51 protein-coding genes and 2 pseudogenes are annotated in these 84,480 nt (G+C 63.5%); 24 read left to right on the top strand and 29 right to left on the bottom strand.

Features of this window, described 5'->3' with window-relative positions; all coding sequences use genetic code 11:
- Window positions 1-114: 114 nt before the first annotated feature.
- Window positions 115-648, top strand: a pseudogene (locus ACXAJT_RS21730) (IS30 family transposase); the annotation flags it as partial.
- A gap of 174 nt (window positions 649-822) precedes the next feature.
- Here ACXAJT_RS21730 and ACXAJT_RS21725 read toward each other — a convergent pair.
- From ACXAJT_RS21725 to ACXAJT_RS21705, 5 genes are all read right to left on the bottom strand, one after another.
- Window positions 823-1,557, bottom strand: coding sequence for a CatB-related O-acetyltransferase (locus ACXAJT_RS21725; protein WP_475238963.1), 735 nt, complete (start codon window positions 1,555-1,557; stop codon window positions 823-825).
- A gap of 151 nt (window positions 1,558-1,708) precedes the next feature.
- Window positions 1,709-2,656 (bottom strand): hypothetical protein, encoded by a 948-nt coding sequence (locus ACXAJT_RS21720; RefSeq protein WP_475238961.1) that lies wholly within the window; start codon window positions 2,654-2,656, stop codon window positions 1,709-1,711.
- A 21-nt stretch (window positions 2,657-2,677) separates the two neighbouring features.
- A complete protein-coding gene (locus ACXAJT_RS21715) occupies window positions 2,678-3,373 on the bottom strand; it encodes a sulfotransferase family 2 domain-containing protein (protein WP_475238958.1) in 696 nt (231 codons plus the stop codon).
- A 32-nt stretch (window positions 3,374-3,405) separates the two neighbouring features.
- Window positions 3,406-5,202 carry a glycosyltransferase family 4 protein gene (locus tag ACXAJT_RS21710; RefSeq protein WP_475238955.1) on the bottom strand — a complete coding sequence of 599 codons (1,797 nt, stop codon included), beginning with the start codon at window positions 5,200-5,202 and terminating at the stop codon, window positions 3,406-3,408.
- Window position 5,203: 1 nt separating this feature from the next.
- Window positions 5,204-6,352: a hypothetical protein gene (locus ACXAJT_RS21705; RefSeq protein WP_475238952.1), complete on the bottom strand. Its 1,149-nt coding sequence runs from the start codon at window positions 6,350-6,352 to the stop codon at window positions 5,204-5,206.
- Window positions 6,353-7,437: 1,085 nt separating this feature from the next.
- Between ACXAJT_RS21705 and ACXAJT_RS21700 the strand changes: the two genes are divergently transcribed.
- Together ACXAJT_RS21700 and ACXAJT_RS21695 are read left to right on the top strand one after the other, a co-directional pair.
- Complete coding sequence (locus ACXAJT_RS21700) at window positions 7,438-9,504, top strand: hypothetical protein (RefSeq protein ID WP_475238950.1); 2,067 nt, start codon at window positions 7,438-7,440, stop codon at window positions 9,502-9,504.
- 129 nt (window positions 9,505-9,633) lie between these two features.
- Entirely contained in the window at window positions 9,634-12,714 is a 3,081-nt protein-coding gene (locus tag ACXAJT_RS21695; protein ID WP_475238948.1) for a DUF4214 domain-containing protein, read from the top strand.
- A 64-nt stretch (window positions 12,715-12,778) separates the two neighbouring features.
- On the opposite strand, the gene ACXAJT_RS21690 is transcribed toward ACXAJT_RS21695, so the two are convergent.
- The 3 genes from ACXAJT_RS21690 to ACXAJT_RS21680 form a co-directional block, all read right to left on the bottom strand.
- On the bottom strand, window positions 12,779-14,101 hold the full coding sequence (locus ACXAJT_RS21690; RefSeq protein WP_475238946.1) for a UDP-glucose dehydrogenase family protein: 1,323 nt from the start codon (window positions 14,099-14,101) through the stop codon (window positions 12,779-12,781).
- 107 nt (window positions 14,102-14,208) lie between these two features.
- The gene (locus ACXAJT_RS21685; RefSeq protein ID WP_475238944.1) at window positions 14,209-15,006 is read right to left on the bottom strand and encodes a glycosyltransferase family protein; all 798 of its coding nucleotides are present in this window, start codon (window positions 15,004-15,006) and stop codon (window positions 14,209-14,211) included.
- Between the two features lie 237 nt (window positions 15,007-15,243).
- Entirely contained in the window at window positions 15,244-16,080 is an 837-nt protein-coding gene (locus ACXAJT_RS21680; protein ID WP_475238943.1) for a hypothetical protein, read from the bottom strand.
- 301 nt (window positions 16,081-16,381) lie between these two features.
- Here ACXAJT_RS21680 and ACXAJT_RS21675 point away from each other — a divergent pair, with 301 nt between their 5' ends.
- The 10 genes from ACXAJT_RS21675 (at window position 16,382) to ACXAJT_RS21630 (ending at window position 28,409) form a co-directional block, all read left to right on the top strand.
- A complete protein-coding gene (locus tag ACXAJT_RS21675; protein WP_475238941.1) occupies window positions 16,382-17,353 on the top strand; it encodes a KpsF/GutQ family sugar-phosphate isomerase in 972 nt (323 codons plus the stop codon).
- Window positions 17,354-17,379: 26 nt separating this feature from the next.
- Window positions 17,380-18,168, top strand: a complete 789-nt coding sequence (locus tag ACXAJT_RS21670; RefSeq protein WP_475238939.1) for a 3-deoxy-manno-octulosonate cytidylyltransferase — start codon at window positions 17,380-17,382, stop codon at window positions 18,166-18,168.
- Between the two features lie 99 nt (window positions 18,169-18,267).
- A complete protein-coding gene (gene kdsA / locus ACXAJT_RS21665; protein WP_475238936.1) occupies window positions 18,268-19,116 on the top strand; it encodes a 3-deoxy-8-phosphooctulonate synthase in 849 nt (282 codons plus the stop codon).
- Window positions 19,117-19,151: 35 nt separating this feature from the next.
- On the top strand, window positions 19,152-19,919 hold the full coding sequence (locus ACXAJT_RS21660; protein ID WP_475238933.1) for a hypothetical protein: 768 nt from the start codon (window positions 19,152-19,154) through the stop codon (window positions 19,917-19,919).
- A 41-nt stretch (window positions 19,920-19,960) separates the two neighbouring features.
- Entirely contained in the window at window positions 19,961-21,067 is a 1,107-nt protein-coding gene (locus tag ACXAJT_RS21655) for a glycosyltransferase (protein ID WP_475238930.1), read from the top strand.
- Window positions 21,064-22,185, top strand: a complete 1,122-nt coding sequence (locus tag ACXAJT_RS21650) for a hypothetical protein (RefSeq protein ID WP_475238928.1) — start codon at window positions 21,064-21,066, stop codon at window positions 22,183-22,185. The genes ACXAJT_RS21655 and ACXAJT_RS21650 overlap by 4 nt, the downstream gene beginning before the upstream one ends.
- Before the next feature lie 154 nt (window positions 22,186-22,339).
- Complete coding sequence (gene gmd, locus ACXAJT_RS21645) at window positions 22,340-23,353, top strand: GDP-mannose 4,6-dehydratase (protein WP_475238926.1); 1,014 nt, start codon at window positions 22,340-22,342, stop codon at window positions 23,351-23,353.
- A gap of 16 nt (window positions 23,354-23,369) precedes the next feature.
- The gene (locus tag ACXAJT_RS21640; RefSeq protein WP_475238923.1) at window positions 23,370-26,000 is read left to right on the top strand and encodes a glycosyltransferase family 4 protein; all 2,631 of its coding nucleotides are present in this window, start codon (window positions 23,370-23,372) and stop codon (window positions 25,998-26,000) included.
- Between the two features lie 89 nt (window positions 26,001-26,089).
- Window positions 26,090-26,953 carry a hypothetical protein gene (locus ACXAJT_RS21635; protein ID WP_475238920.1) on the top strand — a complete coding sequence of 288 codons (864 nt, stop codon included), beginning with the start codon at window positions 26,090-26,092 and terminating at the stop codon, window positions 26,951-26,953.
- A gap of 28 nt (window positions 26,954-26,981) precedes the next feature.
- The gene (locus ACXAJT_RS21630) at window positions 26,982-28,409 is read left to right on the top strand and encodes a mannose-1-phosphate guanylyltransferase/mannose-6-phosphate isomerase (RefSeq protein WP_475238917.1); all 1,428 of its coding nucleotides are present in this window, start codon (window positions 26,982-26,984) and stop codon (window positions 28,407-28,409) included.
- 106 nt (window positions 28,410-28,515) lie between these two features.
- On the opposite strand, the gene ACXAJT_RS21625 is transcribed toward ACXAJT_RS21630, so the two are convergent.
- The 3 genes from ACXAJT_RS21625 to ACXAJT_RS21615 form a co-directional block, all read right to left on the bottom strand.
- Window positions 28,516-29,529: a DUF2793 domain-containing protein gene (locus ACXAJT_RS21625; protein ID WP_475238914.1), complete on the bottom strand. Its 1,014-nt coding sequence runs from the start codon at window positions 29,527-29,529 to the stop codon at window positions 28,516-28,518.
- 138 nt (window positions 29,530-29,667) lie between these two features.
- Entirely contained in the window at window positions 29,668-31,728 is a 2,061-nt protein-coding gene (locus tag ACXAJT_RS21620) for a DUF4214 domain-containing protein (RefSeq protein ID WP_475238912.1), read from the bottom strand.
- A gap of 167 nt (window positions 31,729-31,895) precedes the next feature.
- Complete coding sequence (locus ACXAJT_RS21615; protein ID WP_475238909.1) at window positions 31,896-34,658, bottom strand: DUF4214 domain-containing protein; 2,763 nt, start codon at window positions 34,656-34,658, stop codon at window positions 31,896-31,898.
- A gap of 210 nt (window positions 34,659-34,868) precedes the next feature.
- Between ACXAJT_RS21615 and ACXAJT_RS21610 the strand changes: the two genes are divergently transcribed.
- Window positions 34,869-35,837, top strand: coding sequence for a glycosyltransferase (locus ACXAJT_RS21610; RefSeq protein ID WP_475238902.1), 969 nt, complete (start codon window positions 34,869-34,871; stop codon window positions 35,835-35,837).
- A 37-nt stretch (window positions 35,838-35,874) separates the two neighbouring features.
- On the opposite strand, the gene ACXAJT_RS21605 is transcribed toward ACXAJT_RS21610, so the two are convergent.
- Window positions 35,875-36,537 (bottom strand): ABC transporter ATP-binding protein, encoded by a 663-nt coding sequence (locus tag ACXAJT_RS21605; RefSeq protein WP_475238900.1) that lies wholly within the window; start codon window positions 36,535-36,537, stop codon window positions 35,875-35,877.
- A 12-nt stretch (window positions 36,538-36,549) separates the two neighbouring features.
- Window positions 36,550-37,953: a KpsE/RkpR family capsule polysaccharide export protein gene (locus ACXAJT_RS21600; RefSeq protein WP_475238898.1), complete on the bottom strand. Its 1,404-nt coding sequence runs from the start codon at window positions 37,951-37,953 to the stop codon at window positions 36,550-36,552.
- Between the two features lie 85 nt (window positions 37,954-38,038).
- Between ACXAJT_RS21600 and ACXAJT_RS21595 the strand changes: the two genes are divergently transcribed.
- Complete coding sequence (locus ACXAJT_RS21595; RefSeq protein WP_475238896.1) at window positions 38,039-38,866, top strand: ABC transporter permease; 828 nt, start codon at window positions 38,039-38,041, stop codon at window positions 38,864-38,866.
- 24 nt (window positions 38,867-38,890) lie between these two features.
- On the opposite strand, the gene ACXAJT_RS21590 is transcribed toward ACXAJT_RS21595, so the two are convergent.
- The 4 genes from ACXAJT_RS21590 to ACXAJT_RS21575 all read right to left on the bottom strand — a co-directional run bounded on the left by ACXAJT_RS21590 (window position 38,891) and on the right by ACXAJT_RS21575 (window position 44,958).
- A complete protein-coding gene (locus ACXAJT_RS21590; protein WP_475238894.1) occupies window positions 38,891-39,706 on the bottom strand; it encodes a Stf0 family sulfotransferase in 816 nt (271 codons plus the stop codon).
- Window positions 39,703-42,222, bottom strand: a complete 2,520-nt coding sequence (locus ACXAJT_RS21585) for a glycosyltransferase family 2 protein (protein ID WP_475238889.1) — start codon at window positions 42,220-42,222, stop codon at window positions 39,703-39,705. The genes ACXAJT_RS21590 and ACXAJT_RS21585 overlap by 4 nt, the downstream gene beginning before the upstream one ends.
- A gap of 161 nt (window positions 42,223-42,383) precedes the next feature.
- Window positions 42,384-43,451, bottom strand: a complete 1,068-nt coding sequence (locus tag ACXAJT_RS21580) for a ParB/RepB/Spo0J family partition protein (protein WP_475238887.1) — start codon at window positions 43,449-43,451, stop codon at window positions 42,384-42,386.
- A 118-nt stretch (window positions 43,452-43,569) separates the two neighbouring features.
- Window positions 43,570-44,958 (bottom strand): AAA family ATPase, encoded by a 1,389-nt coding sequence (locus ACXAJT_RS21575; protein WP_475238884.1) that lies wholly within the window; start codon window positions 44,956-44,958, stop codon window positions 43,570-43,572.
- A gap of 458 nt (window positions 44,959-45,416) precedes the next feature.
- On the opposite strand from ACXAJT_RS21575, the gene ACXAJT_RS21570 reads away from it, so the two are divergent.
- The 3 genes from ACXAJT_RS21570 (at window position 45,417) to ACXAJT_RS21560 (ending at window position 50,954) form a co-directional block, all read left to right on the top strand.
- Window positions 45,417-46,418, top strand: a complete 1,002-nt coding sequence (locus ACXAJT_RS21570; protein ID WP_475238882.1) for a replication initiator protein A — start codon at window positions 45,417-45,419, stop codon at window positions 46,416-46,418.
- Window positions 46,418-47,287, top strand: coding sequence for a sulfotransferase family protein (locus ACXAJT_RS21565; protein WP_475238879.1), 870 nt, complete (start codon window positions 46,418-46,420; stop codon window positions 47,285-47,287). The genes ACXAJT_RS21570 and ACXAJT_RS21565 overlap by 1 nt, the downstream gene beginning before the upstream one ends.
- 271 nt (window positions 47,288-47,558) lie before the next feature.
- Complete coding sequence (locus ACXAJT_RS21560; RefSeq protein ID WP_475238876.1) at window positions 47,559-50,954, top strand: DUF4214 domain-containing protein; 3,396 nt, start codon at window positions 47,559-47,561, stop codon at window positions 50,952-50,954.
- 107 nt (window positions 50,955-51,061) lie between these two features.
- Here ACXAJT_RS21560 and ACXAJT_RS21555 read toward each other — a convergent pair whose 3' ends face one another.
- The 3 genes from ACXAJT_RS21555 to ACXAJT_RS21545 all read right to left on the bottom strand — a co-directional run bounded on the left by ACXAJT_RS21555 (window position 51,062) and on the right by ACXAJT_RS21545 (window position 57,441).
- Window positions 51,062-53,014, bottom strand: coding sequence for a DUF4214 domain-containing protein (locus ACXAJT_RS21555; RefSeq protein WP_475238873.1), 1,953 nt, complete (start codon window positions 53,012-53,014; stop codon window positions 51,062-51,064).
- A 143-nt stretch (window positions 53,015-53,157) separates the two neighbouring features.
- Window positions 53,158-54,720, bottom strand: coding sequence for a DUF4214 domain-containing protein (locus ACXAJT_RS21550; RefSeq protein ID WP_475238871.1), 1,563 nt, complete (start codon window positions 54,718-54,720; stop codon window positions 53,158-53,160).
- 234 nt (window positions 54,721-54,954) lie between these two features.
- On the bottom strand, window positions 54,955-57,441 hold the full coding sequence (locus ACXAJT_RS21545; RefSeq protein ID WP_475238868.1) for a DUF4214 domain-containing protein: 2,487 nt from the start codon (window positions 57,439-57,441) through the stop codon (window positions 54,955-54,957).
- A 392-nt stretch (window positions 57,442-57,833) separates the two neighbouring features.
- On the opposite strand from ACXAJT_RS21545, the gene ACXAJT_RS21540 reads away from it, so the two are divergent.
- Window positions 57,834-61,859, top strand: coding sequence for a Calx-beta domain-containing protein (locus tag ACXAJT_RS21540; protein WP_475238865.1), 4,026 nt, complete (start codon window positions 57,834-57,836; stop codon window positions 61,857-61,859).
- 201 nt (window positions 61,860-62,060) lie between these two features.
- Here the strand turns inward: ACXAJT_RS21540 and ACXAJT_RS21535 are convergent, their stop codons facing one another.
- The 9 genes from ACXAJT_RS21535 to cysD form a co-directional block, all read right to left on the bottom strand.
- On the bottom strand, window positions 62,061-66,566 hold the full coding sequence (locus tag ACXAJT_RS21535) for a DUF4214 domain-containing protein (RefSeq protein ID WP_475238861.1): 4,506 nt from the start codon (window positions 66,564-66,566) through the stop codon (window positions 62,061-62,063).
- Window positions 66,567-66,819: 253 nt separating this feature from the next.
- Window positions 66,820-67,803: a hypothetical protein gene (locus ACXAJT_RS21530; RefSeq protein WP_475238859.1), complete on the bottom strand. Its 984-nt coding sequence runs from the start codon at window positions 67,801-67,803 to the stop codon at window positions 66,820-66,822.
- A gap of 248 nt (window positions 67,804-68,051) precedes the next feature.
- The gene (rfbA, locus tag ACXAJT_RS21525) at window positions 68,052-68,924 is read right to left on the bottom strand and encodes a glucose-1-phosphate thymidylyltransferase RfbA (protein WP_475238856.1); all 873 of its coding nucleotides are present in this window, start codon (window positions 68,922-68,924) and stop codon (window positions 68,052-68,054) included.
- Window positions 68,925-68,967: 43 nt separating this feature from the next.
- Entirely contained in the window at window positions 68,968-70,038 is a 1,071-nt protein-coding gene (gene rfbB / locus ACXAJT_RS21520) for a dTDP-glucose 4,6-dehydratase (protein WP_475238854.1), read from the bottom strand.
- A 6-nt stretch (window positions 70,039-70,044) separates the two neighbouring features.
- Window positions 70,045-70,608, bottom strand: coding sequence for a dTDP-4-dehydrorhamnose 3,5-epimerase (gene rfbC, locus ACXAJT_RS21515; protein ID WP_475238851.1), 564 nt, complete (start codon window positions 70,606-70,608; stop codon window positions 70,045-70,047).
- A gap of 439 nt (window positions 70,609-71,047) precedes the next feature.
- Window positions 71,048-72,421, bottom strand: coding sequence for a phosphomannomutase (locus ACXAJT_RS21510; RefSeq protein ID WP_475238848.1), 1,374 nt, complete (start codon window positions 72,419-72,421; stop codon window positions 71,048-71,050).
- 168 nt (window positions 72,422-72,589) lie between these two features.
- Entirely contained in the window at window positions 72,590-75,415 is a 2,826-nt protein-coding gene (locus ACXAJT_RS21505; RefSeq protein WP_475238845.1) for a DUF4214 domain-containing protein, read from the bottom strand.
- A 211-nt stretch (window positions 75,416-75,626) separates the two neighbouring features.
- Window positions 75,627-77,534, bottom strand: a complete 1,908-nt coding sequence (cysN, locus tag ACXAJT_RS21500; RefSeq protein ID WP_475238841.1) for a sulfate adenylyltransferase subunit CysN — start codon at window positions 77,532-77,534, stop codon at window positions 75,627-75,629.
- 58 nt (window positions 77,535-77,592) lie between these two features.
- A complete protein-coding gene (gene cysD, locus ACXAJT_RS21495) occupies window positions 77,593-78,498 on the bottom strand; it encodes a sulfate adenylyltransferase subunit CysD (protein WP_475238837.1) in 906 nt (301 codons plus the stop codon).
- Window positions 78,499-78,606: 108 nt separating this feature from the next.
- Between cysD and ACXAJT_RS21490 the strand changes: the two genes are divergently transcribed.
- From ACXAJT_RS21490 to ACXAJT_RS21470, 5 genes and pseudogenes are all read left to right on the top strand, one after another.
- Window positions 78,607-79,650 carry a helix-turn-helix transcriptional regulator gene (locus ACXAJT_RS21490; protein ID WP_475238834.1) on the top strand — a complete coding sequence of 348 codons (1,044 nt, stop codon included), beginning with the start codon at window positions 78,607-78,609 and terminating at the stop codon, window positions 79,648-79,650.
- Window positions 79,651-80,445: 795 nt separating this feature from the next.
- On the top strand, window positions 80,446-80,982 hold the full coding sequence (locus ACXAJT_RS21485) for a helix-turn-helix domain-containing protein (protein ID WP_475238831.1): 537 nt from the start codon (window positions 80,446-80,448) through the stop codon (window positions 80,980-80,982).
- Window positions 80,979-82,874: a relaxase/mobilization nuclease domain-containing protein gene (locus ACXAJT_RS21480; protein ID WP_475238829.1), complete on the top strand. Its 1,896-nt coding sequence runs from the start codon at window positions 80,979-80,981 to the stop codon at window positions 82,872-82,874. The genes ACXAJT_RS21485 and ACXAJT_RS21480 overlap by 4 nt, the downstream gene beginning before the upstream one ends.
- Before the next feature lie 244 nt (window positions 82,875-83,118).
- Window positions 83,119-83,655: pseudogene (locus ACXAJT_RS21475) on the top strand (IS30 family transposase); the annotation flags it as partial.
- A 71-nt stretch (window positions 83,656-83,726) separates the two neighbouring features.
- A partial coding sequence (locus ACXAJT_RS21470; protein ID WP_475238966.1) for an IS110 family RNA-guided transposase occupies window positions 83,727-84,480 on the top strand: 754 nt, incomplete at its 3' end.

Below are 84,480 nucleotides of genomic sequence, written 5' to 3'. Positions count from 1 at the left end.
CTTGCGTGCCAGGGGCAACGACACTTCAACGCCAACCGTTCAGCAAGTCACTACGGCGGTGTTCCTTGGCGAGCCCCATTACGGCATCTGACACATGACCGTACCCGATCACATGTTCGACCCGTTCAAGAGAATGCTTGCACCGACCGAGGTATCCACACATGGGAGGGCGATTTGATGTTGTTCAAACAATCGCTTGGCCAGACCAACGTCACCTCTCTTGTCGAACGTGTCAGCCGCTTCACCGTGCTGCTGAAGAACGCCAACAGGCGCACGAAACCGGTCATGACCAAGATCGTGAAGGCGGTGCGGGATCTGCCCATGGCAGGCCGCAGGTCCATCACCTTCGACCGCGGCACGGAGTTCGTGTCATGGCCGCACCTGCAGGCCCAGCTCGGAACCCAAACCTGGTTTTGCGACCCCTCCTCGCCCTGGCAGAAAGGCACAGTCGAGAACACCAACCGCCGGCTCCGGCGCTGGCTTCCAAGACAGCGTGACGTCGCCGCCATGACGGAGCTTGAGCTGAAGCAACTCTGCGACCAGCTCAACAACACGCCCCGCAAATGCCTCGGATGGAGGACCCCGGCCGAGGTCTTCCGCGAAAAGATGATGGAGGAAATCGGCCGGCGCCCCTACCGTCGCAGGTAATGGGAGGCGCGCTTCAAGTAGCGCACACAGTCACGAGACCCGCATCAGCCATGAAACCATCTATGCCTCGGTCTACGGCCCCGACGGTCGTGCCGAAGAGTTGGCGCGACATTTGCCGAGGCGGCGCCAGAAACGCAGGCTGTTGATTTCCACCCCATCAGTTCTGGGTGGAAATCAAGAACCAGAATTATGAAAGTTCCCCTTTCGCAAAATAATCGCCCCGTCCTCTTCCATCAAGACGCTCGGATGAAAAGCCTCAATAGATTCATTTCGCAAATTTTCAATAAACTTCAACGCCTTGGCGACATCATCAAAGGGACACCCCGCCAACTGCCTAACAGAAAAATCCCACCAACTCGCTTCAACAAGAGGTTGCCGAAACTCTTTTGGAATCCTATATCTAACCAGCCGCGCTGGATTTCCGGCAAAAATAGCGTAATCCGGAACATCCTTTGTAACAACAGACTCGGCGCCAATTATAGCCCCATTCCCTATCCTCACCCCCCCCCTGATAAATGCGCCAACTCCGATCCAGACGTCATTACCAATATAGGTCTGAGCACTATGATCATGTTTTCTCACAGGCCAACTACCACAGCTATTTGCCATCCAGCCCGGGTTTAGATACTGAAAAGCTCCGGTAGCAAACCAATCAGTTGGATGCTCTGGAAAGCCGATCTTCACGTCGGGCGCGATAGAACAATACCTCCCGACACTGACATTCGTAAATCTACCCGCCCCATTTATATAAGAGAACGCACCAAATGATTTAACCCCACCGACTGGAGCCTTAATCAATGACGGCCCTTCAATCACCGCCCCTTTGGATAGAACCCCCGCACCACCAACATTTATATTTATCCCACAATTCACTAGATCATCTTGCGACACATAGTCGAGTATTCTCACATTTTTCCCCATAACTACCTCGCGATTCGCACCCTCTCCCTACGCCTCAGTTGATCAAATGAAAACACGAAGACCAACGAAAACCACCTGCTTTACTCAATGAGCAGTCAAATGAAGACTCAATTCGAAGAAGGTAAATATATCAAGGACTTCACCTCGACCAGAAAGAAAGCCAAGAGATACTAATTTGCGAATCTCCATCGTGGGAAGCTAAAATTTCTTCATGTGGAGACCCAATCGGCTCCGCCCCGCCATGCACACAATGGAAATGAGAAGCTAAGAAACCACCTTTAAGGGGAATAAACTTCAAAAGAATCCGTCTAGAATCTTGGCGATATCTTAGAGAAAGGACCCTCGATTTCTGACCATCTGCGCAGGTCACTCGCGCAAATCCATACGTCTCACATGAATTTATTTCGAATCCAACAAGAGGCAAATTCTCAGAAATCTCGCCACCATCTAACTGGCGCAGGGCTACGAACTTTTCCGAAATCAAGGAGTTTTTACGAACCTCGGAAGTCATTCCAAAAACTTGACTGGCGTGTATTGCACGAAAATTGTACCGTTTATTCCTAGGCCTATTGCGCGAAGCCTTAAATCCTGGAAGAAGACCAGCTAAATGGCTTCCAAAATCAAAAGCTATAGGTAGGCTCAAGTGCGCAGGATCACGGTAACGTGGTCCTGCATAATCCAATGCGAAATCGACCACGCTTAAAAACGTGCCGCCAACATCTGCACAAACTTCCTCATACAGTCGATAAACTTTGCTTCTACGAAACAAAAAACGCTCATTGCAGAACCCCAAAACTATGAGATTTGACTGATGAGCGATGCTAGACAGCATGTCCTCCAAGATATCCCTAAGAAAGCTAAGTGACCCAACATGCTTGAGTAAGTTCTCGTCATTGACGATTGCGTCGAATATAACGAAATCGTACTCACTAAGGTCTTGAGCGCACCACCTAGAAAACTGAGTACTAGGTGATGCACCAACTGACCGATTGACGATCTCCACTTGATCACCAATTCCATCTCGAAACCCGAAAAGCCAACCGCCTTTAAGAATAGTATTAGAGGTTCCAAGAACTAAAACCTTCATATCACACGCCTCGCGCCTTAGTTAATTATGGGGAGGCTCAAACCCGAAGAACGAAATTTCTTTCGCATACCTTTTTTCAATTAGATCGACCGACCTCTTGCTAAATTTATAAGAACTGCGCTGCTTTGGACTAACATTGAGTCGACCAATCTTCGATAGTTCAATTTGGTGGGCGTTTTCAAAGTATGCTCTTACAAAGTCCCATTGGCGATCGAGACGCTCAGAGCGAAGAACAAGATCTGGAAGAAACTGGCCTTTATGGGTCAAAAGCCCTAACTGAGACCGGAAGTGAATTTCCGCCTCACGATCTGGAATCTCACATATAGTTTCCAAGAACTTCTCAAAGTCCATGCCCTTGGTCATACCGTACACTGAAAATGGCTCATGAAAGCTGTTCGCAACTTTATTTTTGTAGCAGGAGTGGATTCGATCCCAGGTATTTCTGACAGCCGAAAAAACGAAGCCAGGTCTACTCCTAATCAGATCGTCTTTTTTGCAAAATTCAAATATGCCATCCTTTTGCTTGTGAAGCAGCCTCCTTGCTTCAGCTCTTTCATTCGCACTAATCTCTTTCTGCAAGTGCATTGTTGAAAGGGAATCCTTTATAGACGAATTAGCTGCTTTGGGGATCGATATGTAAGCAAAGCTGAGCTCTCTATCCAGAATTATGCTATTAAACCGTCCGAGCTTAAGCATATTATTGTTGACTTCTTTCATTTGATTCTCCGCATTTACCTTCTGACGGCCATTCATACTTGCGCTCGACCCTTTTCACGGAAAATTTCCGTTTCAACAACATTGAAAGCCAAGTTCCTCTGGTCAGTGCCAATTTTTATTTCCTTAGGCGACACTCTCTGGATTAGCTCGAACTCAATTGTCATCCCTAGCAAATAAGGTATCGATGCAACGTCAATCACAATCCGCCGGACGCCGTTATTTTCGACGAGCTCAAAGTCTCTATATTCCCCATTAACTCTAACTCTGACCCAATCTCTAGACCAACTTGCAGGGTTTACCGGCCGAACTACGAATGCAATGATGGCGACTCTGCTGATGTCATGAGCATCGCCCTGCAGAGGGATGCTAACTTGAGCGATATCACTAGCGCCGCACCAGCGATATTTTCTTTTTTTGCTGTCTTCTTGCTCTGCGTACCAACCACAGTCCCAATGCAGGCTACTATTTTCTAAGCGCGTAACATCATACTCTTCGGTAGGAACTTTCTCAGAAAGATAAGCACGCGCAATTGCGCCGACCCGCCCTTCCCGATTTTCTGACATTTCATGCCCGACGTAGTCTGATTTTATCGCTTCTAGATATTTCATCAGAACTTCGAAATGCGTTTTCCAAGTTGGAGCCTGGAATCTGCTGAGTCTCTTGATCTGAGAATTGCGTCGAAAACTATTCTCTTCACAATATTCGTCAATAGCAGATTCCCAACCGATTATATCCTCTGGTGTAATATAATCCGCTAGGCCTTGGCCCGCCTCCCTTAGAGCAGGAATGTCGGCAGCAATCACAGGCACGCCGAGCGCAAACGCTTCAATTAAAGGCATCCCCCAACCTTCAACGTAGGCCGGAAAAAGGAGCGCTGTCGCGTCCTGCAAGACCTGCTTGACGACCTGATCATCCGCGTCATTTATTTCAACTACATGTCTCTTTAGCGCATCGCACCTATCAAGCATTGCAAATACTTGCTCATTCTCCCATCCTCGCTTTCCTATTATTGTCAAAGTTGGAATATTTTCGGCTGAACGTTCGGCGCAAATTTTTCTCCAAAGCAGCAACATATTTAAATGATTTTTCCGGGGTTCAATTGTACCCAGCATTACAAAGTTCTTCCGCTCAGAAGAAGCGAAAGTTCGATCTGCTGCAATGCGGGAGAAGGCATTGTGCAACCCAATATGAGCTATCGAAAGATATGGGGGGGCAGAAATCTCATTCTCGCTTATAAAGACTTTGAACCTATCCAGGGTATATTTTGAGTTGGCGATCACACACTTCGCATAATTCCCAACATTTACCATTCGCTCCCTATGCCTCTCTGCGTCCCCGATCTTTACATACTCTGGAAAATCTATTGGAATTAAATCATGGACGTAGAATACCATATTATCCGTTAGATTTGTTTTTATATACTCCAAATACCCAGATGCATTAAGCCCGGCGTGAGAGGAATTAAGGTATACAGACTGCCGATAGGAAGTCAGGTGAGGTCGCTCTTTCGCTGTACTGATATCTTTCAAAGTTTCCGTATCCACGGCAGACTTTAGTATAGAAAAAATCCTGTACTGACGTTGTGACGGTAGACTTCCTTCCTCCCATCGCGCACTCAGTGTCAATACCAGCGCACGACCCATTTTTTTGGGCAGGAAATGCGCCGTTCCTCCACGATGATATATGTACTCAACATCTATATTATAGGAAGATTCTAGGTATCTAGCATGAGCGATGTCAACTCGATCAATTCCTGAAGGGAAATCTTGTCCCGCTTTGCTAAGTAGCCTGGTGCAGTCATAGAGCACACAAATGCGCGAATTGCTCATTTTATTTCCCCCACTTTGCATTCAATGCCTCTTTGAGAAGTCCGTCCGAGAGCCTTGGGGAAAAAGTTCCAGCGTTATAGGTGCCGCCGATTAAAGTGGCTCGCCAAAATTCGCTATCTAGGACGGTGGGAAAGACTGGGTAATACTGCCCAAACTCGACCTCTGCCCAAGGTTGATGGAAGCGCCCGTAATTATCCAGAAACCTATGTATTTTAATACCGAAGTACTGGGCTTCAACTAGAGTTCCAGACGAAAGGCTTGCCGCAATCTCAACAGAACCACTTCCAAGAATGTCATAAACATTCCTATCCAATACTTTTATTCTTGAGTTTCTTTTGCAAACACCCTCGATCCAGCTTTTATAGTTTCTGTGAGGGTGTCCCTTGTAGTACACCCTACCATATTCCTCAGCCAAGGTACTCAGTGCAATTTCAACATCTATATCTGACGCATGCTGCCCTTCATGAATGAGTGAGGCGTCAACGTTTGTTTGTCCAAAGAAAACAACGGCACCTTCGGGGATCCTGAGATCTGGATTACTTAATCGTCGTAGCGACCTACCTGCCATTATGCGAGCCTGTAGTTCGGCAGCACTGTCTGGTAGTCTTTGAGACTTTAACTGCCTATCTACCGCGTCTATATTTGTTCTCACGCCAAATATGAAGTCGGATAGAAACCGAATTGGGTGTAGCGTGAAGTCAATGTATGGTATTTCGAAATTATCGAAGACTTCCTTTAGATATGGCGGGAGCTCATATGTAATCACTAGAGAATCTTTGTAAAGATTTCTGATGTATGTGGTTATTTCCTCTGATAGCGCCCCATTATAGATAGAAGCCCAGCCTGAGGTACTAAAGGGAATGTCTAATTTCTCGTAAACTTCTCGGCGGTTTAACTCGTTACTCCCCTCCGTCAGCAATATATGTGTAGACGGCACATTAAGAGAATCCATCAACGGCTTCGCGAGTAGGCTTTTCATCCACCGCACGTTGTTCTCAGCCGGATTTTCAAATTTATTGGCTTTTGTATCATCCACGCGGAGAATGTCGCCCGAGAATATAATTCTGGTTGCCGAGTTAAAATTCGCATTTAGTTTTTGAGCCGTCATCTTAACTAATTCACGCGCCTTTAAGCACGCGCCCTGCCTCATTGCCTTGGTCGCCTTCTCATTCCACGGGTAGCTTATCTGGTCAAGTAGCGCTAGCGTCGGTAGACATACCATTGGTTTCTGCGCTCAAAATTTGCGTTCTAGAAGTCCGAGCGTAGGCGTGAGTATCCGGCTTCGACCTGATGACCGCGGGCTGTCCTGACTGGATCGGTGGTCTCTACTGCGGCATTCTCCGTTCGAGGGTTATGCCAGCTCGGCTGGCGCCTAGCCTCAAGAAGGGGGGGCACTGGGGGACAGTCCAGCACCGGGCCGACCAGAACCGCAAACTGGCCGCGAAACTCACCGAAAGCGGCGCACGGCTGCACCTCTGCTAAAAACCTGGGCCCCATGGCTATGGGCTGCACCGTCAACTCGTCGAGATGGGACATGAGTGCATCACCGTTGCGTCCTCGCTCATCTCTGTAATGATGGGTGATAGGGTCAAGACGGACCGGCACGATGCGGTCATGTTGGCAAAGCTGCACCGGGCCGGGAGTTAACGCCCGTATGGGTTCCCGACACGGAACAAGAGGCGATGCCACATTTGGTCCGCGCGCGCGCGACCACGATGCGTGTGACTGGGAAGGCACGGCAGCATCTCCAGGGTTTTCTGTTGCGGCATGGCCGCACCTATTCCGGGAAGAAGGGCTTGACAGTGGCCTACCGCCGGTGGCTAACAACGGTTCGTTTCGACTGCGCAGCAATGCTCGAGAGGGGGCGAGCAGGTGCAGCGGCCCCTTGGAGCCGCGATACGCGACAACGACGTCCAAGGTTTTCTGGCGGCGCGACAACGCCGGTTATACATGGCCTAGTGCGGTACGCTTGCGCTCCCCGCCCACGCAATTCATATTTTCCAGACTGACTGTCTAATGGCCTGGGAGGCTGCTGTGAATAGCACTAGGCGTACATTTATTGGGATGACCCTGAGTGCGGCAGGTTCACCTGCAAGAGCACAGACGTCCGCAGCTACCCCTTCACGGACCGAACTCGCGGGACGGGCTGTATCACTCAAAACTTCGCCCGACGCGGTCCTTACTGACGGACGTGTCTCCTATTTGTATAGTCCGGGCACATCGATCATCCCAGACTTGCCGGGCCTGCTGCCCTTCGGCTCAGTATCCGCGCTGCACTGGGGTGTCGAAGCCGGGAACCGCTCCGCGGCAGAAGAAAACACCCAGCGTTTGAATCTAGCAGCTGACTACTGTCGCGTTATGGAGAAGCAGCTTAATCTCCCCTCTGGCTCAATCTTCATCTCCGACACTGTCAATTTCAGCGGATTACGCGTTTTCGGCCAAGGAGTGAGCGCTGTCAGGCACCTAGCCGCACATTTTGATAATGGTAGCCAAACAGAGGCCGCCAGCCAAATTGTGATGACTGGCGAGGCCTTCGCACCACTCCGGCTGCACGGCATTTCATCCATGAAAGCTTGCGGCGCAGCGCGCGTTTTTTCTGCCCGCAACGACCTCGAAGAGTCGACTTGGGAGCTCGTCTCGTTGATGAACAGCGACGCTACAGACGGCACTGCAACCCCAATAGATCTCGCGGTAGGTATTGTGATCGAGGGACTCAGCGGCACTCACTTAGAAGGCTTCCGAGTGGTGGCCGACGGCGGTGGAACGCAAGGCCTAGAAGGCTATAACGACAAGAAAAACAACCGCATTCTCGGGCGCTACGACATCGGCATCTTACAGATCGGCGCACGCAACACTACAATGGTGGACGTACAGACCGTGGGGCATTTCCGCCGCTACGGCTACCTTAACGCCGCGATTGATCAAGATGGCGATTATTCCGACTACACCGCGCCTTACGAAACGACGCTGGTGCGCTGCAATTTCCAAGGCATGCGCGGCTTCGGCCTGCGCGGGCCGGATAAGTTCCTGATCCTTGATCACACCAGCGAGAGCGTCGACTTGCCTTGGGCGAATGACCACCCTTTTACCCTTGATCCGGGGCACGACCGTATCCGTCTGACCGCGAAAGGCACCGGCACCAGTGGCGGCAAAACATACGCATATACTGCAGTTAGCAAAGTCACGGTCGGCAAGGAAGAACGCCTGCGTCTGTCAGGACTGGAGGCATTCGACCCGAAAAAGTTCGACGCTGTCGTTCCTTCGGTAGCCGGTGGCGCCAACAGCCACATCGTGCTGCGCGACTGTCAAATCGGCGGGCTGCTGATCCCCAGCGGGCACGCCGCAAATGATAGCGAAGCCCTCCAGGAGCCACTCTTTAATGGTGCCATCGGCGGCTTCGAGATCAGTGGCTGGCGCTGCGCAGAAGCCGACATTCAAGGGCGAATACAGCACTCGGGCACCCTCGCCGGCTTTATCCATGAATGCCGGGAGATCATTCTCGACCTACTTTGTGAAGCCACCCCCACACGCGGTAACGGCGGAGCAATGACGTGGATCGTCTCGCCGCAACACAACCAAAACCGTCATGCAGCTCACCCCACCGGTGGACCCCGGTGGCTGGAATGGCGCTACGGCAATGTTACAGAGAACTCGAGCAGTAACATTGACTACGCCCCGTTTATGCCCTTCATGCCCCGCCCCAAAGCACTCTCGGGCACCGGCGAGGGATGGTTCGAAGGCTACTGGTCTTTGCGCGCGCCGCGTATTCGGTACTACACCCGCGAAAATGGCGCGGACATAAATTATCTCCCTGTGCCGGCCTTGTCTCTGGGGCCCGAAGCCGAAGGGTATCGAGGGCGCCCGCCAGACGATCTGCTCCACATACGGGGCGGTGGAACTGACGGCACCAGCCCCGCCGCCGTCAGCCTCAGCGAGGATAATCATCACCTCCGCCTCTTTCTCGACATAGCCGAGCAGAAGGGACTCGCCTTGCATGAAGAACGCGACGGCGCACTGTGGGAGGTGCTGCGGAGTGTGCTTGATGCGCAAGGTGATCCAGCGCTTCGGATCGGCGGCGGGCTACAGGTGGCCGGAACTCTGCAAGCCGAGGGCGGTGTGGGTTTTCCTTCGATCTCCGCCGAGGCGCTGTCGAGCGCAAGCCACGTGATAAACACATCCGGCAAGACCCCGGGAAAGGCGGTCTTCGATAGCACCAACGGGCGCTGTCTCGTGGCCAGCGGCAGCGGCGCGACCGACCCGTGGAACCTCTTCGATGGCACACCGGCGGTGCGCCCCGCCTGACCGCACCGTTCCCGGCTCTCCCCATCGCGTAGCTTCCTTGCTTACGCGAGCCGTTTTTTCTTGCCCTGCGCCCCTTCCCCGCCGAAAACAGGAGCCAACTGCCCAACGTGTCCAGATTAACGAGTGTCCATGGCCTATATTTTCGGCTCCAGCAGCGCTGACAGCATCATCCCCAACGGCGTCCCGGACGTGATCTACGCCGACGCTGGCAATGACCGTATCCTCTTCAGCGAGTACCGCCCCGCCGACGACGTGCGCGCCTACCTCGGGTTCCCGCTCGACATGAGCGAGCGGATCGACGGCGGCGAGGGGATCGACACGCTTATGGTCGAGGATCACGAGACCAGCTTCAGCGGCTACGACGCCGACTGGATGGTCGAAGAGGTCGATCCGCTGCTCTTTGCCGGCTACGACACCCGTGTGCTGCTGGTCGATGTCGCGACCTCCAGCACCACCACACTCGAACGCACCCAAGCGCTTTTGCGCAATATCGAGCGTATCGAAAGCCCCGACGGCACGCTCAGCACCCTCGACTGGCCCGGGCTCGCGCTGCTGGCCAAGACCGTGCCCACCATCGACAGCCGCGCCGACATGCTGCGCGCCGATCCTTCCTTCGGGCTGGTGACACTGGCAGATTACACCGTGGTGCAAGTGCTTTATGACCGCTGGTCCGACAGCGAGACCTACAACACCTACACACTGCGCGGGCTCGACGACGACGGCAAGGTGATCTGGCAGAGCGATCCCATTGGCACCGAGGGGCCGTCGGAGGACAACAGCAGCTACATCTCGACCACCGGGCGCAGCGCCCGGCTCACCGCGCTAGAGGATGGCGGTGTCGCCATGGTCTGGATGCAGAGCACCGAGTTCGCCGATACCTCGCTTGATGATGTTCGCACGGTCTATCTGCAGGTGTTCAATGCCGATGGCAGCATCCGCACCGAGGCCACGGAACTGCGCAGCGGCCGCTATGACTACGCCGAGCACCTGAGCCTCGAACAGCTTTCGGACGGACGGCTCGCGGTGGGCGGCGGCGGCCGCTACGATTACCTCGTGCAATATGCCGAACTCGACGGCACGGTCACCGACCTCGAGACCCTTGATCTCAACAAGATCACCACCGACGAACACCGGCTGATCGCCCTCGACGGCGCCCAGTTTCTCGTCTTCGAAGATGATTACCGCGCGCAATGGGCCGATGAGGAAACCCATTACATCGCCCTGATGCGGCTCGACGAGAACGCGCAGGAGGTCGAGAAGATCCGCCTGCACGAGTTCGAAGAAGGGCTCTATGTGAGCTACAGCAGCGTTGCCCGGCTCGACGGTGACACGCTGGCCATTGCCGCGGTGACCGAGGACCGGGTGGTGCATCTGCTGCAATACGACGAGAGCACCGGCACCAGCACGCATCGGGTGCTCGATCTGCCCTACGACGGTCAATTCGCCAATAATGAGATCTCGCTGGTCGAAGACCCCTCTGGCGGTGCCTGGCTCAGCTTCGAATTGCTTGCCGGTGGCAGCGCCGAAGCCTCACCGCATTCGGCGCATGCCTACGCGGTGCATCTCGACGAAAACGGCACTCTCGGCGCGTGGTTCGATACGACCAACTACGTGGGCAGCAATTCAAGCAACCACTACAGCCCCGCCGTGGCCGCGACAGCCACGGGTATCCTCGCCACTTGGGGCGCCAGCACAGGCGACAGCGGGCGTATCGCCTACAGTTACGCCGACAACTTCGGCCCTCAGGCCGGCACCGCCGGGGCGGACAGGCTGTCGGGCACAGCGAGGGACGACAGTATCACCGCCGGGGCGGGCAACGATCTGGTGATCCAGAGCCTTGGCACCGACCGTTATGACGGCGGTGCGGGCACCGACACCTTCCAGCTTGGCGATGCCGGCACCACCGCTTCGCTGCTCGAGGGCTACGTCGCGGCGATCGACGGCTCGGGCACCCGCAGCACGCTGCGCGGCTTCGAGACCCTCCGCGGCGGCACGGGCAACGACGTGCTCGAGGGCGATCTGGGCAACAACCTGCTGGCGGGCGGCGACGGGGCCGACGTGATCTCGGGTCAGGGCGGACACGACCTGCTCTTCGGGGACGATCTCGACCCGGGCCATCTGGTGGCGCGCGAAGCGGCGCAGGTCTACCGCCTCTATCAGGCGACGCTGGACCGCGCGCCCGACAGCGCCGGCTTCACCAGCTGGACCGAGCGGCTCTACACCGGCGAGCGCGATCTGCTGGAGGTGATCAACGGCTTCGTGCAGAGCGCCGAGTTCCAGAACACCTATGGCGCGCTCGACAACCAGAGCTTCGTCACCTTGCTCTACCAGAACGTTCTGGACCGCGACCCCGACCTTGGCGGGCTTGCGAACTGGACCGGCCGTCTCGACGGTGGCATGAGCCGCGCCGAAGTGGTGCGCGGCTTCTCGGAAAGCGGCGAGTTCATCAACGCCACCGATGCCGCCGCCAGCGCCTTCAGCGACACCACCTCGCAGACCGGCTGGAGCGACGCGATCACCCGCCTCGCCGCCGAGGCGCAGGCCGGTTGGGGCGATGATGTCTACCGGCTCTACCAAGCGACGCTGGGCCGCGCGCCGGATGCCGGTGGTTTTGGCAGCTGGAGCGAGCGGCTGGCGGAGGGCGCCGCGCTTGACACGGTGGCCAGCGGCTTCGTGCGCAGCGCCGAATTCCAGAACACCTATGGCGCGCTCGACAACGCGGGCTTCGTCAGCCTGCTCTACCAGAACGTGCTGGGCCGTGAAGCCGACGCTGGCGGGCTCGCCAATTGGACCGACCGCCTTGAGAGCGGCGCCTCCCGTGCCGAGGTGGTGACCGGCTTCTCGCAGAGCCGCGAGTTCGTCCTCTCCACCGAGACGGCGCTCAAGGACTGGGTGCGCGGGCTCGATCATGGCACTGAGGGCGCCGCACAGGACGTGCTGATCGCCGGACCGGGTGAGAGCCTGATGGTGGGTGGTCTTTTCGCCGACGAATTCCGCTTCTCGGCAGAGACCGGCGGCGCTCACGAGGTGCTTGATCTCGAGGCTTGGGACTATGTCTCGCTGCAAGGTTTCGGCTTCGAGGATGCCGATGACGCCCGCTTCTACATGTACCACAGCGGGGACGATCTGATCTTCAGCCACAGCGAGACCCAGATCACCTTCGCCAACACCCGGGTCGAGCAGATCACCGACGATATGATCTGGGTCTGAGCCCTTTTCAGAAGTCCCGGGGGCGGCAACCGCCCCCGGGAGCAAGCTCCATGAGACAGAAGCCTCAGGCCACCGGATACCCGGCCCGGCCGATGGCCTCATAGGCGACAAACCCCGCCGCCTTGGCGTCCTCGGGGGCGTAGATGTTGCGCAGATCGGCAAGCCGTGCGGTGGTCATGCCCCCCGCCAGCCGCTTCAGATCCAGCGCGCGGAACTCGTTCCACTCGGTCAGGATGACCAGCAGATCGGCACCCTCGGCCGCCGCGTAGGGGTCGTCCTCCCAAGCCACGCCCGGCAGCAGCGCCTCGCCTTCGCGCTTGCCCTGCGGATCGACCACCGAGACCGAAGCCCCGCCGCCGACCAGCGACGGCACGATGGTCAGCGCCGGCGCATCGCGCATGTCGTCGGTGTTGGGTTTGAAGGTGACGCCGAGCACGGCGACCTTCTTGCCGTTGAACGAGCCCTCGCAGAGATCAAGCAGCTTGTCGGTCATCCGCCGCTTGGTGTCCTCGTTAACCTTGATCACCGTCTCAACGATGGAAATCGGCGCGGCGTGCTCTTGGCCGATGCGCGCCAGCGCCTTGGTGTCCTTGGGGAAGCACGAGCCGCCGTAGCCGGGGCCGGCGTGCAGGAACTTGTTGCCGATGCGGCCGTCGAGCCCCATGCCCTTCGACACGCTTTTGACGTCCGCCCCGACCTTCTCGCAGAGCGCCGCGATCTCGTTGATGAAGGTGATCTTCGTCGCGAGGAAGGCGTTGGCGGCGTATTTGATCATCTCAGCGCTTTCGAGATCGGTGGTGACGATCGGGAAGTCGCGCAGGTAGAGCGGCCGGTAGATGTCTTCCATGACCTTGGCGGCGCGGTCGGTCTCGACGCCGACGACCACCCGGTCGGGCTTCATGAAATCATCGATCGCCGCGCCTTCACGCAGGAACTCGGGGTTGGAGGCGACGTCAAACTCAAGCGCGGGGTTCGCGGCGGCGACCACCTGCTGAACCTTGCGGTTCGTCCCCACGGGGACGGTCGATTTGGTCACCACGACGATGTAATGATCGGCGGTCTTGGCGATCTCTTCGGCGGCGGCCATGACATAGGTGAGATCGGCGTGGCCATCGCCACGGCGGGTCGGCGTGCCAACGGCGATGAACACCGCCTCGGCGCCATCGATGGCGGACTCCAAGTCGAGGGTAAACGACAGCCGGCCAGCCTCGACATTCTTGGCCATCAGCGCATCCAGCCCGGGCTCGAAGATCGGCACCTCGCCGCGCTCAAGCGTCTCGATCTTGCGCGGGTCTTTGTCGACACACACCACCTCGTGGCCAAAGTCGGAGAAACAGACGCCAGAGACAAGGCCCACGTAGCCGGTTCCAATCATTGCGATTTTCATGGGGAAGTCCCTTCTTCTACTGGGCGCGACAGAAGGCGGAGTTGGCGGGCGGTGTCAAGTGTTTGCAGAAAGTAGCTTTCCTCTATCCTTCCGCCTAAAACACAACCTCAAACTCTCTCAAAACTTGCCATGGATATATCCGTGAATCTACGGAAGTTTCTAGTTTTCATCTCAGCGTTCACCTTCGAAACTCGGGCTAAAAACCTCTCAATCACATCAAGAGAAAAATTTGTTCTCATAACCTTCCTTGCGACGGGAAAGAAATGTCCGTGAACCACAAAGCACTTACCGCTTAGTAAACCTCCAAAGTTCGTTCGGTAGTTGTAATTCACAGGCAACTTTAGAACCTCAGGCTTCAGCCGTTCGAGCGCTCTTGTGAGAGGCGGTTGATCGGCAGCTTTTTGACCCAACTTGGACTCTGCTTTCTGAAACTCATCACTCCACGCATTGACAAGAGGCCTGACGAAATCCCTCCGCACAAATAGCAATCCAGAGTTCAGAGAAGACTGGCGCATACGCTCTTGCCGCAACGCTTCTTCCATAGATGTAACGCTTTCACGCCATATAGCCGGAGCTGCGGCCACATCAAACGCGCAGAATTTAAAAACCTTGCTCAAGTCGCCTAAGATGATGGTGTCAGTATCAACAAAAACAACATCACTTCCGCAAAACTCTGAAATTGATCTTATTTTTTGCAATTTTGGAGAGAACCCATCACTCCAAACCCTAATTTCACTAAAGGGGTTGTATTCAAGACTCTCAAAGCAATCTTTAATTTTCACATTGTTCGTGACAAGGTTGATATCTTGAATAGTATGCCTCCTTAGGGAGACCGCGGATATCAGCGCCTCCAAACTATATTTTGGATCTTCACTATTTTTATCAAACGCGCTGTATACGAACACTTATCTCTCTTCCTACGAACAACCAATCAGCGAGTCATATTATATGCTGATATTTAAATCAGCAAGAAGACTAAACACGGAATATCATCTCGACACTTGGATTCCCAAAAAATCGCCACCTCACACTGACCTAGGCAAGATATATTCATGAGAGATCAAGCCATGAGCATAATCCCACACAACGGAGAACTACAAACTATCGCAATCATTCGATTTCTGTAAGCCTCATGCATCTCCTCACAACATCCCCTCAGTATCTTTCAGGCCCAGCGTTCTGCCGTCCCACGTATAGCCGTATCGCCGCAACACTTCCTGCGCGATGCCATAAACATGAGCCCGCACCTGTGGTGACAGCTTCTGATATTTATCGGTCGAGCCTTTGTTGATCGGCTTCCACAGCTTGATGCCACCATGGCCCTTCTGACCCTCGCGGTAGTCCTCATGGGAAAGCATCACCCGTGGAGACCATTCGAGCCCGAGGTGAGCGACGATCTTGCGCAGAATGACTTCCGGCTCCTCAACAAAATCCTCGTAGCGCGCGAAGGGCAGACCATCGAGGCGATCCTGCAGCATCTTGCGAGCGTATAGCACCACAAACCCGGTCAGTGTCGGGTCTTCTCCCTGCATGGCTTTGGTAAACGGATCGATACCCTCGGCCCAACGGCGTTGCTGGCGCTTCTGACGCTCGGCCTGAGCCGGGTCAGGCGCATCACGGAAGGCGCTGGTGACAACCGAGAACGGGTTACGAACAAGCGTGAAGCCCCGGCGCGGATAGGGATGGCACCAAACAGCGTTCTTCAGCAGCAAAACACTGTCCCTCGACAGGTTCCGGTGTGCGACCAAAGGATCGTCAATGGAAATCGTTTGCGCCTTCCTCTGCACGAGATGCTGAAAAAGAGCGATATCCTCTTGGGTGTCGGGTTCACGGATCTGGTGAACGACCTCGATCTGGGGGTGGGCGTTCAGGCACCTTTGCAGGAGCGTTTCACCAGAGCGAGAAAAACTCGCCATGTGGAAAATGGGTACGTCCATGAAACCTTCGGTCATCTCGTTGTGGTCGCGCGCAAAAAGCATGATTTTCCGGCAGCGGCAACCAAGACCAGCCCGAAGCTAGAACTGTCTGCAGACCTGTTTCATCCCTACACCACCAGCTACGCAACAGGAGCTAGACCGCTCCGATGAGCATTGCTTACCAATAGGCTGCACGATCGCTCTTTGCTACCTCCGCAACGCATGGTGATCTTTACTCAAGATGCCCCGCGGACTGTAGTCATCTCAAATTCTCTGTGATAGCCCTCTGCGCAATCCAAAAAACCGCGTTTTACCGGTACAGGCTCATTTCTATCGCAAAACAATGAAGATGGGGCTCGCGCACATGCCTTCCGAAATTTCCACTATCGACCCTGCTCTCGCCGCCGCGCAGCGCGTGCTGAAAACCGAAGCTGACGCCGTTGCTTTCATGGCCGACAATCTGCCGGCTGACTTCGGCCCCGCGCTTGACAAGATCTTCGCCACCGAGGGACGTGTCATCGTCTCAGGCATCGGTAAGTCGGGCCACATCGGGCGCAAGATGGCCGCCACCTTCGCCTCGACAGGCACCACTTCGTTCTTCGTGCACGCCAGCGAGGCGAGCCACGGCGATCTTGGGATGGTCACGCCGCATGATGTGGTGATCCTGATATCCAATTCCGGCGAGACCGCCGAGCTGCGCGACATGGTCTACCACACGCAGCGCTTCTCGATCCCGATGATCGCCATCACGTCGCGCGCCGACAGCACGCTGGCCAAGGCCTCCGACTTTTTGTTGCTGCTGCCCAATAAGCCCGAGGCCTGCCCGATCGGCAAGGCACCGACCACCTCGACCACTCTGACGCTTGCCCTCGGCGATGCCATGGCGGTGGCGCTGATGGAACGGCGCGGCTTCCAGGCTGATGATTTCGGCGTCTTCCACCCTGGCGGCAAGCTCGGCGCGCAGATGCGCAAGGTGTCGGACCTCATGCACGCCGGCGATGCGCTGCCGGTGCTGGCGCATGATGCCTCGATGCGCGACGTGCTGCTGACCATGACCTCCAAGGGGTTCGGCGTCGCGGCCCTGGTCCGCGAGGGCCGGCTCTTCGGCGTGATCAGCGACGGCGATTTGCGGCGCAACATGGATGACCTCATGCAGCACGCGCCTGCCGAGATTGCCAACCGGACTCCGGTCACCGTGCCCGCCGACTATCTCGCCGCCGAGGCGCTTGCCCTGCTCAATGAGCGCATGGTCAGCGTGCTGCTGGTGGTTGATCAGGGCGACCGCCCCATCGGTGTACTGCACATGCATGACTTCCTGCGCGCTGGAGTGCTCTGAATACCATGACTGCCGAGAATACTGCTTTGAAGACCGTCATCTTCATTCCCGCCCGCTACGCCTCGACCCGCTATCCCGCCAAGCCTCTTGCCATGCTGCGCCAGCCCGACGGCAGCGAGAAGTCGCTGATCCAGATGAGCTGGGAAGCCGCCTGCCAGATCGCCGGCATCGACGCGGTCTATGTGGCCACCGACGACGACCGCATCGCCGAGGCGGTGAAGGCCTTCGGTGGTCAGGTGGTGATGACCGAAGAGTCCTGCGAGAACGGCACCGCCCGCTGCGCCGATGCGCTCGACAAGCTGGGCATCGAGCCCGAGCTGGTGGTGAACTTCCAAGGCGACGCGCCGCTGACCCCGCCGTGGTTCGTCGAGGAGTTGGTGGCGGCGATGCACGCCGAGCCCGAGATGGCCATGGCCACGCCGGTGCTGCGCTGCGACCGCGATACCTATGACGCCTTCGTCGAGGACCGCAAAAACGGCCGCGTCGGCGGCACCACCGCGGTGTTCGACGCGCAGATGCGCGCGCTCTACTTTTCGAAAGAGGTGCTGCCCTACATCGATCCGGGCAAACTGCCCGATCCGATCCCGGTGTTCCACCATGTCGGCGTCTACGCCTATCGCCCCGGCGCGCTGCGCGATTACGTGGCCCGCCCGGTGAGTCAGTTCGAGACCCTCGAAGGGCTGGAACAACTGCGCTTTCTCGACGCCGACATCCCCGTGCGCTGCGTCGAGGTCTCGGCCCGCGGCCGGGTGTTCTGGGAACTCAACAACCCCACCGACGTTCCGCGCATCGAGGCCGCGCTGGCGGCGATGTAACGCCTTTTGCCAAATGCGGCGGGACGGGCTGGACACTGCCCGTCCCAAACCGCATGACTTGCATCAACGCCCTTCTGCACCAGACAATCCCGAGACCTTATGACCAAAACCATCACCATCCGCGATATCCCCATCGGCGGCAGCAATCCGATTGCCCTGATCACCGGCCCCTGCCAGCTGGAAAGCCTCGACCACGCCCGCATGATGGCCGAGAAGATCGCCGAGGCCTGCGCCCCCACCGGCACGAAGTTCATCTTCAAGGCCAGCTACGACAAAGCCAACCGCTCGTCGATCTCCACCCAGCGCGGCCTGGGGATGGAGGAAGGTCTGACCATCCTGTCGAAGATCCGCGACGAGTTCGGCGTGCCGGTGCTGACCGACGTGCATGACGCCGCGCAATGCGCGCCCGCGGGTGAGGTGGTGGACGTGATCCAGATCCCCGCCTTCCTGTGCCGCCAGACCGACCTGCTGCTCGCCGCCGGCGAGACCGGCTGCGCGATCAACGTCAAGAAGGGCCAGTTCCTCGCGCCCTGGGACATGAAGAACGTCGCAGCCAAGCTGGCCTCGACCGGCAATGAGAACATCATGCTGTGCGACCGCGGCACCTCGTTTGGCTACAACACGCTGGTCAGCGATTTCCGCGGCCTGCCGATCATGGCTCAGACCGGCTACCCGGTGATCTTCGATGCCACCCATTCGGTGCAGCAACCGGGCGGCCAGGGCAGCACCTCCGGCGGGCAGCGCGAATTCGCGCCGGTGCTGGCACGCGCCGCCGTGGCCGTAGGCGTGGGCGGCCTGTTCATCGAGACCCACGAGGACCCCGACAACGCGCCGTCGGATGGGCCGAATATGATTCCTGTACACCTGATGCAGGCGCTGATCGGTCAGCTGCGCGCGCTGGACGACCTGACGAAATCCCAGGAACCGATCCTGCCGTTCAAGGCTTAATGGTTCCGGGAACGAGAGAAGAACGAGGACGAAATATGAGCGACGAAGATATCGCCAAGATCGCCGAGCAGGTCACCCAGTTGATGCAACTCGACCGGATGCGCCACCAAGTGAGCTCAAAGGTCGATATGGCAGCGCTGGCCAATGTGCCAGCCTATATCGCCTCGGTCTTCGAACAGGCCAATGCTATCGGCTCTGAGCTCACCCCGTCCCAGCTCTATGGTCAAGTCAATAAGCGCGTCTCGCGTCTCGAAGCCCAAGTCTACCTGATGCGTCTCGAGATGGAGAACCGCTCCGAGCGGGATCCGGCGAAGGTCTACGAGGACCCGCTTGTTATCTCAGCCTATGGCGAGCGTCTGGAGACACTGACCACTACGCCGCGGGAATTTGGCTTCGAGCCGTCGGTCATCGCCTACGGTTGGTATCCGGCGGAGGTCTCTGAAGGCACCACGCATCGCTGGATGCGCCCCGGCGACGCTTCGGTGGCCTGCCTGCCGCACCTGGGCACCGTCGATCAAGTCATCGAGATCAGCGGCCACGTGCTGGACCCCGCGCAACTCGAGACCCTCACCATTAGCGCCGCAGGTCAGCAGGCTACGCTCACTCCACGCGACGGCTCGCAGCAACATTTCACTGCGCGGCTCGAGCTGTCAGGAGAGAACCTGAAATCTGCCAACTACCTGCCGGTAGAATTCGTCATGAGCGATTTCCGTAAGCCCAACTCGCAGGACGCACGGGTGCTCGGTGCCAATATCTCGCGCTTTACCTGCCGACCCGCGAAGGCAGGACAGGCTTCGGTATGAAAGTCGCGGCCCTTGTAGATTTCCCCTACTGGGAGGCCAAGGTGGGCACGGCGATCCGTTACGAAAGCCTGTGCCATTCACTCGCCAAGATCTGCGATCTGACTGTGATCAGTAGCCTCGGAATGCCGGATGAATACGCAGCCTTCGCAAAAAAGGCCCCCTATGAGCTGATTGACGGGGCTGCGCTGGAACGGCTTTCCGAACGGCTTGACCTGCCCCAGGTTCCAGGCGCTCCGCCTGCCCGCCAGCTTACAGTAAGCGCAATCAAGCACCTTGTCGAGACCGAGGGCTTTGATGCAGTGCTGACACCCTATTTCAATCGAAAGTGGATGATCGAGCGTCTGCGCCCCGATATCGTGCGTATCATCGATACCCATGACTGCCAGTCGCAGCGCACCCGGTCCTTCGCTCGCCACGGCATGAGCCCGACCTTCAACATGTCTCCCGAGCAGGAAGGCGAAGCGCTCGACTATTACGATATCGTATTGGCCATGTCCGACGAAGACTTCGGAGAGTTTACGCAAATCACTCGACGACCGGTGATCACCACCCCGTTCCGACTGCCGATGGTGCGCGATCTCAAACCTTTGCGCGAGATATACGGGCCCCGCGGCGAAAACCGCGAACTACTGTTCATCGCCGCCAAAAGCGATGTCAACGATCTGACGCTGGACTACCTGCTGCGCGAGGTGTTGCCGCTGGTCCCCGGAGAACTGACGTTGAATATCGTCGGCAACGTCACGATCCCCGATGTCACACCGCTCAATACCACTGTCGTGCGTCACGAAGGGGTCGACGACCTCATGCCGGTCTACGCCCGCGTGGCCTTGGCGCTGAACCCGACCTACGCCGGTGGCGGAGTGAAGACCAAGACGCTCGAAGCGATCAGCTTCGGCGTACCGATCCTGACCACCGACGAGGGCGCACGAGGCATGCGCCACCTCATCCCCGACGCGCTCGTGGTCAACGACAAAGAACTCTTCGCCCACCGGATCGGCCAATTGCTCGACGACCCGAAGGCACGTGACAGGCTGTCGGACGAAATCCTCGCCAACCTGCGCGCGGAGAACAGCGAAGCCTGGCTGCCAGCCTTCAAGCAGATCCTGCGCGCCGTGCGTGCCCGAAAGCTCGGGGAGGATGCGGCATGAGGCAGGCAAACCGCATCGTCTTCACCGGGGACTTCCTGCGCCCCTCCGTCGCCCGGCTGCGGCCAACCCAGCACGAGAACATCCGCTGGCTGGCAAAATTGCTCGAAACCCCGGTTTCCATGGCCACCGGCCTGCCCTGCGAGATCGTTCATTGGGACAATGACTGGCGCAACGGCGCCAAGTTTGACAGCGACTCTGTCACCGCAATCTACGAAACCTTCTGGCACAAGCCGACGATCTGGAACTGGCCGCAAGTTTTCGCGGCCGAAACGTTGCCCGAAGCGGTCGAAGCGCTGTTCCTGCGGCTTTTCCAAGACAGTTTCGTTATCGGCTTCGAGCTGCCACCCTACCTGTCGCATTTCCTGAATCGCCACGGTATCGGCTTCGTCGACTGTTCGCTCTCGCCCGTGCGCTTCATGGACGACCTGCTGTTTGACGTCAGTGCCAGCAGCGCCGAGATCACCGAAGCGATCCGCCCCTACCGGGTGCCGGAGGCGCTGATCCGGCTGCAGGCCGGCGTGCTCTCGTCGAATGTCGCCAAGGCAAACCCGCATCCGCCGCGCCCCGAGACGCTGCTGGTGATCCAGCAGACCAGCTACGACAAGGTGGTGATCGAGAACGGTCGTTTCGTCACCGCGCTCGATCACATCGAGGCGCTCGAGCAGATCGCGCAGAGCTACAAGAACGTGCTGATCAAGGAGCACCCGCTGGAGCCGCAGCCGCAGGTCCGCGAGAGGCTCATGCGCGCGCTGCCCAATGCGCAACTGACCGCTGACAACTTCTACCGGCTGATCTCGCATGAGAACATCCGTGGTGTGGCGGCGCTTTCGTCAAGCTGCGTGCTCGAGGCGCGCTATTTCGGCAAGCAGGGCCATTACCTGATCCCCGGTTTCTCGCACGACAGTTTTTCGGTCGGGCTGGAAGGGATCAACGTCGACGACGCGGTGATCGCACCGGACTTCTGGCGCGATGTGCTGGCTCCCACTGGCCTGGTCAACAGCCCCAAAGACAGGCTGCGCCTGCCCTCCAAGCCGAACCGCTTCCGCCAGCAGCTACGCAGCGCCTGGGACTACAACCAGATCGACACCGATATCCCTGTACATTGGGCCCAAAAATAGCACACCGCATGGCAACACTTGGCAATCGCCGGCCCGGGGAGACTGGGTCGGCAATTGCACATTGGGGTCAAGCGAGGATATCACCTCCGCGACACGTAAGCGCGCCAACGGGCATCGCGGCAGGCGCCGGAATTCGAAGAAGGTATAAAGGTCAATGAAGACAGCATTCATCACCGGCATCACCGGCCAGGACGGCGCCTATCTCGCAAAGCTTCTGCTCGAGAAGGGCTACAAGGTGCATGGCGGCGTGCGGCGCATCTCGCAGCCCGAGACCACCCGGTTGGACCTGCTGGAGATCGCCGACGATGTGGAGCTGCACGAGTTCGACCTGACCGAGCAGAACAACATCTTCCGCACCATCCAGAAGATCGAGATGGACGAGTTCTACAACCTCGCGGCGCAGAGCTTCGTCGGCGCGTCCTGGGAGCTGCCGGTCTATACCGCCGATGTCGACGGCATGGCGGTGGTGAAGATCCTCGACACGCTGCGCACCCTGCGCCCCGATGCCCGCTTCTATCAGGCCTCGACCTCCGAGATGTTCGGTCTCGTGCAGGAAGTGCCGCAGAAGGAAACCACCCGGCTCTACCCGCGCTCGCCCTACGGCGTGGCCAAGGTCTACGGCCATTACATCACCATGAACTACCGCGAGAGCTTTGGCATGCACGCCAGCTCGGGTATCCTGTTCAACCACGAAAGCCCGCTGCGCGGGAAGGAATTCGTCACCCGCAAGATCACCCTTGGCCTCGCGCAGCTGGCGCGCGGCGGTGATGCGGCGGTCGAGCTCGGCAATATGGACGCCAAGCGCGACTGGGGCTTTGCCGGCGATTACGTCGAGGGCATGTGGCGCATGCTGCAGCAGGACGTCGCCGACGATTACGTGCTGGCCACCGGCGTGACCACCACCATCCGCGACTTCTTCACCTTCGCCGCCGAAGAGCTGGGCATGGATCTGGCCTGGGACGGCGAGGGCGAGAACGAGACCGCCACCGACCGCAAGACCGGCAAGCTGGTGATGAAGGTGAACCCCAAGTTCTACCGTCCCGCCGAGGTCGAACTGCTGATCGGCGACGCTTCCAAGGCGCGCGACAATCTCGGCTGGGAGGCCAAGACCGACATCCGCGGCCTTGCTGCGATGATGGCGAAATCCGACTACGACGCGCTCGCCTGAGCCGGGAGACATCACCATGAGCATCGCCAGCACTCCGCTGACCCGAAAGCTGCGCTCGGCTGCCCGCCGCGCGCTCAAAGGCCCCCTCGATCTCAACGGCCACCAGTACCACGGCGCCTTCCGGGGCAATGTGGACGGGCTGTCCGACGAGGGGGTGATCCGCGGCTGGGTGATCCACCGTGAAAGCAAGAAGGGGCGGGTGCCGGTGGCGATCTATGCCGGCGACACATTGCTTGACGCCGGCATCGCCGACGCGATCCGCGAGGACGTGCGCGCCGCCACCGGCGGCGAGGCGGCCTGCGGCTTCCAGTTCGGCCTGTCGGACGCCATCTACCAGAAGATCGTCGCGGCGGGCGGCAAGATCAGCGTCCGCACCGAGGGCAAAGGCGGCGCCGAGCTCGGCACGCTGGAGCTGCGCGCCGACGCCAGCAACCCCGGCATCGGCGCCGATGTGGTAACGCGCGCCCGCTTTGCGCTGAAACACGATCTCGAGGCGCTGCTCGATCTGCTCGAGGACACTCCCGAGACTGCCGAGCCGCTGCCGCCGGTGGTACAGCCGCCCTTTACCCATCACGGCACGATGTTCACCAAGGCGCGTCTGGTCCCCGATACCCCCGAGAGCGGCCAGCCGGCCTATCTCGACTACGTGCGCTACCGCTACCGGATGGACGAGCATTACGCGGTCGAAAAAGGGCTCGAGAGCGCCGACCGCTTCCTCTACTGGTATCTCACCGCCTACCGCGGTCAGGAGAAGCGCCGCACGCCGCTCTCCGCCGAGCAGCTTGATTATCTCAATGCGCCGCTGGTGATGGGCGGGCAGAGCTTTGCGCTCAGCCGCATCATGTGGTGGCGCCTGTCGGCCCGGCCCGACCTGATGGCCGACCTCAACCTCAACGACCGTGACAACTATATGGACGTGCTGTTCTGGTGGGCGCATCAGGATGTCACGCATCTCTATTTCGAGGATTGCCTCGTCCCCGACCGTTTCGCCGACGCGCTGCGCGGCGTGCACCCCTCGCGGCGGCTCGACGCCTTCCCGCTGAGCTATTTCACCGAGCGTTTCTACCTCGACAGCCCGAAGCTGCACTTCCTCGACCCGGGCAGCGCCGAGGGCCGCAAGACGCTGATGCTGTCGATGCTGCTCGGCGCCGCGCGCCGCCCCGACCTGCTGCGCTACATGCCGCGCACGCAGATCAACGCGCTGCTGAGAGAAAATCCCGAAAACGAGAACGGCGCCTCGGACTTCGAGGTCTTCGTCAACGGGCTGATCGCCGCCGGCCATGCGCAGGAGGCGGCGCTCGACGCAGAAGCAGACGGCGAGAGCACCGAGCCCGCCGCCGCGCCCGAGCATATCGCCCTGCCGCGCGACCGTTTTGCCGCGGCGCTGCGCCAGAAGTTCTTCGATCTCGACAGCTATTCCTTCCTGACCCGCGACCATCAGGGCAACCGGTTCGAGGCCGCCGCGCTGCCGATCCCGCGCCCCGACCGCGAGGAAGTGGACGTGCAGTTGATCGGACCGCTGGCCAAGGCCTCGGGTCTCGGTCAGGCAACGCGCCTCTCGGCGGCGATCCTGCGCGAGACCGGGCTCAACGTGCGCGGCGTCGATTTCGACCTCGACAACCCGGCGCCCGAGGGCTTCTCCTCCGAGACGCTGATCGAGGAATACGGCCCGGCGAAGATCAACATGATCCACCTCAACGCGGAGTCCACGCCGCTGGCCTTCGCCTATCAGCCCGATGTCTTCTCGAACGCCTACAACATCGGCTACTTCTTCTGGGAACTCGACAAGCCCGCCTACTGCCACTACCTCGGCATGGAGCTGCTCGACGAGATCTGGGTGTCGACCGAATACGGCGTCGAGATGTACAAGCCCGACGCCAAGGACAAGCCGGTGGTCAACGTCGGCATGTGCTACGAGGAACACCCCGACATCACCCGCGAGGCCTCGCGCGCCTTCGTCAACCGCCGCTTCCGCTTCGACGACAGCCACTACGTCTGCCTCGTGGCCTTCGACAGCTTCTCCTTCGTGCAGCGCAAGAACCCGGTGTCGGTGCTGCAGGCCTTCCAGAAGGCCTTCGAGGGCGTGCCCAACGCGCGGCTGGTGGTCAAAACGCAGAACCGCGACAGCGTGTTCGACCCGGTTCAGGTGAACCTCTGGGACCGCGTCGACGCGATCATCTCCAGCGATCCGCGCATCGTGGTGATGAACGAGACGCTGAGCTACCGCGACCTGCTGCAGCTCAAGGCCGGCTCGGACTGCTATATCTCGCTGCATAAATCCGAGGGCTGGGGTTTCGGCATGATCGAGGCCATGGCGCTGAAGGTGCCGGTGATCTGCACCGCCTATTCGGGCAACATGGATTTCTGCTCGGACGAGACCACCTGGCTGGTGGACTACGAAGAGACCGAACTGCGCCAGGGCGATTACATCTTCGTACGCCCCGGCTCGGTCTGGGCAGAGCCGTCGGTCGAGGACGCCGCGCGCCAGCTGCGCGCCGCCTACGACGACCCGCAGGCGCGCACCGCCAAAGCCGAGGCGGCCTATACCCACATCCGGGAAAACTTCTCGGCCCCGGCGATCGCCAAGCGCTACGGCGGACGGCTGCGCGAGATCCTCGCGGATATGAACGGCAAGATGGCGTCCTGACGCGTCCCCGGGCGGTGCAGGGGTGCCCTTGCAACGCCCCGGCCGGAAGCGCACAAGGCAGAACCGCCGCGGGATGCAGGAGCTGACGCATGGCGGACGACAAGAAAGACAACGGAGCTTCGCATATGGATTACGTCGTCGGCGTCAGCTGGCCACGCAGCGGCCACCACCTGATCGTCCGCTTGCTGACGCTCTATTTCGGCGAGGACTTTGGCTACTGCGAATACCATGCCGGCGTGCCCTCGGTGAAAGGACTCGACGCCTGCTGCCGCAGCGTGCCCTGCAAGCACAGCGACGTGGTCAAGCTCACCAAGAACCACGATTTCGACCTAAAGACGCCGCAGATCGCAGGCCAGAAGTACCTCATCCAGTACCGCGACTTCATTCCCTCGGTGGTGTCGAACTTCGAGCTGCACATCCGCAACGGCGCCCCGGACACCGAACTGTCGTTCCGCGAATTCGCCTCGAAGGAATTCGGTCGCTACCGCGCCTTCATGGCCAAATGGGTGCATTCGGACTTTGCGAAAGGCCAGATGCTGCTGAGCTATGGCGATCTGGTGGCCGACCCCGCCGCGCAACTGGCGCGCGCCGTGGCCTTCATCGCGCCTGATCAGACGGTCGATGAGGCGCGGATCGCAGAGGCGGTTGCCCGGGTCGACGGCGAGAAAATCGAACGCGCCAAGGTCAAACAGCTGCAAGGCGTGGGCGTGCATGCCAACCGCGACGTCACCGAGTTTCGCTGGTACAAGCCCAATCTCTTCGACCACCTCTCCCGCCTCAACCTCGCCAGGCATCAGGTGATCGAGGCGTTCCAAGAGGTCCTCGGCCGCGCGCCCGCCGAAGCCAACATTTTGAGCTTCCAGTGTTGCGAAAGCCCCGAAGCGCTCAGGGCGCAGTTGCAAGCTTCCGAGGAATATCGCCAGAAGACTAACCAGTCTCCTACTCAACACTGAAATGCGATTAAGAAAAGGTTCTTCCGCCATGATCACCCCCATCCTTCTCTGCGGCGGTTCCGGTACCCGGCTCTGGCCGCTGTCGCGCAAAAGCTATCCCAAGCAGTTCACCGATATGATCGGCGACGAGAGCCTGTTTCAGGCCTCCGCCCGGCGCTTCACCGGCAATGGCTTCGGCGATCCGGTGGTGGTGACCGGCAACGACTTCCGCTTCATTGTTACCGAGCAGCTTGACGATATCGGCCTCAAGGCGGCGGGGATCATGATCGAGCCAGAGGGGCGCAACACCGCGCCCGCCGCCATCGCTTCGGCGCTGTTTGCCGCCAAGGCCAACCCCGACACGATGATCCTGCTGGTGCCCTCCGACCACGCCGTGGCCGATCCGGAAGCGTTCCGCGCCGCTGTCGCCAAGGGGCAGGTCGCCGCCGAAGAGGGGCAGATCGTCACCTTCGGCATCGCCGCCACCCGCGCCGAGACCGGCTATGGCTGGCTCGAGGCCGGCGCAGCCACCCACGACGGCGTGCACGCGCTGACCCGCTTTGTCGAAAAGCCCGATGCCGCCCGCGCCGAAGAGCTCTTCGCCGACAAGCGCTACCTGTGGAACGCCGGCGTGTTCCTCGCCTCGGCGCAGACCTTCATCGCCGCCTTCAAAGAGCACGCCCCCGCGATCTACGCCGCCGTCGAGGCGGCGCTGGAGGCCGGACACGAGGATCTGAGCTTCACCCGGCTCGACCCGGACCTCTGGGCGCAGGTGCCCGAGGATTCCATCGACTACGCGGTGATGGAGAAGGCCGAGAACGTCTCGGTGGTGCGCTTCGACGGCCATTGGTCGGATCTGGGCGGCTGGGAGTCGGTCTGGCTGGAGTCGGACAAGGACGAGAAGGGCAACGCGCTGTCGGCGCACACCACCGCGTTTGATTGCGAGAACACGCTGCTGCGCTCGGAAAACGACGAGATCGAACTGGTCGGCATCGGGCTGAAGAACACCGTCGCCGTGGCCATGCGCGACGCGGTGATGGTCGCCGACATCTCGGAAAGCCAGAACGTCAAAAAGGCGGTGAAGGAACTCAAGGCGCGCGGCGCCAAGCAGGCGCAGCACTTCCCCGTCGATCACCGCCCCTGGGGCTGGTACGAGACGCTGGTGCTGGCCGACCGCTTCCAAGTGAAGCGCATCCATGTGCACCCCGGCGCCTCGCTGTCGCTGCAGAGCCATGTGCACCGCTCCGAGCATTGGATTGTCGTGGCAGGCACCGCCAAGGTCACCGTCGACGACAAGGTGCAGCTGCTCACCGAGAACCAGTCGGTCTATATCCCGCTTGGTGCCGTGCACCGTATGGAGAACCCCGGCAAGGTGCCGATGGTGCTCATTGAGGTGCAGACCGGCAGCTATCTCGGCGAGGATGACATCATCCGTTACGAGGACAAATACGCCCGCGGCCAAGGCGCCAAGGGCTGAGCTGAGGGCGCGCTGCGTCTCCGGCAGCCCGCACAGACAGAACGACCGGCGCCCCGCGGCGCCGGTTTTTTGTTCCCGAACCGTCTCTGACACGGGCCCAAACGCCCTACACCCAACGCCCGACCGCCATCACAGCGCAACTCACCGCGATGCGTGCGCCGGTCAGGTCCCAGGCCGAGATCCCAGCCGAGCCCGCCGCCACGGCTCCTGCCGACAGCAGATGCGCGCCGCCCGAGGCGCAACTGCCGGTCACCACCGGCGGCGCCGCGAACTCCGCCGGGTAGCTCCAGCTCACCGCGCCCGCGGCGCTGCTGGTCAGCGTGTGCCAGCAGATCTGCGTGCCATCGGCGCGCCGCAAGTAGCTGCCCCCGGCGCCCGCCCCGGTCTCAAACAGCGCGCCGGTGCTCTCCCCCGCCAGCTGCGCCACGCTGCCCAGCACGCCCGAGCCGCTGAGCGCGCCATCCACCCGCGCGCCCTGCGGCGCATGCGCCCGTCCGGTGGCGGCCTCAAAGCGCAGCGCGGTTCGCCACGATGCGCCATCTTCCGAAACCTTCACCGAGAACGCATCACTGCCCGCACAGCCCATCTCGGCCCGGCCCGACCAGCCGGTCTGGAACAGCAGGCTGCCGGTGTCGCCCGCTGCGGCCTTGTTGATCTTCAACTGATGCCCGGCGCCGTCATGGCTGAGCAGGCTGGCCGCCGAGGCCACCGCAAGGCGGTTGGTCGCATCGGGCGCGGCGTTCACCCCCAGCAGGCCGGTCTGCCCCTGCGGCGGCAGCGGCATCGCCTGCCAGTCGCCCGCGCGCCAGACCAGGTCCACCGCCTCGTCCAGCACGAAGACCCGCCAGCCGGGGCGCGGCGCAAAGATGCGCCAGGCGGTGCCATCCCAGAGCGCCAGCGCCCCGGCCTCCTGCCCCGCCCAGACCCCGCTGGCCCCCGCAGGCAGCAGGTAGCGCGCGCCGGTCTCCGGATCGGCGGGCGGCGCGGCCAAGGCGCGGCTCGCCACCGCCAGCTGCACCACCGCGTCGAGCAGCGTCAGCGCCTCGTTATGGGTGACATGTTTCTGCGCCTGCGCCGGTGCCAGATAGGGCAGCGACAGATTGGCCGAAAGCTCGGACATGGGCGGGTCTCCCTGCGCGGTGGATCACGGCGCAGAGAGTGGGGCGCGCGGGTTAACCGACAGCGCCCCCGCCGCACGCCCGGAGAGGTCCGGGCGCAACGGCCTGAACGCTTCGAAACAGGGTCGCGAACAGCCGGGTCAGGCCAGTTCGAGCCGCGCCCCGGTCAGGAACTCAAGCGCGGTGTCCTGCAGCACCAGCGACAGATCGCCCTGCGCCAGCACCAGATCGTCGCCCTCCTGCACGAAGGCCGCGCGGGCCGCGTCCGTATCCGCAAAGCCGAACCCCTCGAGGCGCAGCGTGTCCCAGGCCTCGAAATCGGCCACGGTGCTGCTGCCGCCAGCGCTTGCGTCAAAGATGAAGATATCGGCGCCGGTGCCGCCGATCATCAGGGTCTCGCCGCCGCCCGCCTCAAGCACGTCATCCGTGCCCTGCGCCCGCATCCAGCTTTCCAGCGTGTCGGCGGTGGCCGCTGCGAACTCGGTGCTCTGGGCAAAGCCGCGCACCACTTCGGCGCGGGTCATGCCGCCCTCCAGCCGTCCGGTCCAGCTTTCCAGCCCGGCCGCATCGCCCTCGCGGCCCAGCACGTTGCGATAAAGCAGATCAACGAAGCCCGCGCTGCCGAGCGCGCCATAGGTCGCCTGGAACTCGGCGCTTTGCACAAAGCCGTCGACCACGCTCAGATACTCGCGCCCCTCGGCCAGACGGGTGCTCCACGCCTCGAAGCCGGCGGCATCCGGCGCGCGGTCCAGCGTCGCCTGATAGAGCCGGAACACATCGTCGCCCCAGGCCTGCGGCGAGACCTCAACCGCGGCGTTATAAGCCGCGCCGCGGGTGCTCGAGACGAACTCGGCGCTTTGCGAGAAGCCCAGAACCACCTGCTCGCGGCTCATGCCGTCCTCAAGCCGCGCGGTCCAGCTGGCCAGCCCGCCGTCATCGGCCTCGCGGCCCAGCACGTTGCGATAGAGCTGCGCGACAAACGCGGTATCGGTGAGCGCGCCATAGGTGTTCTGGAACTCGGGGCTGCCGGTGAAGCCCGCCGCCGCCTCTGTCAGCGTGCGCTCGCCGGTGAGCAGCCGCTCGGTCCAGCTGGCAAAGCCGCCGGCATCGGGGCTGCGGCCCAGCGTCGCCTGATAGAGCCGGAACACCTGCCCCGAAAGCTCGGGCAGATGCTGCGGGTCCAGATCGTCGCCGATCAGCACGTCGCCATCGGTGCCATAGAGCGTGTCCGCCCCGCCGCCGCCGATCAGCACCTGCGCCACACCGGCGTCGCCGGTCAGCTGGTCATCGGCTTCACTGCCGCGCAGCACCGTCTCGACCGTCTCTTCCTGCACCGCCTGCGCCTCGTCGGCGATGGCATCGACCTTGAGGTTCTCACGGCCCATGCGGATCGTGGAGCGCACCTCGCCGTCGATCCCGGCGCCGGTGAAGCTAAGCTCATAGACACCGTCCGGCAGCACCATCTGATAGCCGCCCGAGGCCCAGCTGTTGGTGGTGTAGGTGCCCGCAGCCCCGGTGGCGGTGACGGTGATGCCGCCCAGCCCTTCGCCGATGTCGTAAAAATCATCGCCGTCGGCGTCGTCGATCACCACGCCCAGAAGCTGCGCCTGATAGCCCGAGCGGGTGCCGAAATCCTGCGTCACCACATACGGCCCGACGCTCAGCCCGTCCGGTGCATCCAGCACCCCGATGCCAACCTCGGTGACATTGGCCGAGAGGATGGCGTTGCGGTGCCCGGCCGGGTCCTGCATGCCGCCAGTGCTGCCGCCCCAGTCGACGTAAAAGCCCGCATGGGCGTGCAGCGGGTCCTGCGCATAGGCAAAGACGTTCTCGTTCAGCCGCGACCAGCCGTCGTAGCCCTCGGCCACCACCCGGTCGCGCAGCACCGCCTCGCCGGGCATCTGGTGGCCCTGCGTATCGGCATCGATCATCGCCTGCGAATGGTTGTCCGCCGCCGCCGCCAGCGGGCTGTTCCACGCCAGCGCGGCCACCGCGTCATATTCGGCCAGCTGCGCGGCAAAGACATCGAGGTCGACGCCGAAATACCCCAGCGCGTTGGTGATATTGCCTTGCACCGCGGTGCCGCTCGCCGCGTCGGTGATCATCGCGTCGAACTCGCCCTGCGGGTCGAGCCGGGCGCGGTTGATATATTCCAGCATCATCTGCTCGAAGGCGGTGGGGGTGTGGGTCTCGTTGCTCATCGGGTCCTGTCGCTGTCTTGCGGGTCAGTGGGGCCGGCGTGTCGCGCGGCGCGATCGTCTGCCCAAAGGTCCTTGGATTTCTTGCGCGGAATAGGGTGCGCTGGCTTACACGACCGGCCCTCTGGATGGGACCGCAGGCCATACCGCCCGGGCGCTTGCCGCCGCCGTCAGAACAAAAACATGTCATCGTGAATATCAGATTGCGTCACCCCCTGAAGGATGACCCGGGTGCCCTGATCGGAAAACCGCACAGCGTTGTCATCCTGCACCAGATGCGCGCGGATCTGCGCCGCCTCGGTATAGCCGAACCCCTCGAACTGCAGCACGTCCCAGCGTTCGAGATCGGCGACCTCGTGGCGCCTGGCGTCCTCGGCGTGAAAGGTGAAGCGGTCGCGCCCCATGCCGCCGATCAGCAGATTGTCGCCCGCCCCGCCATCAAGCTCATCGTCCGCGCCCGCCCCGCGCATCCAAGCCAGCAGATCAGGCGCGCTGGCAGCGATAAGCTCCGGGCTCTGGGCAAAGCCGCGCACCACCTCAGCGCGGCTCATGCCGGCCTCGAGCCGCGCGGTCCAGCTCTCCAGCCCCGCCGCCTCGCCGTCGCGGCCCAGCACATTGCGATAGAGCAGGCCGACGAAGCCCGCGTTGCCCAGCGGGCCGTAGGTGGCCTGAAATTCGGGGCTCTGCACAAAGCCATCGACCACGCTGAGATAGCTGCGCCCCTCGGCCAGACGCGCCGACCAGTGCAGCAGGCCCGAAACATCGGGCGAGCGGTCCAATGTCGCCTGATAGAGACGAAACACGTCATCCGTCCACGCCTGCTGCAGCGCGCCGCGGCTGAAGGCGACGGCCTCACCGGCGGTGCTGGCGCGCAGCTCGGGGCTTTCGGAAAAGCCCAGCACCACCTGCTCGCGGCGCATCCCCTCCCCAAGCCGCCCGGTCCAGCCCGCCAGCCCGCCGGCGTCGGGCGCGCGCTCCAGCACGTTGCGGTAGAGCAGGGTCACGAACGCCGCGTCATCAAGCGCACCATAGGTCTGGCGAAACTCCGCAGACTGGGTGAAGCCACCGGTCACCGACAGCAGGTCGCGCGTGCCCGACAGCAGCCGCGCGGTCCAGTGCAGCAGCCCCGCCATATCCGGCGCACGATCCAGCGTGGCGCGATAGAGACGAAAGACCTGCCCCGAAACAGGGTCGAATTCGGGGTCCGCGGCCTCGCCGATCAGCAGATCGTCGCCCGCGCCGCCGCGCAGAATGTCGGCCCCCGGCCCGCCGGCGATCGTGTCCGCCGCCGCGCGCCCCTGCAGCAGGTCGGACCCGGCACTGCCGCTCAGGGTCAGCGGCGTCTCGGGCAGCGCGCTGCTGTCGATGTGCCACAGGTCGCGCAGATCGGCGATGTCGAAATCGCCCGCCGCCAGCGGCTGGCCCTGCGCGCTGTCGATGCGCGTCACCTCGCCGTTCAGCACGAGGCGCGCGCCGCGGGCGGTGCTGTCGATCTGCAGCGCCTCCACGGTGTAGAACCGCCCCAGATCCGACAGGTCCAGCCGGTCGGTGCCGGGCTCGAAATCGGTGATCCGGTCGGTCTGCCCATCGGCGGTGAAGACAAAGACATCCGCCCCCGGCCCGCCGCTCAGCACGTCCTGCCCCGGCCCGTCGATCAGCACATCGTCGCCAGCACCGCCCGACAGGCTGTCATCGCCCGCGCCGCCGTGGATCTGATCATTGCCCGGCGTGCCGTCATGGCTGTCCGCGCCGCCGCCCAGTTGCCGCGTGAGGCCCACCGCCCCCAGTTCGGCCCGCAGCCGCGAGAGACCATCGCCCGCCGCGCTGTCGGGCACGCCGCCAGCGGCATAGATGTCGATCCCCGAGGCATCCGCCGCCAGCGCCAGCGCCGCGGGGGCGCTCAGCGCCATCTCGGTGTCATCGGCCAGCGTCGCCAGATGCAGCAGCCGCCCGCCGGGCAGCAGGGTCAGCAGGCTGATCCCGTCGTCACGGCCCGCCACGGCCACATAGACCTGCCCGTCCCGCGTCACGGTGGCCATCGCGGTGACCCCGGCAAAGCGGGTCTGCAGATCGTCGCCCACCAGATCGGTGAGCTGCATGCCGCCGCCGCCTTGCAGCGCCACCACGGCGATCGCACCAGAGCCCGCGCCGATCAGCGCATAGCTCTGCCCGGCCAGTTGCACGCAGCGCAGCAGGCTCGGCGTGTCCAGAAAAAGCCCGTCCTGCGGCCCAAGCTGCCGCACGTCCGAAAGCCGCCCTTCGGGCGAGATTGCATAGGAATAGAGACTGTTTTTCTCCGCCGAGAGCACCAGCACACGCGCCGCCGCCCCCTGCCCCACGCTTGCGATGGCGCTGACCTGCCCCGGCGTCGCGGCCTGCACATCCTGCGCCTGCGCGATCAACGCATCGCCCTCGCGCCGCCAGACCTCGACCCCGTCGACGTCCCTTGCGGCGGTGACCAGCAGGTCCGCCCCCTGCGCCCTCACATCCGCCAACGCCACCAGCGCCCGCGCTGTGCCGTCGTCATAGCCGAAAAAACGCCGCGTCGAGAGCGCGCCCTCATCAAGCGCCCCGGCCTCATACGCCCAGCCCTCGATCCCGGCCCCCGAGCGCCCCGGCGCCAGCAGCAGCCTCTCGCCGCCAAGCTCTGCCAGCACCAGCCCGCGCGGCGCATCAAGCCCATCCGAACTGCCGTAATGCCCGCTGCCCTGCAGCTGCAGATCCGCGTCCCAGACCAGCACCCCGCCACCCGCGCCGCCGGCGCTGACGAGCCGAAACGGGGCGGCCTGCCCCGCCTCTCCCTGCCCCGTCTCCCCCTGCCCGGCGCCTTCCTGCCCGGCGTCATCCTGCGGCGGGATCAGCAGCGCGCTCAGCGCCAGCATATGCGCCTCCGGCCCGGCGCTTTGCGTGCTCAGGTGCTGAAGCTGACCCATCGCCGTCTCTGCCCGCCTCGCTGCCTGCGCCTCGATGCCATACCCGGCGCCGGGTATGGCAGAGCCGCCCCCGACAGCCGGTTAAAACCCGTGCCGGAAAAACCGCGCAATACGCGGCTTATTCGTCTCGAAGTCGCGCGATCTGTTGCACCGCCGCCGCCGCTCCGGCATGACCTAAGAAGTTCCGTCCCCGCCGCAGAGAGCCCCTATATGAGCGCCGACCAGCCCCTCTCGCCGCAGACGCGGGTCCAGACACGGGTCCAGACACGGGTCACCATCCTTCTGGCCACGTGGAACGGCGCGGCGCACCTGCAGCAGCAGCTCGACAGCTATCTGGCGCAGAACCACGAGGCCTGGGATCTCTGGGTCAGCGACGATGGCTCCACCGACGGCACGCTGGAGATCCTGAACGCCTTCCAAGCTGCCGAACGCCACCGCCGCGAGGTGCGCATCGTCGCGGGTCCGCAGCGCGGCCATGCCGCCAATTTCCTGTCGCTGCTGTGCCACCCCGACCTGCCCGCTGGACCGGTGGCGCTGTCGGATCAGGACGACGTCTGGCTGCCCGGCAAGCTGCGGCTGGCGCTCTCGGCGCTAAAGGACGCCGGGCCGGTGGCGCTCTGGGGGGCGCAAAGCTACCACACCGACGTGGCGCTGCGCGTCATCGGCCGCTCGCGCCAGCCGCGCCGCGCGCCGTGTTTCCGCAATGCGCTGACCCAGAACGTGATCAGCGGCCACAGCGCCACGCTCAGCGCCGGGGCGCTGGATCTGGTGCGCCGCGCCGGGGTGCCGGCCGATATCCCGCATCACGACTGGTGGCTCTACCAGCTGGTCAGCGGCGCCGGCGGCACGGTGATCGTCGATCCGGCGCTGCTGATCTACTACCGCCAGCACCGCACCAATGCAGTCGGCGCGCACCAAGGACTGGCCCCCAAGCTGCGCCGCGCCCGCATGGTGCTGGGCCGCAGCTACGCGCGCTGGCTGACCGCCAACCTCGCGGCGCTCGACCGGGTGTCGGGTCTGCTGACCGAGGAAAACCGCGCGCTGATCACCGAACTGCGCGCCGCAAAGCCGCACCCCGGCCCGGGCCGGCTGCTGACCTTCCGGCGGCTGGGCCTGCACCGGCAAACCCGGCTGACCACCGCCAGCCTCTATCTGGCGGCAGCGTTGGGGCGGGTCTGACCGGAAAAGCAGGCTCTGATACGGAGGTATCGGGGCCTCAGGCCCGACGCTTCATGTTCTGCTCATGCTCGCGGATGCCACGGTCAACATCATCGTGGAAGGTCAGATGCCCGTCCTCGAGGATCACCACCGCATCACAAAGCTGGCGGATCTGCCCCATCGAGTGGCTCACCACCACCGAGCCGGCGTTGCGCATGCGCTGCTTGAACAGCCGGTCACTGCGCGCCCGGAAAGACGCATCCCCCACCGCAGTCACCTCATCCACCAGATAAGTGTCGAAGGCGATGCCCATGGAGGTGCCGAAAGCCAGCCGCGAACGCATCCCCGACGAATAGGTCTTCAATGGCAGGTGGAAATGCACGCCGAGCCCGGCGAAGTCCTCGACAAAGGCGATAAGCTCATCGGTATCCACGCCGTAGATACGCCCGATGAACCGACAGTTCTGCGCGCCACTGAGTTCCGGGTGGAAGGATCCGGCAAACCCCACCGGCCATGAGATCGAGCCGGAAGAGCTGATCTTCCCCGAGGTGACCGGCATGGTCCCCGCGATCATCTGCAGCAGCGTCGACTTGCCCGCGCCGTTGCGCCCCAAAAGACCCACCGAGCGCCCGGTGGGGAAGGTCATCGACACGTTCTGCATGATGGTCTTGCGCTTGCCTTCGAGCGCAAAGACCTTGGTGACGTTCTCGAAACGGATCATCTCACCCGCCTCCTATCGACGATCCTTGACCGAGTAGAGCACCAGAACCGTCGTCGCCCAGATCAGGAACAGGAACAGCGTCACCACCATCAGCAGCGTCGCCCGCTGCGGGTATTCGGCGGTCTGCGCGCTGGTCGGCTGCATATAGGCGGCCAGGTAGCGGCTCTTGCGCTTGGCATCGGCCCGCGCCGCGTCATAGGCGGCCAGCGCCGACACATAGGACTGCTCGGCAAACTCGCGGTCCACGGTCAGCCGCTCGTAGTCGCCCACCAGATCGGCAAATGCCTGCCCGCCGGGCCCGGTGCCGCCCTCGAAGCCCAGCTTCTGGCGCTCGGCGGCGATCCGCGAGCGGATCACCTCGAGGCGGCGCTCGGCTTGGGCGACGCGCGGGTCATTGGCCTGGGAGGTCTCGCGCAGCAGGTCGAGCTCGATGATCTGCTCGGCTTCCTGTCCCTGCAGCGTGCCCAGCAGACCGGCTTGGCTCTGCAGGTCCATCTGCGGGTCGACCAGCTGGTTCTCGTTGCGGAACCGGGTGACCGTCTCGCGCGCCTCCTTGAGCCGCTCCACCGCCTCGTCGAGCTCGTCGCGAGCATAGCTGATCGCGTCCTCGCGGGCGACCGAGCTGAGCTCGTTGATCACATCGGCGCTCTCATCCAGCAGGGTCTGGGCGATCAGCGTCGCGTCCTCGGGCCGGAAGGCGCGGACCTCGACCTCGATCAGCCCCGAGCTGTAGGAGATCCGGACCATGTCTTCCCAGTAGCCCATCAGCTCTTCGATCGACGCGTCTTCGTCGAGCTTGAACACCGGGTCCCATCCCGAAGGTGTCCAGATGGCGTGCAGGTCGATCTGCTCGTCGATGTCCGAGACCAGCTTCTGGCTCTGGATGAACTCATAGAGGATATCCGTGTCGGACGAGCTTGAAGTGGACAGGCTCGAGAGACCGCCCAGAAGGTCGACCGCCGAGGCGGCATCCTCTTGGCGTACGGTGAATCCCACCTTGGACGCATATTGGTCCTCGGCCACCAGCCACAGGTAAAGCGCGGTCAGGATGCTGGGCAGGATCACGCAGACAAGGAAACTCGCCAGCATCAGCTTGTGCCGGCGCTGCGGTTTCGCAGCGCCCGCGGGCGGGCGGGCCGGACCGGCCTGCTGCGCGCCGGACCCCGGCGGCTTGCCCGGCGGTTGCGCCCCGGGCTTCTTCGGGCCCGGTGCCTTCGGCTGTTGCAGCTGCGCCGGCGTCTGCGGCGCCTCAGCCTGTGCTGGTTGCGGCACGGCAGCAGGCTGCGGCTTGCCCGAGGGTTTCCCCTCTGCCGCTTTGGTTTCCGTGGCTGTCTTGGTATTGGCGGGGGCGTTCTTGCCCTGCTGCGGCTGGCCCTGTGCGGGGCCGGCAGCCTTGTCCTTGGCGGGTTGTGTCAAACGGGCCCCATTGGAATGTCATTTGCCAGAGCACGATGCTAATACACCGGACAAGAACAAGATACCAGATTCCAGAGGCCCCTGCATGAGCACCGAGGATTTCGCGCCACCACCCCAGACCCCGGCCCGAAGCACCGCGGCCGCCAAAAGGCTGTTCCCCGGCTCGCGCGCTGTCGCGGCGCTGATCCTGCGCGAGATGGCCACCAGCTATGGTCGCTCACCCGGTGGCTACATCTGGGCTATTCTTGAACCCATCGGCGGCATTCTAGTGCTGACCTTGGCCTTTTCCGCGTTCATGCGGAGTCCTTCACTCGGTGTAAACTTCCCGATCTTCTACGCCACCGGCATGATGCCCTTCTTGATGTACACCGGCGTACAAGGGAAGGTTTCGAGCGCGCTGAACTATTCGAAGCAGTTGCTGGCCTACCCAACGGTCACTTTCGTGGACGCGATCCTCGGGCGCTTCATCCTCGACGTGATGACCAAGCTTTTGGTCAGCTACATCGTGTTCGGCGGTATCATGCTGCTCTATGAGACCCGCGTGACACTGGATTTTCCGGTCATTCTTGAAAGCTTCGCCCTAGCTGCACTGCTCGGAATCGGCATCGGAACGCTGACCTGCTTCATATTCACCCTGTTCCCGGTGGCACAGCAGGCTTGGGGGATTTTGACCCGACCTCTATTCCTTATCTCCGGGACGTTTTTTCTCTACGACGACCTCCCCGAATGGGTCCAAGGCTACCTTTGGTACAATCCTCTGGTGCATGTGGTCGGGTTGATGCGTAAAGGGTTCTACCCAACCTACGAGGCAACCTACGTCTCAAAACTCTATGTGGTCACTCTGGCCCTGATCTGCCTAACTCTTGGCCTGCTTCTGCTGCGCCGCTTCCACACCGACTTGCTGCACAGATAACAGTGAAGCCCCCGTACCGACGGGTCAAAGATGACGGCGCAGCTCTTCCAAGAGCTGCGCTTCAAACGCCGCATTGCGCGCATCGCGCTGCTTCTCAAGCCGCGGTGCACCAGGCTGCCAGCCCGGCTTGGCGAGGCCTGCCTGCTGCAGTAGGGAGCTAACCGCCTCAGGGTCTTGCGAGGTCTCCTCATAGAGCGCCGCAAACCGCTCGAACCCCTGCGCACGGCAGATCAGGTCGATGAACAGGTTGGCTTGGTGGAACGACTCGATCGAGCGCAGAATCCCGTCGGCTTCGAAACGCGGCTCCGTCTCCGAGGCGTCTTGCAGGCTGGTCCAACGCCCGGTCTGTAGCGCGATGGAATAGGACACCGCCTGCGCCACCACATCCTCGCGCAGCGTGTGCAGCACCGTCACGCCCGGGAACATCCCCGGTATGTTGAACCGCACCAGCATCGCCAATTGGTCCCAGGACGCCTTCAGCATCAGGCTCTGCCCGGTCTTGCGTTGGGTCTTGTGAAGGTAACGGATGTAGCCGGGGAAACGCTTGAAACCGTGCTTGGTCTTCATGTTCTCCAGCACGTCGGCGTTGAGAAACTCCCCCCCGCCGCCGGCACGCCCGGCCTGCCGCGCATATTCGGCCAGAAGGTTCGAGCCTGAACGGTTGGTGAAGGCGATGATCACCAGCGGCTTGGCGAAGACCGGCTTGCGGCCAAGGAACATCGCGTCCTCGCCATAGAGCTCGCGCAAGCGCCGCTCATGCACGCCGGGCTTGGCCATCGCATCTACCAGAGGCAGGGGCACCACGGCCTTACCGATCCGGTCTTTCAGGAACCCCTTCATGATGCGCACTCCCGTTCGTCCGCGCCGCGTCGCTGCGAGGCTGCGAGGAGACCCTCGATATCGCGAACAGGCCCCTCCGGCAACGGCAACACCGCCCCCGGCGCGCCCTGCGCCACCGCGCGGGCCACCGCCTCGCCCTGCGCTCCGATGTCGAAGCTCACCACCGGCAGGCCTGTTGCCAGCATCTCGTGGGTGGTGAAGGAGAAGGTTTCGGGCCAGATCGAGGGCATGAACCAACTCGAGATGCCGTAGCGCGCCACGAGGCCGGGCAGGTCGCGCAGCTCGTAGCTGCCGTGGACGAGGCTCGGCGGGGCGAGCTTGTAGCTCGGATCGATATGGCCGAGCACCACCAGCCGGGCGGCGCCCGAGCGGGCCAGATCGCGGCTGAGATCCTGCAGCAGCGCCGCGCCCTTCTGCACGCCGATATTGCCCAGCACGCCGATCACCGGCACGCCGCCCTCGCCTTTTCCCGGCGCAAGGCGCGGCGGGGTGGCGGGCAGCTGGTGCGGGCGCACCGCGATGCGGGGGGCGGCCTGCGGATAGGCCTCTGCCACGATATCGCGGCTGGAGCCGGAGAAGACCACGATGCTTTCGGCCGCCGCCATCAGCCGGCCCCAAGCCGTCTGCCAGTCGTGCAGCGACGCCATGACGCCGCCGGGGCGCTCGTAGACATGCGCCGGGTCGTCCGCCAGCGGGCCGCCCGCCACCGGCACGCCGCGGTAGACGCCATCGGCGCCGAGCAGCGTATAGGAGGGGCTGATGAGGAAGAAATCATGCATCAGGATCTCGACCGGATGCGCGCCCTGCCCGTCCGGCTTTGCCGCCAGCCGCAGCAGCCGGTCCGGCAGTTCCGAGGCATCGCGTTCATGCACGCCGCACGAATAGACGATGCGCCGCTGCGGCAGCAGCGCCACCAGCTTCTCGACCAGATCCCAATCGTTGGTGAGGCCTTGGGTCATGCCGGTGGGGCCGTAAAGCTCGAGCTTCCAGCGGTGCCCCTGCCCGACCCGCAGCACCAGCGCCGATTGGCCTGCCTCGGTCTCGGCGGCGATGCGGTCCTGCAGGTAGTTTTCCGCCCCGCCCCCCAGCGCATGACCAAGATAGACCGGCACCGCGCCGGTCTGCCGCCGCGCTGCCAGCACCAGCCCCAGCGCCAGCCGCGGCGTGTTGAGCGGGTCGCGGCGGATGAACTCCTGCACCTCGGCGTCATAGCCCGGGTAGCGCCCCGAGAGCACCCGCAGGTTGCGCTCGAGCAGGCGCTGCTTGTCGGCGCTGCCGAAGGACTGGCCGCCGCGGTGTTCGACAAAGAGGTTGGGCGCGCAGACATGCCGCCCGCCCATGGCCACCGCCTTGCGGCACCAGTCGTTCTCTTCGCCGTAGCCGCGACCGAAGATCGGATCGAACTGCGGGAGCCGGGCGAGGACCTCCGGCGCCAGCGCCATGCAGAAGCCGACACCGGTGGGCGCCTCGGCCAGCCCCGCCACGGGATCGAAGCCCGCCGCCACCGCGTCGAGCGCGTCGACATCGCCGGGCGCCAGATCGCCCCGCTGGCAGATCACCGGCACGGTGAAGATCTCGGCGTCGTTGGACATCGGCGTGACCGAGGCGACATCCGGCTCAGTGAGCGGCGCCAGCAGCCGCGGCAGCCAGCCCTCGGGCACCATTGCGTCGGAATTGACCAGCACCACCGGGTCTTCGGGCCAGTGCTGCAGCGCCTCGGCAAAGCCGCGATTGACCGTGCCGATGAAACCGAGGTTCTCGTCGTTCTCCAGCAGGGTGACCTGCGGATGCGCCGCAGCCCAGTCGCGCAGGAAGGGGCGGACCTGCGGGTCGGGCGAGGCGTCGTCAATGAGCAGCAGCCGCCAGGCGCTGCCGGAGTGGCGGGCGATGCGGTCCAGCGCCTCGGGCAGCAGATGGAAGGCGTTGTAGACCGGCAGGATCAGCGTCGCGGCGCGCTCCGGCGCGGCGGCGAGCGGGGTGCCCGGCAGCAGCGCAGGCAGCATCTCGGCGGCATCCGAGCGCGGCACCAGCCCCAGCCGTTCCTTGACCACCTCGCGCGCGCCCAGATCGCCCTGACGCTTCCAGCGGTGGATCACCGGGGCAAGCTCTGCCAGCGTGGTCACAAAGCGCAGCGCCATCGGCGCCCGCGCCCGCAGCAGCGCCTTGCGCGAAAAGCCGGGCAGGGTCTGGCGCAGCGGATCTTGTCCCTCGCCGCGTTCGGCGACCAGCGTGATCGGGCCGGTCTCGCAGGGGATATCCAGCGCAAAGCCGCGCCGCGCATTGCCCGCCTGCACCAGATCAGGCACCACCCAGGCGCGGGTGCTGTTGACCGACAGACCGATGCGCGTCGCCTCGGCCCAGCCTTCCACATGGATGCGGTGGCGGCGCAGGGCGATGCGGGTGATCTCGCCATAGGGCGCGCCGGTCTCGTCGCGCAATTCCACGCCGGGACGATCCAGCTCGATGTTCATCTCCGCGTAGCGCAGGAAGATGCGATAAACCCGGGCGAGCAGCACAAATCGTCTCCTTGAAACAGTCGGCCCGGCTTACGGGGCCGGACGGCCCGGCGCAAGCAGGGCGGCACGCGCGCCGCCCTCCCGGTGTGTGCGCGCCACAGCACCGCCCGCGAAATTGTTTCGCAGCGAAACATTTTGCCAAAGCCTGCCGACCACGGGCCTCACCCTTCCATCCGCGCCGAGAGCCAGGCGGCGAGATCGGCGCCCAGTTCGGCATCCGCCGCGGGCCCCGAGATCTCGAGCCGCGTGCCACGGCGGCGCAGGGTGAGACCGGGCCATTGCGCGAGAGTTTCGGGCGGCTCTTTCGGCTCTACGGCGGGGGTTTGGCTCTCGATCTGCTGCGCGGGTTCGGGGGCAGGGGGTTCCTCCTCCGCGCGGCCCGCCGTCATGCAGCGGGTGAGGATGTCGCGCTCGGCCACGGCATCGGCGGGCGCCTCGGCCCTCAGCGCGGCAGAGATCTCTTCGGCCAGACGCGGCCGGTCGCTCAGCTGTTGCGCCAGTTCGAGACCGGCGCGTTCGCTCAACGCCTCGGGGAAGCGCAGCGCGCTGTCGAGCGCCTTCACGATGCCTATGAACGATTTGATCTTCGAGCGGCGCGCCCGCGGCACCGAGGCAAAGAGCGTCGCCAAGGCGGATTTCTCCGAGGCGAAGACGCCGCGCTCGGCGGCCTTCACCACGATGCGGGCGCGTTCGTAATGGCTGAGATTGGCGCGGATCTCGTTCTCTTCGATCATCGCCAGATAGGCCGCGTGCCCATCCTCGGGGCGGCGCAGCAGCGCCAGCACCGTGCCGAACCGCGGATCGCCGGTCTCCTCGCGCAGCGCCGCCAGCGCCCGGCAGCGGCGCCAGCCCGAGAGCAGCCCGTAGCCGGCGCGGCCGGGCAGGGCGACCACCTCGATCGGCGTCTGCTGGCCACGCGCGCGCAGACTGTCGCGCAGCGACTGCGCCTCGTCGGGATCCTCGGCCATGCGGTCGCGCACCAGATGATTCAGCGCGACCTGCTCCAGCGGCAGTTCCAGCACCAGCTTGCCGTCGCGCCGCGCGGTCTCCCAGCGGTCCGACAGTTCCTCCAGCGCGGCGCTTGCCGCCGCCCCCGCCGCCACATCGGCGATTGGCGCGGCCCGCCGCGAGGGGGCGGAAAACATCGATTTCGTCTCCAGCCCCGCCGGGCCGGCCTCATTGCCCAGCGGGCCGGGCTCGACCGGGGTCAGTCTCTTGCGCTTGGCCATCCGTCTGCTCCTGTCAGGAAAAGGTCCGGCACAGAGCCGACCCGAACATGGTTAAGACGGGGTGACCCCGCCGCCCAGAAAAGTCGCGCGGAAAATTGTTTCGCAGCGAAACAGAGTCTCATTCGGCGGCCCTCAGAGCCTGTTCATCGCGCCGCCAGCTGCCCAGCAGCAGCTGTTTGAGAGCCGCATAGGTGGCATCGAAGGTCTCGCGGCCCCGGGCATAGGTCTCGCGGTTGAAGTCGCGGTAGTCGGCCTCGTAGATGCCGCGCACCTGCTCGCCGGCCTGCCCGATGAGCGCGGTGTAATCCTGCCGGTGCGGCGAGAGCACCGGCCCGAGATAGGCCTGCATCAGCGCCGCCAGCTCGGCCTGCTGGGTGCCGTCGTAGCGGGTGATCACCGCGCGCACCGCGTCCCATTGGAAGTTCAGCCCCTCGCGCCCCAGCGCCCGCGCCGCCATGTTCTCGGCCTCCTCGATCGACGAGAAGGTCGAGTGCAGCATGTCAAAGAAGCGGCCCGTGGAATCGAACTCGAGGAACGACGCGCCAAGCGGCACCAGCAGGATGTCGGCGGCGGCCAGCCCGTTAATCGTCAGATAGCCGAGGGCAGGGGGGGTATCGAGGAAGATCACGTCATACTCGTCGAGGATCCCGTCGGCCTCGAGGCTCTCGGTCAGCGCGTCCCACAGTTTCCAGCCGCGCGCCTGCATCCGCCAGACGGGGATCTGGAACTCGGCCCAGTAAAGGTTGAGCTGCGCGCCGATGAGATCGATGTTCGGCCAGTGGGTCTTCTGTACGAGGTCGGGCGCGCGCGCCTCCATCGCCTCCGACAGCGTCTCGTCGAGCGGCACCGGCGGATCGCCCCGGTCCATCCGGCGCTGGTTTTCCGATTGCAGGTGACGGCCGTAGTGGCGCGCCAGCAGCGGGAAAACCGTCTGCCATTCATCCTCGACCTTGCCGCCGAAGATCGAGGTCATCGAGCCCTGACTGTCGAGATCGATCACCAGCACCTTGTAGCCGTCGAGCGCGGCGCTCATCGCCAGATGCGCGCAGGTGGAGGTCTTGCCGACGCCGCCCTTGAAGTTGGCCACGGCGACCATCTTGGCGGGCAGCCCCTCGGGGCGCCACGGCAGGTAGTTCTTGGTCTTCGAGCCGCCGGCGGCGAAATGCGCGCGCAGCCGCAGCACCTCTTCGAAGGTGAACCACTTGGCGCCGCCCTCGGTCTCGGACCGGCCCTGCGGCAGCTCGGGGTTCTGCTTCAGCACCCGGCGAAAGTGGCCGACCGCCACGGGGATCAGGTAGCGGGTGATCTCCCAAGTCGAGAACAGCCGCAGCTCGCGCCCGCCGTTTTCCTCCAGCCCGCGGCCAGCAAGATCGCTGCGCCCGGCCTCGCAGGCCTGCGCGATCTGCGCGAACTCCGCGGTCTCGAACGGCCCGCCAAGGGCGCTCAGCGCGGCGTCGGGATCGATGTTGAAATAGGGGGGCAGCTCGGTTTTCGTCTCCGCCTTCATGTCCCTGCGCGACCTTCCATGTTCGTCGTTTTGAACAGGATACTGAAAAACGACGAACATGGAAGCAAAAGCTGCACATATGCAGGATTTCTAAGCAGATTCGGGAGGTTGCCGCCAAGGAAGATGCCCGGAGTTGCGCGGGTGTCTTTCAATGGGTGTGTTATTTTTTGTTAGTTTATTCGTTACGGTCTGGGAAGCACCTTCCTAAGCCTCTGGGGAATAATCGAAATCTGTCACCCGATGGCATCGCTGCGACTCTGATCCCACGTTGAGGCGACTCTGATCCCACGCCGTGCCGACTCCGATCCCCCGATCTCGGGCTGGACGCGGGCTGTGGATAAACTTAGGCTGAGCGTCACTGAAACCCCGATAGCAGGCGGGCGCAGATCCGCCGCGAAAAACCCGGGGGCAGGGCAGGTACGACGCGAACGATGGCATCTTCAAAACAGACCCCTGGGATGGTTCCCGGAGGCGGGCTTGCGCCCGCCGCGCCAGCCACCGCGGACTTCTTCGTCTGCGACATCTTCGATGCCGCGCCGAAGGATGATCTGGGCTCGATGGAGCATCCGATCTTCTCGCTCTCCACCCGGCCCGACCGGCGGGTGCTGAGCTACGAGCACAATGGCACCACCATCGAGGTCACCCCTTCGGTTAAGGGCCGGGCGACGATCCACGACAAGGACATCCTGATCTACTGCGTCAGCCAGCTGATGGCGGCGCTGAACGCCGGGCGCGAGGTGTCGCGCACGCTGCAGCTCAAGGCGCATGACCTGATGGTGGCGACCAATCGCGACACGTCGGGCGATGGCTACACGCGGCTCAAGGACGCCTTCGAGCGGCTCGCCGGCACCCGCATCACCACCAATATGGCAACCGGTGGTCTCGAGACCACCCGCGGCTTTGGCCTGATCGACAGCTGGGAGATCGTGCGCCGCTCGCGCGGGGGGCGGATGATCTCGGTGACGGTGACGCTGTCGGAATGGCTGTTCCGCGCGGTGCTGGCCAATTCGGTGCTGACCCTGAACCGCGCCTACTTCCAGCTGCGCAAGCCGCTGGAGCGCCGGGTCTACGAGCTGGCGCGCAAGCATTGCGGGCGGCAGGCAAGCTGGCAGGTCTCGGTGGGCACGCTGCACAAGAAGGCCGGGTCGACCGCGCCGCTGCGGGTGTTCCGCGCCGCGGTGCGCAAGATGATTGCCGAGGGCAATCTACCGGACTATCTGCTGCGTGAGGCGCCGGGCGACATGATCGTCGTCGAGCGCCAGCGTGCCCCGCGCGCCGCCGCCGCCGGCCCGCATCTGTCGGAAGAGGCGCTCGATGCCGCCCGCGCCCTGCGCCCCGGCGCCGACGTCCACGCCCTCGCCGCGCGCTGGCGCGGCTGGTGGGAAGAAACCGGCCGCCCGCGCCTCGGCAACGCCGACGCCGCCTTTCTCGGCTGGGTGAAGGCACAGGAGCGGGGGTGATGCGCGACAAGCTCTTCGTGACACGGGCTCCAGAGACCCTGCCCGACCCGGTGCCTGCACTGCTGGAGGCTTGCCCCGGTCAGTTCGGCTCGGCGGCCGCGGCGCAGCGGTTCGTACAGCTGATCTGGTTTCCGCCCTCGCGTGCTTGGCGCTACCAACTCAACGGAAAATCCGGCAACACCTTCGTGCTCAACCTGCTCTTCGAACTGGAGTACGGCGCGCGCTTTTCCTGCCAGGCCAGTCAGAGTGAGACCGGCAACCAGCACCCGGATTTCGCGCTCTTCCTGACCTCGCAGACCGGGCTTTGGGGTAACGCCTTCCAAGCCGGTGGAGAGCTTGCAGACGTCCTGCAGTTTCCCGGCCTGTCGCTGGCCACGGTGCGTGATCCCTACGCGCGGGCGCTTTCGGGGTTCTTCTATCTGTGTCGCAGTCACGAACTGGGCGATCGTCGCTTCCTGCCAGAACGGATCCGGATGAACGCGCTCGCAGGTATGGACTGGGACCGGGACGCTGGCACCGTTCAGGGTTTTTCGCGCTTCCTGCATTACTTGCACGACAGCGCCGAGGCCTTCGGGGCCGAAACGCTCGATCCGCATTGGATGCCGCAGGCGCTGCACATCCGACCCGATATCTACCGGCCCGATCTTGTCGGCCGCACCGAGGATTTGAGCAGCTTTGCACGCGCTGTGGCGCAGCGGTTGGACCGGCCGCTGCCCGAGGGGCTGGCCGAGCAGCGACGCAACGTCTCGGAGCGCCGTGGCGACAGGCAGGATTTCTATGCCGAGCCAAAGTTGCGCGGCCTCGTAGAGACGCTTTACGCCAAAGATTTTGAGCTTTTCGAATATCCTCTGCGCGCTCGCGAGACCTAAGCGCGGGCGCATTTGTTTCGCTGCGAAACAAATGCCGTGGCTGGGTGCCGGCTTCCGTCTCACGCAGCTGTGACATCCATGTCAAAGATGTCCTATTTTTACCGCTTTCCCCGCGTAAGCCTTGCCCGCTCGATGTGAGCTGGGGTGAATGTAAACCGCTTCGCAACACAGCGGGACTATCGAAGTCGGGGGAAGAAACGGCGGTGTCCGGGCTTCCCGTGTACGGATTTTGGGTAACTGCGACGACCTCGGGGACAGGGGACTACAGGCAATGAACGATCTTTTTGGCGATTTCACGCCAGACTACGCTGCGCTTTCCGCGGCCTATGAGCCGAATGACACGCCGGACACGGCGACCGAGCTGGATGACGGCTCTTACGAGGTGACCGGCAGTCATGTCGACTGGTATCGCTTCGACGTGGTGTCGGGGGATATGGCCTTCGACCTGACGCCGCTCTCCGAGCACAATGGCAGCATCCAGAACGTCAATATGGCGCTCTACAGCGATCCCGACGGTGCGGCGCTGACGGCTGATTTCAAACCGGGCGGAGAGACCGAGAGCATCCGCTTCCTCGCGGGCGAGGCCGGCACCTATTACGTCAAGGTCTTCCTTGCGCAATATGCCAACGGCAACCATCCCGACGGGATGACCTTCGACTACCGGCTGAACGTTGACCTGCCCGAGGCGCAGCGCTCGGATGGCAATGACACGCTGGCGACCGCAACGCCGATCGGAGACTCCTCGCAGACCCGCAGCGGCACCGGCGTTGACTGGTACCGCGTCGACAGCGGCCCGGGCGAGATGAACTTCTCGATGACCGGTCTGGCGTTCGACAATGGCACCGTGCCCAATCTGAACCTGACGCTCTATGATGCCGACGGCAGGGTGCTGGGCAACAACCGCGCCGGGGCAGGGGGCACCGAGGCCTTCAATTACATGGCCACCGGCGAAGACAGCTATTACCTGCAGGTCAACTGGGCGGCCTATCCCGATGGCGCGCCCAACGGCTACACCATGCGCTACGACCTCGACGTTGATCTGCCCAGCGGCACCTGGAGCATGCCGGTCGACTTCGGCCCGGTGCGCGGCGCCTCGGTCACGGTCTATGACATCGACGGCGACGGGAAGGACGAGATCTTCGCCGGCACCGGCAAGCTTCTGGATGCCCAAGGCAATGAGATCCGCGCCGGCGGTCTGGTGGTGCTTGAAGATGACGGCACGGTCAAATGGACCCAGACCTTCGACGCGGCGCCCGGGGTCGATCCGGCCACCGGCAAGACCTATGAGACCAGCTCGGTCAGCACCGCGGCGGTGTTCTCCGATCTCGACGATGATGGCTCGATCGACATTTTGGTCGGCACCGGTGCCGACAATGGTTCGACCGAGCTTGAGGTCGTCGGCCAGACCGATGCGGTGGTCGGCCAGCCCGGCGACATGGGCGGGGTGCATGCGCTGAACGCCGATGGCACCGAGAAGTGGTTCTTCCAGACCCGCGACACCTTCGGCAATGACAACCGTCCCGACGGGGTGCGCAGCACGCCGCGCGTCTTCGACATCGATGGCGACGGGGTACGCGAGGTGATCTTCACCTCTTGGGATCACTATCTCTACATCCTCGATGGCCGCAACGGCGCCTTGGAGTACGAGTTCAATCTGCATGACACCGCCGGGGCGACCCCCGCCGTGGCCGATATCGACGGCGATGGGGTCTACGACATCATCGTGCCCTCCGACATCACCGCAAACGCGGCGGCCGGGGTGACCGCGCAGGGCGGCATCCTGCAGGTGCTGTCGAACTACACGCTGCCCAATATCGAAGGCTGGACGGACCAGATCGGCAACACCACCTCGGCCGACTTCCGCGGTAAGTTCGACGAGCAGTCGCTGTGGAGCTCGCCGCAGATCGTTGACCTCGACCGCGACGGCACGCCGGAGATCGTGCAGGGCACGGGCAACTTCTTCCAGGACGGGCGCGGCGAGTACATCAAGGTGTGGAACGCCGACGGCACGCTGCGCTTCCAGGCTCCGACCGATGGCCGCGTCATGGCCGACCCGCTCATCGCCGACCTCGACGGCAATGGCCGGATGGAGATCGTCGCCGCGACGACCACGGGCCATGTCTATGGCTGGTCGGCCAATGGTCAGCAGATCTTTGCCACCGAAGCCGTGCCCTATGGCGCGGTGGACAATGCCGATGGCCGTCCGATTGCCAGCCAGCCCATCGCTGTAGACATGGACAACGACGGCGATCTGGAAATCCTCGTCTCCGTCGGGTCGCAGATGATCGCGCTCGACAGCAATGGTCGGCAGATCAGCGGCGTGAACGATGCCGAGCGGGTCTACCACACTTATGCCGGCTCGCCGGTGGCCAAGGATATCGACGGCGATGGCCGGCTCGATCTGATCTCTGGCGGCTCGACGATCGATGGCAGCCAAGGGGTGATCTTCCGGTTCGAGAACCAGTTCGACGTGACCTCGGACGATTACCGCACCGCGGCCTATCAAGGGGCGCAGTCGCTGCATGACATCCGCGCCTTCGTTGCGCGCTTCTACGACACCATCCTGGGGCGTGAGGCCGATGTCGGGGGCAGCAACAGCTGGACCGACCGTCTTTATAGCGGGGTGAGAGCCGGGGCCGACGTGGCACGCGGCTTCATCTTCAGTGAAGAGTTCACCAGCCGCGGCACCAGCAACACCGAATATGTCCAGACGCTTTATTCGGCCTTCTTCGGCCGCCCGGCGGATGCCGGTGGCCTGTCGGGCTGGGTTGGCCGTCTTGAGGACGGTATGGGCCGGGCGCAAGTGCTTGACGGTTTCATCTATAGTCAGGAATTCGCCAATCTGGCGGACTCTTACGGCATCTTGGTGGACAGCAGTCAGGCAGCCGGTTCCGATGCGGCTGTGATCACCGGCGATGGCTCTGACGCCAACACCCTGACCGGCGGCGCGGGCGACAACGTGATCTATGACGAAGGCAATGCCGTGCAAGAGGTGCATGCCGACGACAAGCAGGTCTCGGGGCAGGTCTTCCGCCTCTACGGGGCAACGCTGGGCCGCGCGCCCGACCCCTCGGGATTTGAAGGCTGGATCGGCGGGCTGCAGAGCAACCTTGGACTGGTACAGGTGGCCCGCGGCTTCGTGCAGAGTGCCGAGTTCCAGAACACCTACGGTGATCTCGACAATGAGGGCTTTGTCTCACTTCTGTACCAGAACGTTCTGGGCCGTGACGCCGATGCGGCCGGTCTTGCCAACTGGGTTGGCAATCTCGAGAGCGGCATGAGCCGTGCGCAGGTCGTCGTGGGCTTCTCGGAGTCGGCGGAATACAAGACCAACACTGCGGCGGATCTCGATTACTTCATGCGGTCGGCCGATCTGACCTGGAATGACGTCATCGAAGGCGGTGCCGGCAATGACGTGATGAACGGCAACACCGGGGCAGACATCTTCGTCTTCCGGGCCGGTCAGGGCGGCAACGACATCATCCACGGCTTCGAGCCTTGGGATATGCTGCAGATGTCTGGCTTCGGCTTCGAGACCGCAGCGCAGGTGAAGAGCCACATGGTGCAGACCGGCGCGCATGTGGTGTTCAGCCACGGTGGCCAGAGCATCACCTTCCTCAACACCTCGCGGGCCGAGATGGATCGGGTGCGCTACAACCTGTCCTGATCCGGGGCTCTGAGGAAAAAAAGCAAACGCCGCGGGAGCCAGCTCCCGCGGCGTTTTTTTGTTGGGCTGTTCCGGCGCCGCGTGCGCCGGAACAGCTTGAGCACAGATCAGACGAGGATCATGCTGCTGTCGAGGTCGCTGGCCATGGTGTCCTGCAGGGTGACCGTCACGTCCTGATCCATGAACACCAGATCGTCGCCGTCCTGCATCATGTTCGCCGTGGCGTCGTCGGCGCTGCCGTAGCCGAAGGCGCTGAAGTCGAGCATGTCCCAGCTTTCCAGGTCGGTCACGTCGTGGCTGCTGCCCGCGTCGGTGGAGAACACGAAGCGGTCGGCCAGCAGACCGCCCGAAAGCAGGTTCTCGCCGCCATTGCCCATCAGCACGTCGTTAGTGCCTTGGTCGGCGACCCAGCCCTCGATGTCATCGGCCATCGACTTGCGGAACTCCTGGCTCTCGGAGAAGCCAACAAGCACCTCGGCGCGGGTCATGCCGTCTTCGAGGCGTCCGGTCCAGTCGGCCAGCCCGGCGTCATCGGCGTCGCGGCCCAGAACGTTGTTGTAGAGCGCCTGCACGTAGCCGTCATTGCCCAGATCACCGTAGTCGGCGGCGAACTCGGCGCTGCCGGTGAAGCCGGTGGAGATCTCGGCCAGCGTGTGCTCGCCGGTCAGCAGCCGTTCGGTCCAGTTGTAGAAGCCACCGAGATCGGGCGCGCGGTCGAAGGCGGCCTGATAGATGCGGATGACCTGACCGGTGGCCATCTCGGCCGAGCCGGACGACATGAAGTCGCCGTAGATCACGTCATCGCCGCCGCCGCCGCCGATGTTGTCGGACCCTTGGTCGCCGTAGAGCGTGTCGTCACCACCAGCGCCGCGCAGGATGTCGTTGCCCATGCCGCCCGAGGCCCAGTCGCCCATCATGCCGGTCGAGACGTTCGCCAGACCCTGATCGCCGTCGGCCCAGGTGCCGGTGTGGATCTCGTCGTTGCCGGCGCCGCCGTAAATCGTGTCGGCGCCATCGGCTTCGGCGTTGAACATCGTGCCAAGCGCGTCCGACACGCGGCTGTCGTCGTCGCCGGTGATGATGTCGTCGCCGTCGCGACCGCGGATCATGTCATCGCCCGCGCCGCCTGCGAGGCCATTGTCGTAATCGGAAAGGCTCAGGCTGCCTGCGGCGCCGCTGTCTGCGGCGTCGGACTGGTTGTCATCCTCAAGCGACGCATCCACCAGATCGTTGCCGTCTGCGCCATAGAGCACATCACGGCCGCTGCCGCCCGAGATCGTGTCGTTGTCGGCGCCGCCGTTCAGGCTGTCGTTGCCGGCCTTGCCGTTGATGAAGTCGTCGCCGGCACCGGCGTCGTACATGTCATCGTCATCGGTCAGGATGGTGCGGGTCGAGGCGGTGGCGCGCTGCATGGCGAGCAGGTCCATGACCTCTTCAAGGCTGGCGCTCTCGATGTCGCCGGCGGCAGCGGGCAGGATGCCGGTATAGCCGTTTGTCCCGCCGTCCACTTCGCCGTCGGTGCCCTCGCCGATACCGTCAGGCACGTCGACGCCGTGCAGCACGATCTCGCGCAGGGTCAGCGGCATGATGTCCTCGGCGGTGTAATCTGTCATCGACACCGGGCTGAAGAAGTTCTCATCGTCGTTCAGATCGTAGCTCTGCACGAAGGACAGCAGGCCGTTTTCGTCGGCCATGGGCATGGCGCCCTCCGAGGTCAGCGGCAGCAGCACGTCGCCGTATTGTCCCAGACCTTCGAGCACCTCGACCATGCCGTCGCGATCGGCGTCATCGGCCAGCGTCGGCGCGGTGGAATCGATCGGGGCGCCGTCCTCGCCGAACAGGCCATGCACGTGCTGCGCATGGGTCTGCGACGGGGTCAGCCCAGTGCCGCTGATCGCCACGTTGAGATAGGACGTGCCGTCCTCTTCGGTTTCCATCGCGAGGATGGCGCTCGCGTTCACGCCGGAACTGTTCAGCGCATTGAAGTCGACGGTCCAATAGGCGTCCGCACGGGACAGGAATGTCTCGAAGGACGTGTAGGACGAAGCCAGATGGGCCATGTGTGATCTCCTCTGTCATCACTGGTCACATGGCGAAGTCACGGCTGCGCGGCGGGGGAGTTTCAGAAAATCCTTGCACGGAAACGTGAACGCGCCGGGCCACGGGGGCCCGGCGCGCCGGAATTGGCCTGAAAGAGTAGGGATCAGACGTAGATCATCTCGTCGGTCAGCATGGCCATCGGGGTGCCTTCGAAGATGATCTCCACGCCTTGGTCGCTGAACAGCACGTCACTGCCCGACGGCACCATGTGGCCAAGCGCCTCGTTGGAGGACGCATAGCCGAAGCCGTAGAATTCGACGTAGTCCCAAGCCTCGAGGTCGAGCACCCGGTGGCTGCCGGAAGTGTCTGCGTCGAATACGAAGGAGTCGGCGCCGAGACCGCCAGCGAGCAGGCTTTCGCCCTCGGGGGCGAAGACCGCGTCATCGAGCGTCTCCAGGCGCATCCACGACTTGAGATCGTCGGCGGTGGCGTTGGTGAACTCTGCGCTCTGCGCAAAGCCCTCGACCACCTCAGCCCGCGAGGTTCCCGCCTCGAGGCGTCCAGTCCAGTCGGCCAGCCCGTCGGCATCCGCCGCGCGGTCCAGCACGTTGCGGTACAGCAGATCGACGAAGCCTTCGTTGCCCAGCGTGCCGTAGGTGTTCAGGAACTCGCGGCTTTCGGTGAAGCCTTCGATGGCCGACAGGAAGCTGCGGCCTTCGGCCAGCTGTCCGGTCCAGTTCTCAAAGCCGTCGATATCCGGGGCACGATCCAGTGTGGCCTGGTAGAGACGGTAGACGTCATCGCTCCAGCCCGCCTGCGAGCTGGCGGCGATGAAGGCGTTGGCCTCGGCGCGGGTGGATTGCACAAACTCGGCGCTTTGCGAGAAGCCGGTCACCACCTCGGCGCGGGACATGTCATCTTCGAGCCGTCCGACCCAGTTGTTCAGCCCCTGCGCATCGGGCGCACGGTCGAGCACGTTTTGATAGAGCAGCTCGACGAACGCGGGGTTGTCCAGCGCGCCGTAGGTGTTTTGGAACTCGCGGCTGCCGGTGAAGCCGGCGGAGACGTCCTGCAGGGTGCTTTCGCCGGTGAGCAGGCGCTCGGTCCAGTCGGCCAGCCCTGCCACGTCGGGGGCACGGTCGAGGGTCGCCTCATAGAGACGATAGACGCTGGCGGCCTCGTCAGGTGCGGTGCTGGCGTCGAAGCCGTCGGGGAAGACCGTCTGGGCTTGCGGCTCGACGGGGGTGTCATCGATATCGTCGCCGGAGTCGTCGAGACCGACATAGGTGACCGGCGCGCCGAGGCTTTCGATCATCGCGAGCTCGTTGATATCGTCAGGATCGACAGTCATTTCGCTGACGTCGACGGTGATGCCGTCACGGGTGAGCAGACGCTGCAGCGGGCCGCCGTCGCCGCCGGCGATATCGGCGTCTACTGCACCGACGAATTCGGCCAGTGTCCAGTCGATCTCGGTGAAGCTCGCAACCAGAGTGCCGCCGGGGTTGTAGAAATCGATGCTGCTCAGCGTGCCACGGATTTCGCTGTCGTTGTCGGTGGCGACGATGCCGCTGCCGTTGAACACAGTGCGGGCGTCGGTCGAGGGGTTTTCGACGACCAGCCGCGTGCTCGAGCTGCTGATCAGGTCGACATTGAAGTCGTCGCTTTCGTAGTCAAAGAGTGCGTTGTCGAAAAAGTTGTTCGGGTTTCCGTAGAAACTGATCCGCATTCGGTCTTACCCTTCTGGTATTGCTCTGAGGTGGAGCCACTCTGGCGCCGCTCTCAAAGAATATTACTCACGCGGCCTGCAAAACGCCTTGGCCGTAGAAGGAAAAGAGCAGGAAAATATCTGATTTCAATGAATAATCGTCTTGCGGTTGATTTTATTTCACACTGTGACCCGGCCCCGAGTGGGGCCGGACCTTTTTAGGACGGTCCCGGCGCAACGCCGGGACCGCAACGATCAGACGAGGATCATGTCGTCGGAGATCGAGGCCAGCTGCGTGCCGCTGAAGGTGATGCTCACGCCCTGATCTTCGAACAGCACGTCGGCGCCGCTCTGGGTCATGTTGGCCAGCGCATCCTCGGTGCCCGCGTAGCCGAAGTCACCGAAGGCCACGTAGTCCCAGGCCTCGAGATCGGCCACGCGATGCGCGCCGCCGTTGCCCTGCTCGAACTCGAAGACATCGGCGTAGAGACCGCCAGCGAGCAGGTTGTCGCCCTCCTCACCGTTCAGCCAGTCGTGGTAGTCGTCGCCGGTGCCCAGATCGAGGCCGCGCATCCAGTCCTTGAGGTCCGCGGCGGTGGAGTTGGTGAACTCGGTGCTCTGGGCAAAGCCGCGGACGACCTCGGCGCGGGACAGGCCGGCGTCGAGGCGGCTGGTCCAGTCGGCCAGCCCGTCGGCATCCGCCGCGCGGTCCAGAACGTTGCGGTACAGCAGATCGACAAAGCCCTCGTTGCCCAGCGTGCCGTAGGTGTTCAGGAACTCGCGGCTTTCGGTGAAGCCTTCGATGGCCGACAGGAAGCTGCGGCCTTCGGCCAGCTGTCCGGTCCAGTTGTCGAAGCCGGAGAGATCCGGCGCGCGGTCGAGCGTCGCCTGATAGAGACGGTAGACATCATCGCTCCAGCTCGCCTGCGTGCTGTCGGTGATGAAGCTGGTGGCCTCGGCGCGGGTGTCGCGGACGAACTCGCCGCTCTCGGCAAAGCCGCGAACGACCTCGGCGCGGGTCATGCCGGTTTCCAGCTGCGAGACCCAGTTCGACAGGCCATCGGCATCGGGCTCACGCTCCAGCACGTTCTGGTAGAGCAGGGTGACGAAGCCCTCGTTGTCCAGCGCACCATAGGTGTTCTGGAACTCGCGGCTGCCGACGAAGCCATTGGTCACCTCCAGCAGGGTGCTCTCGCCGGAGAACAGGCGCTCGCTCCAGTCGAACAGCCCGCCGAGATCGGGCGCGCGGTCGAGCGTTGCCTGATAGAGCCGGTAGACGGTGGCAGACTCGTCCATGGTGTAGCTGGCTTCGAAGCCGTCGCCGAAGAGCGCATCATCGCCGCCACGGCCAAAGAAGCTCTCGCCGGCGTCGCTGCCCGACAGCATGTCGCCGAAGTCGCGGGTGCCGCGCACCGCCTCGATGTTGCTGATCGACTGCGTGAAGCCGACGCCGCCCCAACTGCCCATGGCGGTGCCCGCCGCGAGATCGACGGCCACCGCGCCGGTGGCGCCGCCTTGGTCGTAGCGCAGCAGGTCCCAGCCCTCGCCACCGTCCACGGTGTCGTTGCCGCCCGCGGTGATGAACCGGTCATCTTCCATGCCGCCGATCATCACGTCGGCGTTCTGCGTGCCGCGCACTTCCAGCAGCACCGGGCCATAGGGCTCGATGGTGTCGGTGCCCACGGCCGCGACAGCGGTTGCGATGGTGTCGGTGCCACCGAAACCGTCGTTCGACACGGTGCCGGTGGCGAGGTTGATGCGCAGACCCTGGGTCGGATCGTTGCCGGCGTTGTCGGTCTGGTAGTCAAGCCGGACGGTGCCCCAGCTCGGGCCAAGGTTGAAGGTGTCATTGCCCTGACCGCCCTTCAGCGAGACCCAGCCTTCGTCGGTGACGGTGACGTTGAACGTGTCGTTCGACGCGGTGCCTTCGAGCCCGAGACCATCGGCTTCCATTGCATCGCTTACGCCGAGGATCTCGGTGGTGCCATTGCCGCCGCCCTTGCGGATCATCGCGGTGTCGGCCTGCCCGTCGATGTTGAACACCATGCCGTTGCCAGCGCCGACGAGGCCCTGATGCGCAATCTCCAGATACCCGTCGGACATGCCCTGCGCGTCGATGATGTCATCGCCGGTGCCGGGATCGATCTCGTCGGTGCCCATGCTGTCGCCGGGATCGAGGTAGTCGTTGCCGGGGCCGCCGTAGAGCATGTCTTCGCCCGGGCCGCCTGCCAGCACATCGTCGCCTGCGCCACCGCGCAGTTCGTCGTTTCCGCTGCCTGCATCGAGCAGGTCATCCTGGCTGCCGCCGACAAAGGTCACCGGCACCGAGACGATGTCGAGATAAAGCTCCGTCTCCTGGGTGGCCTGGCTGGTGTTGACGGTGATCTCGCCGTTGCGCTCGAGCAGGGCGATCAGGGCGCTGTCGTCGCCGTCGTCGCTGTAGATGCCGTCCAGCGCGCCGATGAATTCGGCCAGACCCCAGTTGATCTGCGAGATGACGGCGATGAGGTGGTTGGCATCGTCACGGAATTCGATGCTGCTCAGCGTGCCCTGAAGATCGCTGTCCTCCTCGGTCACGACGAGGCCGCTGCCGTTCAGTGTTGTGATATAGCCCAGGCTGCTTTCGAGGGTGATCTCGGTGCGGGTCGCGCTAACCAGCTCGACATCGAATGTCTCATTTTCGAAATCGTAGAAAGCCCCGTCGAGAAGATCGTAGTCGCTGCCGTAAAAGTCTATTCGCATTCCTAGTACCTTTATTCCCCTGATCACCCCGGACCTTTCAATCCGGGTTACACCGTAAAATTGATTTGTTCAGGAATGGGGCGCTCCCCTCCCTGCCCGCGTGACAAAACCACAGGTGGCACGAGGTTCAATGTGAAATTCCCTATACATCGGAATTTTTTCCGGGTGTGGCATAGGGCAGGCGGCGTGGATCGCCCCTAGCGTCCCAGGTGGTGGTGGCTGTCCTTCCAGAAGCGCGCGCGTACCGGCAGGATATGAGGGGCACCTTCGGCGTTGCTTGGCGCATCCGAATCTGCTTCTCTTCAGGTCAATTCGAAGACGCATTTCAGAACAATTATTTTTCAACCTGGGCGTGAAAACGCCTCACGGTTATTTCTCATGGGGGAATTTCTATGCCTGTGGTTTCCGTCAGCTCGGCCAGTGCGGCCGAAGCCAGCTATCTCAATTTCACGATCACACTCGATGAAGCCGCCTTTGATGCGGTGACGCTGGATTATCAGATGTTGATGGGCACCGGCGAGGAGGCGGACCTACAGTCGGGGCTCTCGTCTGGCGAGGTGACCTTCGCGCCGGGCGAGGTCAGCAAGACGCTTGAGATTCGGACGCGCTACTCCGACCGAGACGACGAGCGCGACGAGAGCATGGTGCTGCGCCTGTCGGGCCTGTCGGACAATGCCAGCTTCGCTGGAGGCGAAGACCATCTGACGGCGACCGGGGTGATCCTCGACGACGATGGGGTGGGCAGCAACCTCGCGCTCTTTGTGTCCGACGTGGAACTGGTGGAAGGCGACAGCGGCAGTAAGCAGGCAGTGTTCGAACTGCGCCTGTCGCAGCCGGCCAGCGAGTCTTTCAGCGTCAATTACCGCACCCGCGACATCTCGGCCACGGCGGGCAGTGACTATGCCGAGACGCTGGGCAGCGCGACCTTCGCGGTGGGCGACGTGGTGAAAACCGTGCGCGTGCCGGTCTATGGCGACACCGCCGCCGAGATGACCGAGAGCTTCGCGCTGGTGGTCACCGCGCCGAGTTCGCCCGACCTGGCAATCGAGGGGCTTGCTGGGCAGGCGGTGATCCGCGACGACGACAGCGCTACGCCCACAGTGTCGGTCAGCCCGGCCCGATCTTCGGAGAGCCGGGCCCTGCTGTTCGACGTGACCCTATCTGAGGCCGCCTTCGATGCGGTGACGCTGGATTACCAAATGCTGACGGGCACGGGTCTCGAAGGGGACCTGCAGTCGGGCCTCACCTCCGGCGAAGTGACCTTCGCGCCGGGCGAGGTGAGAAAGACGATCGAGATCGGGGTGCGCTATTCCGACAGCGAAGACGAGCGCGACGAGAGCATGGTGCTGCGCCTGTCGGGCCTGTCGGACAATGCCGGGTTTGCCGGCGGCGAAGATCACCTGACGGCGACCGGGGTGATCCTTGACGACGACGGGGTGGGCAGCAACCTGGCGCTCTTCGTGTCCGACGTGGAACTGGTGGAAGGCGACAGCGACAGCAAGGAGGCGGTGTTCGAACTGCGCCTGTCGCAGCCGGCCAGCGAGGCGTTCAGCGTCACATATCGCACCCGCGACATATCTGCTGTGGCCGGTGAGGACTACACGGCCCGTTCGGGCAGCGTCAGCTTTGCCGTGGGCGAAGAGGTCAAAGTGGTGCGCGTGCCGGTCCTCGGCGACACCGAGGCCGAGATGACCGAGAGTTTCTCGCTGGTGGTGGAAGCGCCGAGCTCGCCAGATCTGGCGATCGAAGGGCTCGCTGGAGAGGCGGTGATCCGCGACGATGACAGCGCCAGCCCCACGGTATCGGTCAGCTCGGCGCGGGCTTCGGAGGCGCGCTCGCTGTTGTTCGAGGTGACCTTATCCGAGACCTCGCTGCAGCCCGTGACACTGGATTACCAGATGCTGATGGGCACCGGGCAGGAAGCGGACCTGCAGTCGGGGCTCACCTCCGGCGAAGTGACCTTCGCGCCGGGCGAGGTGAGAAAGACCATCGAGATCGGGGTGCGCTATTCCGACCGAGAGGACGAGCGCGACGAGAGCATGGTGCTGCGCCTGTCGGGCCTGTCGGACAATGCCGGGTTTGCCGGCGGCGAAGACCACCTGACGGCGACCGGGGTGATCCTCGACGACGACGGCGTGGGCAGCAACCTCGCGCTGCTGGTGTCGGATGCTGAACTGGTAGAAGGCGACAGCGGCAGCAAGGAGGCGGTGTTCGAACTGCGCCTGTCGCAGCCCGCCACCGAGGCGATGCAGGTCAGCTACGCGACCCGCGACATCACCGCCCGGGCGGGTGAGGACTACGCCGCCCGCTCGGGCAATGTGAGCTTTGCCGTGGGCGAAGAGGTGAAGGTGGTGCGCGTGCCGGTCTATGGCGATACCGCAGCCGAGTTCACCGAGCGCTTCGCGCTGCGGGTCGACACCTCGTCTGTCGCCGTGCTCGGCGTGACGGCGCTGGAGGCCGAAGCGGTGATCCGTGACGATGACACCGCGACGCCAACGGTGTCGGTCAGCAATGCGCAGGCGAACGAGCGTTCTGATCTGCTGTTCGAGATCACCCTCTCGGAGGCCTCGCTGCAAAGCGTGACGATGGACTACCAGATGCTTTCGGGCACCGCCGAGGATACAGATCTGCAGCGGGGCCTCTCCTCCGGCGAGGTGACCTTTGCGCCGGGCGAGGTCAGCAAGACGATTGAGATCGGGACGCGCTATTCCGACAGTGAGGACGAGCGCGACGAGACGGTCTTTCTGGAACTGTCAAATGCGGTCAACGCCGGCTTTGCCGATGGCGCGCCCTCGGTGCAGGCGGTGGGCATGATCCTCGACGACGACGGCGCCGGGCTCAACCGTATCGCCAGCGTGGCGCCGATGATCCTGCGCGAACACGGCGTGGCGAGCTTTGTCTACGAGATCCCCGTCGAGCTGTCGGAGCCGGCGGGCGAGACGCTGAATTTCACCGTCTCGGCCATCGACCAGACGGCGATCGAGGGGGTCGATTACCGGCTGCTCGACAGCACGGTGCGCTTTGCCACCGGCCAGAGCGTGGCGGCGGTTTCGGTCGAGGTGCTGGGCGACTCGCAGGTGGAAAGCACCGAGGCCTTCGCGCTCTCGCTCGATCCGGTCTCCGGCACGCCCTATTCGGGCTCGGTGCCCGACCAGACGATCTACATCCGCCCTGGCCCGCTGCTGCCCAGCCCCGAGGATGACGTGCTGGAAGGCACGGTGGGCAATGACAACATCAACCTTCTGGCGGGCAACGACTTCTACGAGGGGCTCGAGGGCGACGACACGGTGCTCGGCGGCGCCGGCGAGGATACCGTGCTCGGCGGCGCCGGGGCTGACGAGATGGACGGCATGGCCGGCAACGACCTGCTGATCGGCGGCGATGTCTCGGACGTTTCGTCCGAGACCGGCGCGCAGGTCTACCGGCTCTATCAGGCGACGCTGGGCCGGGTGCCGGACACGGGTGGCTTCGACAGCTGGGGCGACCGGCTCGAGGGCGGCAGCGTGTCGCTGCTCGAGGTGATCTCGGGGTTCGTGCAGAGCCAGGAATTCCAGAACACCTATGGCGATTTGGGCAACCGCGGTTTCGTCACGCTGCTCTACAACAACGTGCTGGATCGCGCGCCCGACGATGCCGGTTTGGCCAACTGGGTGGGGCGGCTCGACAGCGGCACCAGCCGCGAGCAGGTGGTGCAGGGCTTCTCGCAGAGCGCCGAGTTCATGCAAAACACCAATACCGAGGCCTATGCCTTCGTCAAAGGTGGCGTGGCCTCGCCCTGGGCCGATGACGTCTACCGGCTCTATCAGGCGACGCTGGACCGGGCACCGGATTTTGACGGTCTGGTGAGCTGGTCCGAGCGGCTGGCAGAGGGCTCGGATTTCCTGTCGGTGGTCGGTGGCTTCGTGAATTCGCCAGAGTTTCAGAACACCTACGGGGCGGTTGGCAATCGCGGCTTTGTCACTTTGCTCTACAACAACGTTCTGGACCGCGACCCCGACGATGCCGGGCTGGCGGATTGGAGCGGGCGGCTTGACAGCGGCACCAGCCGCGAGCAGGTGGTACAGGGCTTCTCGCAGAGCGCCGAGTTCATCAATGGCACAGCGGCCAGCTTCCACGCCTTCATGGCAGGCAATGAGGGGGACAGCTTCGACGGCGGGCCGGGCAACGATCTGCTTTACGGCGATATGCGCGCGGATGCCTTCGTTTTCGATCTGGCCGACAAGGGCAGCGACCGGGTGCTGCAACTCGATGCATGGGACAGCGTGGCCTTCAACGGTTTCGGCTACGCGAATGCCGCTGCGGCCGTCACCCACATGCGCGAGGTCGGTGATGACGTGGTGTTCTCCGATCAGGGGGTCGCGGTCACCTTCATGCGCGCCGATCTGGCGCTGTTCGACGAGGTGAGCGTGCTGGTGTGACGCTCGGCGGCAGGCGTCTGCGCCTGCCGTGATCACTGGCCGGCGGCAAATGAGGGGCTGAGGCTGAACACCGGATACCAGATGCTCAGGTGGCGGCGCGCCTTTCTGTTTAGTGCAGTTCCCGAAGTGCTTAATAGCGCTTCGGGCAATCCGTATGTCTGACGGGGCGAACTGACGGATTTGGCGCGACGGCCTTTGCGATCACACCATAAGTGCGCTGGCGCGGAAGAGCTCCTCGGTGGTGTCCACGAAGGTGATTGTCACGCCTTGGTCTTCGAAGACAAGATCGTTTCCCCGCTCTTCCAGGTGCTCGAAGATACCGCCGCCGTGATCATAGCCGAAGTCATTGAACACCAGCGTGTCCCAGGCGTCGAACTGCAGGACATGGTCGTGTCCCGGCGTGTCGGTGTCGAAGACGAAGACATCCCGCAGCAGGCTACCGGACAGGGTATCGTCTCCCGTGCCCCCATCGAAATAGGTCTGGGTGTCTGTGAGATACTCCTGCATTTGCTCGGCAGTGGCGCGCCGAAACTCGCGGCTCTGGACGATGCCGTTCACCACGCTCTCACGGCTCTGCCCGGCATCGAGTTGGTCGGTCCAGCTGGTCAGGCCGGTGCTTTCGGGGAGGCGCCCGAGAATGTTGGTATAAAGCTGCTCCACAAAGGCTGCATCGTCGAGCGCGCCATAGGTGTTGCGGAACTCGGTCGAGCCGGTGAAGCCCGCAGTGACGTCCAGAATATCCTGACCGTCCACCATCTTGCCGAGCCAGTCCTGCAGCCCAGTCAAGTCGGGCGCGCGGTCCAGTGTCGCGCGGTAGAGGCGGTAGATATCGTCGGCCCAGATGCTGATGCCGCGGGTCTCGACATGTGTCGCATAGGTACTGGCGATATCGTTCGTGGCAGCGCGGAACTCGCGACTGTCGGCGAAGCCGAGAAAGACCTGCTCGCGGGACAGGCCGCCCTCCAGCCGTTGGGTCCAGTCTGTAAGGCCCGGCGCATCCGGAGCGCGGTCAAGAACGTTGGCATATAGGAGGGTGACGAACCCATCGTCTCCGAGCGCGCCATAGGTGTTCTGGAATTCCTTGCTGGCCACAAAACCAGAGGCGGCCTCCAGCGTGCTCACCTCGCCGGACTCCAGTCGCGCGCTCCAGTCGGCAAAGCCGCCGCTGTCGGGCAACCGATCGAAGGCAGCCTGATAAAGCCGGAAGGCCAAGGCGCCGGAGGTGGCCGAGACATCTTCGACAATACCACCGATCAGCAGATCGTCGCCTGCATCTCCATGGAGGCTGTCGGAGCCCGCGCCGCCAATCAGCGTATCGTCGCCGGTCCCGCCGTAGACCGTGTCGTCGCCGCCCAGTGCGTCGAAGCGGTCATTCCCAGCTGCCAGATCGGTCCACGTACCACCTGCATTCCCGGTGAGCCTGTCGTCCTGCGACGACGGCAACGCCTCCGTGGTCTGCTCGGGCTCGAGGATTGGCGCGCTCGGAGCGCTGTAGACCGTCTCGAGGTTGCCCGCGCCATCAGTATAGCTGACTGAGGCGGTGATATGCTGACCCCAGTCGGCGTCCGAAAGCGTGTAGCTGTCGCTCACCGCCCAGTCGACCTTCTGGCCATCGCGGTACCAAGCGTAGCTGAAACTGCCGAGCCCGTCGGGATCGGCGAGCGTGCCCGCGTCCAGCAGCAGCGTGCTGCCGGTCTGTGCCGTGCCGGAAACCTCGACCGTGCCGGTGGGGGCGTCGTTGAGGTCGAAGGTCTGGATATAGGTAGTATACTCGAAACCCAATCCGATACTGTATAACTTGTGAAGATCTTGCCATAGCGCGGTGAGATTGCCGGCGGAATCCAGCGCGAGTTTAGGTGTGAAGGACAGAGTTTGCAGCTGAGAGTGCAACAGGCTCTCGTCACTTGTTGGGGTCCCTGCCGCATCAAAAATGCGCAAAGCGATACCCTTATTGTAGCCAGGCCCCCAGTAATAGTCACTTTCCTCGGGAAAAACGGTGCTCCACGCGATGGCAAAACCGCCATCGGGCAGTGCGACTACCGAGGGGGTTTCTTGCTGGTCAGGGATACCCGTGCTGACGGGAAACCCCTTGTCTAAGGGGCTGCCATCATCGCCAAAGACCTGCGCAAAAACACCGGATTTTTCGTCTTCGGATGACTGCCAGACCAGTACGAACCCGCCACCGGAAAGTGCTGCAATATCCGCCCTCGCCTCTGCACCCGTTATAAGGCTGTCGGCCTCGAACGGGTCACCAATAGGCGCGCCATCCGGAGAAACTACTTGGCCGGAGATCTCCGTTTTGGCGCCGCTTCCGGTCGTCCATATGACGGCCAGATTGCCGCTTTGAAGCAAAACCGCTTGTTCGAGTGCTAGCGGCGTTTCCTCAAGGCTAACGATTTCATAGGAGGCTTCGACTGTATGCGCCCCGAGTTTCTGGGCCGAGATGATCCCATCTTGCTGGCGGATGAGTAGAAATGCGCCCTCGTCGAGGGGTACCAATCTGCTGAGGCCCGCACCTTCCCCGAGGAGTGGCGAATGGACTTGAAGCGAGGAAGTTGCGATGGTCGGGTCGAGATCGAACACCTTGCCTTCTAAGCGATACCCGCCGTCGTCCTCTGCGATTTGCCAATACAATAAGTATTTGTCGCGCCCGAGCGGCACGGCCGACAAACCCGCTTCGGTTGCGGTCATACCTTCGGGGAGATCGATCTTGATAAGTTGGTTCTCAGGTGAAGCTGTATCTCCTCGGGTCAGGGAGGTCCCGAACAGCGGATCGTCCCGGTCAATGCGATAGGCTGCTAAGCTCTCTCCTTCTGCACTTGAAAAGGTTTCGCTGCCAAAAATGATCGTGGAGCTGTCCTGCAGCGTCAGAAGATCCCAAGATCTGGGGGCAAAGGGAATGTTATCGTAGAGAGTGTACAGAAAGGCGCCTCTTGGCGTTTCATTGTTTTCCACTGGTTGCGCGTTCGATCCCGTCTCGCGCACCGGCCAGCCCACCGGATCGCTTTGCGCGCTGGCCAGCGTCTCGCGCGTGCCCGCGCCGTCGGTGTAGCTCACCACCACCGAAAGCTGCGCGTCGATGTCGCGGGCGCCGAGCAGCAGCGAGGCCTCGGTGGCCCCGTCGATCGGCTCGCCGTCGCGCAGCCATTGATAGTGCAGCGCGCCCAGCCCGTCGCTGTCGGCCAGTCCGTCGGGCACCGCGTTCAGTCGCCCGCCCAAGACCGCCTCGCCGAAGACATGGACCTCGCCCTCCGGCGCGCCGTTGCGGTTCTCGACCAATGTCGTCGCCGCGCTGGTCAGCGTCTCGGTGGTGCCAAGCCCGTCGGTATAGCTGACGGTGACAGAGATCGCCGCGCCCACATCTGCCTGCATCAGCGTGTAGCTGGCGGCGGTGGCGCCCTCGATCGGATCGCCGTTGCGCAGCCATTGATAGGTGATCTCGCCCAGCCCGTCGGCATCGGAGACCTGCGAGACATCGGCGTTGAGCGTGGCGTGCTCCTGCGCCGCGCCGACGATCTCGGGCAGCGCCTCGGAGGTGCTGTTGAGCTGCACGGCCCGGCTGTAGACGCCGCTGCCCGATCCGTCCTGCCCCTCGCTCTGCCACGTGGCAGTCAGCGTCATGCCATCGAGCGCCAGCGCCGGCATGGTCTGCGCGCCCGGCGTATGGGTGTTGATCTGGACCTCGGGGCCCATCGGTGTGCCGGTCGCATCGAAGCGGCGGGCGAAGATGCCCTCGGCCGCGCCGTCCTGCCCGAAGCTTTGCCAGGCGATGACGAAACCGCCGTCCTCGGCGGCGAGGATCGCGGGGGCCTCCTGATCGTCGGACGTGGTGTCATTGGCCGCGAAGGCCGCGCCCAGGGGCTGTCCGTCGGCACCGAGCAGCCGTGCCAGCACGCCGCGACCGTCCGCGTCGGCGCCCTCGGCGGCCCAGGTCACGGCGATCCTGCCATCCGTCAGCGTCGCCAGCGACGGATCGACCGCGACGCTGCCGGACGTGCTCGAGAGCACGCGCTCGTCCGACAGCGCCGTGCCTTCACCATCAAAGAGCCGGGCGATGATCCGGGTGCTGGCCGAGGCGCTGTCCTGGCTTTCCCAGACCGCGAGAAAGCCGCTGCCGGTGGCGGTCAGCGCCGCACCGGTCTGTCCCAGCGCGGTGGTGGTATTGAGCGCGAACGCGGCGCTGGCCGGCTCTCCCGGAGCAGTCACCCGGCTGGCGTAGAGGCCCCAGCCCGACCCGTCCTGATCGAGGCTCTGCCAGCCCACGGTGACGCTGCCGTCCTCAAGCTGCACCAGCGTCGGCGCGGTCCGCCGGACCTGCGCCGGGTCGCTGACCGCCTCGGGCGCGCCCTGCAGGCTGCCGGCCTCGTCGAGAAAGCCCAGATAGACCGTGCTGGCGCCATTGGCGCTGTCGATCCAAGCAAGGGCATAACCGCCGTCCTGCAGCGCGATCAGCGCCGGGTCCGAGTGCACCACATCCACCGGGACCGAGGGCAGGGCGGTCTCGAAAGCGATGGCGCCATCTTGCGTCGCCGAGAGGTAGATTTTCTGCAGCCCGCTCTCCGGATCGACACCTTCCCAGGCCAAGAGGGCACCGCCGTCTCCGAACGGCGCAATCACGGGCGCCGCTTGCGCGCCCTCGGTCTGGAGCGTGGCGATATGGTCTTCGCCCAGGGCGATGAGGTTTGCGGAGGAGCTGCGCGGGGGCATGAAAATTCCCATTCGTTACAATCTCTTTTCCGGGACCTCGGCGGTGATGGACCGGCCCGGAAACACACGCGCAGGATGAGTCGTGCGGTGGCGGAATGTCAATGAGGCGTGCGGGTTTTGACGTGGGGATAGGTCGGGGCCGAAAGAGAAAACCGAACTAGTCCGCAGTGACCGGCAGCACGGCGCAGCCCTCCACCCGTTTCTAGAGAGCTAATCGGCAAATAGGCGCGATCGAGGCGTCGGGTTCTGCCGCTCAGCCTTGCCGTTGGGCGAGATATGCGTCTCTGCAAATCTCGTAAAAACGCGTGTCCCAGACGGTGAAGTCGTGCAGAAGCGCCTTCTGGTCGGCGCTCAGATCGCCCAGCACGGCGTCGATCTTTGTCGGGACCGGAGAGGAATTGACCCGTTTCTCACTCTGGCTGGCGATGATCTTTCGCTCGACCAGCAGCGCCAGGAAATCATCGAAATGCTCGGTCAGCCCGTAGATCATGTTGTCCGCGAACATGTTGTGCAGTGCCTGCTGGAAGATGGCCGGGGTGAGGTCGGTCCGCTCGGGGGGGACACGGGTGCTCGCCAGTCGGCGCATCTGCCCGTTGTCGACCTCCTGCAGCGGAGTCTTCGCCTCAAGCGAATGCTCGAGAAACTCTCCGAAGGACATTTTCGCCTTGGTGACATCCGCATGCATGGGATGGCTGCGGGTGCGTTTGATATAGCGGAAGAGGCTGAGCAGGCGGCTTTGCGGCTCGCGCAGCAGGGTGATGTACATATGACCCTGCGGCAGGAAGCTCGTGGCGGTCTCCAGCACGTTGCGCGAGATATGCCCGTAGATAAACCGCAGCCCGTTGCGCTCGGCCAGCGGTCGCTTCTGGAACTGGCGCAGGTCGGGGTCCAGCAGATGCGTGGTGCGGGCCTGCGGGAAATTTTCCCGCAGGATATGGTTCAGAGTACGCCCGGCGGTCTTGGGCATATGGATGTGGATCAGCGCCCGCCCATTCAATTCGGGCTCCGCCGGTTTGTCCCCGCGCGCCTCCAAGCGCTGCAGTTTGACGCGGAACTCCGGTGATTTCAGGAACGTAGTGCGGAGGTCGGACAGGCTCTGCTGGTTTGCCTGCATCGCCGCGAGTTCAGCCTCCGAGGGCGCACGGTCGAGAAAGAGATTATAGGCAAGCTCGATCGTCCCACGGTCGGGCACTCCGGCCACGGGACTTGCTGCATCCCTCTTTCTCTTGATGATCATTGCCAAACCTCAAAGTCTCGGGGCAGGTGGCGCGAGGCCAGCCTGTTGCGGGAAACACCGCCGTCGAGGGCTATCCCGGAACCCTCCCGTTCGCAACATTCAAGAAAAAGTCCGGCACAGACAGGCCGCACGCTGCGACTATTCCGCTCAAGGCGCGTTCCTTGCAGCGCGACAGACGTACAGTCACATCCGCGGGCTTTGTGCGGTCTGGCTGCGGCAGTGCTGGCGCGCCCCGCGGCTGACCAGTGCTATCCGAGCAGGCGCTTGAGATAGGCGCCATAGCTGTTCTTGGCGAAGCGCTCTGCGCGTTTGGTCAGCGCGTCACGGTCAAGCCAGCCCATCAGGAAGGCCACTTCGTCGGGGCTGCCGACCTGCTGGCCCTGACGTTCTGTCAGGGTGCGCACGAAATTGCCCGCGTCGAGCAGCGAGGCATGGGTTCCCGTGTCGAGCCAGGCGTAGCCGCGTCCCATCTGCTTCACCTGAAGGTTACCCTCATGCAGATAGCTCTCGAGCAGCGTGGTGATTTCCAGTTCGCCACGGGCCGAGGGTTTGACATCCCGCGCCCGCTCGGGGGCGGTGCCGTCGAGGAAGTATAGACCGGTCACCGCGTAGCTTGAGGGCGGCACCTCCGGCTTCTCGATGATCGCGCGGGCCCGGCCTGTGTCGTCGAAATCGACCACGCCATAGCGTTCGGGGTCGGCGACATGGTAGCCGAAAACGGTCCCGCCGGTGGTCTGCAGATCGGCCTCGGCCAGCATGTCGGGCAGGCCGTGGCCAAAGAAGATATTGTCTCCCAGAACCATGGCCGAAGGAGCGCCGTCCAGAAACGCCTCGGCCAGAAGATAAGCCTGAGCCAGCCCGTCCGGACTGGGCTGCACGACGTAGGTGAGCGAGATGCCCCACTGGCTGCCATCGCCGAGGGTCCGCTGGAACTGCTCCTGATCCTGCGGTGTGGTGATCAGGCAGATCTCGCGAATGCCGGCCAGCATCAGTGCGGTCAGCGGGTAGTAGATCATCGGCTTGTCATAGACCGGCAGCAACTGCTTCGACACGCCGAGGGTGATCGGGTAGAGCCGCGTGCCAGAGCCTCCGGCGAGAATAATGCCTTTGCGCTCACTCATTTTGAAACTCGCTCCATTGGAAATGTCCTGTGGTCGAAATCTGTCAGGCGTCCTGCCTGGCCTTTGCCCCGCCTGTCCCCAGCCGTTCGCCGACACCGTGGCGCTCCTGCAGCGGCCGCCACCAGGCCTCGTTGTCGAGATACCATTGCACGGTCTTCTCGAGCCCTTCCTCGACGGTCACCGAGGGGCGCCAGCCGAGCTCTTCGCGGATGCGGCTGGGGTCGATCGCGTAGCGCGCGTCGTGGCCCGGGCGGTCGGTGACGAAGGTGATCTGATCGGCGTAGCTGCCGCTGTCCTTCGGGCGCTTGCCGTCGAGGATCGCACACAGGGTCTTCACCAACTCGAGGTTGGTGCGCTCGTTCTCGCCGCCGATGTTGTAGCTGCGCCCCAGCGCGCCCTTTTCCACCACCAGCAGCAGCGCGTCGGCGTGGTCCTCGACGTAGAGCCAGTCGCGGATGTTGTCGCCCTTGCCGTAGATCGGCAGCGGCTTGCCGGCCAGCGCGTTGAGGATCACCACCGGGATCAGCTTTTCGGGGAAGTGATACGGCCCGTAGTTGTTGGAGCAGTTGGTCAGCACCACCGGCAGCCCGTAGGTCTCGTGCCAGGCGCGCACCAGGTGGTCCGAGCTGGCCTTCGAGGCCGAGTAGGGCGAGCGCGGGTCGTAGGGCGTGTCTTCGGTGAACTGCACCGAAGGGTCGGCGGGCAGCGAGCCGAAGACCTCGTCGGTGGAGATATGATGGAAGCGGAAGCTCTCGGGCTTGCCCTGCGCCGCCCAATAAGCGCGGGCGGCTTCGAGCATATTGTAGGTGCCGGTGATATTCGTCTCGATGAAATCGCCTGGCCCGTCGATCGAGCGGTCGACATGGCTCTCGGCGGCGAGATGCATCACCGCGTCGGGCTTGTGCGCGGCAAAGACCCGGTCGAGCGCCGCGCGGTCGCGGATGTCGGCCTGCTCGAAGGCATAGGCCGGGCTCTGCGCCGCCTCGGCCACGTTCTCGAGACAGGCGGCGTAAGTGAGCGCGTCGAGGTTCACCACCTCGTGGCCGCGGGCAATTGCCAGGCGCACCACAGCCGAGCCGATGAAGCCGGCGCCGCCGGTGATCAGGAGTTTCATCTGGGCTTATCCTTCAAAGGTGAACGGGCTGTCGAAGTCTTTCAGGAAGGGCGCGGCGGCGTCCTTGTCCGAAAGCACGGCGGCGCTGTTGTCGATGCCCCAGTCGATGGCGATGTCCGGATCGTCAAAGCGCACGGCGCCGTCGCAGTCGGGCGCATAGTAATCGGTGCACTTGTAGATGATCTCGGTGTCCGGCTCGAGCGTGGCAAAGCCGTGCAGGAAGCCGGCAGGGATCATCAGCTGCTTGCCGTTCTCGAAGCTCAGCTCCTCGCCGACCCATTTGCCGTAGGTGGGCGAGCCGCGGCGGATGTCGACGGCGACGTCAAAGAGCCGCCCGCGCCCGCAGCGCACCAGCTTGGCCTGAGCGTGCGGCGGCGCCTGGAAATGCAGGCCGCGGACGGTGCCTACCTCGCGCGACAGCGAGTGATTGTCCTGCACGAAATCATAGTCGAGCCCGTTCTGGGCCATCCGGTCCTTGTTCCAGCTTTCGGAAAAGAACCCGCGGTTGTCGCCGAAACGGCGCGGGGTCAGGATCAGAACACCGGGGAGGACGGTTTCTTCGATTTGCAAGGTACATCCCTTTGAAACTGTTCATCGGATTGGCCTACGACGGGTTCCGAGAAAATGCACTTCCTACATTTTCGTAGGCTATGTTTTTTGCACTGTTTTCTGTGACTGGCGCCCCCTGAAAGAGGCGCAGTCTTATGCTAACGGTAGATGAATACGTCTTTATTAAATCTTAACCGCAAAGGACCGCACCCCCTCTCTGGATGCAAGAGACTTCGCTTCCCGGAGACGCACAAAGGGCGCACTGTACTGCGTTTTGCCCGAGAAGGTGTCTCCAAGGGGAATAAGTCAGCGGCAAGGTGGTGCGTACGCAAAAGATAGGCGACGGGGCCTTGTGTCAGGTCATGGCAAGCCACGCTAAAGAGATCCATCTAGGGGACACCGCCGTCTATCTTTCGCTGTACCTTGCTTGCTTAGCCGAATGCCCTTGTGCGGTCTTTCCTCAGCCCAGCACCGCCTTGCGCAGTTGGGCCAGACCGGTCTGCATGAGGGCCTCGGCGCCAGTCCGGTCGGCCGCCTCGACGTAGAGCCGCAGTTCCGGCGCATTGCCCGAGGGGCGCACGTGCACGATGCGGCCGTCCGCCAAGGTCATCCGCACGCCGTCGGTGAGATCGCATCCCGCTTCCTCGGCGCCGAGCCGCGACAGGAAGTCGGCCCGCGCGCCCGCATCCTCGCGCAGCTTCGCCACGAAGGGCTGCGAGGCCTCTTGCGGCACCTCTTGCAGCCGGTCTGCCATAGTCACCACCGGCGGCTCTTGGGCCACGCGGGCCGAGACCGGGCCATCCCCAGCAGCGATCAGCGTCAGGATCAGCGGCAGCATGCAGTCGCGGGTCGGCAGCGGTGCCAGCGTGCCCTCTGGACCCGTGGCCTCAAAGCCCAGCAGGAAGCCGCCATTGGCCTCATAGCCCACCACCTTGCCGCCCAGCTCTTCCATCCCGGCGATCACGAAGGGCGAGCCGATGCGGGTGGTGAGCACCCGGCCAAAGCCCTTGCGGGTGACGCCCGAGTTCGAAGAGATCGGCGTCACCACCGCCTCGGCCCCCAGCGCCTCGGCGGTGATTTGGCCCATGATGTCGCCGGGCACGATGGTGCCGGTCTCATCGGCCAGCAGCGGTCGGTCGCTGTCGCCATCGGTGGAGACCAGCGCGTCGAGCCGGTGCTCGATGACCCACGCCTTGATCTGCGCGCGGGTGTCGGGATCAACCGCCTCGGTGTCGACCGGGATGAAACTTTCGGAGCGGCCCAGTTCGAGCACCTCGGCGCCGAGCCCTTCGAGCATGGCGCGCAGATCGTCGCGGCCTACGGCGGAATGGGCATAAAGGCCAATGCGCTTGCCATGGAGCGCGGTGCGCCCGAGTGGGCCTGTATAGCGCGCAACGAAGCGCGCGGCGGCCTGCGGATCCTGCTCCAGCGTGCCCGTCTCGCCGCCCGCCGGGCGCCCGAGCGCTTCTGAGATCGCCGCCTCGTCCGCCTTGGTGATCTCGCCGCTGCGGGTGTAGAACTTCAGCCCGTTGCGGTCGGCGGGGATGTGGCTGCCGGTGACCATGATGGCCCCGGCTCCGGCCTCCTGCGCGGCCAGCGCCAGCGCCGGGGTGGGCAGTGCACCGCAATCGATCACCCGCAGTCCCTCGGCGCGAGCGCTGGCGATGATGTCGCCGGCGATGCGCGGGCTGGAGGGGCGCAGGTCCTGCCCGACGCACACCGTACCGCCATGATCGCAGGCCGCGGCGAAAGCCCGCACGTGGTCGGCCACCAACTCGGGGGTCAGCTCCACCACGAGGCCGCGCAGGCCGCTCGTTCCAAACTTCGGTGCCATGGGTCGGATCATCCTCTTGCTGCTGTTGCAGCATAGCTGCGTCAGACGCCGCCGACATGCAACGTCTTCAGCGTCGTCAAGCAGAAGGATCAGGCAAGTTTGGTCGCGCCTATTGCAGCGCGGCCAGTAGGGACGGGAGTTCGCCCTCCCGACCTCAGCTTCAGCGCATCAGATGAGCGTCTCGGCGGCAGTGCCGATATCCAGCAGCAGGCTGTTTAGTCCGGGCAAGGTCTCGCCCGGCAGGCTCTGCACCAGCACTTCGACATCGCCGTCGGAGAACAGCAGCCCGTCTTCGGTGCGGGTGAAATGCGAGCGCGCCTCGTCGGCATCCACATAGCCGAAGCTGCTGAGGTTGATCTCGTCCCAAGGCTCGAAATCGCGGATGGTGGTGCGTCCGGCCAGATCGGGCGAGAACATGAAGACATCCGACATCCGGCCGCCGAACATCTGGTCGGTGCCGCCGATCCCGGCCAGCTCGTCATGCGGGCCCTGCGCGTGCAGCCAGTCTGTCAGGGCTGGCGCGGTGGCGGCGGTGAACTCGGCGCTTTGGGAAAAGCCCATGACCACTTCGCTGCGGCTGGCGCCCGCCTCGAGCCTTGCGCTCCAGTTCTCCAGCCCGGCGGCATCGGGGTCGCGGTCCAGAACGTTGTTGTAGAGCAGAGTGACGAAGCCTTCGGTGTCGAGTTCACCGTAGGTGGCCTGAAACTCCGGAGATTGCACGAAGCCGTCGATCACCGCGAGCAGCGGGCGGCCCTCGCTGAGCCGCTCCGACCAGTTCTCGAACCCGGCAAGATCCGGCGTCCGGCCCAGGGTGGCCTGATAGAGACGGAAGACATCGTCGCTCCAGCTGGCCGGGTCGGAGTCGATGGCGAAACGGGTGGCCGCGGCCTCGGTGCCGCGCTGGAACTCGGCCGAGTTCGAAAAGCCCAGCACCACCTGCTCCCGCGAGGCTCCGGCCTCGAGCCTTGCGCTCCAGTTTTCCAGCCCGGCGGCATCGGGCGCGCGGTCCAGTACGTTGGTGTAGAGCAAGGTGACGAAGCCTTCGGTGTCGAGGTCGCCATAGCGCGCCTGAAACTCGGGGCTGGCGACGAAGCCGGTGGCGATATCCTCCAGCGCCACCTCGTTCATCGCGATCCGAGTCGTCCAGTTGACGTGGCCGGTGATGTCCGGAGCGCGGCCCAAAGTGGCCTGATAGAGCCTGTAGACGGCATTGGCGGTGTCGATGAAGTAGCGCGCCTGTAGCCCGTCGCCGTAGAGAAAATCGCCGATCGAACTGCCGAGGATGCGTCCGCCGCTGTCGCTGTCGCCATAGACCCGCACGGTCTCGCTGGGCGCGGGGGCAGGGGGCTCGGTATCGGGGCCACCGGTGTCCTCGCCGTAGAGATCGTCGAAACTGTATTCGACCAGCGTCTCCCAGGTCTCGCCGAAGCCAAGGGTCTCGACATCGGGGGCGACGTAATCGGTGCCCTCGGACGAGGTCAGCAGCAGGCCCTCGCCCGAGCGCGCAACGGTGACGGTCGAAAGCGGGTCGAGGAAATAGGCGATGTCGTCACCGGGGCCGCCGAAGATCGTGTCATCGCCTTCGCCGCCGATCAGCGTGTCACGCCCGAAACCGCCCTCGAGAAGGTCGTCGCCCAGTTCGCCGTGCAGCCAGTCGTTGCCGCCTTCGGCCAGCAGCGTGTCATGGCCCCAGCCGCCATCGAGGTAATCCTTGGCATCGCTGCCGCGGTAGGTTTCGTCGAGCAGGCTTTCGGCGTAGCCCGGCGCGCCGGGCTCGGGGTGACTGTAGGTGATCTCGCTGTAAGGGTGAACGCCGCCGTATCCCACCTGAATGCTCTCGTAGGAGGTCACCTCGACATTGCCGAAGGCAAACTTTCCATCCTGATCCAGCACATAGAAGGTGATGATGTCGAAGTTGATCCGCCCGAACTCTTCGTTGGGCCGATAGTAGAGTGTGTTGCCCGAGACGGTGACGTCGCCGAAGGCCGCGGCCTCCAGATCGGGCGCCCCCAAATAGCCCGCGTGAAGCTCCAGCAGCCCCTCGCTGTCGGGGTCGTTGATCGTTGAGAGCGCATCGATCGGCACGGCCAGCGTGGGAGAGCGGGCAAAGACCTCGTATTCGGGCACGACAAAGGCCGCGCTGTCGGTGAACTCGGGGGCCACCGCCTCGGCATAGCGCGAGGGGTAATAAACCCCGTCGGGCAGATCGATGTAGTTGAAGGCGGCGGGGGTCCCGATGGAGATCGTACCGTCGAACTCGCCCTCGCCGTAGACGATGTCGTCATAGCCGGTGGTGGCCGGGGTCGCGTCCGAGGACTCGAGGCCGGTGGTCGTGCCGACGTCCAGCCCGGGGATCACCACCTCGCCGATGAAATTGAAAAACGGGTTCTGCCAAGTGGCGTTGATATAGACCGTCTCGATCGTGCGCTCGCCCTCTTCGGCCTCCGCCCGCCCAGGCCCGGCGTAGGAGGAGCGCAGAGTGAAATCGCCGAAGTCGAAATCCCACCAGTCAAAATCATACAGCGACTCCCGGGTCTGGGTCATCAGGTAGCTGTCGTAGCCGTCGACCCCTTCGAAGCTTTCGCCGCTTTCGAGGTAATACTCCGGATCGTAGGTTGGCCCCCAGACGGCGGTGTCCTTGCTGTCGCCCTGATCGATGCCGTCGAGCTCCAGTTCGAGCACATGATCGACAAACCAGGACTTGCCCCAGATGCGCGTCCAGTTCGACAGCGGCTCATCTGTCTGGCGGTTGATCAGCCCGGCATAGAAATAGACGTTGTCGCCCTCGTAGACCGCGAGATTGGTCTGGCGCTGCGGGTCGGAGATATCGATCCAGCCAGAAGCGGTCTCGTCGACCGTGTCCACGGCCCCGAAGTTGTATTCGCTGACGGAGGAGCGATAGACCCGCGCGAGCACGCCGAAGGCGAGATCGTCGAAATTCATGTCGTACCGTTCGGCGGCGACGCGCCGGAGATCATCGAAATAGTCAGCCATACCAGTGCCCTCGTTACCCGCCCCCGGCGCTGCGCAGGAGGCTCACCCCAGCCTGCGGTACAGATCGCAGGCGGCGGTTATTCTTCACGGAGGCGGGGCACCGGGCAAGATTTTTGTCGGGCGTCTTTGTGTCAGCGCGGCCTACAAAAAGGGCCCCGGCGGAGATCACCGCCGGGGCCCTTTCCCTGTGCCTTGCGCGTGGCTGTCCCGCTTACGGGATCAGCCGGGCGATGATCGCGTCGGCGGCCTCTTCTGCGGTCATCTCGGTGGTGTCGATGCGCATCTCGGGCGACTCGGGGTGCTCGTAGGGGCTGTCGATGCCGGTGAAGTTTTTCAGCTGGCCCGAGCGGGCCTTGGCGTAGAGACCTTTCACGTCGCGGCTCTCGGCCACTTCCAGCGGGGTGTCGACGAAGACCTCGACGAACTCGCCCGGCTGCATCATGCCGCGCACCATGTCGCGCTCCGAGCGGAACGGCGAGATGAAGGCGGTGATCACGATCAGGCCGGCATCGGTCATCAGCTTGGCGACCTCGCCGACGCGGCGGATGTTCTCCACCCGGTCAGCCTCGGTGAAGCCCAGATCCTTGTTCAGACCGTGGCGCACGTTGTCGCCATCCAGCAGGAAGGTGTGACGGTTCATCCGCGCCAGCTTCTTCTCGACGATATTGGCGATGGTCGATTTTCCCGACCCCGACAGGCCAGTGAGCCACAGCACGGCGGGCTTTTGGTGCTTCATCGAGGCATGGTGCTCGCGGCCGATGTCGGTGGCCTGCCAATGCACGTTCTGCGCCCGGCGCAGGGCAAAGTTCAGCATGCCCGCGGCGACCGTGTGGTTGGTCAGCTTGTCGATCAGGATGAAACCACCCAGATCGCGGCTCTCGGCGTAGGGCGCAAAGGGGATCTCGCGGTCGGTGGTGACATTGGCCACGCCGATGGCGTTGAGATCCAGCGTCTTGCTGGCCAGATGCTCCTGGGTGTTGACGTTGACCTCGTATTTCGGCTCGGCGACGGTGGCCGAGACGGTCTGCGTGCCGATCTTCAGCCAGTAGGCGCGGCCGGGCAGCAGCGCGTGCTCGTCCATCCACACCAGCGTGCTTTCGAACTGGTCGGCGACCTCGAGCGGCGATTGCGCCGCGACGATCACCTGCCCGCGCGAGCAGTCGATCTCATCGGCCAGCGTGATGGTCACCGACTCGCCGGCCACAGCGAGATCCTTGTCGCCGCCCAGGGCGACGATGCGCGCGATGGTCGAGGTCTTGCCCGAGGGCAGCACCCGCACCGGATCGCCCGGGCGCACCTGACCCGAGGCGATGAGCCCGGAGAAGCCGCGGAAATCGAGGTTGGGGCGGTTCACCCATTGCACCGGCATGCGGAACGGGCCGGCCTGCTCGCGGCTGTCTTCGACCTCGACGGTCTCCAGCAGCGGCAAGAGCGCGGTGCCGTCGTACCACGGGGTGTTCTCGCTCGGGCCGGTGATGTTGTCGCCCTTGAAGCCGGAGATCGGGATCGGGGTGAAGCTTTCGATGCCGATGCTCTCGGCAAAAGCGCGGTAATCGGCGACGATCTTGTCGAAGGTCTCTTGGTCGTAATCCACCAGATCCATTTTATTCACCGCCAGCACCACGTGGCGGATGCCCAGCATATGCACCAGATAGCTGTGGCGGCGGGTCTGGGTCAGCACGCCCTTGCGCGCGTCGATCAGGATCACCGCGAGATCGGCGGTGGAGGCGCCGGTCACCATGTTGCGGGTGTACTGCTCGTGGCCCGGCGTGTCGGCGACGATGAACTTGCGCTTTTCGGTGGCGAAGAAACGGTAGGCGACGTCGATGGTGATGCCCTGCTCGCGCTCGGCGGCAAGCCCGTCGACGAGCAGCGCAAAATCGATCTCTTCGCCCTGGGTGCCCGAGCGCTTGCTATCCGACTCAAGCGCGGCGAGCTGATCTTCGAAGATCATCTTGCTGTCGTAGAGCAGGCGGCCGATCAGCGTCGACTTGCCGTCATCGACGGAGCCGCAGGTGATGAACCGCAGCATGGTCTTGTGCTGGTGCGCCTCGAGATAGGCGTCGATGTCCTCGGCGATCAGCGCGTCGGTCTTGTAGATGGGGTCCTGGGTGGTCATGGCGTGTACCTGAAAATGAGGGGCTGGAAGGGAGGCTGGCGCGGCGTTTCAGGCGCGCTCAGAAATAGCCTTCCTGCTTCTTCTTCTCCATCGAGGCGGCCTGATCGTGGTCGATGGCGCGGCCCTGGCGTTCCGAGGTGGTGGTCAGCAGCATTTCCTGAATCACTTCGGGCAGGGTCTGCGCCTCGCTTTCCACCGCGCCGGTCAGCGGGTAGCAGCCCAGCGTGCGGAAGCGCACCGAGCGCATGACAGGCTCTTCGCCGTCGCGCAGCGGGAAGCGGTCGTCGTCGACCATCAGGATCAGCCCGTCGCGCTCCACCGTCGGGCGCGGCGCCGAGAAATACAGCGGCACGATCTCGATGCCCTCGAGGTGGATGTACTGCCAGATGTCCAGCTCGGTCCAGTTGGAGATCGGGAACACCCGCACGCTCTCGCCCTTGGCCTTGCGCGCATTGTAAAGCCGCCACAGTTCGGGGCGCTGGTTTTTCGGATCCCAGCGGTGGTTGGCCGAGCGGAACGAGAACACGCGCTCCTTGGCGCGGGATTTCTCCTCGTCGCGGCGGGCGCCGCCGAAGGCCACGTCGAAATTATACTTGTCGAGCGCCTGCTTCAGCCCTTCGGTCTTCCACATGTCGGTGTGCAGCCCGCCATGGTCGAACGGGTTGATGCCGCGCTCTTTCGCCTCGGGGTTCTGATGGACCAGCAGCTGCATGCCGGCGTCCTTGGCCGCCTTGTCGCGCAGCTTGTACATGTCCTGGAACTTCCAGGTGGTGTCCACATGCATCAGCGGGAACGGCGGCGGCGAGGGGTAGAAGGCCTTTTTCGCAAGGTGCAGCATCACGGCGCTGTCCTTGCCGACGCTGTAGAGCATGACCGGGTTCTCGGCCTCGGCGACGACCTCGCGCAGGATGTGAATGCTTTCCGCTTCCAGGCGCTGCAGGTGGGTGAGGGTTTTGCTGTCCATCGGGGATCTCTGCCTGAACTCAATTGACCCTGAGAGCTAGCCTTGCGGTTTGCGCCAATAACCCCCCATATGGGGGGTAGTTGTGCAGAAAAGCGGAAAAGCGCTGCCATGTCGGATGAAACTGCCCTGCTGCGGGCGCTGTTTGCTGCCTCTCTGGGCAGAGTTCCCGGCAGCGATGCCGCCCCCAACGGGGATCTCTGGCCCGAATTTCTGGAGCTTCTGGCGCAGGTCACGCAGGCGGGCAGGGCCGAGCTGCGTCTGCAGGCGGCTGGCGGGGCAGGGGGCGCGACCGGCCCTCGTGCGCCGCGCTGGTCGGCGGGGGCGGACTGGCCGGGCCCCGGCGAGGCCACGCTCGAGCGCATGCGCACCGGACGCGTCTATTCGCAGGTCGATCTGCCGCTTCCCCCCGGCGCCCCCCCGCCGCCGCGCCCGCTGCGGGCGCTGCGCCTGCGACTGGCCGAGGGCGGGCTGGCGCTGCTGGTGTTGCAGCGCGCGGGCGAGGATTTCCGCGCCGTGGATGGCCTGCAGCTGTCGAGTCTCGCGCCGCATCTGGGCCCGGCGCTGAGCGGCTGGCGGCAACTGCAGGCTGAACGCGCCCATGCCGCGCTTGACCGGCAGATCAGCGCAGACCTCGGCGCGGGCTGGATCCTCTTCACCGCGGCGGGGCAGGTGAGCGCCATGGCCGACGGCCTCGCCGAGCAGCTGCGCACGCAGGCCGGGATCGCCTTGCGCGCCGACGGGCGCCTCGCGCTCGCCGCCCCCGCCGCCCAAGCACTGCGCCAGGCGCTGGCCGCCGCGGCACAGGGCGGCGTACAGCGCCTGACGCTCAGCGCCGCGCCGCGGTTGGATCTCGCGCTGACCAGAGAGACCCTCGCCGGGACCCCGCACTTCGTCGGCCGCCTGCGCCGGGAGCTTTCCGCCCGGGCACTGCCCCCTGAGCGGCTGGCGGAAGGCTTCGGCCTCAACCGCAGCGAAGCACGCCTGACCGCCTGCCTCTGCGACGGGCGGAGCCTCGCGCAGGCCGCCGAAGAGCTTGGCTGGACGCTGGAGACGGCGCGCAGCACCTCCAAGCAGATCTATGCGCGCATGGGGGTCAGAGGGCAGACGGGTGTGGTCCGGCGGGTGCTGGAGAGCGGGGTTTGGTTGGGGTGAATTGAGCGTTGCGTCCTAGGTGTAAGCAAGCTTTGCACTCTACTTCCTCAGCTTCTCGCGGAGGACCTCGCGTTGCCCCGCAACCCATGCCGCAGTCACGACTATAAGATCAGGAAAACGCCACTGGCGACCGCAGATGACGAGGTGGCACTCTAAAGAGTTTAAGCCCGGTCCTCCAAGTCCTGCGGTCCACACATTCAGCACGCCAGAACTCCGGCGTCCCAAGCCTCCAGCAATCAACATCACCACGGCTCCTGCACTCAAGCTCTCATCATCTCAATGAGTTAAAAACTCAATATTTCAATATCTGCAGCATTCCGCCGATCCAGCATTCCTGCCATCGTGCAGTCATTCATTCCTGCTCTCCTGCTCTCCTGTTTTCATGCGTTCCAGCGCCCCAGCACTCGCCGAAATTTTTTGGCCAGATCATTGAGCGCGGAGCGCACATAGGGCTGGGGGCCAAAAAAATCGCACATTGGCCCTCTCCGCCTGGCATGGGGCGCGTGCGCCCCACGCCAGGCACATCGGGACGGGTGTGATCCGCGGACGGCCCCGGCGGCAGCTCTCGCGGGGGCGAGATTGCCGCCTCCTGGCCTGCGGATCACCGCGCCCTGCCTAAGTGACCCCGAGTGGTCACCGGGCGCGAGACGGAGACCATGAAGGCTGACCGGTTTCCGCAAGCGGAAATCCCCCGAAGGGGCGAAAACCGGCCTTCATGGTCGGTTGGCTGGAACGGTATTGTGTTGCACACCTATAGAGCGTGTTTGAATTTTGATTGCCGCTTGAGGTTGCGATATGCCTCGCGGGCCCCGTCTCACCCACAAGGATATTGCCGAGATCAATCGCCTCTTGGGCGAGGGATTGCCCGATACCGAGATCGCCCGGCGCTGCGGACGGTCGCGTCAGACGGTGGCGCGGGTGCGAAACCAGGCGGCCTCGTCGCACACGACGACCGAGGGCGCGGTGATCGGCACGCGGGTCAGTGTCGAGGAATACGCGGCCTTCAAGGCGCTGATGGAGGCCGAGGGGCTGACACCGTCGGATGGCATTCGGCGCCTCATGCGGCTGGCCGTTGGGGCGCTTGATCTGCGGGTCGAGGAGATCGAGGCGCTGGCGCAGAGCCGCCGCGAGCTCGTGGCGGTGGGGCGCAATCTCAACCAGATGACCCAGCTTGCGAACTCCGGGCGGCTCAAGTGGAACGCCCGCGACGGCAAGACCGTGGCGCAGCTCGACGCGCGGGTGGGGGATCTCACCGAGGCGCTGACCCATGTCATCAACGTGGCGCGCCGGCGGACGCTGGCGGATGTGGCCTTCCCGGAGGTGGACAAATGAGGGCGGGGTCGCTGTCGATCGAGGAGGCGGTTCTTGGCTATCCGCTCGAGGACCTCGCGCGGCGCAGCCGCAGCGGCGGGAGTGGCACACGTGTTCCGGGCGCGGGGCAAAGCAGCGTGCAGGCCCGATCCTTCCGGGCCTTTGCCGGCAATGCGCAGCGATCGCCGCAGTCGGTGGTGAAGCGGATCCGGGCTGGGGGCTGTCACTCGAAGGAGGAGCTGACGCGTCAGCTCAACTACATCACCCGGGAAGACGCGGCGCATGCCACCTGGACCAACTTCGCCGGGGTGGACCGTGATCTTCGCCCCAACACTTTGTCGCGGGCGGTCGAGGATTGGTCCTCGTCCTGGCGCGGCGCGCCGCGGCGCGGGCATACCGACCATATCATCCTGAGCTTTCCCAAGGGCACGGGCATCGACGCGGCCGAGGCCGTCGCCCGGGAGTGGGGGCAGGCGATCTTTGCCAGCGGAGACTATGGCGATCAGTGGCGCTACGTCGCCGCGGTGCACCGCGACCCGGACCACATCCATGCGCATTTTGTCGTCGACAAGGTCGGTTGCGACTGGGGCAACTTCCTGTCGATCAGCATGAAGTCTGATCTGAACTACGACGTGATGCGCGAGTGCCATGCGGAGCTCTCGAGGGCGCATGGCATCGACATGGTGGCCTCCAATCGCCTGTCGCGCGGGATCATCGAGAACCCGCCGCGCGAGACCGAGTATCGGGCGGCGCATGACAAGACGGGCCGGGGGGATCTGGTCCCGCCGCCGCCGATGTCGGACGCGGAGAGGGCGCACCGCCGCGCGGAGGTGCAGGACTTTGCGCGGCAATATTCCAGTCTTGGTCTTCTGGCTTCGCTCTCCGGTCCTGGAAACGCGTTCATGGAAAAGCTGTCGCAGGCGTTCTTCGCGTCGGCGCAAACCTTAGAAGACGGAGGACGTCTCTTGCCCGAGGCAGACACCCTGATGCCACCGCAGACGCACGCCGCCATGCAGGATGGGAGCTTTGATCCCGTCGCGGCCATGACGCAGGCGCGCGAGCAGGTGCTGGCCGAGGCGCGGGAGACCTGGGAGAGCATTCAGGCCATGGAGGCCGGGCCGGAACGGGTGCGGATGGAGGCGGAGTTTTCCCGCACCAGCACCGAGCTCCTGGCGGCGACCCAGGCCGATCCCTTCTTCAAGGACCATGCGAAGGTTGCGGATGTCGGGGGTGATCTCTTCGCGCACCTAACCCCGACGTCGCTGCAGCACGTGCGGGACGCGCTCGAGGCGGAGGATCCCCGCGTTGGGCAGATCGACAGCACGCTGGACGACATGCGCGACGCGCTGACCGCCGCCTTTGCGCAGGATGCGGATCTTATGGCGCAGCTTAGCACGACGCCGGAGGAGATGGCGGAATACGCGGCGCAGGGCGACCACTCCCTGGCGCAGGCGGCGCTGTGGCGCGGCCGGGCGGAAAGTCTGGACGAGGAGGCTTCGGCGCGCCTGAGCCTGGTGCTCGAAGAGGGGCATCGGACCATCGACGGCGTGGCGGTGCCGCGCGACCTTGTCGAGCAGCTCGCGCTCGACCAGCTGCTGACCGTGGACAAGCACCACCATCTTGCCGACGTGCCCGCCATCGAGAGCCTCGTTGATCGGATGACGGAGGCGCTCTCGGATGCAGATCTGGGACGCGTGCTCGAGGGGGACAGCACCCCGCTGCAGGATGAGATCCGCGATCCCGAGGTTCGGGCGGCGGTCGCGGCCGAGCTGAAGAACGAGGCAGACCTCGTGGTGGGGCAGGGGGCGCGCGAGCGCGAGACCGTGGAGGCCTACCAGGCCGTCGCGCGAGAGCGGCAGGCTGAGCATGCTGCAGAGCTGGGTGTAGAGATCGAAGACGGGCACGAACTCTAAAACTCTAAGCTGCGGGAGGGTCTATCCGGTGATCCAGAATCTCGACGCGGCCTTGCGCTAGCTGCCCTCTTCACAGGGTCATTTCTAGACGTTGCCAAGCACCGGGTTCAAAGACGTCCGGGTACAATGCGCCAATTAATACATAACTATTCTTATACGAGCAACATATGTGTAGGGGTGCGCGCTACCCTCAAGTGCGACTCCCATTAGAAACCAGATGGTTATCTAATGGAGAGAGTCTGCCATGGGAGCGGTTTACGCGCAACTGAGCGTTAAGGAACGTGTCCAGATCGAACGCTGGAAGCTGGCAAAGGTCCCTGTCCGGGAGATGGCCCGCGTGCTGCAGCGCTCGAAAGCCACCATTTACCGCGAGATCAAGCGGAACTGGTTCAGCGATGAGTGCCTGCCGGGCTATGATGGCTACTACGGCGCCGCTGCGCATCGGCAGGCCACCGATCGGCGCGCCCGCCAGCGCAAGCTGATCCGGCATCCGCAGCTTCGAAATCAGGTTGTTGAGCGGATCAAGAACGGCTGGACGCCCGAGCAGATCGGCAACCGGCTGATCCAAGAAGGTGCGACGCTCCGGGTCTGCCAAGAGACGATCTACCGGTACATCTACTCGAAGGAAGGCATGGCGCAGGAGCTCTGGTGGTACCTGCCCGAGCACCGCAGGGCCCGCCGGCCACGTCGCGCCCGCAAGCGCCGGGCTCCGAAATTCGACCGTGATGTCAGCATCCTGTTCCGCCCGGACGACGTCGCGCACCGCAGGGAATTCGGTCACTGATGGTGTGGATACCTCACCCCGCAACGGCATCGCGATGTGCCAAGATGGTGATGTTGAAACGCACCAACATGGAGGAGGTACCCGTGGAAGAGGTTACAGTCATCGGCATCGACTTGGCAAAGTCGGTCTTTCAGCTTCACGGCGCGGCGGCGTCAGGACGGCCCGTGTTCCGCAAGAAGCTCTCGCGGGCGCAGCTCACCCGGTTCATGGCCGAGCACCCGCCCTGCCTTGTCGCCATGGAGGCTTGCGCTTCGTCGCACTATTGGGGGCGTGAGTTCATGAAAATTGGGCACGAGGTGCGGCTCATCCCGCCGATCTACGTGAAGCCGTTTGTGAAGCGGCAGAAAAACGATGCGAATGACGCCGAGGCCATTGCGGAGGCCGTGGTGCGTCCGACGATGCGGTTCGTGCCCGTGAAATCCGCCGAGCAGCAGGCCAGGTCCATGGTCTTCAAGACGCGCGATCTCCTTGTTCGACAACGCAACGCGCTCATCAATGCGCTGCGCGGGCACCTCATGGAATATGGCATCATCGCACCTCCCGGACGGACATTTGTCAGGAAACTCGAGACGCAGGTCGATGCTCCAGAGAGCACGCTCCCATCCGGCGTCACCGAGCTTTGTCGCCTGCACCTCGAGCAGATTGGCAGTCTCGACATCAGGATCATGAGAATAGAAAAGCGCCTCAAAGAAGAAGCCAAGAGCGATCCTGAGACGATCCGCCTGCAGACAGCCCCGGGTGTCGGCCCCGTCAGCGCCATGGCAATTCAAGCCTTCGCCCCGCCGATGGAAGGGTTCCGAAGGGGGCGTGATTTTGCGGCCT

The organism is Salipiger sp. ABF4_146 (genome assembly GCF_056161345.1).
Note: the sequence above shows the minus strand (reverse complement) of the source record. Positions and strands in the feature narration are given on the sequence as shown.

Coding starts and splice junctions, on each gene's coding strand:
- ACXAJT_RS21490 (WP_475238834.1), top strand. CDS start 78,607: ATGTCGGATGAAACTGCCCTGCTGCGGGCGCTGTTTGCTGCCTCTCTG.
- ACXAJT_RS21550 (WP_475238871.1), bottom strand. CDS start 54,720: ATGCGGATCAGTTTCTACGGAAACCCGAACAACTTTTTCGACAACGCA.
- ACXAJT_RS21720 (WP_475238961.1), bottom strand. CDS start 2,656: ATGAAGGTTTTAGTTCTTGGAACCTCTAATACTATTCTTAAAGGCGGT.
- ACXAJT_RS21595 (WP_475238896.1), top strand. CDS start 38,039: ATGAGCACCGAGGATTTCGCGCCACCACCCCAGACCCCGGCCCGAAGC.
- ACXAJT_RS21575 (WP_475238884.1), bottom strand. CDS start 44,958: ATGAAGGCGGAGACGAAAACCGAGCTGCCCCCCTATTTCAACATCGAT.
- ACXAJT_RS21640 (WP_475238923.1), top strand. CDS start 23,370: ATGAGCATCGCCAGCACTCCGCTGACCCGAAAGCTGCGCTCGGCTGCC.
- ACXAJT_RS21610 (WP_475238902.1), top strand. CDS start 34,869: ATGAGCGCCGACCAGCCCCTCTCGCCGCAGACGCGGGTCCAGACACGG.
- ACXAJT_RS21510 (WP_475238848.1), bottom strand. CDS start 72,421: ATGGCACCGAAGTTTGGAACGAGCGGCCTGCGCGGCCTCGTGGTGGAG.
- ACXAJT_RS21480 (WP_475238829.1), top strand. CDS start 80,979: ATGAGGGCGGGGTCGCTGTCGATCGAGGAGGCGGTTCTTGGCTATCCG.
- ACXAJT_RS21615 (WP_475238909.1), bottom strand. CDS start 34,658: ATGGGTCAGCTTCAGCACCTGAGCACGCAAAGCGCCGGGCCGGAGGCG.
- ACXAJT_RS21715 (WP_475238958.1), bottom strand. CDS start 3,373: ATGAAAGAAGTCAACAATAATATGCTTAAGCTCGGACGGTTTAATAGC.
- ACXAJT_RS21630 (WP_475238917.1), top strand. CDS start 26,982: ATGATCACCCCCATCCTTCTCTGCGGCGGTTCCGGTACCCGGCTCTGG.
- ACXAJT_RS21650 (WP_475238928.1), top strand. CDS start 21,064: ATGAGGCAGGCAAACCGCATCGTCTTCACCGGGGACTTCCTGCGCCCC.
- ACXAJT_RS21590 (WP_475238894.1), bottom strand. CDS start 39,706: ATGAAGGGGTTCCTGAAAGACCGGATCGGTAAGGCCGTGGTGCCCCTG.
- kdsA (WP_475238936.1), top strand. CDS start 18,268: ATGACCAAAACCATCACCATCCGCGATATCCCCATCGGCGGCAGCAAT.
- ACXAJT_RS21695 (WP_475238948.1), top strand. CDS start 9,634: ATGGCCTATATTTTCGGCTCCAGCAGCGCTGACAGCATCATCCCCAAC.
- ACXAJT_RS21660 (WP_475238933.1), top strand. CDS start 19,152: ATGAGCGACGAAGATATCGCCAAGATCGCCGAGCAGGTCACCCAGTTG.
- ACXAJT_RS21680 (WP_475238943.1), bottom strand. CDS start 16,080: ATGCTTTTTGCGCGCGACCACAACGAGATGACCGAAGGTTTCATGGAC.
- cysN (WP_475238841.1), bottom strand. CDS start 77,534: ATGACCACCCAGGACCCCATCTACAAGACCGACGCGCTGATCGCCGAG.
- ACXAJT_RS21635 (WP_475238920.1), top strand. CDS start 26,090: ATGGCGGACGACAAGAAAGACAACGGAGCTTCGCATATGGATTACGTC.
- cysD (WP_475238837.1), bottom strand. CDS start 78,498: ATGGACAGCAAAACCCTCACCCACCTGCAGCGCCTGGAAGCGGAAAGC.
- ACXAJT_RS21485 (WP_475238831.1), top strand. CDS start 80,446: ATGCCTCGCGGGCCCCGTCTCACCCACAAGGATATTGCCGAGATCAAT.
- ACXAJT_RS21565 (WP_475238879.1), top strand. CDS start 46,418: ATGCGCGACAAGCTCTTCGTGACACGGGCTCCAGAGACCCTGCCCGAC.
- ACXAJT_RS21690 (WP_475238946.1), bottom strand. CDS start 14,101: ATGAAAATCGCAATGATTGGAACCGGCTACGTGGGCCTTGTCTCTGGC.
- ACXAJT_RS21710 (WP_475238955.1), bottom strand. CDS start 5,202: ATGAGCAATTCGCGCATTTGTGTGCTCTATGACTGCACCAGGCTACTT.
- ACXAJT_RS21555 (WP_475238873.1), bottom strand. CDS start 53,014: ATGGCCCATCTGGCTTCGTCCTACACGTCCTTCGAGACATTCCTGTCC.
- ACXAJT_RS21535 (WP_475238861.1), bottom strand. CDS start 66,566: ATGCCCCCGCGCAGCTCCTCCGCAAACCTCATCGCCCTGGGCGAAGAC.
- ACXAJT_RS21705 (WP_475238952.1), bottom strand. CDS start 6,352: ATGAGGCAGGGCGCGTGCTTAAAGGCGCGTGAATTAGTTAAGATGACG.
- ACXAJT_RS21580 (WP_475238887.1), bottom strand. CDS start 43,451: ATGGCCAAGCGCAAGAGACTGACCCCGGTCGAGCCCGGCCCGCTGGGC.
- rfbA (WP_475238856.1), bottom strand. CDS start 68,924: ATGAGTGAGCGCAAAGGCATTATTCTCGCCGGAGGCTCTGGCACGCGG.
- ACXAJT_RS21560 (WP_475238876.1), top strand. CDS start 47,559: ATGAACGATCTTTTTGGCGATTTCACGCCAGACTACGCTGCGCTTTCC.
- gmd (WP_475238926.1), top strand. CDS start 22,340: ATGAAGACAGCATTCATCACCGGCATCACCGGCCAGGACGGCGCCTAT.
- ACXAJT_RS21620 (WP_475238912.1), bottom strand. CDS start 31,728: ATGAGCAACGAGACCCACACCCCCACCGCCTTCGAGCAGATGATGCTG.
- ACXAJT_RS21545 (WP_475238868.1), bottom strand. CDS start 57,441: ATGCGAATAGACTTTTACGGCAGCGACTACGATCTTCTCGACGGGGCT.
- ACXAJT_RS21625 (WP_475238914.1), bottom strand. CDS start 29,529: ATGTCCGAGCTTTCGGCCAATCTGTCGCTGCCCTATCTGGCACCGGCG.
- ACXAJT_RS21540 (WP_475238865.1), top strand. CDS start 57,834: ATGCCTGTGGTTTCCGTCAGCTCGGCCAGTGCGGCCGAAGCCAGCTAT.
- ACXAJT_RS21605 (WP_475238900.1), bottom strand. CDS start 36,537: ATGATCCGTTTCGAGAACGTCACCAAGGTCTTTGCGCTCGAAGGCAAG.
- ACXAJT_RS21570 (WP_475238882.1), top strand. CDS start 45,417: ATGGTTCCCGGAGGCGGGCTTGCGCCCGCCGCGCCAGCCACCGCGGAC.
- rfbB (WP_475238854.1), bottom strand. CDS start 70,038: ATGAAACTCCTGATCACCGGCGGCGCCGGCTTCATCGGCTCGGCTGTG.
- ACXAJT_RS21530 (WP_475238859.1), bottom strand. CDS start 67,803: ATGATCATCAAGAGAAAGAGGGATGCAGCAAGTCCCGTGGCCGGAGTG.
- ACXAJT_RS21675 (WP_475238941.1), top strand. CDS start 16,382: ATGCCTTCCGAAATTTCCACTATCGACCCTGCTCTCGCCGCCGCGCAG.
- ACXAJT_RS21505 (WP_475238845.1), bottom strand. CDS start 75,415: ATGGCTGACTATTTCGATGATCTCCGGCGCGTCGCCGCCGAACGGTAC.